Genomic DNA, 113587 nt, shown 5'->3' on the forward strand with positions numbered 1-113587 from the left:
GACATTAGCGGATTCCCGGGCTCCGACGCTAATCGGGGCCGTTCTCTCGAACAGGCAATCCTCATTTCACACAAGCACACGCAAAGGCACACGACGGAAAGCCGGGCCTTGTTGAATGGTGGTGCGGAATGGCTGTCCGGGGACCGACCGGGGTCGGCGCTCACGTCGGACAACTCGGAGCACATTACGGATCGGGGAGCGGCGTGTCAACCCCGGGGGTTGGCCCGGGCGTCGCCGCCCGCCGCCGGGCCCGGACCGCGCGGTGCGGCGGCGGGCCCCGCGGGGTCCGTACCGGGTCAGCCCTGGCCGGAGGCGAGCTCGCGGCTGCGGTCGCGGGCCGCTTCGAGGGCGGCGATCAGGGCGGCGCGCACGCCGTGGTTCTCCAGCTCGCGGATGGCGCTGATGGTGGTGCCGGCGGGGCTGGTCACGGCCTCGCGGAGCTTGACCGGGTGTTCGCCGCTGTCGCGGAGCATCACCGCGGCGCCGATCGCCGCCTGCACGATCAGGTCGTGGGCCTGGGCGCGCGGGAGGCCGAGGAGGATTCCGGCATCGGTCATCGCCTCGACCAGGAAGTAGAAGTACGCCGGGCCCGAACCGGAGAGGGCGGTGGCCGCGTCCTGCTGGGACTCGGGGACCCGGAGCGTCTTGCCGACGCCGCCGAAGATCTCCTCGGTGGTGGCGAGGTGGTCGCCCGTCGCGTGGCTGCCGGCGGAGAGGACGGACATCCCCTCGTCCACGAGCACGGGGGTGTTCGGCATGACCCGGACCACCGGAGTGCCGGACGGCAGCCGGTCCTCGATGAACGCCGTGGTGATGCCGGCGGCGGCGCTGATGACGAGCCGGTCGGCGGTCAGGTGCGGGGCGAGCTCGTCCAGCAGGGTGCCCATGTCCTGGGGCTTCACCGCGAGGATGAGGATGTCCGCGCTCTTGGCCGCTTCCGCGTTGCCGGCCGACTCGACTCCGTAGCGGCTCCGCAGCTCCTCGGCGCGCTCGGGGCGGCGGGTGGTGACCAGCAGGTTCGCCGGGCGCCAGCCGGCCCGGATCATTCCGCTGAGGAGCGCCTCGCCGATCTTGCCGGTGCCGAGGACTGCGACTGTCTGGGTCATGCGGTTCACCCTCCGGGCTGTGCTCACGGTTCTCGGCACACGGTGTGCTCCGGGCTCCGTCCCGTGCTCGTCGCGGTCATCCTCGCACCGGGCCAGCCCGGAGCCGGTCGGGTGACCGCAGGGCGGACAGGCTCAGGCGGTACGGCGGCGGAGGGTGGCCGCTCCGAGGCCGAGGACCAGCAGGGCGCAGCCCGCGACGACGACGACGTCCCGGACGAAGTCGCCGGTGATGTCGGGGTGGTGGAGCACCTGGTTCATGCCGTCCACGGCGTACGACATGGGGAGGACGTTCGAGAGCGCCTCCAGGACTGGCTGCATCCGGTCACGCGGGGTGAAGAGGCCGCAGAGCAGGAGCTGCGGGAAGATCACCGCCGGCATGAACTGGACGGCCTGGAACTCGGAGGCGGCGAACGCGGAGACGAAGAGGCCGAGTGCCGTGCCGAGCAGGGCGTCGAGCAGCGCCACCAGCATCAGCAGCCAGGGCGAGCCGACGACGTCGAGGCCGAGGAGCCGGACGGAGACGGCGGTGGCCAGCAGGGTCTGGACGACGGCGATCGCCCCGAAGGCGAGGGCGTAGCCGGCGATCAGGTCGCCCTTGCCGAGGGGCTGGGCGAGGAGGCGTTCCAGGGTTCCGGAGGTGCGTTCGCGCAGGGTGGCGATCGAGGTCACCAGGAACATCGTGATGAGCGGGAAGATCCCGAGCAGCGAGGCGCCGATGGAGTCGAAGGTCTCCGGGCTGCCGTCGAAGACGTACCGCAGCAGGACGATCATCACGACGGGGATCACCAGCAGCAGCGCGATGGTGCGGGGGTCGTGGCGGAGCTGGCGCAGGACGCGGCCCGCGGTGGCGAGGGTGCGGGCCGGGGTGAGGGGCCGGGCCGGTGCGGGAGTGGCTGCGGGAAGGGTGTCGCCGCTCATCGCGCGGTCTCCTCGGGCTGGGCGGACGCTTCGTCGACGAGGCGGAGGAAGGCCTCCTCCACGGTCGTGCTCGCGGTACGGGTACGCAGCTCCTGAGGGGTCCCCGTGGCGAGGAGCGCGCCCTCGCGCATCAGGAGCAGCCGGTGGCAGCGCTCGGCCTCGTCCATGACGTGGGAGGAGACCAGGATGGTGGTGCCCCGGTCGGCGGCGAGGGCGTGGAAGAGGTTCCACAGGTCGCGGCGGAGGACGGGGTCGAGGCCGACGGTCGGTTCGTCCAGGACGAGGAGTTCGGGCTCCCCGAGCAGGGCGACGGCGAGGGAGACGCGGCTGCGCTGCCCGCCGGAGAGGCGGCCGGCCAGGGCGTCCGCGTGGCCGGCGAGGTCCACGTCGTCGATGGCGCGGGCGACGGCGGCGCGGCGGGTGGAGCGGTGGGCGCGGCCGGGGAGGAGCACGGCCGCGAAGTACTCGAGGTTCTGGCGGACCGTGAGGTCGGTGTAGACGGACGGGGCCTGGGTGACGTACCCGACGCGCGAACGGAGGCCGGGGTGTCCGGCCGGGGCACCGAGGACGTCGAGGGCGCCGCTGACCTGGGCCTGGGTGCCGACGATCGCGCGCATCAGCGTGCTCTTGCCGCAGCCGGAGGGGCCGAGGAGGCCGGTGATCCTGCCGGGCTCGACGGTGAAGCCGAGGCCGCGCAGCACGGTGCGGTCGCCGCGTACGACGGTGAGGCCCTCGGCACGGACGGCCGCGGGCGCCGGGGCTCCGGGTGGTGGTGGCGCGGGGTCGGAGCCGGCGGTGCGCTGATTATTCATCATGCGATGAATATGCTCCGCGGTGGTCCCGGCGTCAAGGCATGGGAAAGCCCGGAGTCCCGGGGAATTCCGGGGCTCCGGGCTCAGGGACTGGTGCCGGCGGCCTGTCGAAGCGGTGCGGCAGACGGGGGCCTCAGACCGTGACGGTCGTCAGGTCGACGACGTACCGCTCCTCGACCGTGCCGTCGGGGAAGATCTCCCGCAGGCGGGCGCCCTCCTCGCCGAAGAACCGGCGGTCGGCCTCGGCGTGCTCCTCGCCCCGCACCAGGAACGCGGAGTGGCTGGCGAGGTTGTCCAGGTGGGTACGGAGGCTCACCCGGCGCGACCAGGGCAGCAGCCGGCCCGCGGGTCCCTCCTCGGGCAGGCCGACGGCACGGGACGGGGTGCCCGGGGCGGGGGTGGCGTGCACGCCGTGGTCCGCGCCCAGGTGGCGGCGGATGCGGGTGTCCTGTTCGGCGACCCAGGGGGTCCGGTGGTCGGCGACGTTCCACCAGAGCGCGAGGACCCCGCCGGGGCGCAGTACGCGGACGGCTTCCGGCCAGGAGCGGGCCTGGTCGGTCCAGTGCCAGGACTGGGCGTACGTGACGAGGTCGACGGAGCCGTCGGCGAACGGGAGCCGGTTGCCGTCGCCGCGCACCACCGGCACCCCGGGCAGGGCCCGGCGCAGTTCGGCGGCCATCCCGGCGCCCGGTTCGACGGCGGTGACGCGGGCGCCGCGCGTGACGAGTTCGCGGGTGGCCATGCCGGTGCCCGCGCCCACGTCGACCGCGCTCAGCGTGGCGAGGGAGCGTCCGGTCACCTCCTCCAGGGCCGCGAACACCTCCGGCGGGTAGCCGGGCCGGGCGGCGGCGTACAGGGCGGCGGCCCCGCTGAACGAGAGCGCGCGGACCGACGCGGCGGCGGGTGAAGGGGTGGCGGGCGGCGTGGTCGGCATACGGCATTTCCTTCGGGAGTCATGGGGACGCGGCGGCCCGTACCTGCCCTTGCGGGCCTACTTGCCGGTCCCGGGCTTACCGGGCTTACCGGGCTTACCGGCCTTGCCGGCCTCGCGGACCGCCGGGTTGCCGGTGCGGGTCGTGCGGCGCTTGGCGTAGCGGGCGAGGGCGGTCTCGTACTCGGTGCGCAGCAGCGTCTCGCCGGGTGCTTCGCGGAGCGAGCGGACGAAGTACGCGAGCAGGGAGCCGACGAAGCCGATCGTCTTGAGGCCCCGCAGGTTGTCCTCGCGGCCCGGGTCCGCCGGGCGGCTGCGGAAGCCCTCCCAGGTCTTGCGGAACGCGATGGCGCTGCACACGGCGAACATCAGCACGACCAGGATGTTCAGGAAGCTGCCGATCGCGGCGACCTCCAGGCCGCTGAAGGCGAAGCGCAGGACCACGCAGGAGGCGACGGCCGCGGCCAGCGAACCGGCCGAGACGCCGACGCGCCGCAGTGGGTATCCGCCGTCGTGGTCGACCCAGGTGGTGCCGAAGAAGCGGAGCGCCTCCGGCTGCGGGCCGGGGGCCGTGCCGCCGTGCGGGCTCGCGCCGGTGATTCCGTCGGTTCCGGTGGTCACACTCTTCTCGCTCACGTCCTCGATTATCCGCGCCGCCCGGCCGGCGGGGCACGTCCCACGCCCCGCCGGCCGGACCGGCCGGATCCCGGCCGGGCGCGGCGGCTGTCAGGCGCAGCGGCTGGCGACCCAGCCGTCGCTGCCGGTGTGCACGTACGCGTCCGACACGTACTCGCCGTTCGCGATGCAGTCCCAGAGGTTCGAGGAGCCGTAGGGGCCGGTGACCCGCTCGCCCGTCTTCTGGCAGAAGATCGGCACGCTCATCCCGTACGGCATCACCCGGACGATGGAGTAGCCGGTGCCCGGTCCGCTGCGGACGTTGACGCGGTAGCCCGGCGCGATCGGGTAGCGGGGAACCTCGTACGAGGCGGTCGTCGCGGCACCGACCGGCTCGATGCCCAAGGTCACCGCCGTCTCCGGCACGACCGGCGTGGGGGCGGCCACCAGGGCTGTCGGATGTTCGGTCGCGTTCGATGGTTCGGCGGCTACGGCGACGTTCTCTTCGATGGCCATGAGGCCCTCCCCCGGAGGTGATCGGTACAGGTGACGCGCAGGCTAACAACCCTTGCGGCGTACGGACGAAGCATCGAATAGGCTCCGAGCGTCGCGCTTGCGGTCGAACACACGGGGGTGGGTGATGGCGCCGCTGCGGGAAGCCGGGTCGGGTCCGGAAGCGGAACATCCCGAGTACGCCGGCCGGTACCGCCTGGAAGGGCGCCTCGGCGAAGGCGGCATGGGTGTGGTGCACCTCGCCACGTCCGCGTCCGGGCTCCCGCTGGCGATCAAGATCGTGCACCGGGGCTACGCGGCGGACCCCGAGTTCCGGGCTCGTTTCCGGCAGGAGGTCGCGGCCGCCCGACGGGTCAGCGGAGCCTTCACGGCGCCGGTCGTCGACGCCGATCCGGCGGCCGCGCTGCCCTGGATGGCGACGCTGTACGTGCCCGGTCCGACGCTCTCCGTCCAGGTGAAGCGGAACGGCCCGATGAACCCCGCGCAACTGCGACGCCTCACCGCCGGACTCGCCGAGGCGCTGCGGGACATCCACCGGGCCGGTGTCATCCACCGCGATCTGAAGCCGAGCAATGTGCTGCTGCCGGATTCCGGGCCGCGGGTCATCGACTTCGGGATCTCCCGTCCGTACGACAGCGAGCTGCGCACGGAGACCGGGAAGCTGATCGGCTCGCCGCCCTACATGGCGCCCGAGCAGTTCCAGCGTCCGCGTGAGGTCGGACCGGCCGCCGACGTGTTCGCGCTGGGCGCGGTGCTGGTCCACGCGGCGACGGGGCGGGGGCCGTTCGACTCGGACAGCCCGTATCTGGTGGCGTACCAGGTGGTGCACGACGAGGCCGATCTGACCGGGGTGCCCGCCGATCTCACCGCGCTCGTCGCGCAGTGCCTGGCGAAGGACCCGGCGCAGCGGCCTACACCGGACGAGATCATGGCGGCGCTGCTGCCGCCGTCGTACGACGCGGCGGCCTTCGTGCCGGCCCAGCGGCGCCCGGCGCCCGGGGAATCCAGTGCCCGGGAGGACGCGGAGCGGCTCCCGGAGGACGCGGCGGCCCCGACGCACCCGCGGGAGCGGGGCGGCCCCCGAAGCCCGGAGGCCCCGCAGGACGTCTCCCCGGCCGGCCCGCCTCCCTCCGCCGGGACGACCCACGTACGGGGCGGGCCCGTCCCACCGGACCGTGCCCCGGCGGCCGGGCGGCGGCCGACGCGCCGCGCACGGTGGGTGGCGGGCGCGGCGGCGCTGCTGGCGCTCGCCACCGGGGGTGTGGTGTACGCGGAGGTGGGTGCGGGTACTCCGCCGGGCCGGACGGCGGAGCCGGACGGTGCCGCGCCGGGCACGGCGGACACCTTCGTCCCGTGGCGGACCGTCCTGCCGGGGGCGGCCGGCTCGATCCCGTACTGCTTCACGGCGGCCGCGTCCGGCGGGGGCGGCGTGTCCGCGTCCGGCGGGGGTACGCACGAGGCCGCGCTCTACTGCTCCGCGTCCGGCTACGGCATCGCCCGGGTCGACCCTGCGGACGGGCACGTCCTCTGGTCGCACCGGGACTCCTCGTTCGAGGGGGAGGCGCTCGCCCCGGGCGGCAGGGCCGTTCTGGTGGAGGAGCCGGGCGTGGCTCTCCGGGCCTACGGCTCCGAGGGCGGCGAGCAGGTGTGGTCGACGGACACGCCCCCGGCCACCGGCACCCTCCGGAGCACGGGGAACACGCTGCTCCGCCTCGGCGGCGGGGGCGCCGCCGAGGGGCTCGACTCCGGGACCGGGGCGGTGCGCTGGAGCGAACGACTCGCCGGGCACACGCTGCCGGCCTTCGGCTTCCACGACCCCGCGACCGGGGTCGCCTATCTCTACGAGAACGCGTCGGACAGGGAGACCACCCTCGTCACGGCGATCGACGCGGCGTCGGGCGGCCTCCGGTGGCAGCGGCGGCTGGACGGCATGCTGACGCCCGTCGGCGTGTCGGAAGGGGCGCTGATCCTGAGGGCGACGGGAGAGAACTCGGCTACGGACGCTCTGGTGCGGTACGACCCGGGAGGGCGGACGGCGGAACGGATTCCGCTGCCGTTCCGGATGACCGGACCGAACGTCGTCGTCGGCGGTGACACCGCCTATCTGCTGGCGCCCGGCGGCGCCGTCGTGGCCCTGCGGACCCGGGCCGCGGCCGACGGCGGCAGTGCCGAACGGTGGCGGCTGGAGACCGGGGTGGGGCTGTCGTCGGTCCCGGTGCCGGCGGCGGACGACCGCCTGTACTTCTCGGCGGCGGACGGGCGGCTCCTCGCCGTGGACACCCGGCGGGGCACCCTGCTCGGACAGACGGCCCCCCGGCTGGGGTCGGGGGAGCTCGCGACGACCTCCTGGCCGTCCGCACCCGTACCGGTCGGCGGACACGTCGTCGGCACGGCGCCGGACGGCTCGGTGTTCGCGGTGGACGGGAGCGATCCGGCGGCCTGGTGAGGCGTGGGGCTCAGGTCCGGCCGCCCGCTGAGGCGTGGGGCTCGGTCCGGCAGCCTGGTGGGGCCGGACCGGAACGCCGGAACGCCCGGCCCCCCTCGCGGGGTGGCCGGGCGTTCGGCGGGGTACGTGCGTGATCAGCCGAGCTTGGAGACGTCGCGCACCGCGCCCCGGTCCGCGCTGGTCGCCATCGCGGCGTAGGCGCGCAGCGCGGCCGAGACCTTGCGCTCGCGGTTCTTCGGCGCGTACACGCCGTTCAGCGCCTCGCGGCGGGCCGCCAGTTCGGCGTCCGGGACGAGCAGCTCGATGGAGCGGTTCGGGATGTCGATGCGGATGCGGTCGCCGTCCTCGACCAGCGCGATCGTGCCGCCGGAGGCCGCCTCGGGGGAGGCGTGGCCGATCGACAGGCCCGACGTACCGCCGGAGAACCGGCCGTCGGTGATCAGCGCGCACGCCTTGCCGAGGCCGCGGCCCTTCAGGTACGAGGTCGGGTAGAGCATCTCCTGCATGCCGGGTCCGCCCTTGGGGCCCTCGTAGCGGATGACGACCACGTCGCCCTCCTTGACCTGCTTCAGCAGGATCTTCTCGACGGCCGCCTCCTGCGACTCGCAGACGACGGCCGGGCCCTCGAAGGTCCAGATCGACTCGTCCACACCGGCCGTCTTCACGACGCAGCCGTCCACGGCGAGGTTGCCCTTGAGGACCGCGAGACCGCCGTCCTTGGAGTAGGCGTGCTCGACGGAGCGGATGCAGCCCTCGGCGGCGTCCGTGTCGAGGGTGTCCCAGCGCTCGGACTGCGAGAAGGCGGTGGCGGAGCGGACGCAGCCGGGAGCGGCATGCCACAGCTCGACGGCCTCGGGGGCGGGCGAACCGCCGCGCACGTCCCAGTTCTTCAGCCAGTCGGCGAGGGAGGCGGAGTGGACGGAGTGGACGTCCTCGTTGAGGAGTCCGCCGCGGTGCAGCTCGCCGAGGATGGCGGGGATGCCGCCGGCGCGGTGGACGTCCTCCATGTAGTACGTACGGCTCTTGGCGACGTTCGGCGCGACCTTGGCGAGGCAGGGGACGCGGCGCGAGATCTCGTCCATCTCCGGCAGGCCGAAGTCGAGCTCGGCCTCCTGGGCGGCGGCGAGGAGGTGCAGGATCGTGTTGGTGGAGCCGCCCATGGCGATGTCCAGGGCCATGGCGTTCTCGAACGCGGCGCGGCTCGCGATGGCGCGGGGCAGGACGGTCGCGTCGTCCTGCTCGTAGTGGCGCTTGGTGATCTCGACGATCGTGCGGCCGGCGTCCTCGTAGAGGGCGCGGCGGGCGGTGTGGGTGGCGAGCGTCGAGCCGTTGCCCGGGAGGGCGAGGCCGATGGCCTCGGCGAGGCAGTTCATGGAGTTGGCCGTGAACATGCCGGAGCAGGAGCCGCAGGTGGGACAGGCGTTCTCCTCGATACGGAGCATGTCCGCGTCGGAGATCTTGTCGTTGACCGCGTCGGACATGGCGTCGACGAGGTCGAGGGTGCGCACGGTGCCGTCGACGAGGGTGGCCCGGCCGGACTCCATGGGGCCGCCGGAGACGAAGATCGTCGGGATGTTGAGGCGGAGGGCCGCCATCAGCATGCCGGGGGTGATCTTGTCGCAGTTGGAGATGCAGATCAGCGCGTCCGCGCAGTGCGCCTCGACCATGTACTCGACCGAGTCGGCGATCAGGTCGCGCGAGGGCAGGCTGTAGAGCATGCCGCCGTGGCCCATCGCGATGCCGTCGTCCACCGCGATCGTGTTGAACTCGCGCGGCACCGCGCCCGCGGCGTGGATCGCCTCGGAGACGATCCGGCCGACCGGCGACAGGTGGGTGTGACCGGGGACGAACTCGGTGAAGGAGTTCGCGACGGCGATGATCGGCTTGCCGATGTCCTCGCTCGCTACGCCCGACGCCCGCATAAGGGCGCGCGCGCCCGCCATGTTGCGACCGTGGGTGACAGTGCGGGACCTCAGCTGCGGCATCGTCGCTCGCTCCTTCGACAGATAAAGAAAGACTGTCCACTTCGACGGAAAAGACTGTTCCGAGCGTACGCCCCGCCTCCAGGATCTGGACAGCCTGTCCGGATAACGGGACGCTCTGCTCACGGAGCGGTCGGTGCGGCCCCGCCTGAATCCGGTCCGCAGGGTGGGCCCGCCGCCGGGTCCGCCGGGGCCGCCCCGGCGTGCGGGCCGTCCTCGGTCAGATAGCGCTGGATGGTGGGAGCGACCATCGCGATGATCCGCTCCGGGTCCGCCGACGCGAGCGGCTCGGTCCGTACGACGTAGCGCAGGATCGCGATGCCGACCATGTGCGAGGCGGCCAGTTCGGCGCGGAACGTCGGGTCGGGTACGTCCAGTTCCGCCGCGATCCGCTCCAGCAGCCGCCGCAGCACGAAGGTGCGCAGCACCTTCGCCGCCGCCTCGTGGGTGAGCGCGGACCGGACGATCGCCAGCAGTGGCGCCCGGCTGACGGGGTTCTCCCACACGGAGACGAAGTAGCGGGCCATCCGCTCCCCCACCCCCTCGATCGGGCCGCCCAGGATCTGCGGGACGACGAGGGCGGGCTCGAAGGAGAGCTCCACGGCTGCCGCGAACACCTCGTCCTTCGTACCGAAGTAGTGGTGGACCAGCGCCGCGTCGACCCCGGCGGCCCGGGCGATGGAGCGCATCGACGCCTTGTCGTAGCCGCGCTCGGCGAACTCCGTACGGGCCGACTCCAGGATGCGGGTACGGGCGTCCGGGCCGTCCTGGGCGGCGGCGCGCGAGGGACGGCCCCGGCGGCGGGGGGCGGCGGGGCCCCCGGGGACGGAACCCGCGCGGTCCGGCGCGGAACGGTCCGGCGCGGAACGGTCCGGCGCGGAACGGTCCGGCGTGGAACGGTCCGGCGTGGAGCGGGAGGTCACGGCCGGGGCGTCCGCTTGGCCGAGGCGAGGTGGAGCCGGGTGAAGGCGAGTGCCTCGGCGAGATCGGCCTCGCGTTCGGCGGAGGACATGGCCCGGCGGGTGTTGACCTCCAGGACCACGTGCCCGTCGAACCCGGTGCGCGCCAGCCGCTCCAACAGCTCCGCGCAGGGCTGGTCGCCCCGGCCGGGCACCAGGTGCTCGTCCTTCCCGGAGCCCTTGCCGTCCGCGAGGTGGACGTGGGCGAGCCGGTCGCCCATCCGGTCCACCATGGCCAGGCCGTCCGTACGGGCCGTCGAGGTGTGCGAGAGGTCGACGGTGAAGTGCCGGTAGTCGTCGTGGGTGACGTCCCAGTCCGGGGCGTACGCGAGCATCTCGCGGTCCCGGTAGCGCCACGGATACATGTTCTCGACGGCGAACCGGACGTCGGTCTCGTTCGCCATGCGCCAGATCCCGTCGACGAAGTCGCGGGCGTAGGTGCGCTGCCACCGGAACGGCGGGTGGACCACGACGGCGGAGGCGCCGAGCCGCTCGGCGGCGGCCCTCGCCCGCTGGAGCTTGACCCACGGATCGGTGGACCAGACCCGCTGGGTGATCAGCAGACAGGGCGCGTGCACGGCGAGGATCGGGACCTGGTGGTAGTCGGAGAGGCGCCGCAGCGCCTCGATGTCCTGGCTGACCGGATCGGTCCACACCATGACCTCGACACCGTCGTACCCCAGGCGCGCGGCGATCTCGAAGGCCGTCGCCGTCGACTCCGGATAGACCGAGGCCGTCGACAGGGCGACCTTCGCATCGGGGATGCGCACCGCTGGATCTGCCACCTGGACAGCGTACGGGCCCGATCGCGCGCCGCCGAGAGGGCGGGAGCGAAAGTGAGAAGGGCCATGAACGGGCGCCGGAACCCGCGAACGGCCGGAAACAGCCCCGCTCGTGGTTCCCCGCCCGCCGGCTCGGCGCGACTCGCCCCGCCACGGCCGCCCGGCCCCTTCCCTCGTCAGCCCCACCCGTCAGCCCCACCCGTCAGCCCCGCCCGTCAGCCCCGCCCGTCGGCGTCAGCTCAGCGCGATGCGTTCCGCCGGGAGGTGGTCGAGGCGGCGCAGGATGACGCCCTCGCGGAGCGCCCAGGGGCAGATCTCCAGCTCGGTGATCCCGAAGAGGTCCATCGCGCCCTCGGCGACGAGCGCCCCGGCGAGCAGCTGGCCGGCCCGGTCCGGGGAGACGCCGGGGAGGTGGCCGCGTTCCTCGGCGGTCATCGTCGCCAGCTTGGGCACCCACTCCCCCAGGGCGGCGACGGAGAGGGTCCGCCGGGTGTACAGCCCCTCCGTGGAGCGGGCCGCCCCGGCCATCCGGGCGAGCTGCTTGAAGGTCTTCGAGGTGGCGACCACCCGGTCGGGCCCGCCGTGGCGGCTGAACTCCCCGACCGTACGGGCTATGCCGGCGCGGACGTACCGGCGCAGCTCGCGCAGCTGAGCCGGGTCGGCGGGCCGGGCGGGATCGCCGTGCAGCCAGCCGGCGGTGAGACGGCCGGCGCCGAGCGGCAGCGACACGGCGGCCGCGGGCTCCTCGTCCAGTCCGAGCGCGATCTCCAGCGAACCGCCGCCGATGTCGAGGAGCAGCAGCTTCCCCGCCGACCAGCCGAACCAGCGGCGGGCGGCCAGGAAGGTCAGCCGCGCCTCCTCCTCGCCGCTGAGCACCGCGAGGTCGACCCCGGTCTCGGCGCGGACCCGGCCCAGCACCTCGTCGGCGTTGGTGGCGTCCCGTACCGCCGAGGTCGCGAACGCCAGCACCTCCTCGCACCCCTTGTCCTCGGCGGCCTGGACCGCCTCGGCCACCGTGGCGACCAGCCGGTCGACGCCCTGGCGGCCGATCGCCCCGTCCGCGTCGAGGAGCTGGGCGAGGCGGAGCTCCGTCTTGTGCGAGTGCGCGGGCAGCGGCCGGGCGCCGGGGTGGGCGTCCATCGCCAGCAGATGAACCGTGTTCGACCCCACGTCGAGGACTCCGAGTCTCATACCCGGAACGCTACGCCGAAAGGGACTTACGCTTGGCGCGTGCCAAAGACGAACAAGGCGAAGCCGGGCAAAGCGACGAAGAAGCCTAAAACCAATCAGGAGAAGAATCAGGAGAGTCAGCGGACGGAACAGAACGGACCCGACCGGTCCGACGAGAAGGGGATCGATTTTCCCCGGGCGTGGGTGGAGTTCCCGGACCCCGCCGACGACGAGCAGGTGTTCCGCTGCGACCTGACGTGGCTGACCTCCCGGTGGGCCTGCATCTTCGGCAGCGGCTGCCAGGGCATCCAGGCGGGCCGGGCGGACGACGGCTGCTGCACGCTGGGCGCGCACTTCTCCGACGAGGACGACGAGAAGCGGGTGGCCGGACACGTCGAGCGGCTGACCCCGGAGATGTGGCAGTTCCACGACGTCGGTACGGAGACGGGGTGGGTCGGCATCGACGACGACGGCGAGCGCCAGACGCGCCGCTGGAAGGGCTCCTGCATCTTCCAGAACCGTCCCGGCTTCGCCGGTGGCGTGGGCTGTTCGCTGCACATCCTGGCCCTGAAGGAGGGCAAGGAGCCGCTGGAGACCAAGCCGGACGTCTGCTGGCAGCTGCCGGTCCGGCGTACGTACGACTGGATCGACCGGCCCGACGACACCCGGGTGCTCCAGATCTCCATCGGTGAGTACGACCGCCGGGGCTGGGGCCCGGGCGGTCACGACCTGCACTGGTGGTGCACCTCGGCCACCTCCGCGCACGGTGCCGGTGACCCGGTGTACGTGACGTACCGCCCCGAGCTCACGGAGCTGATGGGCAAGGAGGCGTACGCGCGGCTGGTCGAGCTCTGCGAGCAGCGGCTCGCCTCGCTGCTGCCGATGGCCCCGCACCCGGCGGACCCGGTGACACCGGCCTGAGGCCGGTGGCGCGCCACGGTCCGCCGGTGCCGGAGGTTCGCCTCGGCCCGCCGGTTCCTCAGCGCGCTGGTACCTCAGCCCGCCAATTCCTCAGCCCGCCGGTTCCTCGGCCCACGGGTTCCTCAGCCCGCCGGGGCCGGTTCGCCGGGGCCGGCGGGCTGGGCGGACGGGTCCGGGGAGCGGGTGGGTGAACCACTCGGCGACCGGGCGGGCGCGGACGGTTCGGACGGGGCGGAGGACGGGCCGGACGGGTCCGGCGCGCCGCTCGAACCGACCGGGTCCGGCGGGGCGCCCGGCGGCGGCCCCGCGGAGTCCGTCGGCTCCGGGTTCTCCCCGGACGTGGCCGCGAGGACGGGCGTGGGTGCCGCCGGCGCCGGTGCGGCCGGTGGCGCCGGTGCGGCCGGTCCCGTGGGGCCGGCCGGAGCGGCGGGCGCAGTGTGGTGGAGCGGCCCGCCTGCCGGGAAACCGGTGAACGCGGGGGTCCGGCCGCGGCCCTCGATCCGTACGTGCTGGGACCCGGGCGCCAGGACGACCCGGGCCCGCCAGGGGTGGCGCGGCTCCCGTGCGCGGTCCACCAGGACGTGCAGGGTGACGCTCCGCCCCGCCGCGAGCGTGCCCGAGGTGTGGTCGAGCCGCAGCCAGCGGGCGTCGGTACGGGCCGCCCAGACGACGGGGGCGCCCCCGGAGGCCGTCAGCCGGATGCTGGTGACACCGCCGGAGGTCCGCGCGGCGACGGTCAGCGCCCCGGCCCGCCGGTGGGCGCCGCCGGTCGCCCGGGCGCTGATCACCTCGGCGGTGACGTCCGGGCCGTGGGACCCGTCCGGCGAGCCGCCGCGGACACCGGCGCGGACGTCCTCCGCGTGACCGTCACCGCCGTGCCCGTCACCGCCTCCGTCGCCGGGCCGGCCGTGTCCGTCGCGCCGGTCGTACCCGTCGTGGCGGCCGTATCCGTCCTGGCCGTCCGCGAAGGTCCCGGCCGAGTCGCCCACCGCGTCCATCTCGGTCGCGGCGGGCGAGGCGCCCTCGTGCCCGTGGCCGGCCCACGGCGCTCCCCGGTAGGCCGCCGCCCACAGGGCGATGACCGGGGCGGCGACGACCGTCGCGACGACCGTCGTCGTCATGACCCGGGCGCGCAGCCGGTCGCGGCGGGCCGCGTGGTCCTTCGGGTCGAGCGGGTAGCCGGTCCGGTCGAAGCGCGGGGAACCGGTGCGCGAGCGCTGGGCGTGCACCATCGCCACGCGCACGGACGGGCGGGGCGCCTCCACGACGGGCAGCCCCGCGGCGGGGGCGACGGCCACGCCGGGCCAGGGGCCGGTGGCTCCGGCCCGTTCGGCGGCGCGGCGGCAGCCCGGGCAGTCGTCGACGTGGCGGACGAGTTCGCGGCGCAGCGGGGCGGAGAGCAGCGACTGGCGGTTGCCGGTGAGGCGGCGGGCGGCGGTGCAGCTGCCGTCCTCCGCGACGGCGAGCGCGGCCCGGGTCCGCTCGACCTCGCAGGCCGCCGCCGCGAGGAGTTCACGCGCGGTGGCCGGGTCGAGTCCGAGTACGGAGGCGACGGCGCGGGGGGTGAGCCCGTGGCGTACGGAGAGTTCGAGTGCCTCCCGCTGCTCGGGCGTGGTCCCGGCCGCCTCCGGCCAGGCGAGCCTGGCGAGTTCGCGGCGGCGGGCCTCGGAGGCGGGGGTCTCCGCGGCCGGCGGCACGACCGCCTCCTCGGGGGTGGCCCGGGGAGTCCCGGCGGGGGCTCCGGCGGGCGTCCCGGTGGTGCCGGCGACCGGGCCCGGAGCCGGAGCCGGAGCCGGGGCCTCGGCCGGGACCCCGGCGGATGCTTCGGCAGGGGCTCCGGCGGATGCCTTGGCGGGGGGTCCGGCCGGGGCGGCCAGGGCGAGGGCGTCCGCGAGGACGGCACCGCGCTCCTCGCGCGCCCCCCGTCCCGAGTCCCTGGGCGTCCTCCGGTGGGCCTGACGGCCGCGCTTCTGCTCCGCGAGCGCCCGCAGGCACATCCATCTGGCCAGCGCGTACAGCCAGGATTTACGTTCCTCCTGGCCCGTGGGGCACCGGCCGTCCTGGCGTTCCGCGACGGCGAGTACGGCTCCGAGCGCCTCGGTGGCGGCTTCGTGGTCGCAGAGGACGGAGAGGCAGTAGGTGAAGAGTCCGTCGAGGTACGGCTCGTAACGTGCGGGCGGGCGCTGTGTGGGGAGGTGGGGGGCGCGACGGTGCGATCGGGGTGCGCCGGTGGTGTGCGCGGGGGGCTCCAGCCTGCTGCTCGTCACCTTGCGACCGTAAGCAGAGGAGGGCACCCCCTCGGTGCCTCTTCCGGACTTTTAACCCCTATGGGTGAACGTATCGCTCGAAACAGGACAGGAACCCACCATTCCGGCGCGTGCGCCGTTGTGCGCCCCCGGAGCGCCCGGAGCATGTCCCGCCGCCCCACGCGGCTCCCGCACCCCCACGCGCCCCTCATGGGCCCCCACCCGGAGCCCATGAGGCGTACGCACCCGGCCGGCCGGGTGCCTGAGGGACAGCCCTCAGCCCACCCGGCCGGACGCCAGCAGCGCCCGGTGCGGCAGCACCAGCAGCTTCTCGTCCTCGCCGCCCGGGAGCGCGAACTCCGCGCTGAGCGCCTCGTAGTGGCGCTTGATCTCCGCCACCGTGGCGGGCGTCTGGGCGGTGACGATGCGGCCGATCGTCGCCACCCCGGACGCGGCCCCGCTCCACCACTCCTCGACCGTGGCCCGGTGGTCCCAGGCGAGGGCCGTACAGGAGACGTCCGTCAGCCCGGCCCCCGCCAGCAGCGCGGCGAGGCCCTCGGGTGTCTGCTCGAACGCCTCCTCCGGGGCGAGCGGGGGCACCTCCGGCGGGCGGAGGGCTCCGGCTGCGGCGACCGCCCGGCCGAGCAGACGCTGGCCGGTCCCGGAGTCGGCGCCCCAGATGGTGACGGCTATCCGGCCGCCGGGGCGGGTCACCCGGCGCAGTTCGGCGAGCGCCTTGCGGGGGCGCCCGACGTGGTTGAGGACGAAGTTGGCGGCCACCGCGTCGAACTCACCGTCGGCGAAGGGCAGCTCGGGCAGGCGCGCGACCCGCACGTCGGCCGCCGGGGCCGCCTCGGTGGCGCTCTTCACCATGTCCGGCTCCGCGTCCACGGCCGTGACCACCGCGCCCCGGGCGCACGCCGCGACGGCCACCGCCCCGGTACCGGTGCCCACGTCCAGGACGCGGGTCTCCCCGCCCACACCCGCCGCGTCCAGCAGATCGGGCACGGTGCGGGCGCAGAGCCGGGCGAAGGACGCGGCGTAGGCGTCGGCCAGGCCCGCCCACTTCAGGCGCTCGGCCTCGTCGAACGGTGTGGTGCTGCTGGTCATGCGGTCCCCTCCCACAATGGGTCCGCGGTCGCCCGCGGCCCTCCGGAAACCCCATTGTCGTAGCCGGGCCATAAGGTGACGGCATGGTTGCCCGTACGAAGTCCACGAAGGACCGTCCGTCCTACCGCTGCACGGAGTGCGGGTGGACGACCGCCAAGTGGCTCGGCCGCTGCCCGGAGTGCCAGGCCTGGGGCACCGTCGAGGAGTTCGGCGGCGCGCCCGCCGTGCGCACCACCGCGGCCGGCCGGGTCTCCACCGCCGCGCTGCCCATCGGCCAGGTCGACAGCCGTCAGGCGACGGCCCGCTCGACCGGGGTCGGCGAGCTGGACCGGGTGCTGGGCGGCGGGCTCGTCCCGGGTGCCGTGGTGCTGCTGGCCGGGGAGCCGGGGGTCGGCAAGTCGACCCTGCTGCTCGACGTGGCCGCGAAGGCCGCGAGCGAGGAGCACCGCACCCTCTACGTCACCGCGGAGGAGTCCGCGAGCCAGGTCCGGATGCGCGCCGACCGCATCAAGGCGATCAACGACCACCTCTACCTCGCGGCGGAGACCGACCTCTCGGCCGTGCTCGGCCACCTCGACGCCGTGAAGCCCTCCCTGCTGGTGCTGGACTCGGTGCAGACCGTCGCGTCGCCGGAGATCGACGGCGCACCCGGCGGCATGGCGCAGGTCCGCGAGGTCGCCGGGGCGCTCATCCGCGCCTCCAAGGACCGGGGCATGGCGACCCTGCTGGTGGGCCACGTCACCAAGGACGGGGCCATCGCCGGGCCGCGGCTGCTGGAGCACCTGGTCGACGTGGTGCTCTCGTTCGAGGGGGACCGGCACGCGCGGCTGCGGCTGGTCCGGGGCGTCAAGAACCGTTACGGCGCGACCGACGAGGTCGGCTGCTTCGAACTGCACGACGAGGGGATCACGGGTCTCGCCGATCCGTCCGGCCTCTTCCTGACGCGGCGCGACGAGCCGGTGCCCGGCACCTGTCTGACCGTCACCCTGGAGGGCAAGCGGCCACTGGTCGCCGAGGTGCAGGCACTCACGGTCGACTCGCAGATCCCGTCGCCCCGCCGCACCACCTCGGGTCTGGAGACCTCGCGGGTCTCGATGATGCTGGCGGTGCTGGAGCAGCGGGGCCGGATCAGCGCGCTGGGCAAGCGGGACATCTACAGCGCGACGGTGGGCGGGGTGAAGCTCACCGAGCCCGCCGCGGACCTGGCGATCGCGCTGGCGCTGGCGAGCGCGGCGAGCGACACCCCTCTCCCGAAGAACCTGGTCGCCATCGGTGAGGTGGGTCTCGCCGGAGAGGTGCGCAGGGTCACCGGCGTGCAGCGCCGGCTGGCCGAGGCGCACCGCCTCGGGTTCACGCACGCGCTGGTCCCGAGCGATCCGGGCAAGGTCCCGGCCGGTATGAAGGTCACAGAAGTCGCCGACATGGGTGATGCTCTCAGGGTGCTGCCGCGCCGGTCTCGTTCGGAGGCACCACGGGAGGACGGCGCGCGCCGGTAGACTTTGCCCTGGTCTCGCCCGCTCGCACGCGCGGCACGAGGGACGCAAGGGCACCGCAAACCTGTGACCGGAGGAGTGCAGTGGCAGCCAACGACCGGGCATCATCGCCCGGAAAGTCCGGCCAAGGCACCGGTAACGAAGCGCTGATGCGCGCTTCGCTGAGCGCGGTCGCGCCGGGAACGGCCCTGCGTGACGGGCTGGAGCGCATCCTGCGGGGGAACACCGGCGGGCTGATCGTCCTCGGCATGGACAAGACCGTCGAGTCGATGTGCACCGGCGGTTTCGTGATGAACGTCGAGTTCGCCGCGACCCGTCTGCGCGAGCTGTGCAAGCTCGACGGCGCGCTCATCCTCGACAAGGACATCACCAAGATCCTGCGGGCGGGCGTCCAGCTCGTCCCGGACGCCTCGATCCCCACCGAGGAGACCGGAACCCGTCACCGCACGGCCGACCGCGTCTCCAAGTCGTGCGGTTTCCCGGTCGTCTCGGTCTCCCAGTCGATGCGCCTGATCGCGCTGTACGTCGACGGCGAGCGGCGGGTGCTGGAGGAGTCCTCCGCGATCCTGTCCCGAGCCAATCAGGCCCTCGCCACGCTGGAGCGGTACAAGCTCCGCCTCGACGAGGTCGCCGGCACGCTCTCCGCGCTGGAGATCGAGGACCTGGTGACGGTCCGGGACGTGACGGCCGTCGCGCAGCGGCTGGAAATGGTCCGCCGGATCGCGACGGAGATCGCGGAGTACGTGGTCGAGCTCGGCACCGACGGACGTCTGCTGGCGCTCCAGCTGGACGAGCTGATCGCGGGCGTGGAGCCGGAGCGGGAGCTCGTCGTACGCGACTACGTCCCCGAGCCGACGGCGAAGCGTTCGCGCACGGTCGCCGAGGCGCTGACCGAGCTGGACGCGCTGAGCCACCCCGAGCTGCTCGAACTCGCCGTGGTGGCCCGGTCGCTGGGGTACAGCGGTTCGCCCGAGACGCTGGATTCGGCCGTCTCCCCGCGCGGTTTCCGGCTGCTGGCGAAGGTGCCGCGGCTGCCCGGCGCGATCATGGAGCGGCTGGTGGAGCACTTCGGCGGACTGCAGAAACTGCTCGCGGCGAGCGTGGACGACCTCCAGACCGTGGACGGCGTCGGCGAGGCGCGGGCGCGCAGCGTGCGCGAGGGCCTCTCCCGGCTCGCCGAGTCCTCGATCCTGGAGCGGTACGTCTGACCCCGGAGCGGGCGGTCCTTTGCCGGGAACCGGTCCGCGAGGTCAGTCCGCGAGGTGTCGGCCCTTGACGGCGTCAGTCCTTGGCGAGGACGAAGGACGCGCGCTGGAGAGGCTCGCCCGGGGCCTTGGCCTCCAGGAGGTACGTCCCCGGGGCGGCCTTGCCGGTCGGCGGGGTCGCGCAGTTCGGGGCGCTCCTGGCGCGGTTCCAGTCGACGGTGCGGATCACCGTCCGGCCCGCCGGGACCTTGAAGAAGAGGCTGCCGGACGCGGTCGGGCAGTCCTTCGAGGACCAGACCTGGTCGTCGTCGTCCCCGCTGGCGTCGGTGACGGTGAGCACCACGGCCTTCGGGCCGAGGTCGGCCTTGCAGTCGCCGGTGGACGTGTTCTTCGCGATCAGCTCGAACTTCGGGGTTTCCTCGGGGTCGTACGTCACCTTGGTGCGCACGCTCAACTGCACGGCGGCGGGACGGCAGTCCGGGAGCGCGGAGCTCGCGGGGACCTGGACGCCCGCCGTGCCGCCGGCCGAAGCGGCGGAGCCGCCGGCCGTGTCCGAGGAGGGATCCGCACCGGCCGTGGCGCTCGCGCTCGGATCGCCGCCGTCGCCGTTCGACCCGTCGGACGAACCGTCAGAACCGCCACCGGACTCGCCGGCGCCACCCGACTCATGTCGTCCGCCGGGCTGTTGGCTGATCGCCGGCCCGGAATCGGAGGGGCCGGGGGTGATCGACTGAGCGGGCTCGGAGCTGCCGGGCTTGGCGTCGGGCGGGCTCTTTTTGCCCGCGCCGGGCAGGAAGACCCAGGCGAGCAGCGCGGCGAGGAACGCAACCAGAATTGCCGCTACCACCCTCCGTCGCCAGTAGATGCTGGAGGGAAGCGGGCCGACCGGTTTGCGCAGAGATCCCACGTCGCAAACTGTACGAGAGATCGTGGCCAACTCCCGCCCCACCCGCCGCTCCGATCGTCAACTTTTACGGATCATCATTCCGCGAGGGCCTGTTGAGGGGCTGCCGAGGACCTGCCGCGCGGCACACGCACCGGACAACCACGAGGAGACCGGCACAGAGGGGACAGAACGGGTGGCGTTGTTCGCCCAGAGGCTCTCGCCGGGGGGCGACACCCCCGTGCCCGTGACCGTCGCCGGGGCTTCCGTGCCAGGATCGTAGGTGCGATGACTGCCACGACTTCGACACACACGCCCCCCGCTTCCCTCCTCCACACCCCCGTCATCGGGTGGTTCGAGCAGCACGCCCGCGATCTGCCCTGGCGCCGCCCCGAGGCGGGCGCCTGGGGCGTGATGGTGAGCGAGTTCATGCTCCAGCAGACCCCGGTGAACCGGGTCCTCCCGGTGTACGAGCAGTGGCTGGCCCGCTGGCCGCGCCCGGCAGACCTGGCCGCCGAGGCGCCGGGCGAGGCGGTCCGCGCCTGGGGCCGGCTCGGCTACCCGCGCCGCGCACTGCGCCTGCACGGCGCCGCCCAGGCCATAACGGAACGCCACGGCGGCGACGTACCGAGTGAGCACGCCCAGTTGCTGGCGCTGCCCGGGATCGGCGAGTACACGGCGGCGGCGGTCACCTCGTTCGCGTACGGGCAGCGGCACGCGGTGCTCGACACGAACGTCCGCCGGGTGTTCGCGCGGGCGGCCACCGGCATCCAGTACCCGCCGAACGCGACCACCGCCGCCGAGCGCAAGCTCGCCCGCGCGCTGCTCCCCGAGGAGGACGAGCGGGCGGCGGCCTGGGCGGCGGCGACGATGGAGCTCGGCGCGCTGGTCTGCACCGCGAAGAACGAGGACTGCTCGCGCTGCCCGATCGCCTCGCAGTGCGCCTGGCTGCTCGCCGGGAAGCCCGCGCACCAGGGCCCTGCCCGCCGGGGGCAGGCCTACGCCGGTACGGACCGGCAGGTGCGCGGACGGCTCCTCGCGGTGCTCCGCGACTCCGTCGCCCCGGTCTCGCAGGCCGCCCTGGACGCGGTGTGGGACGAGCCGGTGCAGCGGGCCCGAGCCCTGGACGGCCTGGTGGCCGACGGGCTGGTGGAGCCCCTGGCGAGCGGCCTCTACCGGCTGCCGCTGACCTGACGGCTGCCGCGGCACCGGATCGTCCGGGCCCGATCGCTCCGGGTATGGCGAAGCCCCGGGACTGGAACAGTCCCGGGGCTTCATGGATCAGCCGTGCTCAGCGCTGGGCGCGATCCCGATCGGTCAGACGGACACGTGGACGGTCCGCAGGTAGTTGACCGGGTTGATCGCCGAGCCGTAGTTGGCCGTGGTCCGGACCTCGAAGTGCAGGTGCGGGCCGCTGGAGTTACCGGTGTTGCCGGAGAGACCGATCTCCTGGCCGGTCTTCACGGTCTGGCCGATGCGGACGTCGATCTTCGACAGGTGCGCGTACTGCGTGAACTTGCCGTTGGCGTGCTTGATCACGATGGCGTTGCCGTACGCGGGGCCGTCGCCGCCACCGTTCGGGCCGGCCTTGACGACCGTACCGGTGTGGGCCGCGTGGACCGGGGTGCCGATCGGCACCGCGAAGTCCTGGCCGGAGTGCTTGTGGGCCCAGCGGTCGCCGCCGGTGCCGTAGGTGGCACTCAGGGTGTAGTGCTTCACCGGGACCTGCCACGAGGCGGCGTTCTTCTTCGCGGCGGCCTGCTTGGCGGCCGCGGCCTTCTTGGCGTTGTCGGCCTGCTCCGCGGCGGACTTCTTGGCGTCCACAGCGGCCTTGTTCTGGGCGGACGCCTGCTTGGCGACCGCGTCGGCGGTGGTGGCACTGGTGAGGGCGACGGTGCCCGTGGTGCCGGAGGCGAACGCCGCGCCAGCACCCAGGACCATCGACGCTCCCAGACCGGCGGCCAGGACAGCGCCGCGGACACGAGAGGTGGACGGGCGGGTGGGGGTCGTAACGCGCTTCGACATACGAGTAGGTCCTCCGAAGATGGGGGCCCCCGGTCGTTCTGTCCGAGGGTGAAACCCGAGCGTTTGTCCGGGCTTGCTCCACATTGGTAACCCGCCCTGGAGCGATGCTCAAGTACCCCATCTACGAGGAAAAGCCGTAGACCGGACACATGGAATCGGGGGCGGGACGTCCCGCCGGAGAAGCCGCGCGAGCCCCGGGAACCTCCCGCCGCGAGCCGCTAAACACCAGGTGAAGCCGGTCGAAATCGGATGAAACCCCAGAATCACGGCAGATCGTTTCGACTTTCGAAGGTCCCGGCCGCCTCCGGGACCAAAGACCTTCCGGTGATCCCGAGCGCCGCTACGAACCGTCCTAGTAGGCTCGAAATGGCCTGTGCGCCTTGTCACCGCCGGTGGGACCAAGGGATGTCCGCTTTGGGACCTTCGGCACGCCACGTCATCTCGCCGCCGGGCAGGCGGTACCGGGGGCTGCCATGAGTACCGAAGAGACCCACCCCGTGGACCGGATCGAACTGGCCGACGCCGTCGAATCCGTCCGCAACCAGCTCATCGAGGCCGCGGCCCGCGCCACCGGACGCCCCGTCGTCTTCGGCGTGGGCGACATCCAGATGGAGTTCACCCTGGAGCTCCGCAAGGAGGCCAAGGCGGGCGGCAAGGTCAAGGCGTGGGTGGTGGAGGCAGGCGCCGACGCCTCCCGCACCACCGGCACCACGCACAAGGTCGCCTTCACCCTGAGCCCCCGCAAGGCCGACGGCTCCGGCCCGCTGGAGATCGGCAACGACGCCCCGGGCGGCAGCACCGCTCACTTCGGACGGGGACGCGACGGCGCATGAGCGGGGTGCTTCCTCCGGTGCCCCGCATGCGGCACGTACGTCGCCCACGTCCCGTACGCCCCACGGACCGCACCGTCGTCGTCCTGGACGCTGGCGGCGCCTCCGGAGCGCATCAGGGCAGCGGGGTCCTGCTCACCGATCGGCTCGTGCTCACGTGCGCGCACGTGCTGCGCGGGGACGACCTGGCGTTGATCGCCCACCCGGAACTGTCGGCGCCCACACCGGCCAGGGTCGTCTGGGCGGACACCGAGCTGGATGCGGCCCTCCTCCAGGCCGAGGGGCCCTTCCTCGCCGTCCCTCCCGTCCGCCTCGGTGTGCTGGCCGCCACGCAGGCCCTCCTCCTCTGCGAGATCACCGGCTTCCCTGATGTCCAGCGCTACGGCTCCGAGCGCCACCTGGAGGCCGACCAGTACACCGCCACCGTGCTGCCCCTGGCGGGCCGCCTGCGCGACCTCCTGGTCTGCGAGCTGGACGGGCCTCCGCCGGCCGCGGACGTGGCCGGAGAGGCCTCGCTGCGCGGCCTCTCCGGGGGCCCGGTCTTCGCAGGGGCCGCACTCCTCGGGATCGCCCGCCGGATCCCGCCCGGGCGTGATGGGCGGCGGGTGGAGTGCGTGCCGCTGAGCGCGGTGGTGGACGCCGAAGGCTTCCGCTGGGCGTACGAGTCGGCGACCGGGGCCACCCTCACAGCGGAGAGGGTCCACCGCCACCACCCGGACGACGTGCGGTACGAGGAGGAGTACGCGCACGCCCTCGGCGCGGCCTACCGCAAGACCAGGATCTTCGGGCTGGACGAGCTGGGGCGGCGCGACTCCGAGTGGGACCTGGACACCGCGTATCTGAGCCTGGAGGCGGAGACGGAGGGCCGGTGGACAAGCAAGGACGTCCGTCTCTCCGGAACCAGGACCGCTCCCCGGCGCATCGACGACCTCCTGACCGACCGCCCCCGGGTTCTGCTCCGGGGCGACGCGGGAGCGGGGAAAACCACCCTGCTGTGGTGGCTGGCCGCCCATGCCGTCGCCGGAACGCTGCCGCCCCGGCTGGCGGCCCTCGACGGCCTCATCCCATTCGTCGTCCCGCTGCGCACGCTCCGGGCTCGCAATGAGCGACTGCCCGGCCCTTCAGGCCTCCCGGAGGCCGCCCGGCTGGCCGTGGACACCTCCCCGGAAGGCTGGGCCGGGCGCGTGCTGGAGTCGGGCCGTGGCCTCCTCCTGGTGGACGGGCTGGACGAGGTGCCGTCCGAAGAGCGGGAGGAGGCCTACACCTGGCTTGCCCGCCTTCTCGCCCGCTACCCGGAGACCCGCTGCGTGGCCACCGTCCGCCCGCTCGCCGTCGAACCGGACTGGCTGGCCGCCGAGGGCTTCGAGGAACTGCGGCTGCTTCCCCTGCGGAACGAGGACATCCAGGCGTTCGTGGCGGCCTGGCACCGGGCCGCACGGCTGGCCGACGACGACCAGCGCCTGTGTGAACTGGAACGGGATCTGGCCCGGCAGTTCCGCACCAACCGCACGCTGAGCGACCTGGCCCGTACTCCCCTGCTCTGCGCGGTGATCTGCGCGCTGCACCGGAGGCAGGAGGGCTTCCTCCCGACCACCCGCTGGAAGCTCTACCGGTCCGCGCTCGGCATGCTCCTGGGCAACCGCGACCAGCGGCGGGGCATCACGCATCCCGAGGGCATCACCATGGAGGTGGAGGACCAGATGCTGCTCCTCCAGCGGATCGCGATCTGGCTGGTACGCGAGGGGCAGACGGAGTTCTCCCGTGATCAGGCCCTGCACCAGCTGGACCGGGCGCTGGCGGGCATGGAACGGGTGCGGAGGCAGGGAACGACGGACGCGATCCTCACCCACCTGCTCAACCGCAGCGGCCTTCTCCAGGAACGGGCCGACGACAGCTACCAATTCGCCCACCGCACCTTTCAGGACTACCTGGCGGCAGCCGAATTCGTCGAGTCCGACCAGATCAACGAACTGCTGCGGGCCGCCCACAACGAGGCGTGGGCGGACGTGATCGCGCTGGCGTCCGGACACTGCGGACGCAGCCAGCTCTCCGCGCTGGTCAACGGACTGCTGGACCAGGCGGAGTCGTACGACGAGGACGCGCTCGGCGCCTACGGCGTGGCGGCCGTGCGCGTGCTGGCCGCCCTCTCCGCCCAGCAGGCGACGTGGCTGGACGACGGGACGCGGGAGCGGGTGCGTGCGGCGCTGTCCGAACTCTTCCCGCCGAGCTCGCTGGAGATGGCGGACCTGCTCGGGTCCCTCGGCGCGGACGCCTTGGCCCATCTGCCGGCTCCGTCGTCCCTCCCGACCGATCCCGGCGACAGACGGTTCACCGTCTGGCTGCTCGGGGCGGTCGGCGGGCGGGAGGCTCTCGCGTACGCCCGCGCATGGGTCGCGGCCTCCCCCGAGTCGGCCCTCGACCTGTCCTCCGAGTGGCCGAACTTCCCCACCGAGGAGTTCGCGAGGGACGTACTGGGCAAGGGGCGACTGGACGGTGCCCACCTGTCCGTCGGCAATCGCGCGGAGTTGCTCGCCCTGCCGTACCTGGGCGGTGCCGGGCGGGCCGTGGCCCTCACTCTCGACGGACCGTTCGAGGACGCGGACCTGCGACAGGGCCTGCGGCACATCCGCCCCGAATCCCTGACCCACCTGCGCAATCCGTTGCTCACCGACCTCTCGGTGCTCCACGATCGTGGGCAGATCCGGCGGCTCACCCTCGACGGCTGCACCGGCGTAGCCGATCTCTCACCGCTCAAGGAGTGGACTGCCCTCCGGCGGCTGATCCTCCGTATCGGCCACTTGCCGCCGGAGCGGCTCCGCGTCCTCAGAGAGGCACCGTGGCTGCAGCACCTGGAACTGGACCTGGTGTCGGCAACCGGCCGCCTGAGCGAGGTTCCGTCCCTCCCGGACCTCCGAGCGCTGGCCCTCCGCGCATCCGGTGCCGTGGAGCTGGACAACCTCGGCGAGTGGACCTCGCTCCAGACGCTGCGCCTGAGAAAGGTCGCCTCACTGGAGTCCCTGGTGACCGCTCTCCGGGCCGCCCCGCGCATCACGGCGGTCAGCCTCACGCACGCGCTCGGCGGCCCCTGGCCCCACGACGAGGAGCCGCTGCCTCAGCTGTCCGCCCTCTCCCTCGTGGTCGGCCAGGGGTCCGGCGCCGATCTGCGTCCGGTGCGCGACCTGTTCCCGGCCCTGCGGCGCCTCACCCTGCGCGGCCGATCGGGGACGACGATCGACGTGAGCCCGTTGCGCGGGTTGCCGGCCCTGCACATCGAGGTGCTCCCGGGCGGCGGCACCCTGGTCGGGGCCGAGGGCTTGGGAAGCACCCGTCTGACCGTGACACCGCCCTGAGCCCTCGCGCGGACCCGCACACCGCACGGACAAAGAAACTGCCCCGGACCGATACCGGTCCGGGGCAGCCCCTTCACCTCACGCGATCGAACTCACGCGCCCGCGCCTGGAACTACGACGCGTCCTTCGTCATGTTCGGGCCGGCGCCACCGGCGGCCGACTCGACCGGCGGGACGTCGGGCAGTGCCGACTTCTCCTCGCCGCGGAAGGTGAACTTCTTCTCGTCGCCTTCGCCCTCCGTGCCGACGACCACGATGTGGCCGGGGCGCAGCTCGCCGAAGAGGATCTTCTCGGAGAGGATGTCCTCGATCTCGCGCTGAATCGTCCGGCGCAGCGGCCGGGCGCCCATCACGGGGTCGTAGCCCTTCTTCGCGAGCAGGTTCTTCGCGTCCGTGCTGAGCTCGATGCCCATGTCACGGTCCTTGAGACGCTCATCCACCTTGGCGACCATGAGGTCGACGATCTGGATGATGTCTTCCTGGCTGAGCTGGTGGAAGACGACGGTGTCGTCGACACGGTTCAGGAACTCGGGCCGGAAGTGCTGCTTGAGCTCTTCGTTGACCTTGACCTTCATCCGGTCGTAGTTCGTCTTGACGTCGCCCTGGGCGGCGAAGCCCAGGTTGAAGCCCTTCGAGATGTCCCGGGTCCCGAGGTTGGTCGTCATGATGATGACCGTGTTCTTGAAGTCCACGACCCGGCCCTGGGAGTCGGTCAGGCGACCGTCTTCCAGAATCTGGAGCAGGGAATTGAAGATATCGGGGTGGGCCTTCTCGACCTCGTCGAAGAGGACGACGGAGAACGGCTTGCGGCGCACCTTCTCGGTGAGCTGGCCGCCCTCTTCGTAGCCCACGTAACCGGGGGGCGAACCGAAGAGGCGGGAAACCGTGTGCTTCTCGCTGAACTCCGACATGTCGAGGGAGATCAGCGCGTCCTCGTCGCCGAAGAGGAATTCGGCGAGCGTCTTGGAGAGCTCGGTCTTACCGACACCGGACGGGCCGGCGAAGATGAACGAGCCACCGGGGCGCTTCGGGTCCTTCAGACCGGCCCGCGTACGGCGGATCGCCTGGGAAAGGGCCTTGATGGCGTCCTTCTGGCCGATGACGCGCTTGTGGAGCTCGTCCTCCATGCGCAGCAGACGGGAGGACTCCTCCTCCGTCAGCTTGAAGACCGGAATGCCGGTGGCGGTCGCCAGGACCTCGGCGATGAGCTCGCCGTCGACCTCGGCGACGACGTCCATGTCGCCGGCCTTCCATTCCTTCTCGCGCTTGGTCTTCGCGGCCAGCAGCTGCTTCTCCTTGTCGCGGAGGGAAGCTGCCTTCTCGAAGTCCTGGGAGTCGATCGCCGACTCCTTGTCGCGGCGGACGCCCGCGATCTTCTCGTCGAACTCGCGGAGGTCCGGCGGCGCGGTCATCCGGCGGATGCGCATCCGGGAACCGGCCTCGTCGATCAGGTCGATCGCCTTGTCCGGGAGGAAGCGGTCCGAGATGTACCGGTCGGCCAGGGTGGCGGCCTGGACCAGCGCCTCGTCCGTGATGGAGACGCGGTGGTGGGCCTCGTAGCGGTCGCGCAGGCCCTTGAGGATCTCGATGGTGTGCGGCAGCGACGGCTCCGCGACCTGGATGGGCTGGAAGCGGCGCTCGAGAGCGGCGTCCTTCTCCAGGTGCTTGCGGTACTCGTCGAGCGTGGTCGCACCGATGGTCTGGAGCTCACCACGGGCCAGCATCGGCTTCAGGATGCTCGCGGCGTCGATCGCGCCCTCGGCGGCACCCGCACCCACGAGGGTGTGGAGCTCGTCGATGAACAGGATGATGTCGCCGCGGGTGCGGATCTCCTTGAGGACCTTCTTCAGGCGCTCCTCGAAGTCACCGCGGTACCGGGAGCCGGCGACCAGGGCGCCGAGGTCCAGGGTGTAGAGGTGCTTGTCCTTGAGGGTCTCGGGCACCTCGCCCTTGACGATCGCCTGGGCCAGGCCCTCGACGACCGCCGTCTTGCCGACGCCGGGCTCGCCGATGAGGACCGGGTTGTTCTTGGTCCGGCGGGACAGCACCTGCATGACCCGCTCGATCTCCTTCTCGCGCCCGATGACCGGGTCGAGCTTGGATTCACGGGCGGCCTGGGTGAGGTTGCGGCCGAACTGGTCCAGCACCAGGGAGGTGGAGGGGGTGCCCTCGGCGGGACCGCCGGCGGTGGCGGCCTCCTTGCTGGTGGAGTAGCCGGAGAGCAGCTGGATGACCTGCTGCCGCACCCGGTTGAGGTCGGCACCCAGCTTCACCAGGACCTGCGCGGCGACACCTTCGCCCTCGCGGATCAGGCCGAGCAGGATGTGCTCGGTGCCGATGTAGTTGTGGCCGAGCTGGAGGGCCTCGCGGAGCGACAGCTCCAGGACCTTCTTGGCTCGGGGCGTGAAGGGGATGTGGCCGGACGGGGCCTGCTGGCCCTGGCCGATGATCTCCTCCACCTGCTGGCGGACCGCCTCGAGCGAAATCCCGAGGCTCTCCAGGGCCTTAGCGGCGACACCCTCACCCTCGTGGATAAGGCCCAGGAGAATGTGTTCGGTGCCGATGTAGTTGTGGTTGAGCATCCGGGCTTCTTCCTGAGCCAGGACGACAACCCGCCGCGCGCGGTCGGTGAACCTCTCGAACATCGTTAATCGCTCCTCAGAGCGGTCAGGCAGTTAGGGGTCGGTCCCCTCCCTGTCCTTCCGCAGCTTAGTCCCGCAAGCGGGGACCGCTCATTCCAACTGCCGACCGGATCACCCCCGCAGCAGCGAGGAAACCTTGCCGATCAGCCGACACCTGCTCCAACCCGATGGTGCGAGACGATGTTCCCGCAGGCCAGGCAGATACCCCTGTCACCACTACGCCGGTGGCGAACGTGAGACGCCCCGGTCCTCGTGTCGCCCCTTCCCACCAGTCATGTCTTACCCGCAATTACAGACAGTCCATGCGGCGCGCGCCCGTTCCCTCCGCTACGGGCGAACAACCGCGTGGCGCCGGACGCTCCCGCGCACGCCCTTGACGGGAACCCTTCGCAACCTTCCGCACACGGCGCGTGACATCCGCCGTGTCCCACCGCGCCCCGCGGCCCCGCGGGCGGGAAGGCCTCACACGGTGGCGGGAGTCCCTCGCGTAACCCGGAAGGCGGTCCGGCGGTTCTTCGCACATGAGCCCCATCGTCCCGCCCCCTCGCGCCCCGCAGCGGGCCGACACGTCGGCGCTGGTCCCCTCGGGTCGCGGGCCGGACCCGGACGCGGGAACGCGCCGGGAGGCCGGCCGCACCGGGATCGCGGAGCGTCCGGAGCACACGGCCTCGGCCATGGAGCGGTGGTACGAGGACGAACTCGGCTGGGCGACCGACCGGGGCCGCCCGCCGGCGCTGCTGACCGGGGTGCGGTTCGACGTACTGGAGCTGCCCGCCGCCGCGGGTCGCGCGGTGCTGCGCCGGTTCGGACGCACCGGCCCCGTGGCGGTGGCGCGGGGCCGGATGCTGCTGCTCGTGGCCGCCGGGAGCGCGGAGGAACTGCCCGCGCTGCTCGACTGGCTGGAGTGGGGCGGCATCGCACTCGATCTCGTGGGCATCGGAGCCGGTGGCGGGATCACCGCACCGGCACCGCCCGGGGCGCCGTGGCCCTGTCCGCCGGGGGCCGCGTTCTGGCTGCGGCCCCCCGAGCCGCCGCGGGGCACGGACCTGGTCCTTCCGGCCCTCGCGGGTTTCGGGAGCAGGGGTGGGGATGCTCCCGATCTCGTACGGCTGGTGGATATGGCGGCGACGGAATGCCACCGGGTCCGTTTGAGGCGTTCCCGGGTACGTCCGCCGGCCGACAGGCCATCGGGTCAGCCGTTGGCCTGCTCGTAGGCCTCGCGGATTTCTGCGGGAACGCGGCCGCGGTCGTTCACGTTGTGGCCGTTCTCGCGGGCCCACTTCCGGATCTCGGCAGTGTCCTTGTTGCCGCCCGTGCCTACACCGAGCGCACGGCCCTTGCGGCCCGTGGCAGCACGGCCGCCGGTGCGGCGTCCGCTCTTGGCGTAGGGCTCGAGAAGGCCACGGAGCTTGTCCGCGTTGGCCGTGGTGAGGTCGATCTCGTAGGTCTTGCCGTCCAGCGCGAACGTGACGGTCTCGTTCGCCTCGCCGCCGTCGAGGTCGTCAACAAGAAGGACCTGAACCTTCTGCGCCACGAGATATCCTTTCATCGAAAATGGAGTACGCGGAAAGGAAACCGCTTTTCCCGGGAAAACACAAACCCCAGGGAGAGGTTCAGGACCGGGGGAACACGGGAAACGGGCGCGTATCGGACATAGGGATCGCCTTCGGGATCGGCGCAGTTCTACCCATCACAGGTGCAGAAGCATCCGGCTGTTGCCCAAGGTGTTCGGCTTCACTCGTTCGAGACCGAGGAACTCGGCGACACCCTCGTCATAGGAACGCAGCAGCTCACTGTAGACATCCGTGTCGACCGGCGTCTCGCCGATCTCCACGAACCCGTGCTTGGCGAAGAAGTCCACTTCGAAGGTCAGGCAGAAAACTCGGCGGACCCCGAGCCAGCGAGCGGTCTGCAACAGCTTGCCGAGAACCTGATGGCCCACTCCGGTGCCCTTGACCCGGTGATCGACGGCGAGAGTTCGCACTTCGGCGAGGTCTTCCCACATCACGTGGAGTGCGCCGCATCCGACCACCCGGGCGTCCTGGTCGCGTTCCGCGACCCAGAACTCCTGGATGTCCTCGTAAAGGGTGACCGTCGCTTTGTCCAGGAGGATGCCGTCGGTCACGTAGCCGTCGAGCAGCCGGCGCACCGCGCCCACATCGCTGGTCCTGGCACGGCGGACGGTGATGGCGGGCTTTTCAACCGCCGAGTCGGTTTCACCTTCGGTTTCCGACTCGTTTTGCGTCAGGTCTGCAGACATGTCCCGACGCTATCGCCCGCCGTCCTCGGCCGTGCGATCGGCCGGGTCTTCGGTGGGGACTTCAGTGGCGGGTTCGGTGGAGACTTCGGCAGGGAGTTCGGCGCCGGAGCCGGCGGGGACTTCGGCCGGGTCTTGGGCCGGGTCTTGGGCCGGGTCTTCGGCCGGTTCCCGGGACGCGCCATCGCCCGTACCGCCCGCCGGGCCCGCGGGGGGCGCCGATTGCGCCGCCACGCCACCCGTACCAGGAGAGACGATCCGTACGGCGTCCCTGAGGGCCTCCCGCTGCTCGGCGGACATCATTCCGAAGAAGGCGACGAGTGCGGCGGCGGGGTTGTCGCTCCGCGACCAGGCGTCGTTCATCAGTGCGGCCGAGTAGGCGGCGCGCGTGGAGACGGCCGTATATCGATAAGCCCGGCCGTCGACTTCCCTGCGGACCCACCCCTTCTGGTGAAGGTTGTCCATAACCGTCATGACGGTCGTGTAAGCGATCGAGCGTTCGCGCTGAAGGTCTTCCAGGACTTCTCGCACGGTGACGGGGCGGTTCCATTGCCAGACGCGCGTCATCACGGCGTCTTCCAGCTCTCCCAATTGACGGGGCACACGGCCACCTTAATCCGAGATGTCCGAAATGCGTAGTTATTTTTCCCGGGAGGCCCCGATCCGGAGAACAGGGAGAGAACCCCGAGAACCACAAGAACCCCGAAGAGGACAGAAAAAGGCACACGGCTCGATGCGAGTCGTGCGCTCTTGGAGTGCGCCGGGTTGTGCGCGTGGCATGGGGGGCGCGAATTATGTCCCGCGCGCCGGTCGACGGGGTCGATAACCGTCCGCGCGGTCGGTTGCGCGGAGGGCAGACACGCACGACACGCGACGCGGGGAAACCACGGACTCCGGGGATACCCGCGCCGGGGAAAACGGGCGCGCAAACGCCGGAACACGGGACGATTCAAGGCCGGGCACCGGGAGGAACGCCGGATACCACCGCGGGGCACAGCCGTCCGCGAACACCGCATACGAACGCCGCACGCGGGCGCCGTATACGGGCGCCGCTCGTCGGCCCGGTATACAGCCACCGCATACAGCCACCGCATACGGCCACCGGACGCGCGCGCCGGTTACGCCGGAGCACCCGGGGCAGGGGAAACCGCCGGGCGAAAACCGACCGCGGCACCCGGGGAATGCGCCGCTCAGGCGCTTTCGGCAGCCGGGGTCTGGCGGGCGGCCTCGGCGCGGGCGAGGGCGGCGTCCACGGCCGCGTCCTCCTTGGCCTTGTTCGGCCCACCCTGGCTTTTCACGATCGTCATCACGAGGCGGATGAAGAATGCGGCCATCACGACAGGCGGAATGAGCGCCTTCACGTAGTCCATGCCGTCCAGAGTAGCGAGCGCGGTACGGCGGCCCGCAGCGCCCCTCCCGGTGGGTCGGGGGCCGGACCGCCGTAGTCACGGGAACGCGCCGGGCGCTCAGCCGGCGGCGCGGCGCTCCTCCTCCGGCGGTGGAACCGGGCGGCGGCGCGGCGGGAAGACCTCGGACGGCTTGGGCATCGGGCGGTCGCCCGGCGCCGGCGGCCGGGACGGCGCGGCCGGGCTCGGGGGGCGCTGGGGCTCCGCCGCCGCGCGGCCGCCCGGCAGGGCGAGCAGCCGGCTGCGGGGGCCCGGCGCGGTGAGGGCGGCACTGCGGCCCGCCAGCCGGGCCCGCACCGAGCGTTCGGCGAGCATCCGGCAGCGTTCCAGGAGCGCCGCCGCGACCGGTCTGCCGCGCAGCGCGCGCAAGGCGGCGAGGTCGTCCGCCCTGGGGTCGTAGCCGGCGGCCAGGGCGTCCTGGAGGAGTTCCAGGTAGCCGCTGACGGAGCCGGGGAGGGCGGCGCGGTAGCGGGCGAGGTCGGCGAGCAGGAACGCGCGGAGCCGGCCCGCCTCGCCGACCGCATCGTCCACCGCTCCCGCGAGCCGCAGGCAGTCCTGGACATCCTCGTCGGGCAAGGGCATGGGGTGGAGGGCAACGGCGAGAGCGCGTCGGAGTACCCGCAGCTCGTCCGCACCGAACGCCATGCCGCCTCGTGAACCGTAGGGCGTGGGCATGGCGCGACAGTACGTGCTAAAGGGACAAAATCCTCTTAACTGGTCACCTGTGGCGCGGCGCGTTCAAGTGCCGCCGCGCCGTCTCCGGGCGGCGTCGTCGCAGGTGCGCCGGGGTGCACACCTGCGACGACGCCTCCCGGCTACATCCGCGCGACGTTGCGCTCGTAGACCAGGCGGAGCCCGATGAGGGTCAGCCAGGGCTCGTGTTCGTCGATGACGGAGGCCTCGCCCAACACCATTGGCGCAAGGCCGCCGGTCGCGATGACGGTCACGTCGTCGGGGTCGTCCGCCAGCTCGCGCTTCATCCGCGTGACGACGCCGTCGACCTGGCCCGCGAAGCCGTAGACGATGCCCGCCTGCATGGCCTCGACGGTGTTCTTCCCGATCACGCTGCGCGGGCGGGCCAGCTCGATCTTGCGGAGCTGGGCACCCTTGACGCCGAGCGCCTCGACCGAGATCTCGATGCCCGGGGCGATGACACCGCCGGTGTACTCGCCGCGCGCGGAGACCGCGTCGAAGGTGGTGGCGGTGCCGAAGTCGACGACGATCGCCGGGCCCCCGTACAGCTCGACCGCGGCGACCGCGTTGATGATGCGGTCGGCGCCGACCTCCTTGGGGTTGTCCATGAGGATCGGTACGCCGGTCTTGATGCCGGGCTCCACGAGGACGGCGGGCACGTCGCCGTAGTAGCGGCGGGTCACCTCGCGCAGCTCGTGCAGGACCGATGGGACCGTGGAGCAGATCGCGATGCCCTCGATGCCGTCGCCCAGCTCGACGCCGAGCAGCGGGTGCATGCCCATCAGCCCCTGGAGGAGCACGGCCAGCTCGTCGGCGGTGCGCCGGGAGTCGGTGGAGATCCGCCAGTGCTCGACGATCTCCTCACCGTCGAAGAGCCCGAGGACGGTGTGGGTGTTGCCGACGTCGATGGTGAGCAGCATCAGGCGCCGGCCTCACCGGTGGCGGCGGTCTCGCGGAAGTCCAGGCCGATGTCGAGGATGGGCGAGGAGTGGGTGAGCGCGCCGACCGCGAGGTAGTCGACGCCCGCGTCGGCGTAGGCGCGGGCGGTGTCCAGGGTGAGCCGGCCGGAGGACTCCAGCACGGCACGCCCGGCGACGAGCGCGACGGCCTCCTCGGTCTCGCCCGGGGTGAAGTTGTCCAGCAGGATCAGGTCGGCGCCGGCCTCCAGCACCTCGCGGACCTGCTGGAGGGTGTCGACCTCCACCTCGATGGCCAGCTCGGGGAACTCCTCGCGGACCCGCTTGAACGCCTCGGCGACGCCGCCGGCCGCGATCACGTGGTTGTCCTTGACCAGGGCCGCGTCGGAGAGCGACATGCGGTGGTTGACGCCGCCGCCGCAGCGGACCGCGTACTTCTCCAGCGCGCGCAGCCCCGGGGTGGTCTTGCGGGTGTCGCGGACCTGGGTCTTCGAGCCCTCCAGGACATCGGCCCACTGACGGGTGGCGGTGGCGATGCCGGAGAGGCGGCAGAGCAGGTTGAGCGCGCCGCGCTCGCCGGTGAGCAGGTCGCGGGTGCGGGTGGTGACCGTCAGCAGCTTCTGGCCGGCGGTGACGCGCTCGCCGTCCTCGACGTGGCGCTCGACCTCGAAGTCGTCGGTGCAGACGATGGAGAGCACGGCCTCGGCGACGCGCAGACCGGCGACGACACCGTCCTCGCGGGCGGTGAAGTCACCGGTGGCGACGGCGTCCTCGGGGACGGTCGCGACGGTGGTGACGTCCACCCCGCCGTCCAGGTCCTCCTCGATGGCGACGTGCGCGACGTCCTCGACCTGGACGGGGTCGAGTCCGGCCTCGGCCAGCATCTCGGCGAGCGCGGGGTCGAGGCCGCACTCCAGGGCGTCGGGGTCGTACTCGTCGGAGGCGCAGCCGCAGTGGTCGCCGCAGCCGCCCGCGGACGGTGCGGGGGCCCCGATGTGGATCAGCGGAACGTCCACCGGTGTCGGGCGGTTCTCTTCGGGCGTGCTCACGGTTGCGGCTCCTCGGGGGCGTCGGGCGGTGCGGTGCTGTGGGGCGGTGGCGCTGTGGGGCGGTGGCGCTGTGGGGCGGTGGCGCTGTGGGGCGGTGGCGCTGTGGGGCGGTGGCGCTGTGGTGCTGTGGGGCGCGGTCGGTTACGTCGGTTACGGGCGTACGGGGTCGAAGTCGGCGCCCTCGGTACGGCGCACGGCGAGCTTCCGGTCCTCCCCGACGCGTACGACGAGATGGGCGTGCCAGTTCTCGTCGTCGCGTTCGGGGTGGTCCTCGCGCCAGTGGCAGCCCCGGGTCTCCGCGCGCGCGGACGCGGCGGCGACCAGGACCCGGGCGACCAGCAGCAGGTTGGTGGTCTCCCACGCCTCGACGCCCGGTACGGCGGCCTTCTCGTCGGGCGCGCCGGAGCCCGGGGCGCCGTCGTGCAGCGCCTCCAGCTCCCGGGCGGCGGCGGCCAGGCTCTCGGCGGAGCGGAGGACCCCGGCGCCGCGGGTCATGATCCGCTGGATCGTCGTACGGGCCCCGGGGTCGAGCAGCGCGGCGCGCGGACCGCCCTCGGGGTGGACCGCCTCGGTGCGGGCGGGGCGGCGCTCGGCGATGTCGGCGGCGATGCGCTCGGCGAAGACGAGCCCCTCCAGGAGGGAGTTGGAGGCGAGGCGGTTGGCGCCGTGCACTCCGGTGCAGGCGGTCTCCCCGCAGGCGTACAGGCCGGGCACGGTGGTGCGTCCGTGCAGGTCGGTACGGACGCCGCCGGAGGCGTAGTGCGCGGCGGGCGCGACCGGGATCGGCTCGGTGACCGGGTCGATGCCGTGTTCGCGGCAGGCGGCGAGGATCGTGGGGAAGCGCCGCTCCCACATCCCGGCGCCGAAGTGCCGGCCGTCGAGGTACATGTGCTGGGTGCCGCGCAGCTGCATCTGGCGGGTGATGGCCTTGGCGACGATGTCGCGGGGGGCGAGTTCCGCCAGCTCGTGCTGCCCGGTCATGAAGCGCGTACCGGCGTCGTCGACGAGGTACGCGCCCTCGCCGCGTACCGCCTCCGAGACCAGCGGCTGCTGGCCCTCGGAGTCGGCGCCCAGGAAGAGGACGGTGGGGTGGAACTGGACGAACTCCAGGTCCGAGATCTCCGCCCCGGCCCGCAGCGCGAGCGCCACCCCGTCGCCGGTGGAGACCGGCGGGTTGGTGGTGGCGGAGAAGACCTGGCCCATGCCGCCGGTGGCGAGCACCACCGAGGGAGCGCGGACCGCGCCGACCCCGTCGTGCTGACCCTCGCCCATGACGTGCAGGCTGACACCCGCCGTACGGCCTTCGGCGTCGGTGAGCAGGTCGAGGACGAGGGCGTTCTCGATGGTGTGCAGGGCGCGGGTGCGTACCGCCTCCACCAGGGCGCGCGAGACCTCGGCACCGGTGGCGTCGCCGCCCGCGTGCACGATCCGGTTCCGGTGGTGGCCGCCCTCGCGGGTGAGGGCGATGTCGCCGCTCTCGTCGGTGTCGAAGAGCGCCCCGGTGCCGATGAGCCGGCGCACCGCGCCGGGGCCCTCGGTGACCAGGGTGCGGACGGCCGGCTCGTCGCAGAGGCCCACGCCCGCGACCAGGGTGTCGGCGAGGTGCTGCTCGGGGGTGTCGCCCTCGCCGAGCGCGGCGGCGATGCCGCCCTGGGCCCAGCGGGTGGAGCCGTCGTCCAGGCGCGCCTTGGTGACGACGACGGTGTCGAGTCCGGCGGCGACGCAGCGCAGGGCGGTGGTGAGCCCCGCCACGCCGGAGCCGATGACCACGACGTCGGCGTCGATGGTCCAGCCGGGTTCGGGGGCGGTCAGCCGTATTCCGGTCACGAGAGGGCTCCCAGGTCGAGGGGGATGTTGTCGATCAGACGGGTGGCGCCGACCCGGGCGGCGACGGCGAGGACGGCTTCGCCGCCGTCCCGGTCGTCGGGGACCTCGGTGAAGTCGGCCGGGTCCACCAGGGCGAGGTAGTCGAGCACGAGCGGCTCGGCGGCTCGGGCGGCGTCCTCCAGGACGGTCCGCGCGGCGGCCCGGACGGCCTCGGCGGTGCTGCCGTGCGGCGCGAGCGCCACGGCCTGGGCGTCGGCGGCGAGGCGGGACTCGCCGAGCGCGTTGAGCCCGGCGACCCGGTCGGTGCCGGTGCCCGCCGGACCGGAGCTGTTCCCCTCCCGTCCCGGGCCGCCGGTGGCCAGGGCGCGCTCGCGCAGCGCCTGCTGGGCGGCGAGCCGGTCGCGGGCCGCGAAGAGGGCGGCCGACAGGGCGAGGGCGGTACGCCGCTCGGCGGGCGACAGGAACCGGTTGCGGCTGGAGAGCGCGAGGCCGTCGGCGTCCCGGACGGTGGGTACGGCGGTGATCCCGATGCCGAAGTTGAGGTCGCGGACCATCCGGCGGACCAGCGCGAGCTGCTGGGCGTCCTTCTGTCCGAAGAGCGCCTCGTCCGGGCGGGTCAGGTGGAGGAGCTTGGCGACGACGGTGAGCATCCCGTCGAAGTGCCCGGGGCGCGAGGCGCCTTCGAGGCGCTCGCCCATCGGTCCGGCGGTGATCCGGACCTGCGGGTCGCCGCCCGGGTACACCTCCTCGGCCGAGGGGGCGAAGACCACGTCCGCGCCGGCCGCCGAGGCCACCGCGAGGTCGGCGTCCAGGGTGCGCGGATAGCGGTCCAGGTCGGCGGCCTCGCCGAACTGGAGCGGGTTCACGAAGACGGTGACCACGACCTGGCCGCCCGGTCCCGCCGCCTCGCGGGCGGCCCGGATCAGGGTGCCGTGGCCGTCGTGCAGCGCGCCCATCGTCATGACGACCACGCGGCGGGCGCCCGCCGGGCGGTCCAGCGCCTCCAGCGCGGCGGCGGTGTGCAGGAGGGCGGCGGTGTTCCCCGGTGCGGTGGAGGTGGCGGGTGCGGCGTTCATCGGGGCTCCCCCGGCTCGTCGTCGTCGGTGGGTGCGGGGCCGGCCGGGCGGCCGGTGCCGCGTGCGCCGTCCGCGAGGACGCCGAGCAGGTCCTCGGCGGACTCGGGCTTGAGCAGACCGTGCGCGAGGGCCCGGTCTGCGGTGGCACGGGCCATCGCGAGGTACCCCGCGACCATCTGCGGGGCGTGCGCGCGCAACTCGCCGACGTGGGCGGCGACCGTGCCCGCGTCGCCGCGCGCCACCGGGCCGGTGAGGGCGGCGTCGCCGGAGCGCAGGGCGTTGTCGAGCGCGGCGCCGAGGAGTGGGCCGAGCATCCGGTCGGGGGCCGAGACCCCTGCCTTGGCGAGCAGTTCCATCGCCTCGGCGACCAGCGTGACCAGGTGGTTCGCGCCGAGGGCGAGCGCCGCGTGGTAGAGCGGGCGGGCCTCCTCCTCGATCCACTCGGGCTCGCCGCCCATCTCGATGACGAGGGCCTCGGCGGCGAGCCGCAGCTCCTCGGGCGCGGTGATCCCGAAGGAGCAGCCGGCCAGGCGCTGGACGTCCACGGGCGTGCCGGTGAACGTCATCGCGGGGTGGAGGGCGAGCGGCAGGGCCCCGGCGCGCAGCGCGGGGTCCAGCACCCGGGTGCCGTACCGCCCCGAGGTGTGGACCAGGAGCTGGCCGGGCCGGACGGCGCCGGTGTCGGCGAGCCCCTGGACCAGGCCGGGCAGGGTGTCGTCGGGGACGGTGAGCAGCACCAGGTCGGCGCGGGCGAGGACCTCGGCGGGCGTCACCAGCGGTACGTCCGGCAGCAGGGCGGCGGCCCGGCGGCGGGAGGCGTCGGAGACGCCGGAGACGGCGACCGGGCGGTGCCCGGCGAGCTGGAGCGAGGCGGCGAGGGCGGGGCCGACGCGGCCCGCTCCGACGACGCCCACGGTGAGGCGGGCGGGGCGGTCCCTGGCGTCGAGAGGATCTCTCGGAGATGTCGTGTTCACGCGGCTATGGCCTTCCGTTCCAGTCCGCGGGGGGTACCGGACGATTCCTCTGCATGCTACGCCAGCGCCCCGCCCCGGTTCCGCTCTGTCCACAGCCTGTGGGTAACTTCCCGCGCCGGGCACCGGGTCTCCCGCGACCGCCCGCGAAACCCCCGGGTGGGCGGCCCGGACCGGGCGGGCGATGATCGTCGCATGGCAGCAACGGACGAACAGAAGATGCGGCAGCGCAGGCTGACCGCCTGGAAGGCCTCCCGCCGCATCCTGGCGCGCACCTCCTCCGACGGCACGCTCGGCGATCAGCTGGCCGCCCTCGCGGCCGGCGCCGGATCGGTGTACGACACCGACGAACCGGCCGACATCTACGGCGACGGGGTCGTCGCCGAGGTCGAGAAGCGGGTGGCCGGGCTCCTGGGCATGGAGGCGGCGGCGTTCTTCCCGACCGGCACGATGGCTCAGCAGGTCGCGCTGCGGTGCTGGGCGGCGCGTACCGGCAACGCCACCGTCGCCCTGCACCCGCTCGCCCACCCCGAGGTCCACGAGAGGGGGGCGCTCGGCGCGGTGAGCGGGCTGCGGACGGTGTATCCGACGACCGCGCCCCGGCTGCCCACCGCCGAGGAGGTCGCCGACTTCGCGGAGCCGTTCGGCACCCTGATGCTGGAGCTGCCGCTGCGGGACGCCGGTTTCACCCTGCCGGCCTGGGAGGAGCTGACCGAGGTCGTGGCGGCGGCCCGGGAACGCGACGCGGTGGTGCACCTGGACGGCGCCCGGCTCTGGGAGTGCACCCCGCACTTCGGGCGCGGGCTGCCGGAGATCGCGGGCCTCGCCGACAGCGTCTACGTCTCCTTCTACAAGTCGCTCGGCGGCATGTCCGGAGCGGCCCTGGCCGGCCCCCGGACACTGATCGAGGAGGCCCGCACCTGGCGGCACCGCTACGGCGGCCAGCTCTTCCAGCAGTACCCTGCCGCGCTCGCCGCCCTCATCGGCCTGGAGAACGAGCTGCCCCGGCTGCCCGAGTACGTGGCCCATGCCAAGGTGGTCGCCGGTGCGCTGACGGAGGCGTTCCAGGAGTCGGCGGTGCCGTGGTTCCGGCTGCGCCCCGAGCCCCCGCACACCCATCAGTTCCACCTCTGGCTGCCGTACTCCACCGAGGTGCTGGACGAGGCCTCGGTGCGCCAGGCCGAGGAGACCGGCACGACCCTCTTCCGCCGCTGGTCCGCGGGCTCCCAGCTGCCGCCCGGGGTCGCGTACACCGAGGTCACCGTGAACGCGCCGGGTCTTGAGTGGACGGCCGAGGACGTACGGGACGCGGTGCGCGCGTTCGTCGCCCGCCTGGGCTGAGCCGGTCCGGGGCCGGGCGGGGTGGCCGGCGGGCCCGCCGCCGTCACCACCCGCGCCGTCACCACCCCCGCCAGGCCCCGGCCCTTCTGCGGGCTTCCGCCTCGCGGCGGGCGCGGTACCGGCGGCGGAGGTCGTGCAGGACCTCGCGGTCGTGGGTGCCGGGCAGGGGCGGCGGGCGTTCGCCCCGCCTGCCCGCACGCCAGGTGTCGTACATCTGCTGCTGTATCGCGTCCATGGCTTCAGCCTGCGCGGACCCGCCCCGCACCGCGCGCCGATTGACGTCTCCCGTCAAGCGAAGTGCGCGGCCGGGCCGGCACCCCGCACCATGGTCGGGTGAGCGTGACCATCGACATCGCCGGGCTGCCCGCCGACCGCATCCTTTTCGAGACCTCCCCCCTGGCCGAGCTGGGGATGGCGCTGCACGCGCTCTCGGAGCCGGGGCACCACCCCGGGCTGCACGGCTGGGTCACCGCGACCGCCGCCGCGCTCCCGCCGGACCTGGCGGACCGGCTGCACGAGGCGGAGTTCCTCTGGCGGAACACCTTCTCCGACATCTTCGTGCCGTTCGCCGGTCTGCCGGGCGGCAGCGGCCGGGCCGGCGCGACCCTCGCCGAGGACATGGACACCCTGGACCGGCTGAGCGAGGAGCAGTTCGTCTCCGCCGCCCTGGAGTTCACCTCCTGCACCTTCTACGGCACGGGCACCGCGTCCCCGCTGACGAACGCGGCGGCGGGCGAGCGAGCACGGGACATGGCCGCCGCGCGCGGCCCGCGCCAGACCGACTTCACCGAACGGCTGCTGGCCGACCCGGGCTCGGTACGCGCCTGGCTCCGGCGGCTCTTCGAGGACTGCGAGGAGGCGTTCTTCGCCGACACCTGGAACCGGGCCCGCATCCCGCTGGTGGCCGACGCCCGGCACAAGACGGAGGTGCTCCGCCGCAAGGGGCTGGCCGAGGCGGTCGGCGCGGTCTCGGCGGCGCTCTCGCTGAGCGAGGACGGCGAGCGGATCGTGGTCGACAAGCTGAACGCGGCCCGGACCACCGCGACCGGCCCCGGAGTGGAGCCCGGCATCACCCTCGTCCCCACCGGTTTCGGCTGGCCGCACCTGATGATCGGGCACGCCCCGGCGTGGCGGCCGGTGATCCTCTACCCGGTGCACCGCCCCGAGCTGCCCTCGCCCGCCTCGGTGGAGCTCGTCCGGCTGCGCCTGGAGGCGCTGGCCCACCCGCAGCGGCTGCGGCTCTGCCGCAACCTGGCCCGCGCCCCGCACACCACCGGCGAGCTGGCCGAAGCGCACGGCATCACCTCCCCCGAGGTCTCCCGCCACCTGTCGGTGCTGAAGAAGGCGGGCCTGGTCACCACGCGCCGGCGCGGCCGGTACGTACTGCACCAGCTGGATCTGACGGTCGTCGCCCGGCTCGGCAGCGACTTCCTGGAGGGCGTGCTCCGCTGAGCGCGGCGCGTCGGGTCAGCGCGCGCCGCCCGCGCGGACCAGCCCCGTCTCGTAGGCCATGACGACGACCTGGACCCGGTCGCGCAGCCCGAGCTTGGTGAGGATGCGGCCGACGTGCGTCTTCACCGTGGCCTCCGAGAGCACCAGCCGACCCGCGATCTCGCCGTTCGACAGCCCCTGGGCGACCAGCAGCATCACCTCGCGCTCCCGCTCGGTGAGCCGCTCCACGCGCTTGTCGCCGGGGCTGGAGGTGGCGCTCGGCAGCATCGGGGAGAACCGGTCGAGCAGCCGCCGGGTGGTGGACGGCGCGACGACGGCGTCCCCGCTGTGCACCGAGCGGATCGCGTTCAGCAGCTCCCCGGGCGGCACGTCCTTGAGCATGAAGCCGCCGGCCCCGGCCTTGAGCCCGGTGAAGGCGTACTCGTCCAGGTCGAAGGTGGTCAGGATGAGCACCTTCGGCGGGTTCTCCTGCGCGCAGATGCGGCGGGTGGCCTCCACCCCGTCCAGCCTCGGCATGCGGACGTCCATCAGGACGACGTCCACGGCGGTGGCGCGGAGCACCTCGATCGCCTCGGCGCCGTCGCCCGCCTCGGCGACCACCTCCATGTCCGGCTGGGCCGCGAGCACCATGCGGAAGCCGGTGCGCAGCAGCGCCTGGTCGTCGACGAGCATCACGCGGATGGCTGTCATGGGTCGGGGGTCCTGTCTCGTGGGGTGTGGAGTGGGGGTCAGGTGCCCGGTTTCAGCGGGAGCAGCGCGCTGATCCGGAAGCCGCCGCCGGGGCGGGGGCCCGCGTCGAGGGTGCCGCCGACCATGCCGACCCGTTCCCGCATGCCGATCATGCCGTGGCCCGCGCCGTCCGCTCCGCCGTCCTCGTACAGCTCGTGCGGGGCGCCGCGTCCGTCGTCCTCCACGAGCAGCCCGAGGCCGTCGTCGAAGTAGACCAGCCGCACGCTGGCCCCGGCGTCGGGGCCGCCGTGCTTGCGGGTGTTGGTGAGCGCCTCCTGCACGATGCGGTACGCGGTCAGCTCGACGCCACTGGGCAGCGGGCGCGGGGTGCCCTCGACGGTGAAGTCGACGGCGAGGCCGGCCTTGCGGACCTGTTCGACGAGTTCGTCGATCTGCTCGACGTCGGGCTGGGGGACGTACTCGCCGCTGGTCTCGGTGTCTCCGGTCCGCAGGACCCCGAGCAGCCGGCGCATCTCGGCGAGGGCCTGGCGGCCGGTGGTGGAGATGGTCTCCAGAGCCTGGCGGGCCTGGTCGGGTGCCGCGTCCATGACATAGGCGGCGCCGCCGGCCTGGACCACCATCACGGAGACGTTGTGGGCGACGACGTCGTGGAGCTCGCGGGCGATCCTGGCGCGCTCGGCGGCGACGGCCACCTTGGACTGGGCCTCGCGTTCGCGCTCCAGCCGGGCGGCCCGCTCCTCCAGCGCGCGGAAGTACGCGCGCCGGGTCCGCAGCGAATCACCGAGCACCCAGGCGAGCACGAACGGCACGGTGAGCACGACCACGACGAAGGCCTGCTGGACCCAGCCGCCCTCCTGCTCCGGCCAGCGCGCCTGCGAGATCCCGGCGGCGAGCAGGCCGCAGGCGAGCGCCAGCCGGGACGCCCAGCGCTCCCCGGCCGCGGCGACGGTGTAGATGATCACCAGCAGGGCGAAGTCGGCGATGCCCGTCTCGACGCCGAGCGCAACCTGGGCGATCCCGATCCCGAGGGCGAGCAGCAGCATCCGCTCGGGCATCCGCCGTCGCAGCGCCATCACGGCGCAGAGCCCCAGGATGACCGGCACCGAGCAGACCCGCTCCCGCAGCCCTGCCGGGGGTTCGGCCACGAAGGCCACCCCGGAGAGCCCGAGCAGGACGACGGCCCAGAAGCAGTCGACGCCCGTCGGGTGTCTGCGGAGGAAGTCGTAGAGGCGCTGCACGTTGCCAGCGTAGGGAAGGGCGCGGGTACCCGGGTCAACCGGAGGGCCGATCCGGTACGGCGGCCCGTACTCCCGAAGGTGGAGAGGTGCCGGAGAGCGATGCCGGAGACTTGGCCCCGTGACGGAAGAATGGCTCGGATGGGGTGCGGCGGCGCGGGCCGCGCTGTACGGCGACGGTGGGTTCTACCGGAGGCCGGAGGGCCCGGCCGGGCACTTCCGTACCTCGGTGCACGCCTCCCCGCTCTTCGCCTCGGCGGTGGCCCGGCTGCTCGCGGAGACCGCCGAGGAGCTGGGTACGGACACCGTCGGCCTGGTGGACATGGGCGCGGGGCACGGGGAGCTGGCCGCCGGGGTGCTGGCCGCCGCTCCGGCGGGGCTGCGGATCACCGCGTACGCCGTGGAGCTCGCGGACCGTCCGCCGGGCCTGGATCACCGGATCGAGTGGTGCGCGCGGTTGCCGCAGGGCGTCACCGGGCTGCTCTTCGCCAACGAGTGGCTGGACAACGTGCCGCTCGACGTGGCGGAAGTCGATGCGGACGGCACCGCCCGGTACGTCCTTGTCCGGGCCTCGGACGGCGCGGAGCGGCTGGGCGGTCCGGTGTCCGGCGCGGACGCGCGGTGGCTGGAGCGCTGGTGGACACCGGCCGCCCCCGGCGACCGGGCCGAGATCGGGCTGCCGCGCGACCTGGCGTGGGCCGAGGCGGTCGGCTCGCTGGCGGCGGGGCGCGCGGTGGCCGTGGACTACGCCCATGTACGCGGCGCCCGGCCGCCGTTCGGCACCCTGACCGGGTTCCGGGCCGGCCGCGAGGTGGACCCGGTGCCGGACGGCTCCTGCGATCTCACCGCCCATGTCGCCCTCGACGCCTGTGCCGCCGCCGGGGCACCCCCCGGCGGGCCGGCGCCCGAACTCCTCGACCAGCGCGCCGCCCTGGGCCGCCTCGGCGTCAGCGGTGGCCGGCCGCCGCTGGCGCTGGCCTCCACCGACCCCGCCGGGTACCTCCGGGCGCTCGCGGCGGCGGGCGAGGCGGCCGAACTCACCGCCCGCGGCGGGCTCGGCGACTTCGGCTGGCTGGTGCAGCGGGTGGAGTGAGCGCCGTCGGCCGCACCGCTCCGTGCGTGCGGGTCCGACCGTCCGCGCGAGGGGACGACCGCGCAAGGAATACTGGGCCGCATGACGGAGACGACGGTCGGCATCGGTGGCGCGGCGGAGAGCACCGACATGGTGCTCAACATCGGTCCTCAGCACCCCTCCACGCACGGTGTGCTCCGGCTGCGGCTGGTCCTGGACGGCGAGCGCATCCTGAGCGCCGAGCCGGTCATCGGCTACATGCACCGGGGCGCCGAGAAGCTCTTCGAGGCCCGCGACTACCGGCAGATCGTGATGCTCGCCAACCGCCACGACTGGCTGTCGGCGTTCTCCAACGAACTCGGTGTCGTGATGGCCGTCGAGCGGATGCTCGGCATGGAGGTCCCCGAGCGGGCCGTCTGGACGCGGACGCTGCTGGCGGAGCTGAACCGCGTCCTCAACCACCTGATGTTCCTCGGGTCGTATCCCCTCGAACTCGGCGGCATCACGCCGATGTTCTACGCGTTCCGGGAGCGCGAGGAGCTCCAGGCGGTGATGGAGGAGGTCTCCGGCGGCCGGATGCACTACATGTTCAACCGGGTCGGCGGCCTCAAGGAGGACCTCCCGGCGGGCTGGCTCGGCCGGGCCCGGGACGCGGTGGCCTCCGTACGCTCGCGGATGGACGTGTACGAGGACCTGGTGCTCGGCAACGAGATCTTCCGGGGCCGCACCCGCGACGTCGGGGTGCTGACCGCCGGGGCGGTGCACGCGTACGGGGTGTCCGGGCCGATCGCCCGCGCCTCCGGCGTCGACTTCGACCTGCGGCGCGACGACCCGTACCTCGCGTACGGGGAGCTGGCCGACGTACTGAAGGTCGTCACCCGGACCGAGGGCGACTGCCTGGCCCGCTTCGAGTGCCTGCTGGAGCAGACGGTCAACGCGCTGGACCTCGCGGACGCCTGTCTGGACCGGATGGACGCGCTGGCGCCCGGGCCGATCAACCAGCGGCTGCCCAAGGTGCTCAAGGCCCCCGAGGGCCACACCTACGCCTGGACCGAGAACCCGCTCGGCATCAACGGCTACTACCTCGTCTCCAAGGGCGAGAAGACGCCGTACCGGCTGAAGCTCCGCTCCGCCTCGTTCAACAACATCCAGGCGCTCACGGAGCTGCTGCCGGGCACGCTGGTCGCCGACATGGTCGCGATCCTCGGCTCGCTCTTCTTCGTCGTCGGTGACATCGACAAGTAGCTCGCGGAAAACCCCCGGGGGCCGTCCCCGTCGGGAAGCCGGAACGGTCAGACATGACCCAGGTCGATGACCTTGCCCACCGCGCGCGGGTCGCCGGCGTGGCCGCGGTGCACGGCCAGCGCCTCCTCCCCGACCACGTCCGCGAGGTCCTCCTCCCGCACGGGCCCGGACTCCCGCACAGGCCCGGACTCCCGCACAGGCCCGGACTCCCGCACGGGCCCGGCCTGCTGCACGGACCCGGACCGCTGCCGCTGTCCAGGTGCCGTACCCGCCCCGTCCGCCCCGGCCGCCGGTCCCGTGCCCCCGGGCTGGGTGCCGAAGAAGTCGAACCCGCCCTGCGGCACCTGCGCCCGGCGCGGCGCGGAGTGCGGTACGAGGGCCGAGGCCGCGGGGACCGTACGGGCCAACCGGGCCGGCACCGGGGACGGACCGGCCGCCCGGGGTGCGGGCAGCGCGGGCTGCGGAGCGGGCTGTTGGCGCGGTGCGCGCGGGGGCAGGGCCGCGAGGTCCGCCGGGTGCGCTCCGTCGCCGCTGGTGCCGTTGGCCCGGTGGTCGGTGGCATGGCCGCCGTACGCGGCGTGGTCGCCGTACCCGTCGGCCGCCGGGTCGCCGTACTCCCCCGCCGCCGCGTGACGGCCCCTCGGGCCGCCCGTCTCCGCGGCCGACTCCCGGGCGCGCTCGGCGAGATCCCGCTGCCGGGCCTGCTCGGCGGTGCGGCGGGCCTCCTGGAGCGCGGCGTTGCGGGGCAGGTCGCGCAGGGCGCGGGCGGCGGCGAGGTACGCGGACGGGGTGGGCGTGGACCGGGCGGGCGGCAGCGCGATCGGGGTGGCCGCCGCCTCGATGGCGAGCTGCCTGCGGCCTTCCAGCGCGCTGGCCCGCTCGGTCTCGGCGGTGGCGTAACGGCGCAGCAGACCTGCGTGCTCCCCGCGCAGTCCGGCGAGCTCCATCCGCTTGGAGCGCAGTTTGGTCTCCAGCCGGACGCGCAGCTCGCGCGCCTCCTCCAGCTCCTGTTCCAGCTCCGCCGCCCGCTCCTCGGCCCGCCATTCGGCACCGGCCTGGGCCCGCTGGAGCTCCGCTACGCGGAGTCCGGCGGCCTGGTCCCAGGTACGCATCAGATACGCGCCGACGAGACCGGTGGCGGCGGCCGCCGTCGCGAGCAGGCGCAGCGGGAGTGTGTCCAGGGGCGCCCACGCACCGGCGGCCAGTGCGACCGACACTCCGGCCACCGCGGAGGGCGGCAGCAACTTGTGCAGGGGTGGCGAATGGCGATGGCGTCCACGGGGCATGGCTGGAATTTACCGCGTGCGATCGGCGTACGGGAGTCCGCCCGGCTATTTGTTCCCCTGCGGTTACCTGACACCGCGTCGGACAACGCGGGCGCCTCATTCCTCCCGCTGTCCGGCGGCCGGAGATCCCGTCAGGAAATCACCGGCCGCCGGGCGGCGGTCACCCCGGATACCGCCGCCGGATACCGGCCGCCGATACCGGCCGCGTATACCGGCCGCCCGATACCCGGGCGGACGTATACCCGGGAGGACGGATACCCGCGAGCCGGATACCGGGGGGACGGGCCGTCAGCCGATCAGCTTCTTCGAGGTCAGATACTCCTTGGCGACATCCGCCGGCTTGGCGCGCTCCGCGTCGACCTTGCGGTTGAGTTCCGCGAGGTCCTCCGTGGTCAGCACCCCGGTGACCTTGGCCAGCAGTTTGGCGACCTCGGGCGACCCGGCGTCCTTGGCATTCACCACGGGCAGGAGGTTGTCGGCGTTCTGGAGGTGCTTGTCGTCCTCCAGGAAGACCAGGTCGTACGCGTCCAGGACGGCGTCCGTGGTGGTGCTCAGCACCAGCTGGTCCACGCCGTCCTTCACCGCCTGCTTGGACTGCGGAGTACCGACGCCCTTGGGGTCGATACCGGCCACGTCAATGCCGTACGTGGCCTTCAGCCCGGGGGCGCAGAAGGGCCGCACCGCGCACTCGTCGCCCGCCGCGATCTTCACTTTGATCTTCGACTTACCAAGATCGGAAAGGGTCGTCAGCTTGTTCTTCGCGGCGAATTCCTTGGTCACCGCGAACGCATTCTGGTCGACCGCCTCTCCGGCCGGAAGGGCCTTCAGGCCGAGCGGGGTCGCCAGCTTCTGCAGCGCGGCGACGGTGGCCGCCACGTCACCGGAGGCGACCGGGGTCTTCTCCGCCTCCTTCGCGCCGTTCACCTTGGCGTTGAGGAATTCCGCCAGGGTCGCCGCGTATTCGGGGATGACGTCGATCTCGCCCTTCTCCAGGGAGGGTTCGTACAGCTCCCGGTTCTCCACCGTGGTGATGGAGGTCTTCCAGCCTCCGTCGGCGAGGATCTGGGAGTAGAGCTCGGCGAGCACCCTGGACTCGGTGAAGGCCGCCGAACCGATGACGAGCGTGCCCTTCCCGGTGTCCGCCGGGGCGGAGGAGGCGGCGTCCTTGCCGCCGTCCTTCTCCAGACTGTCGCCCCCGCAGGCAGCGAGCGATCCGGCCAGCGCGATCGTCCCGATGACCGCACCCGCTATGCGCGAGGTTCTGCTCATGTTCCTTCTCCGTCCAGGGATGTTGAGAATCGTGAGGCTGTTGACGTTGTCGCGTGAGGCTTTCGGAGTGGTCGTGTGCGCGGCGCTCACGCCCGGCGCCCCCGCCGCCGCAGCGGCGACAGCAGCCGGTCGAGCGCCAGCAGTACGCCCTCCACGGCCAGGGCCAGCAGGGCGACCAGGACCGCTCCCGCGAACACCTGGGCGGTGTCGTACCGGTTGAACCCGGCGGTGATGACGCGTCCGAGCCCGCCGAGCCCGGCCATCGCCGCGATCGAGGCGGTGGCCACCACCTGTACGGCGGCGGACCGCAGCCCGGACATGATCATGGGCTGGGCGAGCGGCAGTTCCACCCGGAGGAAGACCTGCGTCCCGGACATCCCCATGCCCCGGGCGGCCTCCACCACCGCGCGGTCCACCCCGGTCATGCCGACGTACGTGTTGGTGAGCAGCGGCGGTACCGCGAAGAGCACCAGGGCGATCACGGTCGGCAGATAGCCGGAGTTGCGCAGCGGCGTGAGCATGAAGAGGGCGAGCACCGCGAACACGGGCACGGCCCGGCCCACGTTGGAGATGTTGATGGCGAGCGCGCCGCCCCGGCCGAGGTGGCCGAGCCGGAGCCCGAGCGGCAGCGCGATCGCGCAGGCCACCAGGAGGGCGAGCCCGCTGACGTAGAGGTGTTCGGCGAGGCGGTGCGCCGCACCGTCGGGGCCGGACCAGTTGGAGCCCGTGACCAGCCAGGTCCAGGCGTCGGCGACCACTCCCACGGCTCAGCCCACCTCCTTCGGCGCGGCCTGCGCCACCGGCGTCTTCCTGGTCGCACGTGCCGTCACCGCCGCGGGCGCGCCCGCCCGTACCCGGGTCCACGGGGTCAGCCACCGCTGGACCCCGAGCAGCAGCAGGTCCGCCGCGACGGCGAGCAGCACACAGAGCACCGAGGCGGCGAGCACCTGGGCCTTGAAGAGGCTGGGCAGGGCGTCCCGGATGAGGTTGCCGAGCCCGCCCTTGCCGACCAGCGAGCCGACCGTGGTGAGCGCGACGGTGGAGACCGAGGCGATCCGCAGACCGGCCATCAGCGCGGGCAGCGCGAGCGGGATCTCGACCTCCCAGAGCAGCCGTACGGGCCCGTACCCCATGCCGCGCGCGGCCTCCTTGGCCTCCTCGGGCACCGCTTCGAGCCCGGCCAGGATGTTCCGTACGAGGATGGTCAGCGAGTACAGCACCAGTCCGGTGACCACCAGCGCGGCGGACAGCCCGAACACGGGCAGCAGCAGGGAGAACATCGCCAGCGAGGGCACGGTGTAGATCACCGTGGTCAGTCCGAGGACCGGTCCGGCGAAGTGCCGCCCCCGGCGGGCGAGCAGGGCCAGCGGGAACGCGACCACCAGGCCGATCGCCACCGACACGGCGGTGATCCAGACGTGCTGGACGGTCGCGTCCACCAGCTCCTGGCTGCGGGAGCGCAGGTACTCGCCGCAGATCCAGTCGTTCGTCACCAGGCAGTTCGCCGCAGCCATCCGCCCCCACCTCCCCATCCCCCGTGCCGGCCCGATTCCGGGGTACGGGCCCGTCCCGGGCCTTTCGGCGGCGGGCATGCGGACGAGCCTATCCTCGTCCACGGACCCGCACGGAGGCCGTCCCGTTCCAGCAACACGCCCGTCACAGAGGGCGTGCCACAAGGGGGAATCATGATCCGGTTCGAGAACGTCACCAAGCGGTACGCCGACGGCACCACGGCCGTCGACTCGCTCTCCTTCGAGGTGGCCGAGGGCGAACTCGTCACGCTCGTCGGCCCGTCAGGATGCGGCAAGACGACCACCATGAAGATGGTGAACCGGCTGATCGAACCCACCGAGGGGCGTGTGCTCCTCGACGGCGAGGACATATCCGCCGTCGACCCCGTCGAGCTCCGGCGCCGTATCGGCTATGTGATCCAGCAAGTGGGCCTCTTCCCGCACAGGACGGTCCTGGAGAACACCGCCACCGTTCCCCATCTCCTCGGCTGGAAACGCGCCAAGGCCCGGGAACGTGCTGCCGAACTCCTCGACCTGGTCGGCCTCGACCCGTCCGTGCACGGCGACCGCTACCCCGATCAGCTCTCCGGTGGACAGCGCCAACGCGTGGGCGTGGCAAGGGCGTTGGCCGCCGATCCGCCGGTCCTGCTGATGGACGAGCCGTTCGGCGCGGTGGACCCGGTGGTCCGCGAGCACCTCCAGAACGAGTTCCTGGGGCTCCAGGAGCGGGTCCGTAAGACCATCCTCTTCGTCACCCACGACATCGAGGAGGCGGTACGCCTCGGCGACCGGATCGCCGTCTACGGACAGGGCCGCATCGAGCAGTTCGACTCCCCCGCCCGGGTGCTCGGCGCCCCCGCGAACCCGTACGTCGCGGACTTCGTCGGCGCCGACCGCGGCCTGAAGCGGCTCTCGGTCACCCCCGTGGCCGAAGCCGACCTCGGCCGGCCCCCGGTCGCCCGCCCCGGCGAACCGCTCCGGGACGCCACCGCCCGGATCACCGGGGACGGCTCCCGGTGGGCGGTGGTGCTGGACGACCAGGACCGCCCCCTCGGCTGGCTGCCCGCCGGAGCCGAACCGCCCTCCCCGGGCGAGGACGCCACCGTCCGCGACGGGCTGCGGCCCCTGGACGCCCGCCTCCCGCTCGGCGCCCCGCTCCGCCGCGCCCTCGCCACGATGCTCCAGCACGACGCGGGGTGGATCGCCGTCGTGGACGACGAGGAGTCCGGCCGCTACCTCGGCACCCTCACCCCCGACCGGCTGCACGCCGCCCTGCGCCGCTCGGTCGGCGCCGACGCCGCGGACCGGTCCGGGGCGGAGGCCGCGCCGGGGAAGGAAACGGCCGGGCGGGCCGGCTGACGGGCGGGGGCGGGACCGGCGGCCGTACGCGCCCCGGTACCGCCACGCTCTACGCTGGACGTATGAGTAGCTTGCGCGGACGGGGCACGGTCGAGGGCCTGCCGGAGTGGGACCGCTGTGCGGTCATGGGTGTCGTGAACGTGACCCCCGACTCCTTCTCCGACGGAGGCCGGTGGTTCGACACCACGGCCGCGATCAAGCGCGGGCTGGCCCTGATGGCCGACGGCGCGGACCTGATCGACGTCGGCGGCGAGTCGACGCGCCCCGGGGCGAGCCGGGTCGACGAGGACGAGGAGCTGCGCCGGGTGGTGCCCGTCGTACGGGGGCTGGTCGCCGAGGGGGCCGTCGTCTCCGTGGACACCATGCGGGCCCGCGTCGCCGAGCAGTCGATCGCGGCCGGCGGCGTGCTGGTCAACGACGTCAGCGGCGGTCTGGCCGACCCGGACATGGTCCGGGTGGTCGCGGAGACCGGGGCACCGTTCGTCGTGATGCACTGGCGCGGTTTCAGCGAGTCGATGAATGCCCGCGCGGTGTACACGGACGTGGTGGGCGAGGTCGTCACCGAACTGCGCGAGCGCATGGACGCCGTGGTCGCGGGCGGGGTCGCCCCCGAGCGCATCCTGATCGATCCGGGCCTCGGCTTCGCCAAGGACACCGCCCAGGACCTCGCGCTCGTCGCGCACCTGGACGCGCTGCGCACGCTGGGCCGCCCGCTGCTGGTGGCCGCGTCCCGGAAACGGTTCCTCGGCCGGACCCTGGCCGGCCCGGACGGCACCCCGCCGCCGGCCCGGGAGCGCGACGCGGCGACCGCCGCGATCTCCACGATCTCCGCCCTGGCAGGCGCCTGGGCCGTCCGGGTCCACGAGGTCCGGGCCAGCGCCGACGCCGTACGCGTGTGCCGTGCCGTCGAAGGAGCCGTGTGACCACGCCGCCCGCGGGCTCCGGCGGGGACGACACCCCCGGCATCCCCGACGCGGCCACCGACGTCGCCGCCGTGGAGCAGGCGAACACCGACTTCTACGAAGCGATGGAGAGCGGCGACTACGAACGGCTCGCCGGCCTCTGGCTGCCCGGCGAGGACCTCACGGTCTCCTGCGTCCACCCCGGCTGGCCGGTGCTCCGGGGCCGTGGCGACGTACTGCGCAGCTACGCGCTCATCATGGCGAACACCGAGTACATCCAGTTCATCCTGACCGACGTGGACGTCGCCATGACCGGGGACACCGCCCTGGTCAACTGCACGGAGAACATCCTCAGCGGCGGCCCCGCCGAGGGCGACGACACGGTCGGTCCGCTGGTCGGCCAGCTGGTCGTCGCGACCAACGTGTTCCGGCGCACCCCGGACGGCTGGAAACTCTGGTCGCACCACGGGTCCCCGGTCCTGACCGAGTCCGACGACGAACCGGAACCGGAGTCCCCGGCCTGATCAGGCCGATCCGGCCGGATCAGGCCGGATCAGGCCGCTCACGGCACTCCGAGCACTCCAGGCACTCCATGCGCGGGGGGATTGAGCCCCCGGCACAGCGGGTATACGCGGACACCAGCCCCCGTGGGGACGGCGGACACCCCTCGCGGGGCGAGTGCCGGACAGACCCGAGGCCCGGCTCTGTCGGTGCTCGCGGGTAGATTCGGAAGAAGGCGTCTTCGCCGGGGCGCGGTGCCGCTATGCCGGGGCGCGCGGGCCCGGCACCCTCCGAAAGGAAGGTTCCCGCGCCTCGTGGACCAACAACAGCAGGAGTGATTCGCGTGGATCGTGTCGCGCTGCGCGGCCTCAAGGCCCGTGGACACCATGGCGTCTTCCCCCGGGAACGCGAAGAAGGCCAGACCTTCATCGTGGACCTGGCCCTGAGCCTGGACACCCGTGCCGCCGCGGCCGCCGACGATCTCTCGCGGACCGTGCACTACGGCATCGTCGCCGAAGAGGTCGTCGCCATCGTCGAGGGCGAGCCGGTCGACCTGATCGAGACCCTCGCCGAACGCATCGCCCAGCAGTGCCTCAAGCACGAGGGAGTCCACGAGGTCGAGGTGGTCGTCCACAAGCCGGACGCCCCGATCACGGTCCCCTTCGACGACGTGACCATCACCATCATCCGGAGCCGAGCATGACAGCATTTTCCGCCCGCGGGCAGAGCGATCCCACTGTCCAGCCGGTGCCGGCCTCGGTCGTCCAGCAGGTGGACGACGCCGACATCACCCTCTCCAACCCGAAGCGGGCCGTGATCTCGCTCGGCTCCAACCTGGGCAACCGCCTGGAGACGCTCCAGGGGGCCATCGACGCCCTGGAGGACACCCCCGGCGTCCGGGTCAAAGCGGTCTCCCCGGTGTACGAGACGGAGCCCTGGGGCGTCGAGCCCGGCTCCCAGCCGTCGTACTTCAACGCGGTGGTCGTGGTGAAGACGACGCTGCCGCCGTCCTCGCTGCTGGAGCGCGGCCACGCCATCGAGGAGGCCTTCGACCGGGTCCGCGAGGAGCGCTGGGGCCCGCGCACCATCGACGTCGACATCGTCGCGTACGCCGACGTGGTCTCCGACGACCCGCACCTCACGCTGCCGCACCCCCGGGCCGGCGAGCGGGCCTTCGTGCTCGCGCCCTGGCACGACGTGGACCCCGAGGCGCAGCTGCCGGGCGCCGGTCCGGTCGCCGAGCTGCTGGCCGGAATCGGACGGGACGGCGTGCTGCCCCGCGCCGACCTGGAACTCCGCCTGCCCGAGTAATCGTTAGGCTCTGAGGGCTGTCCCCGGTCCACCCGGATCACGGACAGCCCCGGGCAGACATGTACGGACGGACCCCGCGGACGGATCGCGGGCTGATCGCTGACGGACAGCGGACGGACCGCGGACGGACCGCGGTCGGCGAAGGGCGGCTTGATCGGTGAGGCAACTACGGCTCCGGGTGCTGGCCGGGCTCTTCGTCGGCGCGGGCGTGCTGTCCTGGGCCGGTGCGCGCCTCTGGAACGCCCTCGGCACCCTGCCGAGCGTCCCGCTCGCCGGTCCGATCGTGCTCGCCGCCATCGCCGCGGTCCTGCTGGCGACGGCCCTCTCGATCCGGTCCCGGCTGCGCGCCCAGCGCGAACGCCGCCCCGGGGCCAAGGGCGTCGAGCCGCTGATGGCGGCCCGGGCGCTCGTTTTCGGCCAGGCCAGTGCCCTGGTGGCCGCGCTGGTCGCCGGGGTGTACGGCGGCACGGGCGTGTTCCTGCTCAGCTATCTGGACCTGCCGCCCCGCCGCGACCAGGCGATCTACGCGGGTGCCGCCGTGGTGGCGTCCTTCGCCGTCATCGCCGCGGCCCTGTTCCTGGAGCACGTCTGCAAGCTCCCCGAGGACCACGACGACGACAAGAGCGTGGCAGCGGCCTGAGCCCCGGCCCCGCCGCCGCGCGGCGGGGCCCCTCCCGGCTCAGCGCGCCATGATGAGGCTCATCGCCTCGGCCCGCGTCGCCGGGTCGCGGAGCTGCCCGCGCACCGCCGAGGTGATCGTCTTCGCCCCGGGCTTGCGGATCCCGCGCATCGACATGCACATGTGCTCGCACTCGATGACGACGATGACGCCGCGCGGCTCCAGGATCTCCATCAGGGACTCGGCGATCTGCGTGGTGAGCCGCTCCTGCACCTGCGGCCTGCGGGCGTAGACGTCCACCAGGCGGGCCAGCTTGGAGAGCCCGGTGATCTTCCCCGAGGTCGCCGGGATGTACCCCACGTGCGCGACCCCCCGGAACGGCACCAGGTGGTGCTCGCAGGTGGAGAAGACCTCGATGTCCTTCACCAGGACCATCTCGTCGTGCCCCAGGTCGAACGTGGTCGTCAGGACGTCCTCGGCCTCCTGGAAGAGCCCCGCGAAGATCTCCCGGTACGCCCGCGCGACGCGCCCCGGGGTCTCCCGGAGCCCCTCGCGGTCCGGGTCCTCGCCGACCGCGAACAGCAGCTCCCGTACAGCGGCCTCGGCCCGCTTCTCGTCGAACTCGCCGTACGGGCCGTTCGCGTACGCGCCGTCCAGCGTCACCGGGTCGGTCATCTGTGCCTCGTTCCTCTGCGCGCCGGCTGCGCGGTGCCTGCACGGCCCAACGAAAAGCCGCGCCCCCACAGGCTAAAACCTGGGGGGCGCGGCATCCATTCCGGTACGGGCGGGCGGCGGGTGAGGGCCGTCACACCTGTGCGGTACGGGGGTCAGCTCTCCGGACGGTCCTCCGAGGAGATGTCCTTGGTGCCGGCGGTGGTGTCCGAGGACGCCGCCGAGCCGTTGGCGCTCGCCGAGCCGTTCGTCAGGGCGAGCTCCTTCGGCGAGAGCACCGGCGGACGCGTCGACGGGGTACGCCGGGCCGAACCGGTCCACGCCGGGCGGGCCGGGCGCTTCACGATCGGGGCGAAGATCTCCGCGATCTCCTCCTTGCCCAGGGTCTCCTTCTCCAGGAGCTGGAGGACCAGGGTGTCGAGGATGTCCCGGTTCTCGACCAGGATCTCCCACGCCTCGTTGTGCGCGGTCTCGATGAGCTTCTTGACCTCTTCGTCGACGAGCGCGGCGACCTCTTCCGAGTAGTCGCGCTGGTGACCCATCTCGCGGCCCACGAAGGGCTCGGTGTTGTCACCGCCGAACTTGATCGCGCCGAGCCGCTCGGTCATGCCGTACTGCGTCACCATCGCGCGGGCCGTGGCACTGGCCTTCTCGATGTCGTTGGCGGCACCCGTGGTCGGGTCGTGGAAGACCAGCTCCTCGGCCGCACGCCCGCCCAGCATGTACGCGAGCTGGTCGAGCATCTCGTTGCGGGTCGTGGAGTACTTGTCCTCCTCCGGGAGCACCATCGTGTAACCGAGGGCACGGCCGCGGGAGAGAATCGTGATCTTGTGCACCGGGTCCGACTGGGGGGAAGCCGCCGCGACCAGGGCGTGTCCGCCCTCGTGGTACGCGGTGATCTTCTTCTCCTTCTCGGACATGATCCGGGTCCGCTTCTGCGGGCCGGCCACGACGCGGTCGATCGCCTCGTCCAGGGTGGAGTTGTCGATCAGCTTCTTGTTGCCGCGCGCCGTGAGGAGCGCCGCTTCGTTCAGCACGTTCGCCAGGTCGGCACCGGTGAAGCCGGGGGTGCGGCGGGCGACGGCGTTGAGGTCGACGTCCTCCGTTACCGGCTTGCCCTTCTTGTGCACCTTGAGGATCTCCAGACGCCCCAGCATGTCCGGGCGGTCCACGGCGATCTGGCGGTCGAACCGGCCCGGGCGCAGCAGCGCCGGGTCGAGGATGTCCGGCCGGTTGGTCGCCGCGATCAGGATCACGCCGCCCTTGACGTCGAAGCCGTCCATCTCGACGAGCAGCTGGTTGAGCGTCTGCTCGCGCTCGTCGTGACCGCCGCCCATGCCGGCGCCGCGGTGGCGGCCGACGGCGTCGATCTCGTCGACGAAGACGATCGCCGGGGCGTTCGCCTTGGCCTGCTCGAAGAGGTCGCGCACCCGGGAGGCACCGACACCGACGAACATCTCGACGAAGTCGGAGCCGGAGATCGAGTAGAACGGCACGCCCGCCTCGCCGGCGACGGCGCGCGCGAGCAGTGTCTTGCCCGTACCGGGCGGCCCGTAGAGCAGGACGCCCTTCGGGATCTTGGCGCCGACGGCCTGGAACTTCGCCGGCTCCTGCAGGAACTCCTTGATCTCGTGGAGCTCCTCGACGGCCTCGTCCGAGCCCGCCACGTCGGCGAACGTCGTCTTCGGCGTGTCCTTGGTGATCAGCTTGGCCTTGGACTTGCCGAACTGCATGACCTTGGAGCCGCCACCCTGCATCTGGTTCATCAGGAACAGGAAGATGACCACGATGAGGACGAAGGGCAGGAGCGACAGCAGGATCGAGAGGAACGGCGACTGCTTCGACGGCGAGACGGTGTAACCCTTCTCGATGTCGCCGTTCTCGAACTTCTGCTGCATCGTCTCGGCGAGATCGACGCCCTGGGTGCCGATGTAGCTGGCCTGGAACTTGCTGCCGGACTCGCCCTTGAGCTTCTCGCCGTCCTTCAGCTCGATCTTGAGGATTTGTTCGTCACCGGTGGTCAGCTTGGCCGACTCCACCTGGTTCTTGCTGATCGCCTGGACCACCTTGGCGGTGTCCACCGTCTTGTAGCCGCCGGACGAGCCGACGACCTGCATCAACACGACCACGGCGAGGACGGCCAGCACGATCCACATGACCGGCCCACGGAAGTATCGCTTCACGTCCATCCATACGGAGCGAAGTCGCCCCGTCCCTCCTGCCCGTAGGTAAATGCTGCTGTGAGATTGAGACTGCTCTTCGGACCGTACCCCAGCATTGTGGCCTTCGACCGCCGAGGACGTACCGGAAACCCTTATTCGAGACCTTCAACGGCGGGAGCGCGGTAAGGGTTCCCGGCCGCCGCCGCGTTCCGGGAACGGCCCCGGCCGGCGTGCGGCGGGGGCCGTTCTCCCGGCGGGGGTGTCAGCCGCCGTACACGTGCGGGGCGAGGGTGCCGACGAACGGGAGGTTGCGGTACTTCTCCGCGTAGTCCAGCCCGTAGCCGACGACGAACTCGTTGGGGATGTCGAAGCCGATCCACTTCACGTCGATCGCGACCTTCGCGGCGTCCGGCTTGCGCAGCAGGGTGCAGACCTCCAGGCTCGCCGGCTCGCGCGACCCCAGGTTGGAGAGCAGCCAGGAAAGCGTCAGCCCGGAGTCGATGATGTCCTCGACGATCAGGACGTGCTTGCCCTTGATGTCGGTGTCCAGGTCCTTGAGGATGCGGACGACGCCGGAGGACTGGGTGCCCGCGCCGTACGAGGAGACCGCCATCCAGTCCATCGTGGCGGGGGTGGACAGCGCGCGCGCCAGGTCGGCCATGACCATCACCGCGCCCTTGAGGACCCCGACGAGGAGCAGATCCTTGCCCGCGTACTCCGCGTCGATCTTGGCGGCCAGCTCGACGAGCTTCGCGTCGATCTCTTCCTTCGTGAGGAGCACCGACTGGAGGTCGCTGCCCATGTCCTTCTCGTTCACCCGCGTCTCTTTCTTCGCCCGCCCGGCCCGGTGCGTGTCACCCGGGCCCGGCCGGCCGTCTCGCCTGCACTTCAGCCGCTTGCTCTTCAGCTCTGCCGGATGACCAGTCTGCCACCCTGCCGCCGGGCTTCGACGCGGCCGGGCAGGTTGAGGGCGCGCTGGCCCCGCCAGCCGGTGATCAGCCGGTCCACTTCCTCGACGTGGCGGGCGAAGAGCGAACCGGCCGGGGCGCCCGCGTCGATCACGGCACGGCGCAGTACCCGGCGGCGTACGGCGGGCGGCAGCGCCCACAGCTTGGCGCAGTCCAGCTCGCCGTCGTCGTCGCGCACGGCGCGCTCCGCCTCGGCGGCCCAGCCGTCCAGGGCGTCGGCATCGTCCCGCGAGAGCTGGGCCGTACGGGCGAGCGCCTCGACGACGCCCTTGCCGAGGGCCTTCTCCAGGGCGGGCAGGCCCTCGTGGCGGAGGCGGGAGCGGGTGTAGGCGGGGTCGGCGTTGTGGGGGTCGTCCCAGACGGGGAGGGACTGGACCAGGCATGCCTTGCGGACGGTCTGCCGGTCGAGCTGGAGGAACGGGCGGCGGTAGCGGCCGGCCGGCCCGGAGGCGGCGGCCATGCCGGAGAGCGAGCGGATGCCGGAGCCCCGGGCGAGCCCGAGCAGCACTGTCTCGGCCTGGTCGTCACGGGTGTGGCCGAGCAGGATCGTGGCGGCACCGTGGCGCTCGGCGGCGGCGTCGAGCGCGGCGTAGCGGGCGTCGCGGGCGGCGGCCTCGGGGCCGCCTTCGCGTCCGACGTGGACGGCGACGGCCTCGACGGGGTCGAGGTCCATGGCGGTCAGCCGGGTGACGACCTCGGCCGCGCGCAGTCCGCTGCCGGTCTGGAGGTTGTGGTCGACGGTGATGCCGCCGGCCCGGACGTCGAGCTTGCGGGCCTCGAAGGCGAGGGCGGAGGCGAGCGCCATGGAGTCGGCGCCGCCGGAGCAGGCCACCAGAACGAGCGGGCGGTGGACGGCTGCGGGCCGTTCGGGGAAGGCCGTCCGGCCGGCTCCGCCGGCTTCGGCGAGGCGGGGGTTCTGGGTGCGGAGGGTGTGTTCGGTGAGTACGTCGTGGAGTACGCGGCGGACCGCCAGGCGTATCGCCGCGACCGCAGGATGGGGACCCATGTCCGGTGCCCTTCTGGAGTTCTGGGGGGTGCCTCCGAGAGGCGGGACGGCGAAGTGCCGTCCCTGGACGTCACTCAGAGTGCGTCGATGGTGACAGAGGCAGGCTGTTCATCGAGCATTGCACGGCTTCCCATGCCCTCATGGTCCCTCGGATGGGTGATTGGAGGACCTTTATCCGGTCGTGGGCCGCGTCAAGATCACGAATCTGCCTTACGGTGCACGCGCGCGACCCACTCCGCGGGGGCGGCGATCTCGGCCTTCGTCGGGAGGGTGTTGGGCGAGGTCCACACCCGGTTGAACCCGTCCATACCGACCTCGGCGACGACGGCGCTCACGAACCGTTCTCCGTCGCGGTACTGACGGAGCTTCGCGTCCATCCCGAGCAGTTTGCGCAGGGCCAGGTCGAGGCGGCCCGCACCGCGCGCCCGGCGCTGCTGGAACTTCTCGCGGATCTCGGCGACCGAGGGGACCACGTCGGGCCCGACCCCGTCCATGACGAAGTCGGCGTGCCCCTCCAGCAGGGACATCACCGCGGTGAGCCGGCCGAGGATCTCGCGCTGGGCGGGCGTCTGGACGAGTTCGACGAGGCTGCGGCCGCCGCCCTCGCCGCGCTCCCCCTCGGGCCGCCCGCCGACGAGCGACTGCACGGCTTCGCGCAGCTGTTCGACGAAGGTGGCGGGGTCCACATCGGTCTGGTCCAGGAAGGACTGGATCTCGCCCTGGAGGTGGTCGCGCAGCCACGGCACCCCGGTGAACTGGGTGCGGTGGGTCTCCTCGTGGAGGGCCACCCAGAGCCGGAAGTCGTGCGGGTCCACGTCGAGTTCGCGCTCGACGTGGACGATGTTCGGGGCGACCAGGAGCAGCCGGCCGCCGCCCTGGTCGAGGGCGGGCAGCTCCCGGCTCGCGGGCGCGAAGGTCTCGTACTGGCCGAGCACCCGGGAGGCGAGGAAGGAGAGCAGCATGCCGAGTTCGACGCCGGTCACCTTGCCGCCGACGGCCCCGATGACGCTCTGGCCGGGGCCGCCGCCGCGCCGCTCGGACATCTTGGAGAGCAGTGGGCGCAGGAGTTCGCGGAACCCCGCGACGTTGGCCTTGATCCAGCCGGCCCGGTCCACGACCAGGACGGGTGTGTCGGCCGGTACGGGGGCCCCGGGGCCCACCGGGATCATCCGGGTGAAGGAACGGACGTGTTCCTCCGAGGCCTTGGCGTGGCGGCGCAGCTCCGCGACGACGGCGCGCGCCTCCTCGCGGTCGGTCTCGGGACCCGGCCGCACGAGCCGGGTCGCGGTCGCCACCGCGAGATTCCAGTCGACCATCTCGGCACCACCGATGCTCGTCATGCGTCAACCGTACGTGAGGGTGCGCTCCCGTGGAGGGGCGTTGACGGCCGTCGCCCGCATCGGGCGACGGCGTCGCGGGAGCATCAGCCGGTCGGGGTGGCCAGTGCCGTGGCGAGGTCGTCGAGGGCCTTCTCGGCATCACCGGGGGAGGTGGTGCCGGAGGTGAGGAAGGCGAAGGAGAGCAGTCGGCCGCGGGGGTCCACGACCGTGCCGGCCAGCGCGTTGACGCCGGTGAGGGTGCCCGTCTTGGCCCGTACGAGTCCCGCGCCGCCCGACTTCTCGCCGTACCGGGCGTCGAGCGTGCCGCTGAATCCGGCCACCGGGAGTCCGGTGAGGACGGGGCGGAGTTCGGGGTGCGCGGGGTCCGCCGCACGGGCGAGGAGGCCCGCCAGGAGGGCGGCGGAGACTTTGTCGTTCCTGTCGAGTCCGCTGCCGTCGCCGAGCCGGGCGCCGGTGACCGGCAGGCCGAGCTTCTTCAGCTGTGCGGTGACCGCGGCGCGGGCCCCGTCGAAGCCGGCCGGTCGGCCGGCGCCGATGGCGGTCTGCCGGGCGAGGGCCTCGGCCAGGTCGTTGTCGCTGTTGGTGAGGGTCCGTTCGACCAGGGCGGAGAGCGGCTGGGAGCGGTGGGTGGCGAGGGTGGTCGCTTTGGCGGCGGGCCGGTGGGAGCGGGGTTCGCCCGTCGTCTTCACACCGTTGTCCCTGAGGTACCCGGCGAACAGGTGTGCGGCGTCGGCGGCGGGGTCGCCGGATCGCGCGGCGGGCCCGTGGTCGCTCTTGTCGAGCCGCCCCTCGCGGACCATCAGGGCGCTGACCGGCGCGATGTTGTCGTTGGGGCCGATGGGGTGACGGGCCGGCCCGGAGTAGGCGGAGGCGTCGTAGGTGAGGGCGACCTCGCGCACCTTCCGGTCCGTCAGAGCCTTGGCCGCGGAACGGGCCAGCGCGCGCAGTCCGGCCTCGTCCAGGGTGGGGTCGCCGCCGCCGACGAGGGTGACGGTGCGCAGGTCGGGCGAGGCGCGCACGGTGGTGTCGATGCGGTGGTCGGGGCCGAGCTCCGAGAGCGCGGCGACCATGGTGGCGATCTTGATGGTGGAGGCGGGAGTCATCGGCGTACCGGCGGCGCGGGCGTAGATCTGCTTGCCGGTGGCGGTGTCCACGACGACGGCCGTCGTACGGGTGCCGAGCGCGGAAGCCTTGACCAGCCGGTCCAGCTCCTTGGCCGGCGCCACCGCCGCCCCCGCCGGGGCACGGCCGGTGCCGAGGGCGGCGAGCACCGCGGCGGCGCTGGGGGCGGGCGCGGGAGCGGCGGGGCCCGCCGCTGAACTCCGGTGAGCTGTGTCACCTGTACGGCCCTGACCGGCGGCCCGGGCGCGTTCGGCCGTACGCTGACCGTTGTCCCAGGGGCCGGCGGCGAACACGGCGCCGGCGGCGACCACCAGGCCGAGAACCGCGGAGCCTGCGACGAGCCGCCAGCTGTCCGGCAGGGCCGGTTTTCCGGCCAGGCTCTTCAGCTTGCCCCAGGGGTCCGACGGTTCCTTCGACGGTTCATCCACCGGCTCGGCCACCGTTGACCAGCCCCTTTCGCGAGCACACATCTGCGTGGGGGACACTTAACCACCAGTCGTATGTGTTGATCATGGAGGAGCCACCCGTGGAGTTCGACGTCACCATCGAGATCCCGAAGGGTTCGCGGAACAAGTACGAGGTGGACCACGAGACCGGTCGGATCCGCCTGGACCGTCGACTCTTCACCTCGACCAGCTACCCGGCCGACTACGGCTTCGTCGAGAACACCCTCGGCGAGGACGGCGACCCGCTGGACGCGCTGGTCATCCTGGACGAGCCCACGTTCCCCGGATGCCTCATCAAGTGCCGCGCCATCGGCATGTTCCGCATGACGGACGAGGCCGGCGGCGACGACAAGCTGCTGTGCGTCCCCGCGTCGGACCCGCGCGTCGAGCACCTGCAGGACATCCAGCACGTGTCGGAGTTCGACCGCCTGGAGATCCAGCACTTCTTCGAGGTCTACAAGGACCTGGAGCCGGGCAAGTCCGTCGAGGGCGCCGACTGGGTCGGCCGTGCCGCGGCCGAGGCCGAGATCGAGGCCTCCTACAAGCGCCTGCAGGACCAGGGCGGCGCGCACTGACGCGGTTCCCTTCGAGGGACGTTCCGGTTCCGCTTCCGTACGGGTGGCGGGGCCGGTCCTGACGGAGACCCGGGGATGCCCTGGGGCTCCGTCGGCAGTCTGAGGACGGCGTGAACGGGCGGTACACCTCATCGGTGTGCCGCCCGTTTCGCGTGCGGGTCCCTTGTCCGTGCCCATACTGGGCAGGAGTGCGGCCAGGACCCATCGGGCCAGGAAGAGCGAGGTCGAGCAGTGGCGGAACAGGGCGGTCCCGAGGACCAGAAGCCCCAGTCCGACGAGGCGCACAGTGCGTTCACCGCGCCCGCCGGGGTGGAGCAGCCCGTACTGCCACTCGAAGACGACCAGCCGACCTCGGAGTTCGCGGTACCGGCCGGGGTGCAGCCGGAGCCGCCCGGTCCGGGTTCCGCTTCCGGTCCGGGCCGGGCCGGCAGGAACCTCTCCGACTCCGACACCGGCGCCTCGGCCTTCACCCCGCCCCGGACGTACGACGCGAGCCAGACGCCCGCGTTCACCCCGGCGCAGGGCATCCCGATGGTCCGGCTGACCAAGGAGGCGCCCTGGCAGGACCGGATGCGCACCATGCTCCGGATGCCGGTCACCGAGCGCCCCGCGGCGGAGAGCGTCCAGCGGACGGACGACTCCGGGCCCGCCGTGCCGAGGGTGCTCGACCTGACGCTCCGTATCGGCGAGCTGCTGCTGGCCGGGGGCGAGGGGGCCGAGGACGTGGAGGCCGCGATGTTCGCGGTGACCCGTTCGTACGGTCTGGACCGGTGCGAGCCGACCGTCACCTTCACGCTGCTCTCCATCTCGCACCAGCCCTCGCTGGTCGAGGACCCGGTGACGGCGAGCCGTACGGTGCGCCGCCGGGGCACCGACTACAACCGGCTGGCGGCGGTCTTCCGGCTGATCGACGACATCACCACCGAGGACGTCGACGTCTCGCTGGAGGAGGCGTACCGGCGGCTGGCGGAGATCCGGCGCAACCGCCACCCCTTCCCCGGCTGGGCGCTCACGGCGGCGGCCGGGCTGCTCGCGGGGGCGGCTTCGGTGCTGGTCGGCGGTGGCGTGGTGGTGTTCTTCGTGGCGGCGGCCGGCGCCATGCTCGGCGACCGGCTGGCCTGGTTCTGCGCGGGGCGCGGGCTGCCGGAGTTCTACCAGTTCACCGTCGCCGCGATGCCGCCCGCCGCGCTCGGGGTGGCGCTGACACTCACTCACTGGAGCGATGTGCGGCCGTCGGCCGTGATCACCGGTGGGCTCTTCGCGCTGCTGCCGGGGCGGGCCCTGGTGGCGGGCGTGCAGGACGGGCTGACCGGCTACTACATCACCGCGGCCGCCCGCCTGCTGGAAGTCATGTACTTCTTCATCGGGATCGTGGTCGGGGTGCTGGTGGTGCTCTATCTGGGGCTCCAGCTGGGCGCCACGCTCAATCCGGAGGAACGTTTCGTCGCCCACGACCGGCCGGTGCTCCAGATCCTGGCGTCGATGGCGCTGAGCCTGGCGTTCGCCATCCTGCTCCAGCAGGAACGGTCCACCGTGCTCGCGGTGACCCTGAACGGCGGGGTGGCCTGGATCATCTACGGGGCGATGGCCCGCACCGGCGACCTCTCGCCGGTCGCGGCGACGGCGGTGGCGGCCGGCCTGGTGGGCCTGTTCGGACAGCTTTTCTCGCGCTACCGCTACACCTCCTCGCTGCCCTTCATCACGGCGGCCATCGGCCCGCTGCTGCCCGGTTCCGCGACGTACTTCGGGCTGCTGGGCGTAGCCCAGGGCGAGCTGGACCGGGGGCTCGCCTCGCTCTCCACGGCGGTGGCGACGGCGCTGGCCATCGCGATCGGGGTGAACCTCGGGAGCGAGATCTCCCGGCTCTTCATGCGGGTGCCGGGTACGGAGACGGGCGCGGGCCGCAGGGCCGCCAAGCGCACCCGCGGGTTCTGAGACCTGGGGTCTTCCGTTGGGATCAGCCTGGATCAGGCCCCGGCGCCGGCCGTCCCGTGTACGCGAACGGCGCCCGTCCCGTGCGTTCCGGGAGGGGCGCCGTACAGGTGGCCGTGCGGGTCAGCGCTTGGCGTGACGGCCGCGGCGGCCGGCGGGCGAGCTGCCGGAGGGGCCGTCGGAGGGGCCGCTGCCGGGGCGGTCGTCGTCCTCGCGGTTCGCGGCGGCCTTCTTCGACTTGGAGCGGGCCCGGAGGAACTCGACCGCGATCGGCACCACGGAGACCAGCACGATCAGGACGAGGATCGCCTCGATGTTCTTGTGCACGAACTCGATCTTGCCGAGCACCGCTCCGAGCACGGTCACCCCGACGCCCCAGAGGACGCCGCCGATGATGTTGAACACCAGGAACGAGCGGTAGTTCATCCGGCTGACACCGGCGATGATCGGCGTGAAGGTGCGGATCACCGGCACGAAGCGGGCCAGCACCAGCGACTTCGGGCCGTACTTCTCGAAGAACTCGTGCGCCTTCTCGACGTTCTCCTGCTTGAAGAGCTTGGAGTCCGGCCGGTTGAAGAGGGACGGGCCCACCTTCCGGCCGAAGAGATAGCCGACCTGGTCCCCGACGATCGCGGCGATCCCGATCAGGAGGCAGACCAGCCAGAGCGGGTAGTGCAGCTGGCCCGTGGTCACCAGCAGACCCGTGGTGAACAGGATGGAGTCGCCGGGCAGGAAGAACCCGATCAGCAGTCCGGACTCGGCGAACACGATGAGGAGGACGCCGGGAAGTCCGAAGGTGTTGATCAGATAGTCCGGGTCCAGCCAGCTCGGGCCGAGCGCAAGCGTATTCAAGGGTCCGGGCTCCAGGATCGATCGATGGGGGCTGCGTGGCCGCCCCAAGCTATCAACGCCCCGGGGATGCTCCGGGTTCCAGTGGCCGCGGTGGACGTGCGCACGGCACCGGCCGGGGCAAAGCTGGTCCCCAGGAGGTGTCACCCATGGGCATCGAGGATTACGGCGGCGGCCAGAGCGACCACGCGGACGTGCTCGTCGTCACCACGAACGACGTACCCGGGCATCAGGTGACCCGGGTGATCGGCGAGGTGTTCGGGCTGACCGTGCGCTCCCGCCACCTGGGCAGCCAGATCGGCGCCGGGCTGAAGTCGATGATCGGCGGCGAGCTGAAGGGCCTGACCAAGACCCTCGTCGAGACCCGCAACCAGGCGATGGAACGCCTCGTCGAGCAGGCGAGGGCGCGCGGGGCCAACGCGGTACTGATGATGCGCTTCGACGTCTCCGAGGCGGCCGACGTGGGCACCGAGATCTGCGCGTACGGGACGGCCGCGGTGATCAGCGAGCTGTGACGGGCTGCGGCACGCCCCGTGCGGTGTGCTTCGTGCGGTGCGCGGGGAGAGCTGCGAGGCGCGGAGAGTGCTGCGAGGCATGCTGCGAGGCGTGAGAGATAAACGGCTTGTGCGGCTTTTGCGTGGATAGGGTGGGCCGGTGGCCCCCTCCCCCGCGTCGCGCCCCTCGCCGGATTCCCCTGGTTCCCCTGGCTCCCCGCCCCCCTCGGCCCCCGCCGGTGACGGCCCCGCGCCCACGCCCGCCCGGCGGCTGCTGCCGGTCGTCCTGCCGGCGCTGGTGGTCGGGGTCGTCTCGGCGCTGATCCTGCTCGGCGTGAGCCTGCTGGCCGAGGAGCTCCAGGACGTGCTCTGGGAGACCCTCCCGGACGCGCTGGGGATCGGCCGGTACTCCTCGCTCTGGATGATCGTCATGCTCACGGCGACCGGTGTCGCGGTGGGGATCACCGTCCACCTGGTGCACGGCCACGCGGGCCCCGACCCGGCCACCACCGGGCTGGTCGGCGCCCCGCTCGCCCCCGGGGTCGTACCCGGGCTGCTGCTGGTCACCCTGCTGGCACTGGCGGGCGGGGTGAGCCTCGGGCCGGAGAACCCGATCACCGAGGCGAACATCGCGCTCGCCTTCTGGCTGGGCCGGCGGCTCGCCCCGGACTCGCCGGCCCAGCTGTGGGTGGGGCTCGCGGCGGCCGGCACCATCGGCGCGCTGTTCGGGACCCCGGTCGCCGCCGCCCTGATCCTCTCCGAGGTCCTCGCCTCCCAGCCGGGCCCGGGAGCGCTCTGGGACCGCCTCTTCGGCCCGCTCGCGGCGGGTGCGGCGGGGGCGCTGACGATGACCCTGGCCGATCACCCCAGCTTCGACCTGTCGCTGCCCGAGTACACCCGCACCGGCTGGGGCGACCTGCTGGCCGCGCTGGTGATCGCCTCGGCGGGGGCGGTGCTGGGCATGGCCGGGGTGCTGGCGGTGCCGTGGACGCACCGGGCGTTCAAAGCGCTGCGGTACCCGGTGCTCGCCATCACCGCCGGCGGGGTCGTACTGGGGCTGCTGGGCGCGCTGGGCGGCCATCTGACCCTCTTCAAGGGGCTGGAGGAGGTGAAGGAGCTGGCCGCGTCGCCCGACGGCTGGTCGGCCGGGGAGTTCGCGGTGATGGCGGTGGTGAAGATGGCGGCGCTGGTGGTGGCCGCCACCTGCGGCTTCCGGGGCGGCCGGATCTTCCCGGCGGTCTTCGCCGGGGCGGCCCTGGGACTCTGCGCGCACGCGCTGGTCGACGCGGTGCCGCCCGCGGTCGCCGTCTCCTGCGCGGTGCTGGGCATGCTTCTCGCGGTCACCCGGCAGGGCTGGCTAAGCCTCTTCACGGCCGCGGTGCTGGTGAGCGACCTGACGGTGCTGCCGGTGCTCTGCGTGGCGACCCTGCCCGCCTGGCTGCTGGTGACCGGCCGGCCCCAGATGCAGCTGCACGAGGACGGTACGGCGCTGCGCTGAGGGGCCGGTACGGCGCGGTGCGGTGCGGTGCCGCACCCGCTCTCCTGCCGGACATGCCGGATGGGCCGTTTGTCCGTATCGTCACATGCGTACGGCCTCTCGGAGCCGCACGAGAACTCCCGCCGTGCGGCCCGCCCCACCCGACGCCCGGAGGATCTCGCATGTCCACGCCCGTCAATGTCGCCGTCGTCTACTACTCGTCGACCGGCACCATCGCGACGATCGCCAAGGCCCTCGCCGAGGACGCGGAGAAGGCTGGCGCCGACGTACGGCTGCGCAGGGCTGCCGAGCTCGCACCGCAGGCCGCCATCGACTCCAACCCGGCCTGGGCCGCCAACGTACGGGCGACCGCCGGCATCGCGGAGGTCGTCGCCGACGACATCGTCTGGGCCGACGCCGTGATCTTCGGCTCGCCGACCCGGTACGGGAACCTCGCCGCCCAGCTCAAGCAGTTCATCGACACCCTCGGCGGGCTCTGGCAGGCCGGTGCGCTGGCCGACAAGGTCTACAGCGGGTTCACCTCCAGCGCCACCGCGCACGGCGGCCAGGAGTCGACCCTGCTCGCGCTCTACAACACCATCCACCACTTCGGCGGCATCCTCGTCGCCCCCGGGTACACCGACCCGTCGAAGTTCGTCGACGGCAACCCGTACGGCACCTCCCACGTCGCCGGCCAGGGGGACATCCCGGTCGGCGAGCAGACGCTGACGGCGGCGCGCGTCCAGGCCGAGCGCGTCGTGAAGTTCACCCGGGCCATCAAGGCCGGTCTCGCCGCCGAAGGCTGACGCGGCGGCGGGGGCCCGCACACCGAGAGGACGTGCCGCATGGCGCTCCACAAGGGATCACACGGCAAGGACGGTTCCGGCACGGGCCGGAAGCTGGCCCTCAACCCCTTCTTCGGGGAGGCCGATCCGACGGCCGGCATGACCTCGGCCCCGCCGACGCACCGGCTGCCGGACGGCCCGCTCCCGCCGTCCACCGCGTACGGGCTCGTCCACGACGAGCTGATGCTCGACGGCAACTCCCGGCTCAACCTCGCCACCTTCGTCACCACCTGGATGGAACCCCAGGCCGGGGTGCTGATGGCGGAGTGCCGGGACAAGAACATGATCGACAAGGACGAGTACCCGCGCACGGCCGAACTGGAGCGCCGGTGCGTCGCGATGCTCGCCGACCTGTGGAACGCCCCGGACCCGGCCACCGCCGTGGGGTGCTCCACGACCGGATCCAGCGAGGCCTGCATGCTCGCCGGGCTGGCGCTGAAGCGGCGCTGGGCGGCGAAGAACCCGGACCGCTATCCGGCCACCGCCCGGCCCAATCTGGTGATGGGCATCAACGTGCAGGTGTGCTGGGAGAAGTTCTGCAACTTCTGGGAGGTCGAGGTTCGGCTCGTCCCCATGGAGGGCGATCGCTTCCACATCGACCCGCAGGGCGCCGCGGACCTCTGCGACGAGAACACCATCGGGGTCGTCGGCATCCTCGGCTCCACCTTCGACGGGTCCTACGAACCGATCGCCGGCCTCTGCGAGGCGCTGGACGCCCTCCAGGAGCGGACCGGGCTCGACATCCCGGTCCACGTCGACGGCGCCTCGGGCGCCATGGTCGCGCCCTTCGTCGACGAGGACCTGGTGTGGGACTTCCGGCTCCCCCGGGTGTCCTCCATCAACACCTCGGGCCACAAGTACGGCCTGGTCTACCCCGGCGTCGGCTGGGCGCTCTGGCGCACGCCCGAGGACCTCCCCGAGGAGCTCGTCTTCCGGGTGAACTACCTCGGCGGCGACATGCCCACCTTCGCGCTGAACTTCTCCCGGCCGGGCGCCCAGGTCGTCGCGCAGTACTACACCTTCCTGCGGCTGGGCCGGGAGGGCTACCGTGCCGTCCAGCAGACCTCCCGCGACGTGGCCCGGGGCCTCGCCGAGCGGATCGAGGCCCTCGGCGACTTCCAACTCCTCACCCGGGGTGATGAGTTGCCGGTATTCGCCGTGACGACCGCGCCGGACGTGACGGCGTACGACGTCTTCGACGTGTCCCGGCGGCTGCGCGAGCACGGCTGGCTGGTGCCCGCCTACACCTTCCCGGCCAACCGTCAGGACCTGTCGGTGCTGCGGATCGTCTGCCGCAACGGCTTCTCCTCCGACCTCGCCGAACTCCTGCTGGAGGACCTGCGGGCACTGCTGCCCCAACTGCGCGAGCAGCCGCACCCGCTGAGCCGCGACAAGAGCGCCGCGACCTCGTTCCACCACTGAACAACCAGGTGTACGGGCCTACTTGCGGCTCTCCGCGATCAGCTCGAAGGCCGTCCTACCGTCCAGGGACTCCCGGATGATGTCGGCATGACCCGCGTGCCGGGCGATCTCCTCGACCAGGTGGACCAGGAACCACCGCAGGGAGACCTCCTCGTCCTCCGGGAACCAGGGGGCCTCCGGCAGCGGGAAGGTGGCGTCGAGGTCCGGCGCGGACCGGATGTACTTCTCGGTCTCGGCGGCCACCCCGTCCCAGAACGCCAGCACCTGGGGGACGGTCTCGTCGCCGACGAGCCGGAAGCTGTCCCCCCAGTTCTCCTGGGTACGCACCTTCTCGTTGGGCTGCTGCTGGGCCATCCGGAGCCAGTTCAGCTCCATCTCGGCGACGTGCTTGGCCAGCCCGGAGAGGGAGAGCTCGCCGGCGGTCGGCCGGCTCGCCGCCTGCTCCTCGGACAGCCCGAGGAGGGTGCGGCGGATCGCACCGCGCTGGGCCTCGACGAAGCCGAGAAGGGTGCCGCGCTCGTCGCCGTGCGATTCGGACACGTGGGTGACCATGCTGACCGTCCAGGGATCTCGGGCCGGAGCCCCCGTGGCCCCGACCGACATTCTCACGCTAAGAGCCCTTGCGGACAGCTTCCGTCCTCGATGCCGGGACACGCGGTTCCGTTCAGAAAGGAAAGACCGTGCGGCCGTACTGGACCGAGATCCAGTGGGTCGTCGTGAAGGCGTCCACGACCGCGTCGCCGTTCCGCCTGCCGAGTCCGGACATCTTCTCGCCCCCGAAGGGAGCCAGTGGATCGTCCTGCACCGTGGGGCCGTTGACGTGGAACATTCCGGTGCGGACCCGCCGTGCGAACCGCACCCCGCGGTCGACGTCGGCGGTGTGCACCGCCCCGCTCAGCCCGTACGGGGTGTCGTCGGCGATCCGTACCGCCTCGTCCTCCCCGTCGAAGGGGATCAGCACGGCCACCGGCCCGAAGACCTCCTGCGTCAGCAGGGGCGACCCCTCGGGCACGCCGGTCAGCACGGTCGGCTCCACGACATTGCCCCGGGTACGGCCGCGCAGCAGCGCGGTGGCCCCGGCGGCGAGCGCATCGTCGACCAGCCCGGAGAGGGCGTCGGCCTGGAAGGCGTTGATGACCGGGCCGATACGGGTGGCCGGGTCGCGCGGGTCCCCGGCGGTGATCCGGGCCGCCTCGGCGACGAACCGCCCGGTGAACTCCGCCTCCACCCGGCGGTCGACCAGGATGCGGTTGGCCGCCATGCCGACCTGGCCCTGGAAGAAGAACCGGCTGAAGACGGCGGCGTCCACGGCCGCCCCGATGTCCGCGTCCTCCAGCACCACCAGGGCGCTGTTGCCGCTGAGTTCGAGCACGCACCGCTTGAAGCGGCGGGCGGCCTTGGCCGCTATCCGGCGGCCCACCCGGTCCGAGCCGGTGAACGAGATCACCGCGGGCACCGGGTGGTCGATGAACGCGTCCCCTATCTCGGCGCTGTCCGTGACCACCACGTTGAGGAGCCCCGGCGGCAGCCCGGCCTCCTCGAAGACGCGCGCCACGAGGCCGCCACCGACGACGGGAGCGTTCTGGTGCGGCTTCATCACGACCGCGTTGCCGAGCGCCAGGGCCGGTGCGACCGACTTCATCGCCACGACGAAGGGGAAGTTGAAGGCATTGACGACGGAGACGACCCCGACGGGCCGCCGGTAGATCCGGTTCTCCTTGCCGTCCACCGCCGCGGGCAGCAGCCCGCCGACCGGTCGGACGGCCTGGCGTATCGCCTCGCGGAGGAGCTCGCGGCCCAGTTCGACCTCGTACCGCGCCCGGGGCAGCGTCCCGCCCAGCTCGTCGACGATGGCCTCGGCGATCTCGTCGGCGCGCTCCTCGACGACGGCCAACGCCCGGACGAGGACGGCCTGTCGCTCGTGCGGACGGGCGTCGGCCCATGCCGCCTGCGCGCGCTCGGCGGCCCGGTACGCGCGGTCCACCTCGGTGGCGGTCGCGACCGTGATGGCGCAGAGCTTCTCGCCGTTGTAGGGATTGACGTCGATGATGTCCCACGAACCGCTGCCGGTCAGCCATTCGCCATCGATGTACTGATGGGCCAGTTCATGGAAGAAGGACATGCAATCCCTTACTGCAGGCTTTCGCACACTCCTGATCGAACGTCATGGTACGCGGGGATCAGGTCTGTTGAAGCAGTCGGTGGAGGAGATCCCGGGTCTCGTCCTCACCGGGACTGTCGGCGCGCAGCCGGACCATGGCCTTTTCGTAACTCTGGACGTCCTCGGCCTTGTCGAGATAGAGCGCGCTGGTGAGCTGCTCCAGAAAGATGATGTCCGACAGGTCCGATTCGGGAAAGCGCAGCATGGTGAACGCACCGCTTTCGCCCGCGTGTCCGCCGAAACTGAACGGCATCACCTGGAGGGAGACGTTGGGGTGCTCCGACATCTCCAGCAGGTGCCGCAACTGGGAGCGCATCACGTCGCGCGATCCGTAGGGCCGGTGCAGGGCCGCTTCGTCGAGCACCGCGTGGAAGTCCGGCGCGCGCTCGGAGACGAGCACCTTCTGCCGCTCGAGGCGTAGCGCGACCCGGCGGTCGATCTCCGCCTCGGGCGCTCCGCGCATACCCCGGGAGACGACCGCGTGCGCGTAGGCCTCGGTCTGCAACAGGCCGTGCACGAACTGGACTTCGTAGATGCGGATGAGGGATGCCGCCCCTTCCAGACCGATGTACGTCTGGAACCAGCCGGGCAGCACGTCGCCGTAACTGTGCCACCAGCCCGCCACGTTGGCCTCGCGGGCCAGGCCGAGGAGCGACTCGCGCTCCGCCTCGTCCGCGACCCCGTAGAGCGTGAGCAGATCCTCGATGTCCCTGGCCTTGAAGCTCACCCGTCCCAACTCCATGCGGCTGATCTTCGATTCGGAGGCCCGGATGGAGTAGCCGGCCGCCTCACGCGTGATTCCGCGAGACTCGCGCAGCCTTCTGAGCTGAGAGCCCAGCAGGATGCGGCGCACCACGGATCCACTCGACTCGCCTGCCGACACTGGACAACCCTCCCCATAGCTTCCCGGGCAACGGGGCCCCCGAACCCCGAGCACCGGATTCTGCCACCAAAACGCTCCGGGCCGTACTCATTCGGTTACAGAGAGGGGAAGACTTGCCGGAGCCATGAAAAATGCCGTACGGAAGAAATGCTCCGGAACCACCACGGTACTGGGCACGTCCGGCGCGTGCACGTGCATCTGCCCTTGCATCTGCTTCAAGCATTCGGAAGCATGGCCCTTGCGCACCTGCGTGATCGTTCGTGTTGTGCCGCTGTGTCCCCGCAGTACCGCTCACAGGCAGTGCCGCTCGCAGCCGCGAATCCCGGGAGCACCTCGTATGAGGACTGATGGATCGACGACGCTCGAACCGTTACGGCGTGGCCTGCCCCCCACCGACCCTGCGGCGATCACGGCATCGGCATCGATCACGCTCCCGGCACGGTACGAAGCGGTCGGCTCCGCACGGCACTTCACCCGCGGCACGCTCCACCAGTGGCAGCTCGACGACCGCTTCGACGATGTCGCCCTGGTCGTCTCGGAGCTGGTCACCAACGCCCTGCGTCACGCGCTGCCCGCCGATGTGGCCCGCGATCCGAACTCCCCCCCGGTACGGCTCCAGCTGGCGCGCTGTACCACCCGTCTGGTGTGCGCGGTCCGCGACCCCAGCAGGGAGAGCCCGATAGCGGGGGAGGCGGAGGACTCCGCCGAGTCCGGCCGGGGGCTGTTCCTGGTCGAGTCCTTCAGCGACAGCTGGGGCTGGCACCCGGTCCCGGCTTCCGGGACCCCGGTGACACCGACGGCCCCGCGCGGAAAGGTCGTCTGGGCGGTGTTCCTGCTGTCGGGTGACGGCGAGGTGGCCGACAACTCCCTCTGAGAAGAGGGCTGTTCGTGCCGGGCATGGGCAACCGCGCGACGCGCGCGGGAACCGTGCGGAGGCCGGACCCGAAAGACCGAGGGCCGGAGTGCGAGGGGGAGTCGCGCTCCGGCCCTCATCACGTCCCGCCCGGGCCGCATGCCCGACGCCTGCCCGACCGCGCCCGGACCGGGGCCGCTTCCGGCGCCGCGCACCGCATCCCGCGCACTCCGCGGCGACCGCGAAGCGCGGCCGTACCGCCGTGATCGCTCAGGTTCCGGACGCCAGGTGGTCGAACTCGCCGTCCTTGACGCCCAGCAGAAGCGCTTCGATCTCCGCCGGCGTGTAGACGAGCGCCGGTCCGTCCGGGTGGCGGGAGTTGCGCATGGCCACATTCCCTCCGGGAAGTTTCGCGAACTCCACGCAAGATCCTTGGGAGTTGCTGTGCCTGCTCTTCTGCCAGACGACCCCGTGAAGTCCTGTGGCCGCCATGCCGTTGTACACGTCGTGCACAGAAAGCTCCCCGAGTTGCAAGGTGCAAGTGTCAACCAAGCGTCAACCACCCTGGATCATAGCGGTAATTCACATGCCAATGCATGGGCAAATGCACGTGCACGCGGGGTGGTCCTTTGATTACAGCGTTTACCGCCCCCTGCAAATGGCATGCGCACCGCTGGTGGCGCCCCCGGGCTCCCCGGACCAATGGTCCCGCCGCCACACCCCGGCACCCCACTCGGCGTCTCCCCCCTCCGTACGCCAGCCGTTTCCGCGGGCCGCGGCAGGTACGGGCCCTACGGGCGGGACCCGAGTGACACCGCGGTGACGCTGCGGAGAAAACCGCCGGGCACCACCCGGCGGCCCTCCCCCGCATCCATGCTTTTCAGCGGGATTCCGGTTCCGCCCTGCCCTCTTCTTCGGCTTCTCGGGGTTCTTGGGGTTCTCGGGCTTCTTGGGCTTCTCGGGCTTCTTGGGGTTCCTGGGCTTCTTGGGCTTCTCCGTCTTCATCGCCCGGTCGCGCTCTCCGGCTGCTGGGCACGGCTCCCCGGTCGTCCAGCGCGAACGACAATTCGACCAGTGCGTCGAGCAGCAGCGCCGCTCCCCGGCGTACGACGGGGTCGGGTACGGGTTCTCCCGGTTCGGGTTCCTCGTCGTAGGGCGCTTCGAGAAAGTCCCAGTACGCCACCGACTCGGCGACCGGCCCCCATTCCGGGACCCGTCGTTCGCGTACCGCCTTCGCGCCCTTCTCGGTGGAGCCGCGGAGTGCGTCGGCGAGTTCCGCCGCGCCGCGCACGGGGGTCGCCGCACGGTCGGGCAGGTGGGCCTCCAGCAGCATGGCGGCCCGGCCGAGCTGCGACAGCGCGTGCTGGGCGTCGGTGGCGGCCGCCCGCGAGATGCCCCGGTGCCGCACCGGTTCGTACTGGGCCTTCTTCAGCGTCTCCGTCCACTCGACGCGGGCCTCGCGGGAGGCGATGAGCGCGGTCCGTACGTCGTCGTTGCTGCGGGCCGCCGGGTCGGCGTACTGGTCGATGACCGTGGCGGCGTACCGGCCGACCGAGGTCAGCCACCCGGCGAGCCGGTTGCGCAGCCGCGGGGTCTCCCAGGCCGGGTAGACGGCGTACGAGATCATGGCCAGCAGCCCGCCGACCAGGGTCAGCACGATGCGTTCGGGGACCGTCTGCGACCAGTCGTTGCCGGCCATGCCGAGCAGGAAGACGACGTACGCCGAGATGCAGACCTGGCCGACCGCGTACCCGGTGCGCATCAGCAGGTACATCAGCCAGGCGCAGCAGACGGCGAGCGCGGCGGAGAGTTCCGGGCCGGGATGGGCGACCTGCACGACGACGGTGGCGAACGTGACGCCGACGATGGTGCCGCCGAAGCGGGCCACCGAGCGGGCGTAGGTCTGCGAGAAGTCCGGCCGCATCACCATGACCGCGGCCATCGGTGCCCAGTAGCCGTGGCCGAAGGGCAGCGCTTCCCCGATGAAGTAGCCGACGGTGGCGACCGCGGTGACCCGGATCGCGTGCCGCAGGATCGCCGATCCGCGGTGCAACTCGCCCCGCATCCGGCCGATCACGACCGGGACGAGCCTGATCAGACCGGGGCGGCGGCGGTGCGGGGTCTCGGGGTCGGCTTCCGAGCCGTGCCGGGTTCCGGCGCCCTCGGCGATCTCCACGACGTCGTGGAGGAGGGCGATCAGCCGGTCGGCCGCCCGCCGGGGCGGGCCGCTGGTGAGCCCGCCGGTCTCGGGCGCCTCCAGCGCCGCCAGCGCCGGTCCGCCGAGCCGGACCGGATCACCGTGCCGGATCGCGCGGGCCGCCGCGTCGAGCACCGAGCCGGCCGCCTTGAGGAGCTCACGGGCGCGGTCGCGCTGCGGGCCCTCCTCGGGCACCCCCATGGCGGGGTCGGCCAGTGAGGCGAGGACCGGGCGGATGCGTTCGGCGACGCTCCGGGCACCGTGCAGTTCGGCCGGGCGGTGGCGGGCCTCACGGGCGGAGACGGCCGCCGCGTCGCGGGCGGTCATCAGCGCCTGTGGGTCGAAGGGCGCGATCGGGTCGTAGCGCAGCCGGCGGGCGTAGTCGGCCTCGGCGGCCAGCGCGTCGGCGAGCGCGTCGCGCTGGGCCCCCCATCTGCGGACCGGGAAGAGCACGATCAGGGTGGCCTGCACCAGGCCGCCGATGATGATCACTCCGGCGTGCGCGGCGGCGTCCAGGACGGAGGTGGGCAGGGTGATGGTGACGAGCATGATCGCCACGTTGGAGGAGGCGATGATGCCGCCGGTGGGGCCCGCGGCCCAGGCGAGCCCGGCGACGAAGGTCCAGAGGACCAGGACGGCGAGGAACACCACGTGGTACGGGCCGGCGATGTAGCCGACGAACGTCGAGATGCTCAGGCTGACGCCGGAGATCAGGGCGAGCACCGGGCGGGGGCGCCAGCTGCGCTGGAAGGTGGCGATGGCCGCCTGGAACGCGCCGAACGCGGAGCTGGCCGCGAGGACCGGCCCGGAGAGCGCGAGCGCGGTCTCGACCACCAGCGCCAGTCCGATGGCGCCGCGCAACGCGACGAGCGGCTCCAGCCGGGTCCGCTCGACCGTGAACCCCGAGCGGGCGGTCTCCTTCAGCGCCCGGAGCCAACTCATGGGGCGAGCGTAGCCGCGATACGGGGCAAGCCGGACCTTTGGTTCACCCGTCCGGGACGGCTTCAGGCCGCCCGCGGGGACGGACCGGGCGGGGGTGCCCGGCGGGGCTCCGCGGGCGGTCCAGGGCCTTCCGGCGTGGGCTCGCGCCCGGTCACACCTCGACGGTGGTTCCGGGCTCCAGGCGCTCGACCGCGACGCCGGTCAGGCCCTGCTCGCCGAGGAAGCGGGCGGTGGAGGCCTGTCCGAGTTCGCTGAGCATGAGTTCGTGGATCTGGACGACGCGCTCGGGCCCGACGGCCCGTACGTGGTCGGCGGCCTCGCCGAGCTTGGTCCACGGGCCGCTGGTCGGCAGCAGGAGGGTGCGCACCGCGGCCGTGGACGGTGAAGGCGAGGGAGCCGACGGTGAAGGAGTCGCCCGCCGCCACGGCGCGGACGCGGCCCCCGTGGCCCCCGTGACCGCCGAGGGCCGCCGCGACCGCGGCCGTGCCGTAGACCCGCAGGCCGGGCCGGGTCTCCAGGGCGGCGGCGACGAGTTCCTCGTCGAAGTGGTCGAAGTGCTCGTGGGTGATCAGGACGGCGTCGGCCCGGCCGACCGCCTCCGCCGCGTCCGGGGTGAGGGTGCCGGGGTCGATGACGACGTGGGTCCCCTCCTTCTCCAGAGCGACGCAGGCGTGGGCGTGCTTGGTGAGCTTCACGATGGTGTCCTTCCGGGCGGGGCGGTGTCCCGGCGCGTCTCGGCGCCTCGATGATCTCCAACCAAACTGTACACCTGGGCTGGCTTGTTTGCCGGTAGACTGCCGCCATGGACGACGCTCTACTGGCCGAGGAACTCCGCCTGACCATCGGACAGCTGGTCCGCACGGTGCGCACCGCCGACACGATGCCCCCCGGCGAGGCCGCCGTCCTCGGCTACCTCGACCGCGACGGCACGATGACCGCCGCCGACATCGCGAAGCGGCGGGGGGTCACGCACCAGTCGGCGACCAAGGCCGTCAAGGAGCTGCTGGACCAGGGGTTCGTACGGGCCGAGCCGCACCCCCTCGACGGGCGCAAACTCCTGCTCCACCTCACACCGGCCGGCAGCGACAGGCTCGCGGAGGAGCGCGGCAGGCGCGCGGAGTGGCTGGGCGTCGCGATCGGCGATGCGCTCGGCCCCGGGGAGCGCGAGGTGCTCGTGGCGGCGCTGCCGCTGCTGACGCGGCTGACCGACCGGCTGAGGGCCGGGCAGGACGGGCCGCTTCCGGGGCGGAGGTACCGCTCCGCGTCTACGGGGTGATGCCGCGGCCCTCGCGGCCGCCCACCCGGGCGCGGTCGGCGGCCTCGGTGCCGTGGGTCCAGCCGTCCAGGTCGGTGGCGCCGCGCACCCGGGTGGTGGTGGTCTTCGGGAACATCCGGTCCGCCGCACCGGAGACCGCCACGTCGCGGGCGGCCAGCACGGGCAGCAGCGCGTCGGTCCCGGGCCCGTCCGTACCGCCGTCGTCCGCGCCTGCGGCTTCCGCGCCCGCCTCGGCGGTGACCCGGGCGGTGTCGGCGGCGAGCCGGCTGCCGAGGCGCTGGGCGTACGCCATCAGGAAGGACTGACGGAACGTCTTCGTCCGCTTCCGGCCGCCGGCCCGCTGCCCCGCCTCGGCCCGGGCCATCGCGGAGGTGCCCTGCACCAGCAGCGAGGTGAAGAGGAGCTCGACCGCCTCCAGGTCGGGCTCGAACCCGACGACGGTGGTGAAGCCGAGGTCGCTGTTCCAGACGGCCCGGCAGCGGTTCGCCGAGGCGACCGCGTCGAGCAGGATCGCCTTGGCCGTCTCGTACGGGGCGTCGACCCCGATCCGGCAGGCGCCGGGCCGGTCCCCGCTGTGGGTACGGGCGGCGAGCAGCGCCTCGTCGATGCTGTGCCGGGCCATCAGCTCCTGGGCCTTGGTGGTGAGCGCCTCGGCCTCCTCCGGGTAGTCGGTCGCCTCCGCCTTCGCCAGCAGGGCGCGGATGCGGGTGAGCATGCGCGGTTCGTCGTGCGCGGGCGGCGGAAGCCGGCCGGCACCGGCGGGGGCCCGGCCGGGGGGCGGGCCGACCGCCTCCACGGCGGGGAGCCGCAGCAGCAGCCGGTACAGCTCCAGCAGCGCGGAGGCGTAGCTGAAGCGGTCGGGCCGGTTGCGCGGCACCGGCGGCGGGAGTTCGGCGAGCTGGCCGGACCAGCGCGGCGGAAGCGCGGCGTACGCGGCGGTCTCGGCGGCGATCAGGGTCGCGGCGAGCGCCGCCCGCTCCTCGTCCAGCTCCCTGCGCACGAAGCGGACGACGTCGGCGGGCTGCCAGCCCCGGGCCCAGGCGCGGCGGAGGAACTCCTCGCCGCGCCGGTGCGCGTCGTCGTCCGCGTCCGGGGCGGCGGCGAGCAGTGACGCACCGGCGTCCAGACCGGCGTCGCCCTCCGAATAGAGGGCCGCCGCGCACGCCTGGTCGATCACCGATTCCATGGGTTCAGGGTAGAGGTGGGCGCCCGGGCGGGACTCTCCTCACCCTTCTGCCCGCTCCTCCCCCGCTCCTCCGCTCACCCCTCCCGCGGCGGGAGCAGCACCAGTTTCCCGCGTACGTGCCCGGCCTCGCTGACCCGGTGCGCCTCGGCGGCCTCCGCCAGCGGGTAGGTGTGGTCGACCGGGATGCGCAGCTCGCCGAGGACGGCACGCCGGGCGTTGGCGGCGAGGCGTCCGGCGGAGGGGCCGCCGCCCCCGGCGGAGAAGGCGACGCCGAGCGCGGGGGCGTCGGCGTCGGCGATGGTGATCACCCGGTCCGTCGTACCGCCGCGCAGCTCGATGGAGTCGGGCAGCGCGCCCCGGCCGGCCGCGTCGAAGACCGCGTCCACACCCTGTGGAGCGATCGCGCGGACCCGCTCGACCAGCCCGGGGCCGTACTCCACCGGCGTCGCGCCCAGCACCCGCAGATAGTCGTGGTTGGCGGGGGACGCCGTGCCGATGACGGTCGCGCCCCGGGCCGTCGCCAGCTGCACGGCGGCCGAACCGACCGCTCCGGCCGCGCCGTGCAGCAGCAGCGTCTCCCCGGCGTCCAGCGCCAGTTCGTCGAGCACCCGGGAGGCGGTCTCGGTGGCCACCGGCAGCGCGGCGGCCACCTCCCACTCCAGGTCGGCCGGTTTGCGGGTGATCTTCTCCGGGGCGGCCAGCACCTCGGTGGCGTACGACCCCGTCTCGCTGTAGCCGAGCACCTCGTCGCCGGGGGCGAAGTCCGTGACGCCCTCGCCGACCTCCTCGACCACGCCCGCGAACTCGCTGCCGGGCGTCGCGGGGAGCGGGGTGGGGTGGGCCTGCTCCATCCAGCCCTTGCGGATCTTGTAGTCGAGCGGATTGACCCCGGTGGCCCGCACCCGCACCCGGACCCGGCCCGGCGCCACCCGCGGGGCGTCCACCTCCTTGAGCCGCAGCACCTCGGGGCCGCCGAACTCCTCGAACACGATCGCCTTCATCCCTGCTCCTGCTCCCCGCGCGCCGCGGTCCGCTCGTCGTCGCCCCCGTGCCGATCCTCGCGGCCGGACCCCGGGACTGCCTCCCGGGAGGCGCCGCCCGGGCCGTTCCGGGGCCGTTCCCCGGGGATGTCAGTGCCCGGTGCCAGACTCGGGGCCATGACGGAACGGTGGGCCCTGGCCGAGTCGGAGGGCGGCGGCGCGCTGCTCGTTCCGCTGGGCCGGGACGGGCGCCCGGCCGGTCCGGTGCGCCAGGAACCCGACCTCGCCGAAGCGGTCCGGGCGCGCCCCGAGGTGGTGCGCTGGGTGTGGCGGTCCACCGCCGCGGTCTACCCCCGGCTGCTCGCCGCCGGGGTCCGCGTCGAGCGGTGCTACGACATCGAGTGCGCGGAGCTGCTCCTCCTCGGCCACGAGGGGCGGCTCGGCGAACCCCGTTCCGCCGCGGCGGCCCTGGCCCGCCTCCGTAACGCCCCCGTGCCCGCCGACCCGCCGCCCCGCAGCGCCGACCCCGGGGCGCAGTCCCCGCTCTTCGAGCCGTCGGCGGGGGCGGAGGTGCCGTTCGAGGGGCTGCTCGACGTCTACGCGGACCAGTTGCGCCGTCACGCGGCGGCCGAGCACCCGGACCGGATGGTGCTGCTCACCGGCACGGAGTCGGCCGGGATGCTGGTGGCCGCCGAGATGAACCGGGCCGGGATGCCCTGGCGTGCCGATGTGCACCGGGCGCTGCTGAACGAGCTGCTCGGCGAGCGGTACGCGGGCGGCGGCGAGCCCCGCAGGCTCGCCGAGCTGGCGGACCAGGTGTCGGCGGCGTTCGGGCGGCGGGTGCGGCCCGATCTGCCGGCCGATGTGATCAAGGCGTTCGCCGGGGCCGGGATCAAGGTGACCTCGACGCGGCGCTGGCAGCTGGAGGAGATCGACCACCCGGCGGTGGAGCCCCTGATCGCGTACAAGAAGCTCTACCGCATCTGGACCGCGCACGGCTGGGGCTGGCTCCAGGACTGGGTGCGCGGGGGCCGCTTCCGCCCCGAGTACACGCCCGGCGGCTCGGTGAGCGGGCGGTGGACGACCAACGGCGGCGGGGCGCTCCAGATCCCGAAGGTGATCCGGCGGGCCGTCGTCGCGGACGAGGGCTGGCGACTCGTCGTCGCCGACGCCGACCAGATGGAACCGAGGGTGCTCGCCGCGATCTCCCGCGACCCCGGGCTGATGGAGGTCGCGGGACACGAGGGCGACCTCTACGCCGCGCTCTCCGACCGCGCCTTCCGGGGCGACCGCGACCAGGCGAAGGTCGCCCTGCTCGGCGCGGTCTACGGCCAGACCTCCGGAGACGGCCTGAAGAACCTCGCCGCGCTGCGCCGCCGCTTCCCGCTGGCCGTCGGGTACGTCGACGACGCGGCGAAGGCGGGCGAGGAGGGCCGCCTCGTACGGACCTGGCTCGGGCGGACCAGCCCGCCCGCCGCCGGTGCCGGGGACGACGGCGAGGCGGGGCTGCCGCAGGAGGGCGGCGCGGACGAGGAGGACGGCTCCGGGGACGGCCGGCGGGGGTACGGCTTCACCCCCGGGTACGCCTCCTCCGACGCGCGGGCCCGCGGCCGGTTCACCCGTAACTTCGTGGTGCAGGGCAGCGCCGCCGACTGGGCGCTGCTGCTCCTCGCCGGGCTGCGCCGCACGCTCGCCGGGGAGGCACTCCGGGCGGAACTGGTGTTCTTCCAGCACGACGAGGTGATCGTGCACTGCCCTGCCGAGGAGGCCGAGCGCGTGGTGCGGGCGATCCGCGAGGCCGGTGAGCTGGCGGGGCGGATCGCCTTCGGGGTGACCCCGGTGCGGTTCCCTTTCACCACGGCGGTGGTGGAGCGGTACTCGGACGCGAAGTGAGGGGCCAGGGTCCGCAGCGCGAAGTGAAGCGACGTGCAGTCAGGATCGGGTCCGGCGGTGACGCGAAGTGGCGCTCCCGCGCCCGCTGTTCGCGGGGCGCGGGCGCTCTTGCCGTACGGAGACCGCTACTTCATCTGGAGTTTGCGCCACTTCGGGGAGGTGACCAGTGCTTTGAGCTCCTCGATGGAGAGCGCGGGATCGGTCCGGGTGGCCGTCCCGTCCTGCCGGTCCGCGTTGAAGGCCATGACCACGACCCGCATGCCGTCGGGGTACATGAGGTCGGCCGTCCACTGGACGATGCCCTGCCCGCCCTTCTCGCCCGGCGCCTTCCGGACCGCGAGCAGCGCCCCGCCGGGCAGTGTCTCGGCGCTGCCGTACAGGTCGCCCGCCACGTCCCGCATGTCGCGCTGGACGTTGATCCCGACGAGGGACTGGCCCTTGCCGTCGTCCACGACCAGCTCGGCGTACTCGCTGCCCTCGTCGTGCTGTTTCCGGACCACCGTGACGTCGTGCGGGAGCAGCTTCAGGAGCGTGGGCATCAGCGCGGAGTAGTCGAGCTCGGGGGTGCGGCTCGGGGCGGACGAGGGGGTGGGCGAGGGGGCGGGGGACGCGTCCGCCTCGGCCCGCAGGCGCGGGATCAGGGTCTCCCACCGGTCGGACCGGGCCAGGGCGGTCAGCGCCGCTCCGTCGACCGGCGGCGCGGAGCGGGCGGGTGCGGCACCGCTGCCGAGCACCCCGCTGTAGACGCGGACATCGAGGGTCACCTCGCCCTTCGTCGTACGGAAACGGTTGCCGACGAGGCCGTTGCCCTTCGGCTCGGACGAGCTCGCGGTGGCCGGGCAGCCGTCGTCCGACCGCGTTCCCGTCGTCCCGTCCGGGCTGTCGGCCGGAGGCGCGTCGATCTCGTCGAAGGCCCAGGCCACGCCCTCGGGCGCGTCTCCCGCACCGTCCGACCCCGACAGGCAGAGGTGGTCCGTGGTGTTCCCGCCGGTGCCCGGCACCAGCCACTTCGTCGGGTAGAGGGAGGCGGTGACGGTTGCGGGACCGTCCCCGTCGTCGTACACGACGGAGGCCCTCGCCCCGGTGACGGTGACCTCGGTCCTGCCGCCAAGGGCATTCGCGACGTCGGCCTTCATCGGCGCCCAGCCCGCTTCGGTGCCGACACCGGACCCCTGGGAGACCTTCCCTCCGGGCAGCAGCGCGGTCAGCGTCCTCACCATCTCCTCGCCGGAGATGCCGGTCCCGGTCTTCCTGCCGGAGTTCCCGCCCCCTGCGCCCGGGGTCACCGCGTTGGCACCGGAGGCCAGTGCGGTCCCGGATCCGGAGCCCCCGACCAGCCCGGTCGCCAGACCGCCGCCGAGGGCGACGAGCGCGAGGGCGAGCGCGCCCCCGGTGACGGCGGCGGCCCGGCGCCGCCGCACACCTCGCCGGCCGATCTCGACCGCACCGTCGAGCAGCGCGGTCCGGTCGGGGATCACGAAGGAGTCGCCGGCGCGGCGGAGTTCTCCGCTCAGGTCGTCTTCAAAGGGCATGGCAGAGTCACCGTTCTCGTTCGGTGGAGGCAGCGTGGGTCGGGTCGGGCTGTCGGCGGGACGGCGGGGCCGGCCGGCTCAGTGCGTGGCGAACTCGGCGAGGGTGCCGCCGAGCAGGGTGCGCAGCCGGGACAGCGCCCGTACGCACCGGGTCCGTACGGCTGCCGGGCTCGTCCGGAGGGCCTCGGCGGTCTGTTCGACGCTGCGGTCCTCCCAGTACCGCAGCACCACCACCGCACGGTCCTTCGGGGCGAGCCGGTCGAGGGCGTCGAGCAGCGTCACGCGCAGTGCGGGATCCGCCCCGGCGGGAGCGGGGGCGGCGTCGGGCAGCTCCGCGAGCGGGCGTTCGCCGGCGGAGCGGCGTCTGCGGTGCGTGAGGAAGGCGCGGACGAGCACCGTCTGGGCGTACGCCGCCGGGTTGTCGATCCGGTGGACGCGGCCCCACAGCATGTACATCCGGCCGAGGGCCTCCTGGACGAGATCCTCTGCGAGGTGCACATCACCGCCGGTCAACAGGACGGCCGATCGGTACAGTTGGCCCGCGCAGCTCGCCGCGAACTCCCTGAAGTCCTCGACCCGTGACTTCCTCATGCGTTCCCCCGTCTCCCACGGCCGGTCCAGCCGTGCGCCCCCACTCCTTCGACGCGATGGGGCCGGAAGAATGTTTCACGCGAACATCAGTCAATTTTCCGGCGGTTGTCCGCCCCCGGAACGAACGGGCCGATCCCGGTTCCCCCCGCCGCTCCCCAACCCCGGTGCGCGCGGGTAGGTTCGGCGCCATGGACACTGGTCAGCTACTGGGTTCGGGACGCAGCGCCGACGTGTACGCACTCGACGACTCCTGGGTCCTGCGCCGCTACCGCGACGACGCCGACACCACCCCCGAACTGGCGGTGATGTCCTACCTCTCCGCGTTCGGCTTCCCGGTACCGCGCATCGGGCCGCCGGCCGAGGGGGCGGGCCCCGGCGATCTCGTGATGCAGCGGCTGACCGGCCCCACCATGGCCGAGGCGCTCACGGCCGGTTCCCTGGACGCCCGGCAGGGCGGCGAGATGATCGCCGGGCTGCTGCGGGAGCTGCACGCGCTGCCGCCACGCCTCTCCCCCGATCCGGAGGTCCGCATCCTCCATCTCGACCTGCACCCCGAGAACGTGATGCTGACCGGGCACGGGCCGGTGGTGATCGACTGGAGCAACACCACCGAGGGCTCGCCCGGGACGGACCGCGCCATGTCGGCCCTGATCCTGGCGCAGGTCTCCCTCACCCCCGGTTTCCCGGCGGCGGAGGGGGTGCGCCTCCTGCTCACCGCGCTGCTCGACGCCATGGCCGCAGACGGGGGGATCGCCGGGGCGGACCTCGCCGGGGCCGTCGCCCGCCGCTCGTCGGACCCGTACCTCTCCGCCGCCGAACAGGCCGTACTGGGCGAGGCGGCGGCGCTGGTGGCCGGGCACGGGAGGTGACGGGACGGCGGCGGGGGGCACGGTGGTTCGACCCCGAGGTGGTCCGCCAGCTCATCCGCCGCCGCCGCGACCCGCTCGCCCGCCTCACCCCGCGCGAACAGGAGGTCCTCGCGCTGATGGCGGAGGGCAGGTCCAACGCGTCGATCGCCGACGCCCTCACCGTCAACGAGGGCACGGTCAGCAAGCACTTCGGCTCGATCCTGACCAAGCTCGACCTCACCCTCTCCGAGGAGACGAACCGCCGGGTGCTGGCCGTACTGGCCTACTTGCGCGGCTGACCGGGCGCGGAGGCGACGGCCGCGCCCCGGCCGGTGGTCATCGCGGCGGCCGCGAGGGCCGTCGCCGCCAGGATCGCCCCGGCGACGAGCAGGGCGGCCCGCACGGCGTCGCGCGGAGCATCCGTACCGGCGAGCGCCTCCGCCGCACCGCTGCCGGCCGTACGGGCGAGGTAGACACCGCCGACGACCGCGACACCGAGGGTGCCACCGAGCTGCTGGACGGCGTTGAGGAGTCCGGCGGCCGTACCGGTCTCCTGCGGCCCGACACCACTGAGCGCCACGGTGAAGAAGGGGGTCGTGAACAGTCCGGTGCCCACGCCGGCGACGACGAGCGCGGCCGGCAGGAACACCGGGTACGCGCCGGGGCCGCTCGCCCCGTACGCGAGGAAGGCCGCCAGGAGACCGGCCGCGAGGACCGCGGTGCCGGCGTGCAGCACGCGCGCGCTCCCGTACCGGGGGACGAGCCGGGCGCCCGCCACCCAGGAGCCGGCGGCCAGCCCCACCGACCAGGGCAGCAGCGTCAGCCCGGCGGCGAGCGGCCCGCGGCCCAGGCCCAGTTCCAGGTGGAGCACCACCACGATCATGACAGCGTTCATCACGGCGAAGAACAGCGTCGACGTGCCGAGCGCCGCCGGGAACGCGCGGCCCCGCAGCAGAGCCGGTTCGACCAGCGGAGCCCGGCCCCGGCGGGCGGTACGGCGCTGCTGGACGACGAACCCCGCGAGGACGAGGACTCCCGTCCCCGCGCTCACCCAGGCGGCGGGCCCCGGGGTGCCCGTACCGCCGGTCAGCGGGCACACCACCAGGGCGATGCCCGCCGCCGCCAGCAAGGTCCCGGCCGGGTCCAGGCGCGGGCGGACCGGGGCGCGGTCCTCGCGCAGACGCGGCGCGAGCAACAGCACGACGGCGGCGAGCGGGAGGTTGACGAGAAAGACCGCGCGCCAGGACGAGCCGAGTACGTCGGCATGGGTCAGTACGCCGCCGAGCACCGGACCGAGCACGGCGGACAGGCCCATGACCGGGCCGATCGCGCCGAGCGCCCTGGGCAGTTCCTCACCGTCGAACATCGCCCGTATCAGCCCGAAGGTCTGCGGGACGATCAGTGCGGCGGCGACCCCCTGGAGCGCGCGCAGTCCGATCAGCGCCTCCGGGCCCGGGGCGCACGCGCAGGCCGCCGAGGTGACCGCGAAAGCCACCACGCCGATACGGAAGACGCGGCGCCGCCCGGCCCGGTCGCCCAACCGGGCACCGGTCAGCAGCGCCAGCGCGAACGCGAGGGTGTACGCGGCGCTGAACCACGGGATGGTGGCCTCCGCACCGCCGAGACGGGCGTGCACCACCGGAGCCGCGACCTGGACGATCGTCGCGTCCAGCAGGTTCATGGCCTCGGCGACCAGCACCGCGACCAGGGCGGACCAGCGCCGCGGGAAGGGTGTGTCCGGCACCGGGTCCGGGCCGGGACCGGTGGGTGTGCTGCGGCACGACGTACGGGACATGGCGCTCCCCCTGCGGAACGGGTGACGGCGGTGACGGCGGCCGGTGCCCGGCGGGCCGTGGCGGAGGACCAGGGTTCCGCGGCGCCCTCGCCGAACTCCAATTCCGAAGCCGAAAAAGGCGATTACTTCCATCCGGCTCGGCTACTTTGATGAATGTGCTCGTACTGGACGACCTGGACCGCTGCCTGGTCCACGCCCTGCACGTGAACGGGCGGGCGCCGTTCACGCTCGTCGCCGAGGTCATCGGCTGTTCCACGCAGACCGTGGTCCGCCGCTACCGGCGGCTGTACGCGCAGGCGGGTCTGCGGGTGGTCGCGCTCCCCACCCCGCGCAGCTCGGGAGCCGACCAGTGGTTCGTGCGTCTCACCGCCGCGACCCGTACCGCGCACGACATCGCCCTCGCGCTCGCCCGCCGCCCCGACACCTCCTGGGTACGGCTCACCTCCGGCGGCACCGAGATCGTGGCCGTCATCCGCACCGCCCCGGCGGGCCCGGACGCCCACGCGCTGCTGCTCCGGGACATCCCGCGCACCGCCGGAATCACCGCGGTCTCCGCGCACTACCTGCTGCACACCTACCTCGGCGGCCCGGCCGCCTGGCGGGGCAGGGTCGACGCGCTCGACGCGGAACAGCAGACGCGGCTGCGCGCCGAAAGTGTCTCGGGCGCCGGTACGGCCCCCGGGCCGGCCGCGTCCGCCTACCTGTTGACCGACGCCGACCGGCTGCTCCTGGAGGCGTTGCGCGACGACGCCCGGGCCGGCTACGCCGACCTCGCCGCCGCCACCGGCTCGACCGCGTCCACGGTGACCCGCAGACTCGCCGAACTACGGGCGCGCGGCGCGCTCTTCTTCGACGTGGACGTGGACCCGGCGCTGCTGGGGGCGACCGTCTCGGCGCTGCTCTGGATGCAGGTGGCTCCCGCGCACCTGGACGAGGTCGCCCACGCACTCGCGGAGCACGAGGAGTTGGCGATGGTGGTTGCCACCACCGGTCCGACCAACCTGGTCGCCCAGGCGCTCTGCCGGGACACCGAGGAGCTGCACCGCTATCTGACCCGGAAGGTGGCCTGGAGCACCATCGACCGGATCGAGACCGCCCCGGTGCTGCGTACGTACAAGGCGGCGGCGACCCTGCGCAGCGGCTGGGGTTGAGCGGTGTACGGGCACCCGCGCGCCGGAAGCCCGTACCCCTGGGGGGATACGGGCTTCCGGCATCGGGGCGGCCCGGCTCAGCCGCCGGTGATCACCTTGTTCTTCGCGAGACTCTCCGTCCGCGAACTGAACGTGGTGCGCAGGGACTTCGCGGTCTTCTCGACACCGGAGGCATCCGCGCCCGACTTCTTCGCGGCGGCTACCAGGGTGTCGAGGGTTCCGGCGCCGTACCCGGAGCCGTAGTACTGCTCGTACAGCTTCTTGTACGCAGCGTGGTAGACGGAGTCGAAGGCGTCGGCCGCGAGGAACCGCTCCTTCAGGGCGTTCCCGCCCCTGCCGCCCCCGCCGCCCACCCGTCCGCCGGGGACACCGGCTGCCTGGCCGCCGTTGCCCTGGCCTGCGGTGTCCTGGGCGCCGTCGCCCTGACCCGCGGTGCCCTGGGCGACAGGGGGGCCGCCCTGTCCGCCACCGGGGAACCCCCCGTCGGCCGGAAGCTGCGCTCCGTCGGGGGCGCCCTGGCCACCGGCCGCGTTCCGGCCGCCTCCGGCCGCGTCCCGGTCGCCTTCGGCCGCGGCGCCGGGCATCGCGCCCGCGCCGCCTCCGCCACCGCCGAAGCCGCCCATGCTGGTGCTGTCGTCGGGCCCGCTGGTCGCGTCGCCGCTGAAGGTCAGGTTGAAATCCCAGCCCAGTACGGAGAACTTCTTCGTACCCAGGTCGTACCAGAGCACGTAGTTGTTCCCCGGCCCCGCCATGTCGTCGAAGTTCAGGATCAGGTTCTGCGTCGCCACGTACTGGGCGAAGGAGTCGACGTCCACGTACGTGTGGAGGTCCGCGGCGAACTCCTTGTCCGACGCCTGGTCCACCCACTTCAGCAGCCGCATCACCGGGGCGAGGTCCTGGCTGCCCTTCTTGTTGAGCTGGTTGAAGGACTTCTCGTAGTCGGTCGGGTCGTCACCGACGTAGTCGAAACTGCCGCCCGCACGGGCCTTGTACGCGACCCCGTCGCCGAGGACCCGCTGCTCCACGTAGTCCTTGCTCGGGTTCTCCACCATCAACCGGGTCGCCGCGGGGCGGTTGTTGACGGTGAGGGCCACGAAGCCGAACTCCTCCGCGGGCTGCTCCGACCTGGCCATGAGGGAGAGCGACAGGGCTTCGTTGAGGGGCAGTTGATCGTCCACACCTGGGCGCAGGGAGATCTCCCGGTGCCCCTGGTACGCACGCCCGTCCACGTACTCGTCGATCTTCACGAGCCATGGGAGTTCCTCGGGCCTGTCGGCGGAGAGGTCGTACTGCGCCATCCCGCCACCGCCCGCCCGCATCCCTCCCCCGGCGGCCTGCTGACCGCCCTGGGCCTGGCCTTGGGTCTGGCCTTGGGTCTGGCCTTGGGTCTGCCCCTGCTGAGGAGCCTGCTGCTCCTGGCCCTGGCCTTGCTGAGGCGCCTGCTGACCTTGGCCCTGGCCCTGCCCCTGGCCCTGCTGAGGAGCCTGCTGACCTTGGCCCTGGCCCTGCCCCTGGCCCTGCTGAGGAGCCTGCTGACCTTGGCCCTGGCCCTGCTGACCGCCCGGTCCGCCGAACCCTCCGGCCCCGCCGCCGGGTCCCGCGCCGGAGCCGCGGAGGCTCTGGAGCGTCGAGTTCCCCTTGAGGCGGATGCCGACGTCGTTGAGGTAGGTACCGTCGATGGTGAGGTCGGCCTCGATGTAGTCCTTGGCGCCGTCCTTCTCGTACCGCTTCATCATCGTGTCGAAGTCGGTCTGGTCGTACTCGATCCGGAAGGTGTGCGCGGCCGTCGTGTCGTACAGGCCGACCGTGCCCGGCAGGTTCTCGGTGATGGTGTCGGCGTCCTCGGCGGAGGCGCTGGTGACGAACGGGGTGACCCGGGCGTCGGAGAAGAAGACCAGGAGCACGGCGAGTCCCGCACAGAGCGCGCCGACCGGCTTCCAGTGGTGGCGCACCGGCAGCGGTATGCGGTGCGCCAGCCGCTTGCGGGGCGGGGCGTGCCGTTCCTCGCGGGCGTCCCCCTCCACCTCCGCCATCACAGGTCCGTCTGGTCGTAACCGGTGAGCACGGTGACGCGCTGGCCCCTCGTGCGCTCCTGGAGCGCGGCGACCAGCTCACCCGGCTCATGGCCCTTCTTGATGCGCACGGTGTAGAACACCTCGGTCAGCGTGCCGCCCCGGATGGACTCGGTGCTCACCAGCTCGAACTCGTCGGTCAGGCGCAGCAGTACGTCCTGGATGCTCTGGGTGTGGTCCTCTCCGGCGGGGAGCTGGACCTTGACGACCTGGCGCTGCACGTTGAGGGCGAACAGGTCGAACCGGCTCATCAGGAAGATGATCAGCGCGATGACGACGCCGCCGACCGCGGCCAGGGTGTAGAAGCGGGCGCCGCACGCCATGCCGATCGCCATCACCAGGAAGATGAAGCCGACGTCCCGGGTCTCCTTGACCGCGTTGCGGAAGCGGACCACGGAGAGCGCGCCGACGAGGGAGAAGGCGCGGGCCAGGTTGGAGCCCACGACCAGCATGATCAGGGCGACGACCATGCCGACGACGACCAGGGTCTGGACGTACGACTGGCTGTACGAGACGTTCTTGTGCGTGGCCCGGTAGACGTAGCCGATCACGGTGGAGAGCACGAAGGACAGGGTCATCGCCAGGACGATGTCCATGACACTGAATGTGCCGCTCAGGTCCTGCAGGTCGAGATTCACGGTCGGACAGCCTCCGTCGGGCGCCCCGGAGCGGGGAGTCGGGTGGGGGAAGCGGCGAACGGGGTTCCGTCGCCGGTGATGTGGTGGGCCGGAGCCGGCGGGAGGTCTTCCTCCCGTACGTGGAACACCGAGCGGGGTGCGAGCCCGAACGCCTCGATGGACTGGACGTACTTGGACACGCGGATCAGGCTGAGATTGCGGCGGGCGGCGAGATCGGTGACCCAGTGCGGGGTGCGCTCGTTGACCTTGATCTCCATGACCGACATGTGCGGCGGGATCGTGAAGCGGTTCTCCGCGTCGGCGGTACCGAAGTGGAAGTCCCGGTCGCGGCCCCGGATGCGCCGGTCGAAGGTGACGCGCAGACCGGTGTCCTGGTCGCGGCCGACCAGGGCCTCGCGCTGGTAGCCGGTGATGGCGGTGGGCTGGAGGTTGAGGCGTACGGCGAGTTCGAGGACCTCCTCGACGAAGGCGGCCTCCTTCGGCGAGTGCTCGATCACCTGCCGGTCGTCGCACATCCGCCGGGCCGTCTCGTACGGGAGGGTGATGCGGCGCTTCTGGGTGACCCGGTTGACCCGCTGCTTGATCTCCACGCAGACCGGCGAGGCGTCGGTGATCCCGTCCAGGTCGCCGTAGTGCCGGATGCGGAGCTTGCGGCGGAACTTCAGGCCCTCGATCTTCTCCCAGTAGAAACGGAGTTGAGGGGTGTCGTAGTAGAGACTCCAGACGCCGTAACCGCCGACCGGACTGTGCGGGTCGCGGTCCATGCGCTCACCCAGCTCGTCCCGTATGTCGGCCGCCTGCTCGACGGGGACCAGGTACTTGAGCTCGTACCGGTTGAAGGCGTGCAGCCGGCTGGCCACCCGCAGCGCCTCCTCGCCGGCGAGCCCCTGCCCGGCCCCATGCCCTGACCCCGGCCCCGGCCCCGGCCCCGGCCCCGGCCCGGTCACGGAGGAGGCGCTCGCCGCGCCGGCCGCTCCGGCCGGCGTACCGGCCCTTCCCCGCTCGACGGCCTTCGTGCCACGAGCCTCTGGACGCAGTCGCCCCAGCCAGCCAGTCATGGCTCCCCTTCATGCCGTTCGCTTCTCTTCCTCCAGGTAAGGAATCGGCAAAAGATGAGGAACTTATGAAATCCTTATCTGAATGACCTGAGTACACGGAATGAACACAAGGTGAACACGAGTTGACTCCCGGCCGGTGCGGCGCTCCGTATTCCGGTACGGGTTCCCCCGCGAACCGATGGGCATTGATCACGTACGGGATCCAGCACGGGACGCGCCGCGAAAGAATGCGGGGAAACGTGTCCCGGCAAGGGAACGGACGGGAAGAGGCAGCAAGATGACCGCACCGCACGCGGGGAACACCCCCTGGCTCCGCCGCTACCACGCCGCCGGGGCGGACGCCGTGACCCTGGTGTGCTTCCCGCACGCCGGCGGCTCCGCCGGCTGGTTCCACCCGTACTCGGCGGCCCTCGCACCCGAGGTCGGGGTGGTGGCCGTCCAGTACCCCGGGCGGCAGGACCGCCTCTCGGAGCCGTGCGTCGAGGACCTCGGCGAGCTCGCCGAGGCCGTACACCGGCAACTCCTCGCGCTGCCGGGCCCTTTGGCTTTCTTCGGCCACAGCATGGGTGCCTCGCTGGCGTTCGAGGTCGCCCGGCGGCGCGAACTGGAGGGGGCCGAGGCACCGTTGATGCTCTTCGTCTCCGGCCGCCGCGCCCCGGACACCCGCCGTGCCGAGACGGAACCGGTGGGCTCGCTGGACGACGCGGGTCTCCTCGCGCGGATCAAGAGGCTCGGCGGGACGCACACCCAGCTGCTGGTGGACCCCGAGATCGTCGACCTGGTGCTGCCCGCCGTCCGGGGCGACTACCGCGCCCTCGAGAACTACAGCTGCCCGCCGGGCACCGTCCTGCGCTCCCCCCTCACCGTGCTGACCGGCTCCGAGGATTCCCTCACCACCGCCGAGGAGGCCGACGCCTGGCGCCACCACACCAGCGGCACCTGCACCGTGCACACCTTCCCGGGCGGCCACTTCTTCCTGGAGCCCGAGTCCCGCGCCGTACTCACGACGATCACCGACGCCCTGGCGCGCATCGACGCATAGCGGATCCCCGGAACGCATGACGGAGCCCCATGACGCATAGGGGAACCCCGGAACGCACGGCGGAACCCCAGGACGCACGGCGGAACCCCGGGGCGCATGGCCGCCCCCGGACCGTGGGGTACGTCACGCCCGGCCGCGGATCGGGCAGGCGGCCCCGGCTCACCGGGTACCGCCCGGCCGGGCTCCCCGGCCCGCCCCGAGCGGCCCCCGGGCGGCTCGGCGGGGCCGGGCACCCGGCGCCGCCCGGCCCGCCCAGCAGCAGGTCACCGCCGCCGAGTTGGCGGTGACCTGCGAGGATGCCTCCGGTCCCACGGACCCGCCGGCCCACCAGCGCCACAGCGGATGCAACCGTTCCGCGAGAGTGGGCCGTAGCTCCCGTCGATCATCCACCCGAGGCCTCTTTGGCCGAAAGGCCAAAGCCCCTCGATACTTTCTGGCGGATATTCTCACCCCCGCACGGTCGGCACTCAGCATGATCAGGTCGACGACCAGTGGCGTACGGCCTTGACCCGCCGGACACCACCTACAGCGCGGAGCGAGAGGAGCGGTGCCATGGAGACGGTCCGGACGATGCCGGGCAACGGTCCCGGTGGCGGCCTGAAGCACAGGCTGACCAGGCGGCAGGACGTGTCCGCCGAAGTGCCGTCCGGCAGTGAGCTGCGGCGCACGATGGGCATGTGGCAGCTGACCCTGCTCTCCGTCGGCGCCACCCTCGGCACCGGCATCTTCGTCGTCCTCGGCGAGGCGGTGCCCGAGGCGGGCCCCGCGATCATCGTCTCCTTCGTCCTGGCCGGCGTCACCGCGCTCTTCTCGGCCCTGTCGTACGCCGAGCTCGCGGGCATGATCCCGCGCTCGGGGTCCTCGTACAGCTACGCGTACGCCACCCTCGGGGAGCTCGTCGCCTGGGTGTGCGGCTGGTGTCTCATCCTGGAGTACGGGGTGTCGGTCGCGGCGGTCGCCGTGGGCTGGGGGCAGTACGTCAACGAACTGCTCGACCTGGTCTTCGGCGTCACCCTCCCCGACTCGCTCGCCGCTCCGCCCGGCGCGGGCGGGGTCGTCAACGTGCCGGCCGCCGTCATCGTCGTCCTCTCCATGGTGGTGCTGCTGCGCGGCGCCAAGGAGAGCGCGGTCGCCAACGTCGTCATGGTGGGCGTGAAGGTGGCCGCCCTGGTGATGTTCTGCGCCGTCGCGTTCACGGCGTTCCGGGCGGGCAACTTCACTCCGCTCTTCCCGCTCGGTGCCGCCGGGATGAGCGCGGGCGCCGCCTCGCTCTTCTTCTCGTACATCGGCTTCGACGCCGCCTCGACCGCCGGTGAGGAGGCGAAGAACCCGCAGCGCGACCTGCCGCGCGCGATCATCCTCTCGCTGGCCCTGGTCACCTTCCTCTACGTGGTGGTCGCGGTGGCCGCGCTCGGCGCGATGCCGTGGGGCCTCTTCGAGGGCACCGAGGCCACGCTCAGCGAGGTACTCGTGCGGGCCGTCGGCGGCGGCAGTCTCTGGCCGATCCTGCTGTCGATCGGCGCGGTCGTGGCGACCACCAGCGTGGTGCTCACCGTGCAGTACGGGCAGATCCGCATCCTGTTCTCCATGTCCCGCGACGGACTGATGCCGCCGGTGTTCTCCCGGGTGCACGCGAAGAGCGGGGTGCCGCGCGCCAACACGGTGATCGTCTCCTCGTTCATCGCCGTACTGGCCGCGCTCGTCCCGCTGGGCAGCCTCGCCGACGCCACCAGCATCGGCACCCTGTTCGCGTTCGGCCTGGTCAACATCGCCGTCATCCTGCTGCGCCGCCGCAACCCGGACGCGCCCCGCAGCTTCCGGGTGCCGTTCTCGCCGGTGGTGCCGGTGCTCGGCGTGATCTGCTGCGTGTACATGCTCTTCAGCCTCGGCACGGACACCTGGATCACCTTCGCCGCGTGGATGGTGGTCGGACTGGCGGTGTACGCGCTGTACGGGATGAAGCACTCCGCGCTGAACGGTACGAAGGCCCAGGACCGGGCGCTCTCCGAGGAGCACGCGAAGGAGCACCAGTCGTGACCGCCGGGCCCCCCGCCCCCCTCGACCTCACCGCCGGCGTCGTCGCGCTGACCCGCTCCCTCGTCGACCTCCCCTCCGAGAGCGGCGAGGAGGGCCCCCTCGCGGACGCCGTCGAAGCCGCCCTGCGCACCCTGCCCCACCTGAGCGTGGAGCGGATCGGCCACTCCGTCGTCGCCCGCACGACGCTCGGCCGCCCCGAGCGGGTGATCCTCGCCGGCCACCTCGACACCGTGCCCGCCGCGGACAACCTGCCCGCCCGGCTCGACGGCGAGCGGCTGTACGGACTCGGCGCCTGCGACATGAAGGGCGGCGTCGCGGTCGCCCTGCGGCTGGCGGCGGCGCTCACCGCACCGGCCCGCGACCTCACGTACGTCTTCTACGAGTGCGAGGAGGTCGAGGGCGACCGCAACGGTCTGCACCGCATCGCCGCCGAACGCCCGGAGCTGCTGCTCGACGCCGGCCTCGCGATCCTGATGGAACCGTCCGACGCGGGCGTCGAGGCCGGCTGCCAGGGTGTGCTGAGCGCCGACATCACCGTGCGGGGTGCCCGCGCCCACACCGCGCGCGCCTGGATGGGCGTCAACGCCGCGCACCGCGCCGCGCCGGTGCTCCAGCGCCTGGCCGAGCACACGCCGGAGCGGGTCCTCATCGACGGGCTGGAGTACCGGGAAGGACTGAACGCCGTCGCGGTCCGCGCCGGGGTGGCCGGGAACGTCGTCCCCGACAGCTGTGTCATTTCCCTCAACGCCCGCTTCGCGCCCAGCCGTTCGCCGAAGGAGGCGGAGGAGTACGTGCGGTCGCTCTTCCCGGCGGCCCGGTTCCCGCCGGAGGAGTACGCGTTCGTGGTGACGGAGGCCGTGGCGGGGGCGCTGCCGGGCCTCGATCAGCCCGCGGTCGCCTCGCTGATCGGCGTACTCGGCGCCGAACCGCGCCCCAAGCTGGGCTGGACCGACGTGGCCCGGTTCACCGAACTGGGCGTGCCCGCACTGAACTTCGGCCCCGGCGATCCCTCCTTGGCGCACACGCCCGGGGAGTTCGTGCCGGTGGACCAGCTCGCGCGGTGCGAGGAGCGGCTGGGCGCCTGGCTGACCTCGGCCTGACGAGAGGCCCTACGCCGCCCCCGACAGCCGGGCGCTCAGCCAGAGCACCAGCCGCTCGTCGGGGTCGTCCAGGTCCAGGCCCACGTGCTCCCTGGCCTGCCGCAGGCGGTACCGGCAGGTGTTGGGGTGCACGGCGAGCCGCTCGGCCGCGCCCGCCATGTCGCACCCCGCGTCGAGCCAGGCGAGCACCGTGCGGGCGTACTCGGTGCCGTGCGTCGCGTCGTGCGCCACCGTCCGGGCCCAGGCGCCTCCCTCGAACTCCCTCCGCCCGGCCATCAGTTCGCCGAGGCGCAGCAGGGTCACCCGGGCCTGTACGTCCTCCACCAGCGCGACCGGGCGCCCGTCGTCGACGCAGCGCAGGACCAGGTCGGCGTCGGCCCGGGAGTCCGCCACCCGCGCCAGCCCCGCGACCAGGGCCCCGAGTCCGCCGCGTACGGGCATCCGCAGGGCCTGACCGGCCCGGTCCACGATGTCCTGCGCGAGCTGCCGGTGGCGGGCCGCGCCGCGCTCGCCGACCGCCGGGAACAGTGCGTACACCACCCCGTCGACGAGGACGCAGGCGTGCCGCCCGTACCGCGCCTCGCACTGGAGCCGTACGAGGTCGAGCAGGCGCAGCGCCGTCTGCTCGACGTCCGGCGCGGTGCTGGCGCCCGCCGGGACGAACGCCGCCACCCGCACCGGGTCGGTGCCGGCGCCGAGGCCGAGGCGGTGCGCGGCGCCGCCCGGGTCGACCGTGCCGTCCAGGACCCGGCGCAGCAGGTCGCCGCCGAGGTGGCGGGCGAGCTCCTGGGCGGCGCGGGCCCGCAGCAGCAACAGGGCCGCCGTGGAGGCGCCCTGGGCGAGGGCCTCCTCCGCGTCGGGCGCGAGCGTGCCGTCGTCGACCACCCAGACGGAGCCGAGCGTCTCGCCGCCCGCCCGCACGGCGACGGCGATCCGGGGCAGGTTGTCGTCGTCGAGCGCGGGCAGCCGCAGGGGCGCCGGGGCGGCGAACATGGCCCGGTACTGCTCGGCGTTCTCCGGGCTGTCGGGGACCTGGAGGCCGAGGATGCCCTGCCGCCGGTCCTCGTCCACGGCCTGTCCGGGCACGGTGGAGTAGGCGAGGATCCGCTGGCGCGGGTCCTCGACTGCGGTGGCCCCGCCGGTCGCGGCGGCGATGGCGTCGGCCAGGGCGAACAGGTCCCCGGCGGCGGAGGGCGTGCCCCCGGACCGTGCGCCGGCGGCCGAGGAGAGCAGCAGGTGGACCCGGTGCCAGGCCGCGTCCTCGTCGACCGCGAGCAGCGCGATCCCGGCTTCCTCGGCCGCCTCGGCGGGCCCGTCGGCACCCCGTACGACCACGGCCGCCATGCCGGCCGCCGCCGCGGCGTGCAGCAGGGGGCCCGCCGCCGGGGGGCGTACCCCGACCGCGAGGAGCACGGCGCCGGGGGCGGGCGGGAGCGGCGCGTCGGCGTCGTACAGCAGGATCTCGCCGGCCCGCACCCCGAGTCCGCCGGGGGAGGCGACGGCCCGGACGGAGGATCCGCCGAGGACGTCGAGCAGATCGCTGAGGGTGGGGGCGTCCATGGGGCCTCTCCATTCGCAGGGCGCGATGCGCGGTCCGCTGGTTCGCCGGTCCGTCGGCCGGTTCGCCGGTTCGCCGGTTCGCCGGTCCAGCGGTCCGCCGGTTCGGCAGCGGTTCAAGCCTTTGGCCGATCGCAACACGACTTTAGGTGGCCCTTGTCCCTATGGACAACCAGTTCCGGGAGGGGCGCGCGGAGACTCGAGACATGACAGCGACACCCTCAGTACGCGACCGGGCCGCGGCCACCGCGCGCGCGGCCGGAGTCACCACCCGCACCGTCCACGGCGTGTCCGGCGTCGCGGCCGTCGCCGACTTCTTCAGCGACGTGTGGCAGACCCCGCGCAGCACTCCGCCCTACCCGGCCGAGGTGCTGCACAGCCTCGTGCACGCGGGCGGCGCGGTGCACGCCGCGTACACGGAGCAGGGCGAGCTGTGCGGCGCGGCCGTCGCCGTGTTCGGGGAGCCGTCTGCGCTGGACGTGTACTCCTTCGTGGCCGCCGCCCGCACCAGCGACCGCGGTGTGGGGCTCGCCGTGAAGGAGGCGCAGCGGGTCTGGGCCCTCGACCGGGGTGCCCGCACCATGCGCTGGACGTTCGACCCGCTGGTGGGCCGCAACGCCCGCTTCAACCTGGTGAAGCTGGGCGGTGCGGGCACCGAGTACCTGGTGGACTTCTACGGTCCGATGGCCGACGGGCTGAACGACGGCGACGAGAGCGACCGCCTCACCGTCACCTGGGACCTGACCGCCGGGGACCGTACCCCCTCCGGGACGGCGGAGCCCGCCGCCGGTACGCCCGTCGTCCTCGCCACCGCCCCCGACGGCGCCCCGCTCGCCGTCCGCGCCGGGGAGACCGTCCGCTGCCGGGTCCCCGACGACATCGTGGCGCTGCGCGCCGCCGACCCCGCGCTCGCGCTGCGCTGGCGCCACGCCGTCCGCGCGGTCTTCACCCGGGCGTTCGCCGACGGGTACACCGCCACCTCGATGTCCCGAGACGGCTGGTACACCCTCACCGGCTCACCGAACCAGGAAGGCACCCCGGCATGAAGCTGGACCGCGTCGAACTCGTCCACGTCGCCATCCCCCTGGTCACCCCGTTCCGTACCTCCTTCGGAACGATGACCACCAAGGACACCTTCCTGCTCCACGTCGTCACCGACGAGGCGGAGGGCTGGTCGGAGTTCGCCGCCGACCCCGAGCCGCTGTACTGCTCCGAGTACGTCTCCGGCGCGGAGACGGTGATCCGCGACTTCCTGCTCCCCCGAGTCACCGCCCGGCCGGAGCTGACGACGGCCGCCCTCGCCCCCGCCATGGCGAAGGTCAAGGGCCACGAGCTGGCGAAGGCTGCCCTGGAGACGGCCGTGCTCGACGCCGAGCTGCGGGCCCACGGGATGTCCCTCGCCACCTACCTCGGCGCCGTCCGCGACCGGGTGCCCGCCGGGGTGTCCGTCGGCATCAAGGACTCCGTCCCCGAGCTGCTGGACGATGTCGCGGGCTACCTCGCCGAGGGTTACGTCCGGATCAAGCTGAAGATCGAACCCGGCTGGGACGTCGAGCCCGTCCGCGCGGTCCGGGCACGTTTCGGCGACGCGCTGCCGCTCCAGGTGGACGCCAACACCGCCTACACCCTGGCCGACGCCGAACACCTGCGCCGTCTGGACGAGTTCGGCCTGCTGCTCGTCGAGGAGCCGCTGGAGGAGAACAACCTCCACGCCCACGCCCTCCTCCAGCGCCGCATCGCCACCCCCGTCTGCCTCGACGAGTCGCTGCACAACGCCCGCGACACCGCCTCCGCCATCGCCATGGACGCCTGCCGGGTCGTCAACATCAAGCCCGCCCGGGTCGGCGGCTACCTGGAGGCCCGCCGCCTGCACGACGTCGCCGCCGCGCACGGCGTGCCCGCCTGGTGCGGCGGCATGCTGGAGACCGGCATCGGCCGCGCCCCCAACCTGGCCCTCGCCGCCCTTCCCGGCTTCACCCTGCCCGGCGACACCTCCGCCTCCAGCCGCTATTTCGCCGAGGACATCACCGAGCCGTTCGTCCTCCAGGACGGCCACCTCCCGGTCCCCGCCTCCCCCGGCATCGGCATCGCCCCGCTCCCCGACGCCCTGCGCCGCTTCACGACGGCACGGCGGGATCTGTACGGAGGTGCCGCGGGGCGGTGAGCCTCCTGCCGCCCCGGCTCCCGGCGCCCCGCACGCCACTTCGCACGCCGAGGCAGACGGCCAGGCACGGGCCGGACCCGGCCGCAGGAATCCCCGGGCGCGTCCGCGCCGGACCCGGTGGGCGACGAACGCGTTGGGGGCGAATGGTTCCCCTCGCGCGGTACGGCTCGCGCCCACGGAGGCCGCGGCCCGCCGCACGCGGTCCGGCCCGGCCGCCGCATGCCGAAGCCCGGACCGGAGACCTCCCGGTCCGGGCTTCGGCGTTGGTTCTCGGTGACGCGGATCCGCCGCCACCGCCCAAGTCCCGCCCGTCAGTTGTCGCCGGAGTGCGACGGCCCGAAGAACTCGATCTCCGCGACGGCGACCTGCTTCTTCGAGGAGGTGTGGTACGCGGACTCGATGGTGAAGCGGACCTTGGTGACGTCGTCGTAGCGGAAGTTGCGGGTCTGGCTCCCCGCCCCGTCGTCCAGGGTGAGCCGGCTCCGCGTGGTCTCGCCGCTGGACCGGGTGACGGTGACGTCGATGCGGTGCGGGAGGGCCTGCTCGGTGTTCTTGTCGGCGCGCTTGGAGACGCCCGGCGTGACCAGCACGTTCAGCAGCCGGGTCGGGGAGTCGAAGGACGCCTCGATCCACTGGCCCTGGCCCGACTCGGAGACCCCCGGGCCCCACCAGGTGTTCTCGATCTTGTCGAAGGAGGAGTCCGGCTTGTGGCCCGGGTAGGAACGGGACGCGGAGACGTGGTCCGGGGAGAGGGGGGCGCGCTTGGCGAAGTGGTCGCGGGTCGCCCGGATGCCGTCGGGGATGTGGACGGCCGCCACGATCACCAGGGTCAGCACGATCGCCGCCCCGACCCAGCTCAGCACCCGGTCGAAGGTACGGCGCACCCGGGGCCGGTCGCCGGCCCACGGGGTCTCCCGGTTGCTGGAGTCGAACAACCGCCGCCACCAGGGCAGTCGGCGGCCCGGCGCGTGCTCGTCGCCGGCCATGGGCATCGCGCACCGGGTGCAGTAGTGCCGGTCGGGGCGGTTCCGGGTGCTGCACCAGGGGCAGGGGGTGCCCCCGTCGAAGCCGAGCTGCTCACCCGGGGCCTGTACGGACTGGGGGCGCTGGGGGGCCGGCCGGCCGGGCAGGACCGGGGCGACCGACGGGGCCACCACGGGGCTGGGGTCGGCGACCGGGACGATGAGGCGGCGGGCGCGGTCCGACATGCCGCGGTCGTCCGCACCCGTGCCCCGGTCGTCCGCACCCGTGCCCCGGTCGCCGGCCCCTCCGGCGGGCCAGTCGTCCCCCGCGGCTCCGGCGGGCCAGTCGTCCGCGGCTCCGGCCGCGCCTCCGTCGGCGCGCCTGGCCGCCATGTGGGCCGCCCAGTCGTCCGTCACCCCCGGGACCTCCCGGGTGTCGGGCTCGTCGCGGTCGTCGTACGCGCCGTGTCCGGAGGGCCCGGTGCGCTCCGCCGGGGCGGCGTGCCGGTCGTCGTGCGCCGCCTCGCGCGCGCCGTCCTCCGGGGAGCCGGCGCGGGCGGGGGGCCCGGCGTCCAGTGGCTGCCGGGACGGCCGGGGCAGCCCCGCTCCGCCGCCGGGGCGGGCGAAGGCGTCCCAGCCGGCTCCGGCGGGCGCCGGGCCGTCGGACCGGGAAGCCCGGTCCGGTGACGGGGCCGTCCGGTCGGCGGACGCGGGCGCCGGGCCGTCGAACGCCGCTTGGTACGGCGGCACTTCGACTGCCGTCCCCTGGGCGCGGGCGGTGCTCGCGGCGGCGGCCGGGGCCCCGCGGTCGGCCCAGCTCAGTACGGCCCCGCACGCGTCGCAGAACGACTGGCCCGGTTCCGCGCGGGTGCCGCATTCTGCGCAGTTCTGCGTGGTCATCTCTCCGAGGTCCTTTCGGACGGATCGCCGGCGGTCACCTGGACCGTGTACGGCATGTGGGCGGGCCGGGCGGCGGCCACGATGCCTTCCAGGCGGTACTGGTCCGCCTTGGTCGGATCGGGCAGCCTCAGGTGTACGTGCAGATGCGGGCGCGGGGCACCGGGGATCGGGCCGAGGGGGCGCGCGGTCCAGTCGGCCGCCCCGCTCTCGGTGATCTCCGGTGCGACGCCGAAGGCGAGCCGGACCGTCTCGGCCAGGCCGCGCCGGGTGCCGCGGATGCGGTGGAGGTAGGCGGCGGTCGCCACGGCGGTGCGCAGCAGCGCCTCGGGTTCGGTGCCGTCGGTCTCCGCGCCGACCCAGGCGGTGAGCCACCGGACGAAGTCCAGGGGCGCCAGCGAGGGCCGGAAGTAGGAGTCGACGCAGTCCAGCGCGGTGTGGATGGGCGCGACCACCTCGTCGAGCCCGGCGACGAAACGCAGGGCGAGGTCGTCGTCGGCGAAGACGGCGGGCAGCATCGCGCCGATCGGCGCCGACGAACCGAGTCCGTCGATCGAGCCTCTCATCCGCGGCTCCCGCTGCGGTCGTTGTCCGTCGAGTCCCCGATGACGCGGACTCGGTGGTCGTACGAGAACACCAGCGACGGCGGTGACAGGTCGATGCGGTTGGTCGCCTCGCCGCGCTTTCCGGTCAGCGGGTCCGCGGGGTAGAGCACGACCTCGTCCACCAGCTCGACGCCGGGAATCCGCTGGAGCACCGCGAAGGCCTCGCCGGCCTGCACGGGCCGTCCGAACGGCCAGCCCCTGCCGTCCGCGCCGCCGGTCAGCGGGTCGAGGTGCTGGTAGAGGGCGTCGTGGACCCGTCGGCGTACCAGGTCGGTGTCGACGCCGCGGAAGGCGTGCACGGTGGCGACGACGGTGACGCCCTGGTAGAACGGCGGGCCGACCGCCAACCGGGTCCCGATCAGGCGCCGTTCGTCCAGGTGCCGGGTGATGCGCTCCAACAGCGCGTCACCGGGTACCAGTTGCTCGAACCGGAGGCGGCCACCCGGGTCCGGTACGGCCTGCGGGACCACCAGCACGCGTACGGCGTAGGCACCGTACTCGCTCTCCTCGCCCTCCAGGCAGGTGATGCGCGCGGTCTCGGGTGCGGCCCGGCGGGCCAGCTCCTCGTAGTCGCGCAGGGTCACCGCGCGCTCCTGGGCGCGCAGGGTGATCGGGGCGCGGACCTTCGCCTCCTCGACCGTCTCGCCGTCCACGCCGCCGCGTGCGGCCTCGCGGTTGACGACCTCGGAGACGTACGGGATGGAGGTGCGCAGCACCTGTACGGCGCCGCGCGCCACGTTGCCGGCCCGGCCGCCGCCGGTGCGGTAGCGGTGGGCGCGGACGGGTGAGCCCTTGGGTGCGGCCATCCCGTACCGGCGCAGGGTGCCGTCGGGTTCACGCACCGCGGGTCCGAAGGCGATCTCGCCGGTGGCGGCGTCCACGGTGACGTGGCGGTCGTACGGGCCGGAGGCCGCGAAGTGCGGGACGACCTCCCAGTCCGTCCAGCCCTCGTGCTCGGCGGTCTGGAGCAGCACCGGCGGGTTGTCGCCGACGACGGGCCCGTGCGTGAGCCGCAGCCGCTGGCCGGGCAGCCCGGTGGACTCGCCGAGCGCTTCGTCGTAGACGGTCTCGGCGTGGACGACGGGGGCGGTGCCGCCGATGGTGAAGCCCTCGGCGGACCGGACGGTGGGCGAGGTGGTGTAGAAGGGCTGGCCGGGGTGGGGTTCGGTGACCCGGCACCGCAGCCAGCCGGCCTCCTGGCCGGCGTTGCGGGAGAGCACGTGTCCGCCGGGGACGTGCAGGACCACCTCACCGGGCCGGTTGAGGCCACCGGTGCCGTCCCGGTCGACCTCGCAGAGCTGCCAGCCGTCCTCGGTCCACGCCTCCCACACCAGGGGCGGCTGCCGCGGGTCCACGCCGACGCCGTCGACCCGGCTGTCCAGCTCCAGGGCGACCGCGCAGTGCGGCACGGCGCTGGTCAGGCCCAGCAGCATGCAGTCGCCCGGGGACGGCGACTCGGAGAAGCAGAGCACGTCCTTCTCGTCGTCCGCGAGGTCGTGCGTGCGGTCCAGGGCCGCCTCGCCCCGCCGCTGCACCAGGAGATGACTCAACGCACTGTTCCAGACAGTGAGTTCGCGCTCGGTGGCGAACACGACCGCTTCCTCGTCGCCGGTGCGCGGGGTGGCCACCTCGGTGCCGAGCGGTACCGTCACCGGCTCCTCCTGCGGGGCGGAGAGCCAGAAGGTCACGTCCGTACGGGCGGCGGACGGCGGGAACAGGGTGATGCCGACCAGGTCCAGGAAGGCCAAGTGGTTCTTCTCCGGGACCCGGTTGAGCCGGTAGACGACCTCGTCGGCCATGTGCGCGACCGTCTCGACGAGGGTGATGCCCGGGTCGGAGACGTTGTGGTCGGTCCACTCCGGGGCGCGCTGCTGGATGTAGCGCTTGGCGTCGTCGACGAACTGCTGGAAGCGGCGGTCGTCGAGGTTCGGGGAGGGGAGGGCCATCAACGGTCGCTTTCGGGAGAGTTGTCCGGGTGGGGGCCGGTGTCGGGCTCGTCGTGGGACGGGATGACGTAGAACGGGAAGACGAGGCTGCGGGGGTTGTTGGTGCCGCGGATCGAGTAGCGGACGTCGATGTAGAGGACGGACTGGTCGGCGCCCACGGTGACGTCGACGTCGTCGACCTCGATGCGCGGCTCCCAGCGGTCGAGGCTGGCGTACACCTCGTGCTGGATCCGGCCCGCGGTCTGCTCGTTGACCGGCGCGAACACCAGGTCCTGGATGGCGCATCCGAAGTCCGGCCGCATCGGCCGCTCCCCGGGCGCCGTCGACAGGACCAGCCGGATCGCCTCCTCGACCTCCCGCTCCCCGCTGACCAGGGCGATCCCGCCGGTGGGCCCGATGCGCAGGGGGAAGGACCAGCCGGACCCGACGAACTGTTCGGCCATCAGGCCTGCTCCTGCCTTCTGTTGCGGTTCCCGCTCATATCACCGGGAGGTCGTTGGCCAGGAACACGGGGGCCGTGACCAGGACCGTGGGGGCCTTGATGGTGGTGTTGACGGCCGAGGTGACCTGCACGGTTCCGCCGCCGGTGAGCATCGCGGCACCCACGGCGCTCATGTTGAGGACACCGACCGAGTTCAGTCCCAGCTCACCCGCGGATCTGACGTTGACCGCACCGCCGCCGCTGATGCTGAGCGGCCCGCCGCTCTTGATCGTCAGTGCACGCCGTGCGCTGAGCGTCAGGTCGGTGCCGGCCTCCACCGAGACCGACCGGCTGCCCTTGATCTTCACCGTGCCCTTGCTGTCCACGACGATCTCGGTGTTGGTCCGGTCCAGATGGATGGTCAGCTGCTGGTCCCCGGACGCGAGCCGGACGCCCTGTTTACGGCCTCCGGTCTTCTGGCTGAGCAGGTCCATGCGGTTGCCGTCCCGGTCGGAGACGGTGTGCCGGGCCGCCTTCCGCCGGGTGGCGTCGTGCAGCGGTACGTCCTTGACGGGGGTCGGCACGTCCTTGCCGTTGTAGAGCCCGCCGATCACGAACGGGTGGTCCAGGGCGCCCCGGTCGAACCCGACGAGCACCTCGTCGTTGACGTCCAGCGGGAAGATCCCCCCACCGGCGAGGCCGCCCATCTGTACGGTGCGCGTCCAGTCGCTGACGTAGGTGTCGTCCAGCCACGGGAACCGCAGCTTGACGCGCCCCTGCTTCAACGGGTCGTTCACGTCGGTGACCAGGGCGTTGGCCACGCTGGGCAGCCGGGGCGCGGTCTCCGAGCCGCCGGAGGTGAGGCCGTAGAGCGAGCGCCACTGGCGTCCGCTGACCGTCACCCAGGTCTCGTAGTGCTTGCCGTCGCCGAAGAGGTGGCGCACCGAGGTGGCGGTGTACTTGCCCTCGAAGGGCTTGCCCACGTCGGCCAGGGCCACCGGGATGCCCGGCCGCAGCTTGGGGTTGCCGCGCGCGACGACCTCCACCTCGGCGAAGGAGGAGGTGATGTCGTCGGCGAGCGCGTCGGCGGCGAACTTCACCTCGGCCTGCTTGTCGTACGGGGTCCCCGTGTCGACCAGCGGGACCGTACCGAACTTCCCGGCGGCGGCGCCCGGGGTCGTTCCGATCCCGATGGCCGGGTTGGAGAGCGCCGGGGAGACCGCGGTGAGCTCCTTCTTCGTCGTGACGTCCCAGCCGCGCGCCTCGACCTTGCCGACCTGGTCGGCTGCGGTCACGGCGGCCCTCAGCCGCAGGATGTCGTGGCCGGCCTGGAGCACGAAGGGGCTCTTGTCGCCGTCGGTGCTCGGCGAGGGCGCGCCGGAGGACGGCTTGGGCGACACGAACTGGAACGTGCCCTTCGCGTCGACGGACATCACCATCTCGTTCTCGTCGGCGAGCCGTGCGAGGAAGTCCCAGTCGGTGACGTTGGACTGGCTGATGAACTCGTAGACCGTCTTCGTCGACTGGATGCGCCCGATGGGCACCCCGTCCTGGGTGGCCAGCTTCCGGGCGATGTCGGACGCGGTCTGGTTGCGGAAGGCGGTGACCCGGCGCCGGCGCAGCAGCCGGTGCCCGAGGTCGTAGCCCCGGACCACGGCGAAGGTGCCGGTGCCGTCGTAGTCGACCTCAAGGCCGGTGACCTCACCGGTCAGCAGCGGATCACCGGCACCGTGCCCGTCGGCGATCGGGGTGATGACCACACTGGTGCCGAAGGTGACCCCGAGCTTGCCGAGGATCGTCCGGTACGGGTCCCGGAAGGTGAGCCGGAACGCGGCGGGAACGCCCATCCCCTGGTCCACATGGCTCTCGACCAGGGAGTCGGTGAGATCGGGCGGCACCTTGGCGCCGCCGATCAGGACGTCGACGACACTCGAGTACGCGGCGCGCACCATCAGCCACGCACCTCCTCTGCGGACGGCATGATCAGTTCGGTGCCGGGCGGCAGGACCCGGGGGTCGTCGATGCCGTTGGCCTGCGCGATCGACCGCCACGCGGCGGCGCTCCCGTACTCCCGCCACGCCAGCGACTGCAGCGAGTCGCCCGCCACGACCCGGTGGACGCGCTGCGCGGTGAGCGCGCCGGACGTCGGGTTCTGGCCCCTGGTCTTGCTGGGAATCTCGGTCAGCTGCAACCGGGCGGTGGCCCGGATGGGGACACCGGTGGTGCCGAAGACCGTGTACGAGACGTCGACGGAGCTGATGTAGGCGGTGAACCGGACCGTCGAGAACGCCCCCCACTGGAAGACCACCCACGGCGGCGAGGGCTTCTTGGCGCCGATGCTGCGCAGGGTCACCTCGCAGCAGTCGAGCAGCGACTCCACCTTCTTCAGCACGGTGTTGCCGGTCGGCTTGTCGGAGGAGTCGAGGAAGATCTCCAGCCCCATCTGCATCGCCTCGACACCCATGAACTCCGGCTTCGCACCGGTACGTTCGATCTGCGCCGGAGTCGCCGTCCACAACGCGCGGCGACTCAGCGAGAGTTGTGCCGGGTTGAAGTCGAAGGCGAAGGTCTCGATGATCCCGCCGGGGGTCATGCTGTCGCCCACCGGAGGTTCGTGGATCGCCAGGTTGGCGCGTACGAGGCTCTTGCCGGCGCCCTTGCTGCCCTTGGCCATGGTGTCGGCCGCCTCTCAGTTCGTGAATCCGTGGTGGACGATCTCCAGGACCTCGGTCGCCACGGCCGGGCTCCCGGGGTCGAGGGTCGGCCCGGTCCACCGCACCGGCAGCACGTCGATCAGCCCCCAGCTGGCCACCTCCGAGCCGTCCGCCCGCAGCGCCGCGATCTGCGCGGTGGGCCGGGTGATCCCGGTCTGCACGGACGAGATCCACTTGGCGACCTTCGCCGTGTCCGGAGTGAGGGGGCGGGTCAGCCGGATCGTGGAGAAGGTGACCCGCGTCGGCAGCGCCCACACGAAGCCGTTGTTGCCGCCCTCCTGGTGGTGCTCGATCTCCACCTCGGACGACAGCCCCTCGCACCCGTTGAAGTAGCCGAGGCTCTCACCGTCGATGCTGAGGGAGAACCAGATGGTGGAGCCCGGGTCCAGGCTGGAGGGCATCTCGGCGGACCTTTCTCTCGGTCGTGCGTGCGGGGCGGTTTTCGGGCGGCTTCTCTGTGCGGTGCCGGCCGTGGGCCGGCTGGCCCGTGGCTGTCGGTGGCGGTCAGCGGCGGGGATCGCGGAGCTTGCCGATCCGCTCGCGGTCCAGCCGGAGTTCGGTGCGGATCAGCCGGGTGATCCGGCCGATGAGCTGGTGCGCCAGGGCGTCGAGCTGGAACTCGGTGAGCTCCTTGGGGTCGAACGCACCCTCGGGGACCGTCCTGTACTCCGGCGGGGGCGTGGCGTGCGCGGACGACGGCGGGACGTTCGGAGGCGGTACGTGCGCCCCCGAGGCCGAGGCGGGGGTGTAGGGGGGCGGCGGCCCGGACGGCGTGTAGGGCGGCGGCCCGGACGGGCGGGGAGGCGGCGCGGTGTGCATGAGGGGGCCGGCGGCCGTGGCCGCTGCGGCGGCGGCGAGGCTGCCGATCGCGGACGAGCCGGAGTGGGCGGAGTGCGCGGGAGCGGTTCCGGCCTTCTTGGAGTGCTTGCCCCAGAACCGCTGGACGACCGGCATCGGGGCCGCCGGAGCCGCGTGCGCGGCAGGGGCCGCGAGCGGCGCCACGGCGGAGGAACCGCCGGCCGCGGACTGGCCCGGGGCCGACACCGGGCGACGCAGCGGCACCGCCTTCGCGGGAGCCGCCGCGACGCTGCGCTGGAGCACGGTCGAGAGCGGCCCGGTCGGCGTCGGCGCGGCCGGGAGCGGCCCGGTCGGGAGCGGCCCGGTCGGAAGCGGAGGCTGCACGGAGCGGGGCGGGGCTACCGGGAGAGGCAGAGGCGCCAACGGCGCTCGGGAAGGCTGGAGTTGGGCCCGCTGGACCGAGGACTGCGGGGGCAGGGGGCTCGGTGTCGGGAAGTGCGGGATCGGGGGGTGCGGGATCGGGGAGTGCGGGGTCCCGGGCCGCGGAGGCTGAGCCTGCGGGACCTGAGCGTGCGGGACTTGGACCTGCGGGACCTGAGCCTGCGGCCGCGCCGGTGACCGCTGCACGAAGGGGAGCGGCGGGACCGGCGGGAGGGCGAGTGCGGCCGGTGGAGCCTGGGGCGTACGCGCGGGCGGCATGGGTCGCATGGGCTGGGCGGACATCGGCACGGCATCGGTGGGCACGGCGCTCATCGGGGTACCGAGGGGTGAGCGTCGCGGAGTCGCCGGAGCCGGGGACGGGGCCTGGGCCGGGACCGGGGCCTGGGCCGGGACCGGGCTGGCGCTCGCGGACGGGACCGGGGCCGGTGTGGCCACGGCCCGCTGGACAGCGGGGGCCGGAGCGGAAGTGCGTACCGGAGGTGCCGAGGCGATCGGAGCCCCCAGGCCCGCACGGGACGGCGGACGGACAGCGCTCCCCCGGACGGGCGGAACGACGGAGGGTCCGGCGGCCCGTACCGGATCGCCCGAGCGGGTCGCCGCCCGCTGGACGACAGGGGCGCTGGGCCGAACGGGGCTCCCGGCATCGGCAGTTGCGCCGGACGCGGGCGCGGAGGACGGTGCCGCGGCGGCGGACTCCCGCACTGGTCCCGGGCCGGCCGCCGGGGCGGGCCCGGGAGACGAGGCAGGCCCCGCCGACTGGGCCGGCTGAGACGACTGACCGGGCCGGGCGGGTCCGGGTGCCGGGGTGCCCGGCTGGGCGGAGGCGCGTTGCACGGCGACCGGCGGATTCACCGGCGCCGGGCCGGACGCCGCAACCGCCGGAGCGCCGGACGGTGCCCCGGAAGAGGAGCGGGGGCCGCCCGCCGCGGTCGGCGTCGGCGTGGCGCCGGAAGCCGCAGGAGCGGTAGGGGGTGAGGTCGTCGGACCGCCGACGGGCCGCGGCGACGATGCGGGCGGCCGGGCGGTGTCGGGCGCTCGCTGGACGACGGGCAGCGGCCCTGCGGTACTCGCGTCGGGCACGACCGGGGACGCCGAGGGCAGGACGGCTCCGGGAACGGTCCCGGGCGACCGCGGTGAAGGCGTGCCCTGCGCGGGCCGCTCTCCCCCGGCGTCGCTCCGCACGGCGGCAACCCGCTGGACGGGAACCTCACCGGTCACCGCGCGCTGCGCCGGAGCATCAGCCGTCACCGCACGCCGCACCGGAACCTCATCGGCCACCGTGCGCCGGACGGAGGCACCACCGTGCGCCGCCCCCGAGTCGCCACCGGCGGGAGGGGCCGGCGCGACCGAGGTCGGCTCAACCGGAGACGGCGCGACCGGAGTCGGCGCGACCGGAGTCGGCGCGACCGGGGGCAGGGCGGGGCCGGAGTCCCCGCCGACCGGGGCGCCCACGCCCCCGCGACGTCCACGCTGCCCCGCACCCCCCGCCGGGGAGGGGCCGCTGCCAGGGCCGACGGGCCCTGCCGAGGCATCCCCGACCGGCACCGCGGGTGCTGCGGGTGCTCCCGAGACGGCCGGCGCCGCGGACGCCGGGCCCGCCGCACGCCGAGTCGGCGGTACGGCCGAGCGCTGCACCACCGGCGGCTGTGCCTCCGAGGGCCGCACGGCCGAGGGCTGCGGGGCCGACGGCTGCACGGCCGACCGCTGCACCACCGGGACGGAACCTGTACGGCCGGAAGCACCAGGACCAGACCCCGAACCCGCAGAACCAGAGCCCGCCGGACCCGAACCCGCAGAGCCAGAACCTGCCGGACCAGGGCCCGTCGGGCCGGAACCTCCGCCCGAAGCCTCGCCCGCCGTACCGCCTTCACGCGGTGCGGCCGCTCGCCGCGCCGGGGCGGCGGGCGGTTCGGCGACGGAGGCCGCACCGGTGGCGCGGACCTGGGGCCCGAAGGCCGGGCCGGACGTCCGCGCGGCGCCGCTCGCCGGGGCGCCGCCCGTGGCGGCCGCGCTCCGGTGCGCGATCGGCAGGGACCGCCGCTGCACCGCCGCACCGGGCTGCGCCCGGGTCAGGGGTGTCGGCCGGGGCGGGGGGCTCGCCGGGACCGGCGTCACCCGCAGACCCGCACGCGGCGAGGAGGGCACCGCCGGGGTCCCGGGACCGGCCGCACCGGCGTGTCGTACCGGCACCGGGGCCGGGGCCGGCACCGGGGCGGAGGCCGGGGCGGGCCCGTCCACGAGGCCGGGACCGGTCGTCGCGGCGCTGCTCCGTACCGTCCCCGCCCCCGCACCCGAGCCGGGGACCGGCGAGGTGCTCCGCTGAACGGCCGGGCCAGAAGGAACCGGAGCCGCAGTCGCAGCCGGAGTCACAGCCGTCACCGGTCGCCCGGTGCGCGCCCGCGGGACGGCGGGGTGCGGGACGGCGGAACCCGGGCCCGCGGAACCCGGTGCGGATGCGGGCTGTCCGGGCGCGCCCGGGAGGCGCGCGGGGAGGGCCCGCAGGGGGACCGCCGGGGCGCGCTGCACCGTGGCGTCGTTGCCCGCCAACGGCAGTGCGCCCGCGCGGCGTTCGAGGCCGGTCACGGGCCGGGCCGACGCCGGGCCCGTACCGACGCCGAGTACCGGGCTCGACCGGCCGTCCAGCACCGCGTGGGACGCGGTGCCCATGAACGACGGGTTCTGCCAGGTCGGCAGCCGGCCACCGAACCCGGAGTCCGCGACACCCGCCGGGCCGGTGGCCACGGCACGCTGGATCGGCGGCAGTCCGGCCCAGGACGCGACGACCGGCGCACGGCCGTCCGTCGGCCCGGCCGCAGCCGCCCGACCCGCGTCGGCGCCGCCGCGCGCGGCCTCCGCCGCACCCTCGGACGGCCCGGCCGCCGTAGCCGCACCCGTGCCCGCACCCGTGCCCGTACTCACACCCGTACGTGCCCGCCCGGACGTGAACCGATCCAGGAACCCCACGGCTCAGCCCTCCGCGCCTGCGCGCGTCACGAAGGACGCGATCTGGTCGGTGTAGCGGCGGCGGTCCTGGTGTTCGAGGTCCAGGATCTGCTCCAGGCTCCAGTGGAAGTGGTAGGCGACGTACGCGATCTCCTCGTGCAGCCGGTCGTTCGCGTACGTCACGATTCCCCCAGGCGGCTCCCGCCGAGTTCGACCTCGAAGGGTTCGGAACAGTGCGGGCACTCCACCGACGCGCGGGTGTGGCCCTCCGCGTTGATCTGACGGTAGAAGTCCTGCAGGAAGGCGAGGTCGGAGGCGAACATGTTCTCCACGATGCCGTCGTGGATCATCGGCAGCGTGCCGAGCCGGGTGATCACCCGGCCCAGCAGCACCACCGACAGGAACGCCGGGTTCTCCTGGACGCGCACGTCGCGCAGCGGGACGAGTTCGTCGCGCGCCGTCGAGAGCCGCATGACCCCGTCCCGGTGGACGGTGCCCGACTCGTCCACGTAACCGCGCGGCAGCTGGAACGCGAACTCGGTGCGCAGCTCGTACCGTTGCTGCTGTTGCGGCACCTGCTCCTGCTGCGGCGGCTGCTGCGGGATCTGCGCGGCGGGCCGCACGTCCGGTACGGCGGTGGGCGCGGGCTGCGCCGTCTCCGCACCGGGCTCCGGGGCGAAGGCGCCGGCCCTGGCGGCCGAACGGCGCATTACTCGATGACCAGTTCTTCGAACACGATGGTGACCGTCTCGGTGAGCGCGGACGCCTCGCCGGCCTTCACCGTGCTCGCGTCGATCTTGCTGCACCAGGCGTTGCGCAGGTGGTAGCGCTTCACCGGGTTGTTCTGGAAGTCCATCATGATGATGGAGGCGTTCTTGCGGGCCGTGGTCATCTGGCCGGAGATCGACTGGTTGATCCACTGGGTGAACGAAGCCGACTGGGTCATACCGCGGATGACCGTACAGGTGCCGTTCTTCTTCACACCCGGCATGTTCTTGACCACGTTCTGGCCGTTGGGGGTGTTCTGCTGGTAGGTGATGACGTCCTGCTCGATGCTCATGCCACTGACCTCGGCGAGGTACTCGACCATGACACCGTCGATCTGCAGGCCGAAATTGTGCGAGGTGAGGGCGTCACCCGGCTGGAGACTCATGTGTTCGCTGTCCTTGTGAAGGTCTGTGGGATGGCGCTACGGCGGTGAAGCCAACCAGGCTCGGGAAGAACCGGGTTGGAGCCCGGGGCACCGGGGGGTGTCCGGCCGCGACCGGCCGGACACCCCCCGGACCGGCTGCTACTCCTCCAGCTCTCCGTTGCCGCTGGAGAACTGGGCCAGTCGGAAGATCACGAACTCGGCGGGTTTGACCGGCGCGATGCCGATCTCGCACACCACACGGCCGACGTCGACCGACTCCGGCGGGTTGGTCTCCTCGTCGCACTTGACGTAGAAGGCCTCCTCGGGGCGCTGGCCGAAGAGGGCGCCACTGCGCCACTCGTTGGTCAGGAACGCCGAGATGTTGCGCCGGATACGCGCCCACAGGGCGTGGTCGTTCGGCTCGAACACCACCCACTGGGTACCGAGGAGGATCGACTCCTCCAGGTAGTTGAAGTAGCGGCGGATGTTCAGGTAGCGCCAGGCCGGGTCCGAGGAGACGGTACGGGCGCCCCAG

At 73.0% G+C, this 113587-nt stretch carries 101 protein-coding genes and 2 pseudogenes (1 of these 103 cut by a window edge); 36 read left to right on the top strand and 67 right to left on the bottom strand.

What is annotated here, in order from left to right; translation table 11 throughout:
- Positions 1–296: 296 nt before the first annotated feature.
- From proC to ACWCSV_RS13930, 6 genes are all read right to left on the bottom strand, one after another.
- Positions 297–1106 (bottom strand): pyrroline-5-carboxylate reductase, encoded by an 810-nt coding sequence (gene proC / locus ACWCSV_RS13905; protein WP_451141802.1) that lies wholly within the window; start codon positions 1104–1106, stop codon positions 297–299.
- A gap of 132 nt (positions 1107–1238) precedes the next feature.
- Positions 1239–2024 carry an ABC transporter permease gene (locus tag ACWCSV_RS13910; protein ID WP_451141804.1) on the bottom strand — a complete coding sequence of 262 codons (786 nt, stop codon included), beginning with the start codon at positions 2022–2024 and terminating at the stop codon, positions 1239–1241.
- Positions 2021–2839 carry an ABC transporter ATP-binding protein gene (locus tag ACWCSV_RS13915; RefSeq protein ID WP_451141806.1) on the bottom strand — a complete coding sequence of 273 codons (819 nt, stop codon included), beginning with the start codon at positions 2837–2839 and terminating at the stop codon, positions 2021–2023. The genes ACWCSV_RS13910 and ACWCSV_RS13915 overlap by 4 nt, the downstream gene beginning before the upstream one ends.
- A gap of 130 nt (positions 2840–2969) precedes the next feature.
- A complete protein-coding gene (locus tag ACWCSV_RS13920) occupies positions 2970–3770 on the bottom strand; it encodes a class I SAM-dependent methyltransferase (protein WP_451141808.1) in 801 nt (266 codons plus the stop codon).
- A gap of 57 nt (positions 3771–3827) precedes the next feature.
- Positions 3828–4403 carry a hypothetical protein gene (locus tag ACWCSV_RS13925; protein ID WP_451141810.1) on the bottom strand — a complete coding sequence of 192 codons (576 nt, stop codon included), beginning with the start codon at positions 4401–4403 and terminating at the stop codon, positions 3828–3830.
- A gap of 90 nt (positions 4404–4493) precedes the next feature.
- Entirely contained in the window at positions 4494–4898 is a 405-nt protein-coding gene (locus tag ACWCSV_RS13930) for an SH3 domain-containing protein (protein WP_451141812.1), read from the bottom strand.
- Between the two features lie 124 nt (positions 4899–5022).
- Here ACWCSV_RS13930 and ACWCSV_RS13935 point away from each other — a divergent pair, with 124 nt between their 5' ends.
- On the top strand, positions 5023–7341 hold the full coding sequence (locus tag ACWCSV_RS13935; protein ID WP_451142083.1) for a protein kinase domain-containing protein: 2319 nt from the start codon (positions 5023–5025) through the stop codon (positions 7339–7341).
- Between the two features lie 134 nt (positions 7342–7475).
- Here the strand turns inward: ACWCSV_RS13935 and ilvD are convergent, their stop codons facing one another.
- The 4 genes from ilvD to ACWCSV_RS13955 all read right to left on the bottom strand — a co-directional run bounded on the left by ilvD (position 7476) and on the right by ACWCSV_RS13955 (position 12255).
- A complete protein-coding gene (gene ilvD / locus ACWCSV_RS13940; RefSeq protein ID WP_327177215.1) occupies positions 7476–9326 on the bottom strand; it encodes a dihydroxy-acid dehydratase in 1851 nt (616 codons plus the stop codon).
- 119 nt (positions 9327–9445) lie between these two features.
- Entirely contained in the window at positions 9446–10246 is an 801-nt protein-coding gene (locus ACWCSV_RS13945) for a TetR/AcrR family transcriptional regulator (protein WP_451141814.1), read from the bottom strand.
- Positions 10243–11067 carry a sugar phosphate isomerase/epimerase family protein gene (locus ACWCSV_RS13950; RefSeq protein WP_451141816.1) on the bottom strand — a complete coding sequence of 275 codons (825 nt, stop codon included), beginning with the start codon at positions 11065–11067 and terminating at the stop codon, positions 10243–10245. The genes ACWCSV_RS13945 and ACWCSV_RS13950 overlap by 4 nt, the downstream gene beginning before the upstream one ends.
- Positions 11068–11298: 231 nt before the next feature.
- On the bottom strand, positions 11299–12255 hold the full coding sequence (locus ACWCSV_RS13955; RefSeq protein WP_451141818.1) for a Ppx/GppA phosphatase family protein: 957 nt from the start codon (positions 12253–12255) through the stop codon (positions 11299–11301).
- A gap of 39 nt (positions 12256–12294) precedes the next feature.
- Between ACWCSV_RS13955 and ACWCSV_RS13960 the strand changes: the two genes are divergently transcribed.
- A complete protein-coding gene (locus ACWCSV_RS13960) occupies positions 12295–13155 on the top strand; it encodes a hypothetical protein (RefSeq protein WP_451141820.1) in 861 nt (286 codons plus the stop codon).
- A gap of 122 nt (positions 13156–13277) precedes the next feature.
- Here ACWCSV_RS13960 and ACWCSV_RS13965 read toward each other — a convergent pair whose 3' ends face one another.
- Complete coding sequence (locus ACWCSV_RS13965) at positions 13278–15422, bottom strand: BACON domain-containing protein (RefSeq protein WP_451141822.1); 2145 nt, start codon at positions 15420–15422, stop codon at positions 13278–13280.
- Positions 15423–15677: 255 nt separating this feature from the next.
- Positions 15678–16511 (bottom strand): class I SAM-dependent methyltransferase, encoded by an 834-nt coding sequence (locus tag ACWCSV_RS13970; protein WP_451141824.1) that lies wholly within the window; start codon positions 16509–16511, stop codon positions 15678–15680.
- 83 nt (positions 16512–16594) lie between these two features.
- On the opposite strand from ACWCSV_RS13970, the gene radA reads away from it, so the two are divergent.
- On the top strand, positions 16595–18007 hold the full coding sequence (gene radA / locus ACWCSV_RS13975; RefSeq protein ID WP_451141826.1) for a DNA repair protein RadA: 1413 nt from the start codon (positions 16595–16597) through the stop codon (positions 18005–18007).
- A gap of 80 nt (positions 18008–18087) precedes the next feature.
- Positions 18088–19212: a DNA integrity scanning diadenylate cyclase DisA gene (gene disA, locus ACWCSV_RS13980; protein ID WP_266707415.1), complete on the top strand. Its 1125-nt coding sequence runs from the start codon at positions 18088–18090 to the stop codon at positions 19210–19212.
- A gap of 73 nt (positions 19213–19285) precedes the next feature.
- Here disA and ACWCSV_RS13985 read toward each other — a convergent pair whose 3' ends face one another.
- Positions 19286–20116: a hypothetical protein gene (locus ACWCSV_RS13985; RefSeq protein WP_451141828.1), complete on the bottom strand. Its 831-nt coding sequence runs from the start codon at positions 20114–20116 to the stop codon at positions 19286–19288.
- A 264-nt stretch (positions 20117–20380) separates the two neighbouring features.
- Between ACWCSV_RS13985 and ACWCSV_RS13990 the strand changes: the two genes are divergently transcribed.
- Positions 20381–21286, top strand: coding sequence for an A/G-specific adenine glycosylase (locus tag ACWCSV_RS13990; RefSeq protein ID WP_451141830.1), 906 nt, complete (start codon positions 20381–20383; stop codon positions 21284–21286).
- Positions 21287–21409: 123 nt separating this feature from the next.
- Here ACWCSV_RS13990 and ACWCSV_RS13995 read toward each other — a convergent pair whose 3' ends face one another.
- The gene (locus ACWCSV_RS13995; protein ID WP_451141832.1) at positions 21410–22117 is read right to left on the bottom strand and encodes a M23 family metallopeptidase; all 708 of its coding nucleotides are present in this window, start codon (positions 22115–22117) and stop codon (positions 21410–21412) included.
- A 473-nt stretch (positions 22118–22590) separates the two neighbouring features.
- Between ACWCSV_RS13995 and ACWCSV_RS14000 the strand changes: the two genes are divergently transcribed.
- Both ACWCSV_RS14000 and ACWCSV_RS14005 read left to right on the top strand, forming a co-directional pair.
- Positions 22591–22950 carry a trypco2 family protein gene (locus tag ACWCSV_RS14000; RefSeq protein WP_451141834.1) on the top strand — a complete coding sequence of 120 codons (360 nt, stop codon included), beginning with the start codon at positions 22591–22593 and terminating at the stop codon, positions 22948–22950.
- A gap of 26 nt (positions 22951–22976) precedes the next feature.
- A complete protein-coding gene (locus tag ACWCSV_RS14005; protein WP_451141836.1) occupies positions 22977–26297 on the top strand; it encodes an NACHT domain-containing protein in 3321 nt (1106 codons plus the stop codon).
- Positions 26298–26409: 112 nt separating this feature from the next.
- On the opposite strand, the gene ACWCSV_RS14010 is transcribed toward ACWCSV_RS14005, so the two are convergent.
- Positions 26410–28941, bottom strand: a complete 2532-nt coding sequence (locus ACWCSV_RS14010) for an ATP-dependent Clp protease ATP-binding subunit (protein WP_390958465.1) — start codon at positions 28939–28941, stop codon at positions 26410–26412.
- Between the two features lie 518 nt (positions 28942–29459).
- Here ACWCSV_RS14010 and ACWCSV_RS14015 point away from each other — a divergent pair.
- Positions 29460–30152 carry an SCO3374 family protein gene (locus ACWCSV_RS14015; RefSeq protein ID WP_451141838.1) on the top strand — a complete coding sequence of 231 codons (693 nt, stop codon included), beginning with the start codon at positions 29460–29462 and terminating at the stop codon, positions 30150–30152.
- Here the strand turns inward: ACWCSV_RS14015 and ACWCSV_RS14020 are convergent.
- From ACWCSV_RS14020 to ACWCSV_RS14065, 10 genes are all read right to left on the bottom strand, one after another.
- Positions 30131–30472 (bottom strand): histone-like nucleoid-structuring protein Lsr2, encoded by a 342-nt coding sequence (locus ACWCSV_RS14020; RefSeq protein ID WP_451141840.1) that lies wholly within the window; start codon positions 30470–30472, stop codon positions 30131–30133. The genes ACWCSV_RS14015 and ACWCSV_RS14020 overlap by 22 nt on opposite strands.
- A gap of 156 nt (positions 30473–30628) precedes the next feature.
- Positions 30629–31198: an amino-acid N-acetyltransferase gene (locus tag ACWCSV_RS14025; RefSeq protein WP_451141842.1), complete on the bottom strand. Its 570-nt coding sequence runs from the start codon at positions 31196–31198 to the stop codon at positions 30629–30631.
- A 9-nt stretch (positions 31199–31207) separates the two neighbouring features.
- Positions 31208–31762, bottom strand: a complete 555-nt coding sequence (locus tag ACWCSV_RS14030; RefSeq protein WP_451142085.1) for a BlaI/MecI/CopY family transcriptional regulator — start codon at positions 31760–31762, stop codon at positions 31208–31210.
- A 623-nt stretch (positions 31763–32385) separates the two neighbouring features.
- Complete coding sequence (locus ACWCSV_RS14035; protein WP_327177195.1) at positions 32386–32565, bottom strand: hypothetical protein; 180 nt, start codon at positions 32563–32565, stop codon at positions 32386–32388.
- 96 nt (positions 32566–32661) lie between these two features.
- Entirely contained in the window at positions 32662–33246 is a 585-nt protein-coding gene (locus ACWCSV_RS14040) for a hypothetical protein (RefSeq protein ID WP_451142087.1), read from the bottom strand.
- Positions 33247–33416: 170 nt separating this feature from the next.
- Positions 33417–34214, bottom strand: coding sequence for a type III pantothenate kinase (locus ACWCSV_RS14045; protein ID WP_451141844.1), 798 nt, complete (start codon positions 34212–34214; stop codon positions 33417–33419).
- Positions 34214–35260 carry a carboxylating nicotinate-nucleotide diphosphorylase gene (nadC, locus tag ACWCSV_RS14050; RefSeq protein ID WP_451141846.1) on the bottom strand — a complete coding sequence of 349 codons (1047 nt, stop codon included), beginning with the start codon at positions 35258–35260 and terminating at the stop codon, positions 34214–34216. Before nadC ends, ACWCSV_RS14045 begins: the two co-directional genes overlap by 1 nt.
- A 150-nt stretch (positions 35261–35410) precedes the next feature.
- Entirely contained in the window at positions 35411–37087 is a 1677-nt protein-coding gene (locus ACWCSV_RS14055) for an L-aspartate oxidase (RefSeq protein WP_451141848.1), read from the bottom strand.
- The gene (gene panC / locus ACWCSV_RS14060) at positions 37084–38163 is read right to left on the bottom strand and encodes a pantoate--beta-alanine ligase (RefSeq protein WP_451141850.1); all 1080 of its coding nucleotides are present in this window, start codon (positions 38161–38163) and stop codon (positions 37084–37086) included. The genes ACWCSV_RS14055 and panC overlap by 4 nt, the downstream gene beginning before the upstream one ends.
- Positions 38160–39137, bottom strand: a complete 978-nt coding sequence (locus ACWCSV_RS14065) for a Rossmann-like and DUF2520 domain-containing protein (RefSeq protein ID WP_451141852.1) — start codon at positions 39135–39137, stop codon at positions 38160–38162. Before ACWCSV_RS14065 ends, panC begins: the two co-directional genes overlap by 4 nt.
- A 192-nt stretch (positions 39138–39329) precedes the next feature.
- Here ACWCSV_RS14065 and ACWCSV_RS14070 point away from each other — a divergent pair, with 192 nt between their 5' ends.
- On the top strand, positions 39330–40475 hold the full coding sequence (locus ACWCSV_RS14070; RefSeq protein WP_451141854.1) for a threonine aldolase family protein: 1146 nt from the start codon (positions 39330–39332) through the stop codon (positions 40473–40475).
- A gap of 58 nt (positions 40476–40533) precedes the next feature.
- Here the strand turns inward: ACWCSV_RS14070 and ACWCSV_RS14075 are convergent, their stop codons facing one another.
- Positions 40534–40710 carry a hypothetical protein gene (locus tag ACWCSV_RS14075; protein ID WP_451141856.1) on the bottom strand — a complete coding sequence of 59 codons (177 nt, stop codon included), beginning with the start codon at positions 40708–40710 and terminating at the stop codon, positions 40534–40536.
- Between the two features lie 104 nt (positions 40711–40814).
- Here ACWCSV_RS14075 and ACWCSV_RS14080 point away from each other — a divergent pair, with 104 nt between their 5' ends.
- On the top strand, positions 40815–41927 hold the full coding sequence (locus ACWCSV_RS14080) for a DUF5937 family protein (RefSeq protein WP_451142089.1): 1113 nt from the start codon (positions 40815–40817) through the stop codon (positions 41925–41927).
- A gap of 15 nt (positions 41928–41942) precedes the next feature.
- Here the strand turns inward: ACWCSV_RS14080 and ACWCSV_RS14085 are convergent, their stop codons facing one another.
- Both ACWCSV_RS14085 and ACWCSV_RS14090 read right to left on the bottom strand, forming a co-directional pair.
- A complete protein-coding gene (locus ACWCSV_RS14085; RefSeq protein ID WP_451141858.1) occupies positions 41943–42617 on the bottom strand; it encodes a response regulator in 675 nt (224 codons plus the stop codon).
- A gap of 38 nt (positions 42618–42655) precedes the next feature.
- Positions 42656–43855 carry a sensor histidine kinase gene (locus ACWCSV_RS14090; protein WP_451141860.1) on the bottom strand — a complete coding sequence of 400 codons (1200 nt, stop codon included), beginning with the start codon at positions 43853–43855 and terminating at the stop codon, positions 42656–42658.
- 118 nt (positions 43856–43973) lie between these two features.
- Between ACWCSV_RS14090 and ACWCSV_RS14095 the strand changes: the two genes are divergently transcribed.
- Positions 43974–44945: an SAM-dependent methyltransferase gene (locus tag ACWCSV_RS14095; protein WP_451141862.1), complete on the top strand. Its 972-nt coding sequence runs from the start codon at positions 43974–43976 to the stop codon at positions 44943–44945.
- Between the two features lie 81 nt (positions 44946–45026).
- Complete coding sequence (locus ACWCSV_RS14100; RefSeq protein ID WP_327177184.1) at positions 45027–46169, top strand: NADH-quinone oxidoreductase subunit D; 1143 nt, start codon at positions 45027–45029, stop codon at positions 46167–46169.
- A gap of 47 nt (positions 46170–46216) precedes the next feature.
- Here ACWCSV_RS14100 and ACWCSV_RS14105 read toward each other — a convergent pair whose 3' ends face one another.
- From ACWCSV_RS14105 to ACWCSV_RS14120, 4 genes are all read right to left on the bottom strand, one after another.
- Positions 46217–47455, bottom strand: a complete 1239-nt coding sequence (locus ACWCSV_RS14105) for a hypothetical protein (protein ID WP_451141864.1) — start codon at positions 47453–47455, stop codon at positions 46217–46219.
- A 288-nt stretch (positions 47456–47743) separates the two neighbouring features.
- Positions 47744–48724 (bottom strand): glycine betaine ABC transporter substrate-binding protein, encoded by a 981-nt coding sequence (locus tag ACWCSV_RS14110; protein WP_451141866.1) that lies wholly within the window; start codon positions 48722–48724, stop codon positions 47744–47746.
- 86 nt (positions 48725–48810) lie between these two features.
- On the bottom strand, positions 48811–49488 hold the full coding sequence (locus ACWCSV_RS14115; protein WP_390958502.1) for an ABC transporter permease: 678 nt from the start codon (positions 49486–49488) through the stop codon (positions 48811–48813).
- Positions 49489–49491: 3 nt separating this feature from the next.
- Entirely contained in the window at positions 49492–50238 is a 747-nt protein-coding gene (locus ACWCSV_RS14120) for an ABC transporter permease (protein WP_451141868.1), read from the bottom strand.
- A gap of 171 nt (positions 50239–50409) precedes the next feature.
- On the opposite strand from ACWCSV_RS14120, the gene ACWCSV_RS14125 reads away from it, so the two are divergent.
- The 6 genes from ACWCSV_RS14125 to ACWCSV_RS14150 all read left to right on the top strand — a co-directional run bounded on the left by ACWCSV_RS14125 (position 50410) and on the right by ACWCSV_RS14150 (position 54948).
- Positions 50410–51594 carry an ABC transporter ATP-binding protein gene (locus ACWCSV_RS14125; RefSeq protein ID WP_451141870.1) on the top strand — a complete coding sequence of 395 codons (1185 nt, stop codon included), beginning with the start codon at positions 50410–50412 and terminating at the stop codon, positions 51592–51594.
- Positions 51595–51656: 62 nt separating this feature from the next.
- On the top strand, positions 51657–52517 hold the full coding sequence (gene folP / locus ACWCSV_RS14130) for a dihydropteroate synthase (protein WP_451141872.1): 861 nt from the start codon (positions 51657–51659) through the stop codon (positions 52515–52517).
- A complete protein-coding gene (locus tag ACWCSV_RS14135) occupies positions 52514–53020 on the top strand; it encodes a nuclear transport factor 2 family protein (protein ID WP_451141874.1) in 507 nt (168 codons plus the stop codon). Before folP ends, ACWCSV_RS14135 begins: the two co-directional genes overlap by 4 nt.
- Positions 53021–53340: 320 nt before the next feature.
- Positions 53341–53700, top strand: a complete 360-nt coding sequence (gene folB / locus ACWCSV_RS14140) for a dihydroneopterin aldolase (RefSeq protein WP_451141876.1) — start codon at positions 53341–53343, stop codon at positions 53698–53700.
- Positions 53697–54308, top strand: a complete 612-nt coding sequence (gene folK, locus ACWCSV_RS14145) for a 2-amino-4-hydroxy-6-hydroxymethyldihydropteridine diphosphokinase (RefSeq protein ID WP_327177175.1) — start codon at positions 53697–53699, stop codon at positions 54306–54308. Before folB ends, folK begins: the two co-directional genes overlap by 4 nt.
- 157 nt (positions 54309–54465) lie before the next feature.
- Positions 54466–54948: a DUF3180 domain-containing protein gene (locus ACWCSV_RS14150; protein ID WP_451141878.1), complete on the top strand. Its 483-nt coding sequence runs from the start codon at positions 54466–54468 to the stop codon at positions 54946–54948.
- Positions 54949–54987: 39 nt separating this feature from the next.
- Here ACWCSV_RS14150 and folE read toward each other — a convergent pair whose 3' ends face one another.
- The 6 genes from folE to dacB all read right to left on the bottom strand — a co-directional run bounded on the left by folE (position 54988) and on the right by dacB (position 62637).
- Positions 54988–55602 (bottom strand): GTP cyclohydrolase I FolE, encoded by a 615-nt coding sequence (gene folE / locus ACWCSV_RS14155; protein ID WP_451141880.1) that lies wholly within the window; start codon positions 55600–55602, stop codon positions 54988–54990.
- Between the two features lie 152 nt (positions 55603–55754).
- Positions 55755–57788 (bottom strand): ATP-dependent zinc metalloprotease FtsH, encoded by a 2034-nt coding sequence (gene ftsH, locus ACWCSV_RS14160; protein ID WP_451141882.1) that lies wholly within the window; start codon positions 57786–57788, stop codon positions 55755–55757.
- A gap of 235 nt (positions 57789–58023) precedes the next feature.
- On the bottom strand, positions 58024–58563 hold the full coding sequence (gene hpt / locus ACWCSV_RS14165; protein WP_275496049.1) for a hypoxanthine phosphoribosyltransferase: 540 nt from the start codon (positions 58561–58563) through the stop codon (positions 58024–58026).
- A gap of 101 nt (positions 58564–58664) precedes the next feature.
- The gene (tilS, locus tag ACWCSV_RS14170) at positions 58665–59735 is read right to left on the bottom strand and encodes a tRNA lysidine(34) synthetase TilS (RefSeq protein ID WP_451141884.1); all 1071 of its coding nucleotides are present in this window, start codon (positions 59733–59735) and stop codon (positions 58665–58667) included.
- A gap of 197 nt (positions 59736–59932) precedes the next feature.
- Positions 59933–61075: a zinc-dependent metalloprotease gene (locus ACWCSV_RS14175; RefSeq protein WP_451141886.1), complete on the bottom strand. Its 1143-nt coding sequence runs from the start codon at positions 61073–61075 to the stop codon at positions 59933–59935.
- 83 nt (positions 61076–61158) lie between these two features.
- The gene (dacB, locus tag ACWCSV_RS14180; protein WP_451141888.1) at positions 61159–62637 is read right to left on the bottom strand and encodes a D-alanyl-D-alanine carboxypeptidase/D-alanyl-D-alanine endopeptidase; all 1479 of its coding nucleotides are present in this window, start codon (positions 62635–62637) and stop codon (positions 61159–61161) included.
- A gap of 86 nt (positions 62638–62723) precedes the next feature.
- On the opposite strand from dacB, the gene ACWCSV_RS14185 reads away from it, so the two are divergent.
- Positions 62724–63218, top strand: a complete 495-nt coding sequence (locus ACWCSV_RS14185; RefSeq protein WP_327180093.1) for an inorganic diphosphatase — start codon at positions 62724–62726, stop codon at positions 63216–63218.
- A gap of 231 nt (positions 63219–63449) precedes the next feature.
- A complete protein-coding gene (locus ACWCSV_RS14190) occupies positions 63450–65153 on the top strand; it encodes a threonine/serine ThrE exporter family protein (RefSeq protein ID WP_451141890.1) in 1704 nt (567 codons plus the stop codon).
- A gap of 120 nt (positions 65154–65273) precedes the next feature.
- On the opposite strand, the gene ACWCSV_RS14195 is transcribed toward ACWCSV_RS14190, so the two are convergent.
- Positions 65274–66002, bottom strand: a complete 729-nt coding sequence (locus ACWCSV_RS14195; protein WP_451141892.1) for a DedA family protein — start codon at positions 66000–66002, stop codon at positions 65274–65276.
- 146 nt (positions 66003–66148) lie between these two features.
- Between ACWCSV_RS14195 and ACWCSV_RS14200 the strand changes: the two genes are divergently transcribed.
- The 4 genes from ACWCSV_RS14200 (at position 66149) to ACWCSV_RS14215 (ending at position 70237) form a co-directional block, all read left to right on the top strand.
- Positions 66149–66514, top strand: a complete 366-nt coding sequence (locus ACWCSV_RS14200; protein ID WP_451141894.1) for a YbjQ family protein — start codon at positions 66149–66151, stop codon at positions 66512–66514.
- Between the two features lie 139 nt (positions 66515–66653).
- Positions 66654–67991 carry an ion channel protein gene (locus ACWCSV_RS14205; RefSeq protein WP_451141896.1) on the top strand — a complete coding sequence of 446 codons (1338 nt, stop codon included), beginning with the start codon at positions 66654–66656 and terminating at the stop codon, positions 67989–67991.
- A gap of 161 nt (positions 67992–68152) precedes the next feature.
- A complete protein-coding gene (gene wrbA / locus ACWCSV_RS14210; protein WP_451141898.1) occupies positions 68153–68776 on the top strand; it encodes an NAD(P)H:quinone oxidoreductase in 624 nt (207 codons plus the stop codon).
- 39 nt (positions 68777–68815) lie between these two features.
- Complete coding sequence (locus tag ACWCSV_RS14215) at positions 68816–70237, top strand: glutamate decarboxylase (RefSeq protein WP_451141900.1); 1422 nt, start codon at positions 68816–68818, stop codon at positions 70235–70237.
- Positions 70238–70255: 18 nt separating this feature from the next.
- Here ACWCSV_RS14215 and ACWCSV_RS14220 read toward each other — a convergent pair whose 3' ends face one another.
- From ACWCSV_RS14220 to ACWCSV_RS14230, 3 genes are all read right to left on the bottom strand, one after another.
- A complete protein-coding gene (locus ACWCSV_RS14220; protein WP_451141902.1) occupies positions 70256–70789 on the bottom strand; it encodes a DinB family protein in 534 nt (177 codons plus the stop codon).
- Positions 70790–70901: 112 nt separating this feature from the next.
- Positions 70902–72359: an aldehyde dehydrogenase family protein gene (locus ACWCSV_RS14225; RefSeq protein WP_451141904.1), complete on the bottom strand. Its 1458-nt coding sequence runs from the start codon at positions 72357–72359 to the stop codon at positions 70902–70904.
- Between the two features lie 58 nt (positions 72360–72417).
- Entirely contained in the window at positions 72418–73281 is an 864-nt protein-coding gene (locus ACWCSV_RS14230; protein WP_451141906.1) for a helix-turn-helix domain-containing protein, read from the bottom strand.
- A gap of 337 nt (positions 73282–73618) precedes the next feature.
- Between ACWCSV_RS14230 and ACWCSV_RS14235 the strand changes: the two genes are divergently transcribed.
- Positions 73619–74155: an ATP-binding protein gene (locus ACWCSV_RS14235; protein ID WP_451141908.1), complete on the top strand. Its 537-nt coding sequence runs from the start codon at positions 73619–73621 to the stop codon at positions 74153–74155.
- A 249-nt stretch (positions 74156–74404) separates the two neighbouring features.
- Here the strand turns inward: ACWCSV_RS14235 and ACWCSV_RS14240 are convergent, their stop codons facing one another.
- The 4 genes and pseudogenes from ACWCSV_RS14240 to ACWCSV_RS14255 all read right to left on the bottom strand — a co-directional run.
- Positions 74405–74647 carry a DUF397 domain-containing protein gene (locus tag ACWCSV_RS14240; protein ID WP_451142093.1) on the bottom strand — a complete coding sequence of 81 codons (243 nt, stop codon included), beginning with the start codon at positions 74645–74647 and terminating at the stop codon, positions 74405–74407.
- Positions 74648–75014: 367 nt separating this feature from the next.
- Positions 75015–77273: an FUSC family protein gene (locus ACWCSV_RS14245; RefSeq protein ID WP_451141910.1), complete on the bottom strand. Its 2259-nt coding sequence runs from the start codon at positions 77271–77273 to the stop codon at positions 75015–75017.
- Positions 77274–77424: 151 nt separating this feature from the next.
- Entirely contained in the window at positions 77425–77640 is a 216-nt protein-coding gene (locus tag ACWCSV_RS14250) for a hypothetical protein (protein ID WP_451142097.1), read from the bottom strand.
- A gap of 37 nt (positions 77641–77677) precedes the next feature.
- Positions 77678–77968 (bottom strand): annotated as a pseudogene (locus tag ACWCSV_RS14255) (MBL fold metallo-hydrolase); the annotation flags it as partial.
- Between the two features lie 107 nt (positions 77969–78075).
- Here ACWCSV_RS14255 and ACWCSV_RS14260 point away from each other — a divergent pair.
- Positions 78076–78549 carry a MarR family winged helix-turn-helix transcriptional regulator gene (locus tag ACWCSV_RS14260; protein WP_451141912.1) on the top strand — a complete coding sequence of 158 codons (474 nt, stop codon included), beginning with the start codon at positions 78076–78078 and terminating at the stop codon, positions 78547–78549.
- Here the strand turns inward: ACWCSV_RS14260 and ACWCSV_RS14265 are convergent.
- Together ACWCSV_RS14265 and ACWCSV_RS14270 are read right to left on the bottom strand one after the other, a co-directional pair.
- Positions 78539–79735, bottom strand: a complete 1197-nt coding sequence (locus ACWCSV_RS14265) for a DUF2786 domain-containing protein (protein ID WP_451141914.1) — start codon at positions 79733–79735, stop codon at positions 78539–78541. The genes ACWCSV_RS14260 and ACWCSV_RS14265 overlap by 11 nt on opposite strands.
- A 74-nt stretch (positions 79736–79809) precedes the next feature.
- A complete protein-coding gene (locus ACWCSV_RS14270) occupies positions 79810–80736 on the bottom strand; it encodes an NADP-dependent oxidoreductase (RefSeq protein ID WP_451141916.1) in 927 nt (308 codons plus the stop codon).
- Between the two features lie 156 nt (positions 80737–80892).
- Between ACWCSV_RS14270 and ACWCSV_RS14275 the strand changes: the two genes are divergently transcribed.
- Positions 80893–82608, top strand: coding sequence for a bifunctional 3'-5' exonuclease/DNA polymerase (locus ACWCSV_RS14275; protein WP_451141918.1), 1716 nt, complete (start codon positions 80893–80895; stop codon positions 82606–82608).
- 125 nt (positions 82609–82733) lie between these two features.
- On the opposite strand, the gene ACWCSV_RS14280 is transcribed toward ACWCSV_RS14275, so the two are convergent.
- Positions 82734–84140, bottom strand: a complete 1407-nt coding sequence (locus ACWCSV_RS14280; RefSeq protein ID WP_451141920.1) for a hypothetical protein — start codon at positions 84138–84140, stop codon at positions 82734–82736.
- A 78-nt stretch (positions 84141–84218) separates the two neighbouring features.
- Complete coding sequence (locus ACWCSV_RS14285; protein WP_451141922.1) at positions 84219–84731, bottom strand: SigE family RNA polymerase sigma factor; 513 nt, start codon at positions 84729–84731, stop codon at positions 84219–84221.
- A gap of 188 nt (positions 84732–84919) precedes the next feature.
- Here ACWCSV_RS14285 and ACWCSV_RS14290 point away from each other — a divergent pair, with 188 nt between their 5' ends.
- Positions 84920–85600, top strand: coding sequence for a phosphotransferase (locus tag ACWCSV_RS14290; RefSeq protein WP_451141924.1), 681 nt, complete (start codon positions 84920–84922; stop codon positions 85598–85600).
- 7 nt (positions 85601–85607) lie between these two features.
- Positions 85608–85878 (top strand): annotated as a pseudogene (locus ACWCSV_RS14295) (helix-turn-helix domain-containing protein); the annotation flags it as partial.
- Here the strand turns inward: ACWCSV_RS14295 and ACWCSV_RS14300 are convergent.
- Positions 85863–87374: an MFS transporter gene (locus tag ACWCSV_RS14300; RefSeq protein ID WP_451141926.1), complete on the bottom strand. Its 1512-nt coding sequence runs from the start codon at positions 87372–87374 to the stop codon at positions 85863–85865. The pseudogene ACWCSV_RS14295 and the gene ACWCSV_RS14300 overlap by 16 nt on opposite strands.
- A gap of 149 nt (positions 87375–87523) precedes the next feature.
- Between ACWCSV_RS14300 and ACWCSV_RS14305 the strand changes: the two genes are divergently transcribed.
- Positions 87524–88525, top strand: a complete 1002-nt coding sequence (locus ACWCSV_RS14305; protein ID WP_451141928.1) for an Lrp/AsnC family transcriptional regulator — start codon at positions 87524–87526, stop codon at positions 88523–88525.
- A gap of 77 nt (positions 88526–88602) precedes the next feature.
- Here the strand turns inward: ACWCSV_RS14305 and ACWCSV_RS14310 are convergent, their stop codons facing one another.
- From ACWCSV_RS14310 to ACWCSV_RS14320, 3 genes are read right to left on the bottom strand one after another with little or no spacing between them, the layout of a single operon-like run.
- Positions 88603–90558 carry a CotH kinase family protein gene (locus tag ACWCSV_RS14310; protein ID WP_451141930.1) on the bottom strand — a complete coding sequence of 652 codons (1956 nt, stop codon included), beginning with the start codon at positions 90556–90558 and terminating at the stop codon, positions 88603–88605.
- Positions 90558–91235: a DUF4956 domain-containing protein gene (locus ACWCSV_RS14315; RefSeq protein ID WP_451141932.1), complete on the bottom strand. Its 678-nt coding sequence runs from the start codon at positions 91233–91235 to the stop codon at positions 90558–90560. Before ACWCSV_RS14315 ends, ACWCSV_RS14310 begins: the two co-directional genes overlap by 1 nt.
- On the bottom strand, positions 91232–92095 hold the full coding sequence (locus ACWCSV_RS14320; protein WP_451141934.1) for a VTC domain-containing protein: 864 nt from the start codon (positions 92093–92095) through the stop codon (positions 91232–91234). Before ACWCSV_RS14320 ends, ACWCSV_RS14315 begins: the two co-directional genes overlap by 4 nt.
- Positions 92096–92570: 475 nt before the next feature.
- On the opposite strand from ACWCSV_RS14320, the gene ACWCSV_RS14325 reads away from it, so the two are divergent.
- The 3 genes from ACWCSV_RS14325 to dapE all read left to right on the top strand — a co-directional run bounded on the left by ACWCSV_RS14325 (position 92571) and on the right by dapE (position 96472).
- Positions 92571–93335, top strand: a complete 765-nt coding sequence (locus ACWCSV_RS14325) for a thioesterase II family protein (protein WP_451141936.1) — start codon at positions 92571–92573, stop codon at positions 93333–93335.
- A 552-nt stretch (positions 93336–93887) separates the two neighbouring features.
- Positions 93888–95372, top strand: a complete 1485-nt coding sequence (locus tag ACWCSV_RS14330) for an amino acid permease (RefSeq protein WP_451141938.1) — start codon at positions 93888–93890, stop codon at positions 95370–95372.
- Positions 95369–96472, top strand: coding sequence for a succinyl-diaminopimelate desuccinylase (gene dapE / locus ACWCSV_RS14335; RefSeq protein WP_451141940.1), 1104 nt, complete (start codon positions 95369–95371; stop codon positions 96470–96472). Before ACWCSV_RS14330 ends, dapE begins: the two co-directional genes overlap by 4 nt.
- A gap of 9 nt (positions 96473–96481) precedes the next feature.
- Here the strand turns inward: dapE and ACWCSV_RS14340 are convergent, their stop codons facing one another.
- Positions 96482–98032 (bottom strand): PucR family transcriptional regulator, encoded by a 1551-nt coding sequence (locus ACWCSV_RS14340; RefSeq protein ID WP_451141942.1) that lies wholly within the window; start codon positions 98030–98032, stop codon positions 96482–96484.
- A gap of 203 nt (positions 98033–98235) precedes the next feature.
- Between ACWCSV_RS14340 and ACWCSV_RS14345 the strand changes: the two genes are divergently transcribed.
- Together ACWCSV_RS14345 and menC are read left to right on the top strand one after the other, a co-directional pair.
- On the top strand, positions 98236–99075 hold the full coding sequence (locus tag ACWCSV_RS14345) for a chorismate synthase (protein WP_451141944.1): 840 nt from the start codon (positions 98236–98238) through the stop codon (positions 99073–99075).
- A complete protein-coding gene (gene menC, locus ACWCSV_RS14350; protein WP_451141946.1) occupies positions 99072–100193 on the top strand; it encodes an o-succinylbenzoate synthase in 1122 nt (373 codons plus the stop codon). Before ACWCSV_RS14345 ends, menC begins: the two co-directional genes overlap by 4 nt.
- Before the next feature lie 311 nt (positions 100194–100504).
- On the opposite strand, the gene ACWCSV_RS14355 is transcribed toward menC, so the two are convergent.
- The 8 genes from ACWCSV_RS14355 to ACWCSV_RS14390 all read right to left on the bottom strand — a co-directional run bounded on the left by ACWCSV_RS14355 (position 100505) and on the right by ACWCSV_RS14390 (position 108839).
- Positions 100505–102055, bottom strand: coding sequence for an NADase-type glycan-binding domain-containing protein (locus tag ACWCSV_RS14355; protein WP_451141948.1), 1551 nt, complete (start codon positions 102053–102055; stop codon positions 100505–100507).
- Positions 102052–102618, bottom strand: coding sequence for a phage tail protein (locus tag ACWCSV_RS14360; RefSeq protein ID WP_451141950.1), 567 nt, complete (start codon positions 102616–102618; stop codon positions 102052–102054). The genes ACWCSV_RS14355 and ACWCSV_RS14360 overlap by 4 nt, the downstream gene beginning before the upstream one ends.
- Positions 102615–104603: a putative baseplate assembly protein gene (locus tag ACWCSV_RS14365; RefSeq protein ID WP_451141952.1), complete on the bottom strand. Its 1989-nt coding sequence runs from the start codon at positions 104601–104603 to the stop codon at positions 102615–102617. Before ACWCSV_RS14365 ends, ACWCSV_RS14360 begins: the two co-directional genes overlap by 4 nt.
- The gene (locus ACWCSV_RS14370; RefSeq protein ID WP_451141954.1) at positions 104603–105046 is read right to left on the bottom strand and encodes a GPW/gp25 family protein; all 444 of its coding nucleotides are present in this window, start codon (positions 105044–105046) and stop codon (positions 104603–104605) included. Before ACWCSV_RS14370 ends, ACWCSV_RS14365 begins: the two co-directional genes overlap by 1 nt.
- A 34-nt stretch (positions 105047–105080) precedes the next feature.
- A complete protein-coding gene (locus ACWCSV_RS14375) occupies positions 105081–106976 on the bottom strand; it encodes a VgrG-related protein (protein WP_451141956.1) in 1896 nt (631 codons plus the stop codon).
- On the bottom strand, positions 106976–107698 hold the full coding sequence (locus ACWCSV_RS14380; RefSeq protein ID WP_451141958.1) for a CIS tube protein: 723 nt from the start codon (positions 107696–107698) through the stop codon (positions 106976–106978). The genes ACWCSV_RS14375 and ACWCSV_RS14380 overlap by 1 nt, the downstream gene beginning before the upstream one ends.
- Before the next feature lie 15 nt (positions 107699–107713).
- Positions 107714–108139: a phage tail protein gene (locus tag ACWCSV_RS14385; protein ID WP_390958581.1), complete on the bottom strand. Its 426-nt coding sequence runs from the start codon at positions 108137–108139 to the stop codon at positions 107714–107716.
- 103 nt (positions 108140–108242) lie between these two features.
- The gene (locus ACWCSV_RS14390) at positions 108243–108839 is read right to left on the bottom strand and encodes a hypothetical protein (protein ID WP_451141960.1); all 597 of its coding nucleotides are present in this window, start codon (positions 108837–108839) and stop codon (positions 108243–108245) included.
- Between the two features lie 2068 nt (positions 108840–110907).
- Between ACWCSV_RS14390 and ACWCSV_RS14395 the strand changes: the two genes are divergently transcribed.
- A complete protein-coding gene (locus ACWCSV_RS14395) occupies positions 110908–111300 on the top strand; it encodes a hypothetical protein (protein WP_451141962.1) in 393 nt (130 codons plus the stop codon).
- A 644-nt stretch (positions 111301–111944) separates the two neighbouring features.
- Here ACWCSV_RS14395 and ACWCSV_RS14400 read toward each other — a convergent pair.
- The 4 genes from ACWCSV_RS14400 to ACWCSV_RS14415 all read right to left on the bottom strand — a co-directional run.
- On the bottom strand, positions 111945–112103 hold the full coding sequence (locus tag ACWCSV_RS14400; protein ID WP_266707268.1) for a DUF6760 family protein: 159 nt from the start codon (positions 112101–112103) through the stop codon (positions 111945–111947).
- A complete protein-coding gene (locus tag ACWCSV_RS14405; protein WP_451141964.1) occupies positions 112100–112630 on the bottom strand; it encodes a hypothetical protein in 531 nt (176 codons plus the stop codon). The genes ACWCSV_RS14400 and ACWCSV_RS14405 overlap by 4 nt, the downstream gene beginning before the upstream one ends.
- On the bottom strand, positions 112630–113073 hold the full coding sequence (locus ACWCSV_RS14410; RefSeq protein ID WP_327177127.1) for a phage tail protein: 444 nt from the start codon (positions 113071–113073) through the stop codon (positions 112630–112632). Before ACWCSV_RS14410 ends, ACWCSV_RS14405 begins: the two co-directional genes overlap by 1 nt.
- A gap of 138 nt (positions 113074–113211) precedes the next feature.
- Positions 113212–113587: the end of a phage tail sheath family protein gene (locus tag ACWCSV_RS14415; protein ID WP_451141966.1), read on the bottom strand. 1229 nt of this gene lie beyond the right edge of the window; only the last 376 of its 1605 coding nucleotides appear in the window; its start codon lies off the right edge, out of view; its stop codon occupies positions 113212–113214.

It is taken from the genome of Streptomyces sp. NPDC001770, assembly GCF_053596135.1.

Bases quoted from the DNA above. Each gene is read 5' to 3' on its own strand.
- proC (WP_451141802.1), bottom strand. From the start codon at position 1,106: ATGACCCAGACAGTCGCAGTCCTCGGCACCGGCAAGATCGGCGAGGCG.
- ACWCSV_RS13910 (WP_451141804.1), bottom strand. From the start codon at position 2,024: ATGAGCGGCGACACCCTTCCCGCAGCCACTCCCGCACCGGCCCGGCCC.
- ACWCSV_RS13915 (WP_451141806.1), bottom strand. From the start codon at position 2,839: ATGATGAATAATCAGCGCACCGCCGGCTCCGACCCCGCGCCACCACCA.
- ACWCSV_RS13920 (WP_451141808.1), bottom strand. From the start codon at position 3,770: ATGCCGACCACGCCGCCCGCCACCCCTTCACCCGCCGCCGCGTCGGTC.
- ACWCSV_RS13930 (WP_451141812.1), bottom strand. From the start codon at position 4,898: ATGGCCATCGAAGAGAACGTCGCCGTAGCCGCCGAACCATCGAACGCG.
- ACWCSV_RS13935 (WP_451142083.1), top strand. From the start codon at position 5,023: ATGGCGCCGCTGCGGGAAGCCGGGTCGGGTCCGGAAGCGGAACATCCC.
- ilvD (WP_327177215.1), bottom strand. From the start codon at position 9,326: ATGCCGCAGCTGAGGTCCCGCACTGTCACCCACGGTCGCAACATGGCG.
- ACWCSV_RS13955 (WP_451141818.1), bottom strand. From the start codon at position 12,255: ATGAGACTCGGAGTCCTCGACGTGGGGTCGAACACGGTTCATCTGCTG.
- ACWCSV_RS13970 (WP_451141824.1), bottom strand. From the start codon at position 16,511: ATGACCAGCAGCACCACACCGTTCGACGAGGCCGAGCGCCTGAAGTGG.
- radA (WP_451141826.1), top strand. From the start codon at position 16,595: ATGGTTGCCCGTACGAAGTCCACGAAGGACCGTCCGTCCTACCGCTGC.
- ACWCSV_RS13990 (WP_451141830.1), top strand. From the start codon at position 20,381: ATGACTGCCACGACTTCGACACACACGCCCCCCGCTTCCCTCCTCCAC.
- ACWCSV_RS13995 (WP_451141832.1), bottom strand. From the start codon at position 22,117: ATGTCGAAGCGCGTTACGACCCCCACCCGCCCGTCCACCTCTCGTGTC.
- ACWCSV_RS14000 (WP_451141834.1), top strand. From the start codon at position 22,591: ATGAGTACCGAAGAGACCCACCCCGTGGACCGGATCGAACTGGCCGAC.
- ACWCSV_RS14005 (WP_451141836.1), top strand. From the start codon at position 22,977: ATGCGGCACGTACGTCGCCCACGTCCCGTACGCCCCACGGACCGCACC.
- ACWCSV_RS14010 (WP_390958465.1), bottom strand. From the start codon at position 28,941: ATGTTCGAGAGGTTCACCGACCGCGCGCGGCGGGTTGTCGTCCTGGCT.
- ACWCSV_RS14015 (WP_451141838.1), top strand. From the start codon at position 29,460: ATGAGCCCCATCGTCCCGCCCCCTCGCGCCCCGCAGCGGGCCGACACG.
- ACWCSV_RS14025 (WP_451141842.1), bottom strand. From the start codon at position 31,198: ATGTCTGCAGACCTGACGCAAAACGAGTCGGAAACCGAAGGTGAAACC.
- ACWCSV_RS14030 (WP_451142085.1), bottom strand. From the start codon at position 31,762: ATGACGCGCGTCTGGCAATGGAACCGCCCCGTCACCGTGCGAGAAGTC.
- ACWCSV_RS14035 (WP_327177195.1), bottom strand. From the start codon at position 32,565: ATGGACTACGTGAAGGCGCTCATTCCGCCTGTCGTGATGGCCGCATTC.
- ACWCSV_RS14040 (WP_451142087.1), bottom strand. From the start codon at position 33,246: ATGGCGTTCGGTGCGGACGAGCTGCGGGTACTCCGACGCGCTCTCGCC.
- ACWCSV_RS14045 (WP_451141844.1), bottom strand. From the start codon at position 34,214: ATGCTGCTCACCATCGACGTCGGCAACACCCACACCGTCCTCGGGCTC.
- panC (WP_451141850.1), bottom strand. From the start codon at position 38,163: ATGAACGCCGCACCCGCCACCTCCACCGCACCGGGGAACACCGCCGCC.
- ACWCSV_RS14070 (WP_451141854.1), top strand. From the start codon at position 39,330: ATGGCAGCAACGGACGAACAGAAGATGCGGCAGCGCAGGCTGACCGCC.
- ACWCSV_RS14075 (WP_451141856.1), bottom strand. From the start codon at position 40,710: ATGGACGCGATACAGCAGCAGATGTACGACACCTGGCGTGCGGGCAGG.
- ACWCSV_RS14085 (WP_451141858.1), bottom strand. From the start codon at position 42,617: ATGACAGCCATCCGCGTGATGCTCGTCGACGACCAGGCGCTGCTGCGC.
- ACWCSV_RS14100 (WP_327177184.1), top strand. From the start codon at position 45,027: ATGACGGAGACGACGGTCGGCATCGGTGGCGCGGCGGAGAGCACCGAC.
- ACWCSV_RS14105 (WP_451141864.1), bottom strand. From the start codon at position 47,455: ATGCCCCGTGGACGCCATCGCCATTCGCCACCCCTGCACAAGTTGCTG.
- ACWCSV_RS14110 (WP_451141866.1), bottom strand. From the start codon at position 48,724: ATGAGCAGAACCTCGCGCATAGCGGGTGCGGTCATCGGGACGATCGCG.
- ACWCSV_RS14120 (WP_451141868.1), bottom strand. From the start codon at position 50,238: ATGGCTGCGGCGAACTGCCTGGTGACGAACGACTGGATCTGCGGCGAG.
- ACWCSV_RS14125 (WP_451141870.1), top strand. From the start codon at position 50,410: ATGATCCGGTTCGAGAACGTCACCAAGCGGTACGCCGACGGCACCACG.
- folP (WP_451141872.1), top strand. From the start codon at position 51,657: ATGAGTAGCTTGCGCGGACGGGGCACGGTCGAGGGCCTGCCGGAGTGG.
- folK (WP_327177175.1), top strand. From the start codon at position 53,697: ATGACAGCATTTTCCGCCCGCGGGCAGAGCGATCCCACTGTCCAGCCG.
- folE (WP_451141880.1), bottom strand. From the start codon at position 55,602: ATGACCGACCCGGTGACGCTGGACGGCGCGTACGCGAACGGCCCGTAC.
- ftsH (WP_451141882.1), bottom strand. From the start codon at position 57,788: ATGGACGTGAAGCGATACTTCCGTGGGCCGGTCATGTGGATCGTGCTG.
- hpt (WP_275496049.1), bottom strand. From the start codon at position 58,563: ATGGGCAGCGACCTCCAGTCGGTGCTCCTCACGAAGGAAGAGATCGAC.
- tilS (WP_451141884.1), bottom strand. From the start codon at position 59,735: ATGGGTCCCCATCCTGCGGTCGCGGCGATACGCCTGGCGGTCCGCCGC.
- ACWCSV_RS14175 (WP_451141886.1), bottom strand. From the start codon at position 61,075: ATGACGAGCATCGGTGGTGCCGAGATGGTCGACTGGAATCTCGCGGTG.
- ACWCSV_RS14200 (WP_451141894.1), top strand. From the start codon at position 66,149: ATGGGCATCGAGGATTACGGCGGCGGCCAGAGCGACCACGCGGACGTG.
- wrbA (WP_451141898.1), top strand. From the start codon at position 68,153: ATGTCCACGCCCGTCAATGTCGCCGTCGTCTACTACTCGTCGACCGGC.
- ACWCSV_RS14215 (WP_451141900.1), top strand. From the start codon at position 68,816: ATGGCGCTCCACAAGGGATCACACGGCAAGGACGGTTCCGGCACGGGC.
- ACWCSV_RS14220 (WP_451141902.1), bottom strand. From the start codon at position 70,789: ATGGTCACCCACGTGTCCGAATCGCACGGCGACGAGCGCGGCACCCTT.
- ACWCSV_RS14225 (WP_451141904.1), bottom strand. From the start codon at position 72,359: ATGTCCTTCTTCCATGAACTGGCCCATCAGTACATCGATGGCGAATGG.
- ACWCSV_RS14235 (WP_451141908.1), top strand. From the start codon at position 73,619: ATGAGGACTGATGGATCGACGACGCTCGAACCGTTACGGCGTGGCCTG.
- ACWCSV_RS14245 (WP_451141910.1), bottom strand. From the start codon at position 77,273: ATGAGTTGGCTCCGGGCGCTGAAGGAGACCGCCCGCTCGGGGTTCACG.
- ACWCSV_RS14260 (WP_451141912.1), top strand. From the start codon at position 78,076: ATGGACGACGCTCTACTGGCCGAGGAACTCCGCCTGACCATCGGACAG.
- ACWCSV_RS14265 (WP_451141914.1), bottom strand. From the start codon at position 79,735: ATGGAATCGGTGATCGACCAGGCGTGCGCGGCGGCCCTCTATTCGGAG.
- ACWCSV_RS14270 (WP_451141916.1), bottom strand. From the start codon at position 80,736: ATGAAGGCGATCGTGTTCGAGGAGTTCGGCGGCCCCGAGGTGCTGCGG.
- ACWCSV_RS14275 (WP_451141918.1), top strand. From the start codon at position 80,893: ATGACGGAACGGTGGGCCCTGGCCGAGTCGGAGGGCGGCGGCGCGCTG.
- ACWCSV_RS14280 (WP_451141920.1), bottom strand. From the start codon at position 84,140: ATGCCCTTTGAAGACGACCTGAGCGGAGAACTCCGCCGCGCCGGCGAC.
- ACWCSV_RS14285 (WP_451141922.1), bottom strand. From the start codon at position 84,731: ATGAGGAAGTCACGGGTCGAGGACTTCAGGGAGTTCGCGGCGAGCTGC.
- ACWCSV_RS14290 (WP_451141924.1), top strand. From the start codon at position 84,920: ATGGACACTGGTCAGCTACTGGGTTCGGGACGCAGCGCCGACGTGTAC.
- ACWCSV_RS14300 (WP_451141926.1), bottom strand. From the start codon at position 87,374: ATGTCCCGTACGTCGTGCCGCAGCACACCCACCGGTCCCGGCCCGGAC.
- ACWCSV_RS14305 (WP_451141928.1), top strand. From the start codon at position 87,524: ATGAATGTGCTCGTACTGGACGACCTGGACCGCTGCCTGGTCCACGCC.
- ACWCSV_RS14310 (WP_451141930.1), bottom strand. From the start codon at position 90,558: ATGGCGGAGGTGGAGGGGGACGCCCGCGAGGAACGGCACGCCCCGCCC.
- ACWCSV_RS14325 (WP_451141936.1), top strand. From the start codon at position 92,571: ATGACCGCACCGCACGCGGGGAACACCCCCTGGCTCCGCCGCTACCAC.
- ACWCSV_RS14330 (WP_451141938.1), top strand. From the start codon at position 93,888: ATGGAGACGGTCCGGACGATGCCGGGCAACGGTCCCGGTGGCGGCCTG.
- ACWCSV_RS14340 (WP_451141942.1), bottom strand. From the start codon at position 98,032: ATGGACGCCCCCACCCTCAGCGATCTGCTCGACGTCCTCGGCGGATCC.
- ACWCSV_RS14345 (WP_451141944.1), top strand. From the start codon at position 98,236: ATGACAGCGACACCCTCAGTACGCGACCGGGCCGCGGCCACCGCGCGC.
- menC (WP_451141946.1), top strand. From the start codon at position 99,072: ATGAAGCTGGACCGCGTCGAACTCGTCCACGTCGCCATCCCCCTGGTC.
- ACWCSV_RS14355 (WP_451141948.1), bottom strand. From the start codon at position 102,055: ATGACCACGCAGAACTGCGCAGAATGCGGCACCCGCGCGGAACCGGGC.
- ACWCSV_RS14360 (WP_451141950.1), bottom strand. From the start codon at position 102,618: ATGAGAGGCTCGATCGACGGACTCGGTTCGTCGGCGCCGATCGGCGCG.
- ACWCSV_RS14365 (WP_451141952.1), bottom strand. From the start codon at position 104,603: ATGGCCCTCCCCTCCCCGAACCTCGACGACCGCCGCTTCCAGCAGTTC.
- ACWCSV_RS14370 (WP_451141954.1), bottom strand. From the start codon at position 105,046: ATGGCCGAACAGTTCGTCGGGTCCGGCTGGTCCTTCCCCCTGCGCATC.
- ACWCSV_RS14375 (WP_451141956.1), bottom strand. From the start codon at position 106,976: ATGGTGCGCGCCGCGTACTCGAGTGTCGTCGACGTCCTGATCGGCGGC.
- ACWCSV_RS14380 (WP_451141958.1), bottom strand. From the start codon at position 107,698: ATGGCCAAGGGCAGCAAGGGCGCCGGCAAGAGCCTCGTACGCGCCAAC.
- ACWCSV_RS14385 (WP_390958581.1), bottom strand. From the start codon at position 108,139: ATGCCCTCCAGCCTGGACCCGGGCTCCACCATCTGGTTCTCCCTCAGC.
- ACWCSV_RS14405 (WP_451141964.1), bottom strand. From the start codon at position 112,630: ATGCGCCGTTCGGCCGCCAGGGCCGGCGCCTTCGCCCCGGAGCCCGGT.
- ACWCSV_RS14410 (WP_327177127.1), bottom strand. From the start codon at position 113,073: ATGAGTCTCCAGCCGGGTGACGCCCTCACCTCGCACAATTTCGGCCTG.